General features: G+C 56.2%; 110 protein-coding genes, 8 pseudogenes and 1 riboswitch (2 of these 119 running past the window's edge). Of the genes and pseudogenes, 77 read left to right on the plus strand and 41 right to left on the minus strand.

Annotated elements, in window-relative coordinates:
- The 6 genes and pseudogenes from tus to rstA all read right to left on the minus strand — a co-directional run.
- On the minus strand, window positions 1-672 hold the 5' portion of the coding sequence (gene tus, locus FHN83_RS22125; protein ID WP_039029182.1) for a DNA replication terminus site-binding protein. The gene continues 258 nt to the left of window position 1, outside the view; only the first 672 of its 930 coding nucleotides appear in the window; it begins with the start codon at window positions 670-672; the stop codon falls past the left edge of the window.
- A gap of 73 nt (window positions 673-745) precedes the next feature.
- Window positions 746-2,044, minus strand: a complete 1,299-nt coding sequence (gene rstB, locus FHN83_RS22130; RefSeq protein ID WP_139564946.1) for a two-component system sensor histidine kinase RstB — start codon at window positions 2,042-2,044, stop codon at window positions 746-748.
- A 79-nt stretch (window positions 2,045-2,123) separates the two neighbouring features.
- Window positions 2,124-2,894, minus strand: a complete 771-nt coding sequence (locus FHN83_RS22135; protein WP_039029184.1) for an ABC transporter ATP-binding protein — start codon at window positions 2,892-2,894, stop codon at window positions 2,124-2,126.
- Entirely contained in the window at window positions 2,891-3,370 is a 480-nt protein-coding gene (locus FHN83_RS22140) for an iron ABC transporter permease (protein ID WP_327062097.1), read from the minus strand. Before FHN83_RS22140 ends, FHN83_RS22135 begins: the two co-directional genes overlap by 4 nt.
- A pseudogene (locus FHN83_RS22145) lies at window positions 3,255-3,635 on the minus strand (ABC transporter substrate-binding protein); the annotation flags it as partial. The gene FHN83_RS22140 and the pseudogene FHN83_RS22145, both read right to left, overlap by 116 nt.
- A 139-nt stretch (window positions 3,636-3,774) precedes the next feature.
- Window positions 3,775-4,491 (minus strand): two-component system response regulator RstA, encoded by a 717-nt coding sequence (gene rstA, locus FHN83_RS22150; RefSeq protein ID WP_139564947.1) that lies wholly within the window; start codon window positions 4,489-4,491, stop codon window positions 3,775-3,777.
- Window positions 4,492-4,619: 128 nt separating this feature from the next.
- On the opposite strand from rstA, the gene FHN83_RS22155 reads away from it, so the two are divergent.
- Window positions 4,620-4,955 (plus strand): GlpM family protein, encoded by a 336-nt coding sequence (locus tag FHN83_RS22155; RefSeq protein ID WP_039029187.1) that lies wholly within the window; start codon window positions 4,620-4,622, stop codon window positions 4,953-4,955.
- Here the strand turns inward: FHN83_RS22155 and folM are convergent.
- From folM to ydgH, 3 genes are all read right to left on the minus strand, one after another.
- Complete coding sequence (gene folM, locus FHN83_RS22160) at window positions 4,952-5,674, minus strand: dihydromonapterin reductase (protein WP_138368855.1); 723 nt, start codon at window positions 5,672-5,674, stop codon at window positions 4,952-4,954. The two genes, FHN83_RS22155 and folM, sit on opposite strands and share 4 nt — an antisense overlap.
- Before the next feature lie 39 nt (window positions 5,675-5,713).
- Window positions 5,714-7,096, minus strand: coding sequence for an amino acid permease (locus FHN83_RS22165; RefSeq protein ID WP_139564948.1), 1,383 nt, complete (start codon window positions 7,094-7,096; stop codon window positions 5,714-5,716).
- A 185-nt stretch (window positions 7,097-7,281) separates the two neighbouring features.
- Window positions 7,282-8,235 (minus strand): DUF1471 family protein YdgH, encoded by a 954-nt coding sequence (ydgH, locus tag FHN83_RS22170; RefSeq protein WP_039029190.1) that lies wholly within the window; start codon window positions 8,233-8,235, stop codon window positions 7,282-7,284.
- Between the two features lie 536 nt (window positions 8,236-8,771).
- On the opposite strand from ydgH, the gene pntA reads away from it, so the two are divergent.
- The 5 genes and pseudogenes from pntA (at window position 8,772) to FHN83_RS28690 (ending at window position 14,815) form a co-directional block, all read left to right on the plus strand.
- On the plus strand, window positions 8,772-10,301 hold the full coding sequence (gene pntA, locus FHN83_RS22175) for a Re/Si-specific NAD(P)(+) transhydrogenase subunit alpha (RefSeq protein ID WP_139564949.1): 1,530 nt from the start codon (window positions 8,772-8,774) through the stop codon (window positions 10,299-10,301).
- A gap of 10 nt (window positions 10,302-10,311) precedes the next feature.
- Entirely contained in the window at window positions 10,312-11,700 is a 1,389-nt protein-coding gene (pntB, locus tag FHN83_RS22180) for a Re/Si-specific NAD(P)(+) transhydrogenase subunit beta (RefSeq protein WP_039029192.1), read from the plus strand.
- A 114-nt stretch (window positions 11,701-11,814) separates the two neighbouring features.
- Window positions 11,815-12,933 (plus strand): mechanosensitive ion channel family protein, encoded by a 1,119-nt coding sequence (locus FHN83_RS22185; RefSeq protein WP_138368857.1) that lies wholly within the window; start codon window positions 11,815-11,817, stop codon window positions 12,931-12,933.
- Between the two features lie 711 nt (window positions 12,934-13,644).
- A pseudogene (locus tag FHN83_RS28685) lies at window positions 13,645-14,305 on the plus strand (reverse transcriptase domain-containing protein); the annotation flags it as partial.
- A gap of 165 nt (window positions 14,306-14,470) precedes the next feature.
- A complete protein-coding gene (locus FHN83_RS28690; RefSeq protein ID WP_255296767.1) occupies window positions 14,471-14,815 on the plus strand; it encodes a group II intron maturase-specific domain-containing protein in 345 nt (114 codons plus the stop codon).
- Window positions 14,816-14,886: 71 nt separating this feature from the next.
- Here the strand turns inward: FHN83_RS28690 and uspE are convergent, their stop codons facing one another.
- The 6 genes from uspE to FHN83_RS22220 all read right to left on the minus strand — a co-directional run bounded on the left by uspE (window position 14,887) and on the right by FHN83_RS22220 (window position 21,764).
- On the minus strand, window positions 14,887-15,837 hold the full coding sequence (gene uspE, locus FHN83_RS22195) for a universal stress protein UspE (RefSeq protein WP_039029194.1): 951 nt from the start codon (window positions 15,835-15,837) through the stop codon (window positions 14,887-14,889).
- Window positions 15,838-15,973: 136 nt separating this feature from the next.
- Window positions 15,974-16,726: a fumarate/nitrate reduction transcriptional regulator Fnr gene (gene fnr / locus FHN83_RS22200; RefSeq protein WP_032617879.1), complete on the minus strand. Its 753-nt coding sequence runs from the start codon at window positions 16,724-16,726 to the stop codon at window positions 15,974-15,976.
- Between the two features lie 182 nt (window positions 16,727-16,908).
- Entirely contained in the window at window positions 16,909-17,424 is a 516-nt protein-coding gene (gene ogt, locus FHN83_RS22205) for a methylated-DNA--[protein]-cysteine S-methyltransferase (protein ID WP_139564950.1), read from the minus strand.
- 10 nt (window positions 17,425-17,434) lie between these two features.
- Entirely contained in the window at window positions 17,435-18,961 is a 1,527-nt protein-coding gene (abgT, locus tag FHN83_RS22210) for a p-aminobenzoyl-glutamate transporter (RefSeq protein ID WP_139564951.1), read from the minus strand.
- A gap of 47 nt (window positions 18,962-19,008) precedes the next feature.
- The gene (locus FHN83_RS22215; RefSeq protein ID WP_139564952.1) at window positions 19,009-20,454 is read right to left on the minus strand and encodes a M20 family metallopeptidase; all 1,446 of its coding nucleotides are present in this window, start codon (window positions 20,452-20,454) and stop codon (window positions 19,009-19,011) included.
- On the minus strand, window positions 20,454-21,764 hold the full coding sequence (locus FHN83_RS22220) for a M20 family metallo-hydrolase (RefSeq protein ID WP_139564953.1): 1,311 nt from the start codon (window positions 21,762-21,764) through the stop codon (window positions 20,454-20,456). The genes FHN83_RS22215 and FHN83_RS22220 overlap by 1 nt, the downstream gene beginning before the upstream one ends.
- Window positions 21,765-21,938: 174 nt before the next feature.
- On the opposite strand from FHN83_RS22220, the gene FHN83_RS22225 reads away from it, so the two are divergent.
- The 3 genes from FHN83_RS22225 to FHN83_RS22235 all read left to right on the plus strand — a co-directional run bounded on the left by FHN83_RS22225 (window position 21,939) and on the right by FHN83_RS22235 (window position 24,724).
- The gene (locus FHN83_RS22225; protein WP_139564954.1) at window positions 21,939-22,847 is read left to right on the plus strand and encodes a LysR family transcriptional regulator; all 909 of its coding nucleotides are present in this window, start codon (window positions 21,939-21,941) and stop codon (window positions 22,845-22,847) included.
- Window positions 22,848-23,203: 356 nt separating this feature from the next.
- A complete protein-coding gene (smrA, locus tag FHN83_RS22230) occupies window positions 23,204-23,767 on the plus strand; it encodes a DNA endonuclease SmrA (protein WP_138368863.1) in 564 nt (187 codons plus the stop codon).
- A 12-nt stretch (window positions 23,768-23,779) separates the two neighbouring features.
- Complete coding sequence (locus FHN83_RS22235) at window positions 23,780-24,724, plus strand: zinc-dependent alcohol dehydrogenase family protein (RefSeq protein WP_139564955.1); 945 nt, start codon at window positions 23,780-23,782, stop codon at window positions 24,722-24,724.
- A 3-nt stretch (window positions 24,725-24,727) separates the two neighbouring features.
- On the opposite strand, the gene FHN83_RS22240 is transcribed toward FHN83_RS22235, so the two are convergent.
- Window positions 24,728-25,765 (minus strand): AI-2E family transporter, encoded by a 1,038-nt coding sequence (locus FHN83_RS22240; RefSeq protein ID WP_139564956.1) that lies wholly within the window; start codon window positions 25,763-25,765, stop codon window positions 24,728-24,730.
- Window positions 25,766-25,899: 134 nt separating this feature from the next.
- Between FHN83_RS22240 and FHN83_RS29030 the strand changes: the two genes are divergently transcribed.
- The 4 genes from FHN83_RS29030 to FHN83_RS22255 all read left to right on the plus strand — a co-directional run bounded on the left by FHN83_RS29030 (window position 25,900) and on the right by FHN83_RS22255 (window position 29,112).
- Window positions 25,900-26,070 carry a hypothetical protein gene (locus tag FHN83_RS29030; RefSeq protein ID WP_419146397.1) on the plus strand — a complete coding sequence of 57 codons (171 nt, stop codon included), beginning with the start codon at window positions 25,900-25,902 and terminating at the stop codon, window positions 26,068-26,070.
- A 114-nt stretch (window positions 26,071-26,184) separates the two neighbouring features.
- Window positions 26,185-26,547: a multidrug/spermidine efflux SMR transporter subunit MdtJ gene (gene mdtJ / locus FHN83_RS22245; RefSeq protein WP_039029203.1), complete on the plus strand. Its 363-nt coding sequence runs from the start codon at window positions 26,185-26,187 to the stop codon at window positions 26,545-26,547.
- Window positions 26,534-26,863, plus strand: coding sequence for a multidrug/spermidine efflux SMR transporter subunit MdtI (gene mdtI / locus FHN83_RS22250; RefSeq protein ID WP_139564957.1), 330 nt, complete (start codon window positions 26,534-26,536; stop codon window positions 26,861-26,863). The genes mdtJ and mdtI overlap by 14 nt, the downstream gene beginning before the upstream one ends.
- A gap of 86 nt (window positions 26,864-26,949) precedes the next feature.
- Window positions 26,950-29,112, plus strand: a complete 2,163-nt coding sequence (locus FHN83_RS22255) for a bifunctional diguanylate cyclase/phosphodiesterase (RefSeq protein WP_138368866.1) — start codon at window positions 26,950-26,952, stop codon at window positions 29,110-29,112.
- Between the two features lies 1 nt (window position 29,113).
- Here the strand turns inward: FHN83_RS22255 and FHN83_RS22260 are convergent, their stop codons facing one another.
- The 4 genes from FHN83_RS22260 to FHN83_RS22275 all read right to left on the minus strand — a co-directional run bounded on the left by FHN83_RS22260 (window position 29,114) and on the right by FHN83_RS22275 (window position 33,630).
- Window positions 29,114-29,935 (minus strand): trypsin-like serine peptidase, encoded by an 822-nt coding sequence (locus FHN83_RS22260; protein ID WP_039029206.1) that lies wholly within the window; start codon window positions 29,933-29,935, stop codon window positions 29,114-29,116.
- Between the two features lie 279 nt (window positions 29,936-30,214).
- A complete protein-coding gene (gene asr, locus FHN83_RS22265) occupies window positions 30,215-30,535 on the minus strand; it encodes an acid resistance repetitive basic protein Asr (protein ID WP_039029207.1) in 321 nt (106 codons plus the stop codon).
- Window positions 30,536-30,683: 148 nt separating this feature from the next.
- Window positions 30,684-32,168, minus strand: coding sequence for a carboxypeptidase M32 (locus tag FHN83_RS22270; protein WP_139564958.1), 1,485 nt, complete (start codon window positions 32,166-32,168; stop codon window positions 30,684-30,686).
- Between the two features lie 208 nt (window positions 32,169-32,376).
- Entirely contained in the window at window positions 32,377-33,630 is a 1,254-nt protein-coding gene (locus tag FHN83_RS22275; protein WP_139564959.1) for an MFS transporter, read from the minus strand.
- A 122-nt stretch (window positions 33,631-33,752) separates the two neighbouring features.
- Here FHN83_RS22275 and FHN83_RS22280 point away from each other — a divergent pair, with 122 nt between their 5' ends.
- From FHN83_RS22280 to bioD, 3 genes are all read left to right on the plus strand, one after another.
- Window positions 33,753-34,652, plus strand: a complete 900-nt coding sequence (locus FHN83_RS22280; RefSeq protein ID WP_139564960.1) for a LysR family transcriptional regulator — start codon at window positions 33,753-33,755, stop codon at window positions 34,650-34,652.
- Between the two features lie 127 nt (window positions 34,653-34,779).
- Entirely contained in the window at window positions 34,780-36,000 is a 1,221-nt protein-coding gene (mlc, locus tag FHN83_RS22285) for a sugar metabolism global transcriptional regulator Mlc (RefSeq protein ID WP_139564961.1), read from the plus strand.
- Between the two features lie 126 nt (window positions 36,001-36,126).
- Complete coding sequence (gene bioD / locus FHN83_RS22290; RefSeq protein ID WP_139564962.1) at window positions 36,127-36,822, plus strand: dethiobiotin synthase; 696 nt, start codon at window positions 36,127-36,129, stop codon at window positions 36,820-36,822.
- Here bioD and clcB read toward each other — a convergent pair.
- The 7 genes from clcB to FHN83_RS22325 form a co-directional block, all read right to left on the minus strand.
- Window positions 36,757-38,067: a voltage-gated ClC-type chloride channel ClcB gene (clcB, locus tag FHN83_RS22295; RefSeq protein ID WP_139564963.1), complete on the minus strand. Its 1,311-nt coding sequence runs from the start codon at window positions 38,065-38,067 to the stop codon at window positions 36,757-36,759. The genes bioD and clcB overlap by 66 nt on opposite strands.
- 91 nt (window positions 38,068-38,158) lie before the next feature.
- A complete protein-coding gene (gene osmV / locus FHN83_RS22300; protein WP_139564964.1) occupies window positions 38,159-39,307 on the minus strand; it encodes an osmoprotectant ABC transporter ATP-binding protein OsmV in 1,149 nt (382 codons plus the stop codon).
- Complete coding sequence (osmW, locus tag FHN83_RS22305) at window positions 39,307-39,954, minus strand: osmoprotectant ABC transporter permease OsmW (protein ID WP_039029215.1); 648 nt, start codon at window positions 39,952-39,954, stop codon at window positions 39,307-39,309. Before osmW ends, osmV begins: the two co-directional genes overlap by 1 nt.
- Before the next feature lie 9 nt (window positions 39,955-39,963).
- A complete protein-coding gene (osmX, locus tag FHN83_RS22310) occupies window positions 39,964-40,863 on the minus strand; it encodes an osmoprotectant ABC transporter substrate-binding protein OsmX (protein WP_039029216.1) in 900 nt (299 codons plus the stop codon).
- 18 nt (window positions 40,864-40,881) lie between these two features.
- Window positions 40,882-41,592 (minus strand): osmoprotectant ABC transporter permease OsmY, encoded by a 711-nt coding sequence (osmY, locus tag FHN83_RS22315; protein WP_039029217.1) that lies wholly within the window; start codon window positions 41,590-41,592, stop codon window positions 40,882-40,884.
- 259 nt (window positions 41,593-41,851) lie between these two features.
- Window positions 41,852-42,595, minus strand: a complete 744-nt coding sequence (locus FHN83_RS22320; RefSeq protein ID WP_139564965.1) for a YoaK family protein — start codon at window positions 42,593-42,595, stop codon at window positions 41,852-41,854.
- A gap of 169 nt (window positions 42,596-42,764) precedes the next feature.
- Window positions 42,765-43,388 carry a glutathione S-transferase family protein gene (locus tag FHN83_RS22325; protein ID WP_039029219.1) on the minus strand — a complete coding sequence of 208 codons (624 nt, stop codon included), beginning with the start codon at window positions 43,386-43,388 and terminating at the stop codon, window positions 42,765-42,767.
- Window positions 43,389-43,502: 114 nt separating this feature from the next.
- Between FHN83_RS22325 and FHN83_RS22330 the strand changes: the two genes are divergently transcribed.
- Complete coding sequence (locus FHN83_RS22330; protein ID WP_039029220.1) at window positions 43,503-43,724, plus strand: hypothetical protein; 222 nt, start codon at window positions 43,503-43,505, stop codon at window positions 43,722-43,724.
- A 79-nt stretch (window positions 43,725-43,803) separates the two neighbouring features.
- A complete protein-coding gene (locus tag FHN83_RS22335) occupies window positions 43,804-44,307 on the plus strand; it encodes a DUF1543 domain-containing protein (RefSeq protein WP_039029221.1) in 504 nt (167 codons plus the stop codon).
- Window positions 44,308-44,431: 124 nt separating this feature from the next.
- On the opposite strand, the gene FHN83_RS22340 is transcribed toward FHN83_RS22335, so the two are convergent.
- A complete protein-coding gene (locus FHN83_RS22340) occupies window positions 44,432-45,343 on the minus strand; it encodes a LysR family transcriptional regulator (RefSeq protein ID WP_139564966.1) in 912 nt (303 codons plus the stop codon).
- 162 nt (window positions 45,344-45,505) lie between these two features.
- Here FHN83_RS22340 and FHN83_RS22345 point away from each other — a divergent pair, with 162 nt between their 5' ends.
- Window positions 45,506-46,603 carry an NADH:flavin oxidoreductase gene (locus FHN83_RS22345; protein ID WP_139564967.1) on the plus strand — a complete coding sequence of 366 codons (1,098 nt, stop codon included), beginning with the start codon at window positions 45,506-45,508 and terminating at the stop codon, window positions 46,601-46,603.
- Between the two features lie 35 nt (window positions 46,604-46,638).
- Here the strand turns inward: FHN83_RS22345 and FHN83_RS22350 are convergent, their stop codons facing one another.
- Together FHN83_RS22350 and FHN83_RS22355 are read right to left on the minus strand one after the other, a co-directional pair.
- Window positions 46,639-47,826, minus strand: coding sequence for an MFS transporter (locus tag FHN83_RS22350; RefSeq protein WP_139564968.1), 1,188 nt, complete (start codon window positions 47,824-47,826; stop codon window positions 46,639-46,641).
- Between the two features lie 48 nt (window positions 47,827-47,874).
- A complete protein-coding gene (locus FHN83_RS22355) occupies window positions 47,875-49,008 on the minus strand; it encodes an alpha/beta hydrolase (RefSeq protein ID WP_139564969.1) in 1,134 nt (377 codons plus the stop codon).
- A gap of 112 nt (window positions 49,009-49,120) precedes the next feature.
- On the opposite strand from FHN83_RS22355, the pseudogene FHN83_RS22360 reads away from it, so the two are divergent.
- The 3 genes and pseudogenes from FHN83_RS22360 to FHN83_RS22370 all read left to right on the plus strand — a co-directional run bounded on the left by FHN83_RS22360 (window position 49,121) and on the right by FHN83_RS22370 (window position 51,011).
- Window positions 49,121-50,005, plus strand: a pseudogene (locus FHN83_RS22360) (LysR family transcriptional regulator).
- A 471-nt stretch (window positions 50,006-50,476) separates the two neighbouring features.
- Window positions 50,477-50,713 carry a ParD-like family protein gene (locus FHN83_RS22365; RefSeq protein WP_039029299.1) on the plus strand — a complete coding sequence of 79 codons (237 nt, stop codon included), beginning with the start codon at window positions 50,477-50,479 and terminating at the stop codon, window positions 50,711-50,713.
- Complete coding sequence (locus tag FHN83_RS22370) at window positions 50,682-51,011, plus strand: type II toxin-antitoxin system RelE/ParE family toxin (protein ID WP_039029226.1); 330 nt, start codon at window positions 50,682-50,684, stop codon at window positions 51,009-51,011. The genes FHN83_RS22365 and FHN83_RS22370 overlap by 32 nt, the downstream gene beginning before the upstream one ends.
- A gap of 85 nt (window positions 51,012-51,096) precedes the next feature.
- Here the strand turns inward: FHN83_RS22370 and FHN83_RS22375 are convergent, their stop codons facing one another.
- The 3 genes from FHN83_RS22375 to FHN83_RS22385 all read right to left on the minus strand — a co-directional run bounded on the left by FHN83_RS22375 (window position 51,097) and on the right by FHN83_RS22385 (window position 54,526).
- On the minus strand, window positions 51,097-51,336 hold the full coding sequence (locus FHN83_RS22375; protein ID WP_039029227.1) for a DinI family protein: 240 nt from the start codon (window positions 51,334-51,336) through the stop codon (window positions 51,097-51,099).
- Between the two features lie 97 nt (window positions 51,337-51,433).
- Window positions 51,434-52,222, minus strand: a complete 789-nt coding sequence (locus FHN83_RS22380) for a phosphotransferase family protein (protein WP_139564970.1) — start codon at window positions 52,220-52,222, stop codon at window positions 51,434-51,436.
- Between the two features lie 114 nt (window positions 52,223-52,336).
- Entirely contained in the window at window positions 52,337-54,526 is a 2,190-nt protein-coding gene (locus FHN83_RS22385; RefSeq protein ID WP_138368880.1) for a TonB-dependent siderophore receptor, read from the minus strand.
- Window positions 54,527-54,890: 364 nt separating this feature from the next.
- Between FHN83_RS22385 and FHN83_RS22390 the strand changes: the two genes are divergently transcribed.
- The 8 genes from FHN83_RS22390 to atzF all read left to right on the plus strand — a co-directional run bounded on the left by FHN83_RS22390 (window position 54,891) and on the right by atzF (window position 65,404).
- Window positions 54,891-55,481, plus strand: coding sequence for a DUF4142 domain-containing protein (locus FHN83_RS22390; protein ID WP_039029230.1), 591 nt, complete (start codon window positions 54,891-54,893; stop codon window positions 55,479-55,481).
- Window positions 55,482-55,674: 193 nt separating this feature from the next.
- Window positions 55,675-55,773: riboswitch (guanidine-I (ykkC/yxkD leader) on the plus strand.
- A gap of 56 nt (window positions 55,774-55,829) precedes the next feature.
- On the plus strand, window positions 55,830-56,888 hold the full coding sequence (locus FHN83_RS22395) for a putative urea ABC transporter substrate-binding protein (protein ID WP_039029231.1): 1,059 nt from the start codon (window positions 55,830-55,832) through the stop codon (window positions 56,886-56,888).
- Window positions 56,889-56,905: 17 nt separating this feature from the next.
- A complete protein-coding gene (locus FHN83_RS22400; RefSeq protein WP_139564971.1) occupies window positions 56,906-57,721 on the plus strand; it encodes an ABC transporter permease in 816 nt (271 codons plus the stop codon).
- Window positions 57,718-58,494 carry an ABC transporter ATP-binding protein gene (locus FHN83_RS22405; RefSeq protein ID WP_139564972.1) on the plus strand — a complete coding sequence of 259 codons (777 nt, stop codon included), beginning with the start codon at window positions 57,718-57,720 and terminating at the stop codon, window positions 58,492-58,494. Before FHN83_RS22400 ends, FHN83_RS22405 begins: the two co-directional genes overlap by 4 nt.
- Before the next feature lie 4 nt (window positions 58,495-58,498).
- The gene (locus tag FHN83_RS22410; protein ID WP_139564973.1) at window positions 58,499-59,209 is read left to right on the plus strand and encodes an urea amidolyase associated protein UAAP1; all 711 of its coding nucleotides are present in this window, start codon (window positions 58,499-58,501) and stop codon (window positions 59,207-59,209) included.
- An 11-nt stretch (window positions 59,210-59,220) separates the two neighbouring features.
- Complete coding sequence (locus FHN83_RS22415; protein WP_139564974.1) at window positions 59,221-59,853, plus strand: urea amidolyase associated protein UAAP2; 633 nt, start codon at window positions 59,221-59,223, stop codon at window positions 59,851-59,853.
- Between the two features lie 152 nt (window positions 59,854-60,005).
- A complete protein-coding gene (uca, locus tag FHN83_RS22420; protein ID WP_139564975.1) occupies window positions 60,006-63,608 on the plus strand; it encodes an urea carboxylase in 3,603 nt (1,200 codons plus the stop codon).
- Complete coding sequence (gene atzF / locus FHN83_RS22425; RefSeq protein ID WP_139564976.1) at window positions 63,605-65,404, plus strand: allophanate hydrolase; 1,800 nt, start codon at window positions 63,605-63,607, stop codon at window positions 65,402-65,404. Before uca ends, atzF begins: the two co-directional genes overlap by 4 nt.
- A gap of 12 nt (window positions 65,405-65,416) precedes the next feature.
- Here the strand turns inward: atzF and dmsD are convergent, their stop codons facing one another.
- A complete protein-coding gene (gene dmsD, locus FHN83_RS22430) occupies window positions 65,417-66,016 on the minus strand; it encodes a Tat proofreading chaperone DmsD (protein WP_139564977.1) in 600 nt (199 codons plus the stop codon).
- A 45-nt stretch (window positions 66,017-66,061) separates the two neighbouring features.
- Window positions 66,062-67,096: pseudogene (locus FHN83_RS22435) on the minus strand (molybdopterin dinucleotide binding domain-containing protein); the annotation flags it as partial.
- A 57-nt stretch (window positions 67,097-67,153) separates the two neighbouring features.
- Here FHN83_RS22435 and FHN83_RS22440 point away from each other — a divergent pair.
- The 9 genes and pseudogenes from FHN83_RS22440 (at window position 67,154) to FHN83_RS22485 (ending at window position 81,076) form a co-directional block, all read left to right on the plus strand.
- On the plus strand, window positions 67,154-68,755 hold the full coding sequence (locus tag FHN83_RS22440) for a site-specific integrase (protein WP_176556516.1): 1,602 nt from the start codon (window positions 67,154-67,156) through the stop codon (window positions 68,753-68,755).
- A 349-nt stretch (window positions 68,756-69,104) separates the two neighbouring features.
- On the plus strand, window positions 69,105-71,132 hold the full coding sequence (locus FHN83_RS22445) for a type I restriction-modification system subunit M (RefSeq protein WP_009653620.1): 2,028 nt from the start codon (window positions 69,105-69,107) through the stop codon (window positions 71,130-71,132).
- Window positions 71,129-72,463: a restriction endonuclease subunit S gene (locus FHN83_RS22450; protein WP_009653617.1), complete on the plus strand. Its 1,335-nt coding sequence runs from the start codon at window positions 71,129-71,131 to the stop codon at window positions 72,461-72,463. The genes FHN83_RS22445 and FHN83_RS22450 overlap by 4 nt, the downstream gene beginning before the upstream one ends.
- Window positions 72,464-75,721 (plus strand): type I restriction endonuclease subunit R, encoded by a 3,258-nt coding sequence (locus FHN83_RS22455; RefSeq protein ID WP_009653619.1) that lies wholly within the window; start codon window positions 72,464-72,466, stop codon window positions 75,719-75,721.
- 4 nt (window positions 75,722-75,725) lie between these two features.
- Window positions 75,726-76,994 (plus strand): ISL3-like element ISKpn25 family transposase, encoded by a 1,269-nt coding sequence (locus FHN83_RS22460; RefSeq protein WP_009653618.1) that lies wholly within the window; start codon window positions 75,726-75,728, stop codon window positions 76,992-76,994.
- Window positions 76,995-77,339: 345 nt separating this feature from the next.
- Window positions 77,340-77,819 carry a hypothetical protein gene (locus FHN83_RS22465; protein ID WP_139564980.1) on the plus strand — a complete coding sequence of 160 codons (480 nt, stop codon included), beginning with the start codon at window positions 77,340-77,342 and terminating at the stop codon, window positions 77,817-77,819.
- Window positions 77,820-78,426: 607 nt separating this feature from the next.
- On the plus strand, window positions 78,427-79,182 hold the full coding sequence (locus tag FHN83_RS22470; RefSeq protein ID WP_218015335.1) for a KilA-N domain-containing protein: 756 nt from the start codon (window positions 78,427-78,429) through the stop codon (window positions 79,180-79,182).
- 333 nt (window positions 79,183-79,515) lie between these two features.
- Window positions 79,516-80,007, plus strand: a pseudogene (locus FHN83_RS22480) (hypothetical protein).
- A gap of 79 nt (window positions 80,008-80,086) precedes the next feature.
- Complete coding sequence (locus tag FHN83_RS22485; RefSeq protein WP_139564982.1) at window positions 80,087-81,076, plus strand: hypothetical protein; 990 nt, start codon at window positions 80,087-80,089, stop codon at window positions 81,074-81,076.
- Between the two features lie 715 nt (window positions 81,077-81,791).
- Here the strand turns inward: FHN83_RS22485 and FHN83_RS22490 are convergent.
- Together FHN83_RS22490 and FHN83_RS22495 are read right to left on the minus strand one after the other, a co-directional pair.
- Window positions 81,792-83,207: pseudogene (locus FHN83_RS22490) on the minus strand (molybdopterin-dependent oxidoreductase); the annotation flags it as partial.
- A gap of 148 nt (window positions 83,208-83,355) precedes the next feature.
- A complete protein-coding gene (locus FHN83_RS22495; protein ID WP_103824474.1) occupies window positions 83,356-83,661 on the minus strand; it encodes a DUF1161 domain-containing protein in 306 nt (101 codons plus the stop codon).
- 100 nt (window positions 83,662-83,761) lie between these two features.
- Between FHN83_RS22495 and FHN83_RS22500 the strand changes: the two genes are divergently transcribed.
- A complete protein-coding gene (locus tag FHN83_RS22500) occupies window positions 83,762-84,472 on the plus strand; it encodes a YnfC family lipoprotein (protein ID WP_139564984.1) in 711 nt (236 codons plus the stop codon).
- A gap of 39 nt (window positions 84,473-84,511) precedes the next feature.
- On the opposite strand, the gene FHN83_RS22505 is transcribed toward FHN83_RS22500, so the two are convergent.
- Window positions 84,512-84,841 carry a DUF1283 family protein gene (locus FHN83_RS22505; RefSeq protein ID WP_139564985.1) on the minus strand — a complete coding sequence of 110 codons (330 nt, stop codon included), beginning with the start codon at window positions 84,839-84,841 and terminating at the stop codon, window positions 84,512-84,514.
- A gap of 147 nt (window positions 84,842-84,988) precedes the next feature.
- Here FHN83_RS22505 and FHN83_RS22510 point away from each other — a divergent pair, with 147 nt between their 5' ends.
- From FHN83_RS22510 to FHN83_RS29035, 10 genes and pseudogenes are all read left to right on the plus strand, one after another.
- Window positions 84,989-85,315, plus strand: coding sequence for a YnfA family protein (locus tag FHN83_RS22510; RefSeq protein WP_039029242.1), 327 nt, complete (start codon window positions 84,989-84,991; stop codon window positions 85,313-85,315).
- A gap of 109 nt (window positions 85,316-85,424) precedes the next feature.
- Window positions 85,425-86,099: pseudogene (locus FHN83_RS22515) on the plus strand (D-galactonate dehydratase family protein); the annotation flags it as partial.
- 61 nt (window positions 86,100-86,160) lie between these two features.
- A protein-coding gene (locus FHN83_RS22520) for an IS3-like element ISEc52 family transposase (protein WP_139563168.1) occupies window positions 86,161-87,329 on the plus strand; the annotation gives its coding sequence in 2 pieces (ribosomal slippage) (window positions 86,161-86,410 and window positions 86,410-87,329; 1,170 coding nt in all).
- A gap of 183 nt (window positions 87,330-87,512) precedes the next feature.
- A complete protein-coding gene (locus FHN83_RS28305; RefSeq protein WP_176556517.1) occupies window positions 87,513-87,776 on the plus strand; it encodes a hypothetical protein in 264 nt (87 codons plus the stop codon).
- Window positions 87,760-88,449, plus strand: a complete 690-nt coding sequence (locus FHN83_RS22530; RefSeq protein ID WP_139564986.1) for a replication protein P — start codon at window positions 87,760-87,762, stop codon at window positions 88,447-88,449. The genes FHN83_RS28305 and FHN83_RS22530 overlap by 17 nt, the downstream gene beginning before the upstream one ends.
- Before the next feature lie 12 nt (window positions 88,450-88,461).
- On the plus strand, window positions 88,462-89,151 hold the full coding sequence (locus tag FHN83_RS22535) for a DUF1627 domain-containing protein (protein WP_139564987.1): 690 nt from the start codon (window positions 88,462-88,464) through the stop codon (window positions 89,149-89,151).
- Window positions 89,141-89,452, plus strand: a complete 312-nt coding sequence (locus FHN83_RS22540; RefSeq protein WP_139564988.1) for a hypothetical protein — start codon at window positions 89,141-89,143, stop codon at window positions 89,450-89,452. The genes FHN83_RS22535 and FHN83_RS22540 overlap by 11 nt, the downstream gene beginning before the upstream one ends.
- Window positions 89,449-90,069, plus strand: coding sequence for a hypothetical protein (locus tag FHN83_RS22545; RefSeq protein WP_139564989.1), 621 nt, complete (start codon window positions 89,449-89,451; stop codon window positions 90,067-90,069). Before FHN83_RS22540 ends, FHN83_RS22545 begins: the two co-directional genes overlap by 4 nt.
- A gap of 133 nt (window positions 90,070-90,202) precedes the next feature.
- Window positions 90,203-90,742 carry a hypothetical protein gene (locus FHN83_RS22550; protein WP_139564990.1) on the plus strand — a complete coding sequence of 180 codons (540 nt, stop codon included), beginning with the start codon at window positions 90,203-90,205 and terminating at the stop codon, window positions 90,740-90,742.
- Window positions 90,743-90,794: 52 nt separating this feature from the next.
- A pseudogene (locus tag FHN83_RS29035) lies at window positions 90,795-90,875 on the plus strand (methyltransferase); the annotation flags it as partial.
- Between the two features lie 65 nt (window positions 90,876-90,940).
- Here FHN83_RS29035 and FHN83_RS22555 read toward each other — a convergent pair.
- Entirely contained in the window at window positions 90,941-91,228 is a 288-nt protein-coding gene (locus FHN83_RS22555) for a hypothetical protein (protein ID WP_139564991.1), read from the minus strand.
- A gap of 1,074 nt (window positions 91,229-92,302) precedes the next feature.
- On the opposite strand from FHN83_RS22555, the gene FHN83_RS22560 reads away from it, so the two are divergent.
- The 8 genes from FHN83_RS22560 (at window position 92,303) to FHN83_RS22595 (ending at window position 96,981) form a co-directional block, all read left to right on the plus strand.
- A complete protein-coding gene (locus FHN83_RS22560; protein ID WP_139564992.1) occupies window positions 92,303-92,899 on the plus strand; it encodes a DUF1367 family protein in 597 nt (198 codons plus the stop codon).
- 4 nt (window positions 92,900-92,903) lie between these two features.
- Window positions 92,904-93,104, plus strand: a complete 201-nt coding sequence (locus tag FHN83_RS28700) for a hypothetical protein (RefSeq protein WP_114315063.1) — start codon at window positions 92,904-92,906, stop codon at window positions 93,102-93,104.
- A gap of 2 nt (window positions 93,105-93,106) precedes the next feature.
- A complete protein-coding gene (locus FHN83_RS22570) occupies window positions 93,107-93,712 on the plus strand; it encodes a recombination protein NinG (RefSeq protein ID WP_139564993.1) in 606 nt (201 codons plus the stop codon).
- Entirely contained in the window at window positions 93,709-93,849 is a 141-nt protein-coding gene (locus tag FHN83_RS22575) for a YlcG family protein (RefSeq protein WP_114315061.1), read from the plus strand. The genes FHN83_RS22570 and FHN83_RS22575 overlap by 4 nt, the downstream gene beginning before the upstream one ends.
- The gene (locus tag FHN83_RS22580) at window positions 93,846-94,628 is read left to right on the plus strand and encodes an antitermination protein (protein WP_139564994.1); all 783 of its coding nucleotides are present in this window, start codon (window positions 93,846-93,848) and stop codon (window positions 94,626-94,628) included. Before FHN83_RS22575 ends, FHN83_RS22580 begins: the two co-directional genes overlap by 4 nt.
- 935 nt (window positions 94,629-95,563) lie before the next feature.
- Entirely contained in the window at window positions 95,564-95,749 is a 186-nt protein-coding gene (locus FHN83_RS22585; RefSeq protein ID WP_103179507.1) for a hypothetical protein, read from the plus strand.
- 161 nt (window positions 95,750-95,910) lie between these two features.
- Complete coding sequence (locus FHN83_RS22590; protein ID WP_103179202.1) at window positions 95,911-96,234, plus strand: four-helix bundle copper-binding protein; 324 nt, start codon at window positions 95,911-95,913, stop codon at window positions 96,232-96,234.
- Between the two features lie 501 nt (window positions 96,235-96,735).
- Entirely contained in the window at window positions 96,736-96,981 is a 246-nt protein-coding gene (locus FHN83_RS22595; protein WP_139564995.1) for a putative holin, read from the plus strand.
- A gap of 1 nt (window position 96,982) precedes the next feature.
- On the opposite strand, the gene FHN83_RS22600 is transcribed toward FHN83_RS22595, so the two are convergent.
- A protein-coding gene (locus tag FHN83_RS22600) for an IS3 family transposase (protein WP_087794475.1) occupies window positions 96,983-98,130 on the minus strand; the annotation gives its coding sequence in 2 pieces (ribosomal slippage) (window positions 96,983-97,893 and window positions 97,893-98,130; 1,149 coding nt in all).
- Between the two features lie 62 nt (window positions 98,131-98,192).
- Here FHN83_RS22600 and FHN83_RS28310 point away from each other — a divergent pair.
- The 6 genes from FHN83_RS28310 (at window position 98,193) to FHN83_RS22625 (ending at window position 100,084) form a co-directional block, all read left to right on the plus strand.
- Window positions 98,193-98,366 carry a hypothetical protein gene (locus FHN83_RS28310; protein WP_255296459.1) on the plus strand — a complete coding sequence of 58 codons (174 nt, stop codon included), beginning with the start codon at window positions 98,193-98,195 and terminating at the stop codon, window positions 98,364-98,366.
- Entirely contained in the window at window positions 98,363-98,641 is a 279-nt protein-coding gene (locus tag FHN83_RS22605) for a phage holin family protein (RefSeq protein ID WP_139564996.1), read from the plus strand. Before FHN83_RS28310 ends, FHN83_RS22605 begins: the two co-directional genes overlap by 4 nt.
- Entirely contained in the window at window positions 98,638-99,180 is a 543-nt protein-coding gene (locus FHN83_RS22610) for a glycoside hydrolase family 108 protein (RefSeq protein ID WP_139564997.1), read from the plus strand. Before FHN83_RS22605 ends, FHN83_RS22610 begins: the two co-directional genes overlap by 4 nt.
- Window positions 99,177-99,449, plus strand: coding sequence for a hypothetical protein (locus FHN83_RS22615; RefSeq protein ID WP_139564998.1), 273 nt, complete (start codon window positions 99,177-99,179; stop codon window positions 99,447-99,449). Before FHN83_RS22610 ends, FHN83_RS22615 begins: the two co-directional genes overlap by 4 nt.
- Entirely contained in the window at window positions 99,406-99,603 is a 198-nt protein-coding gene (locus FHN83_RS22620) for a hypothetical protein (RefSeq protein WP_139564999.1), read from the plus strand. The genes FHN83_RS22615 and FHN83_RS22620 overlap by 44 nt, the downstream gene beginning before the upstream one ends.
- Window positions 99,604-99,748: 145 nt before the next feature.
- Window positions 99,749-100,084, plus strand: a complete 336-nt coding sequence (locus FHN83_RS22625; protein WP_139565000.1) for a hypothetical protein — start codon at window positions 99,749-99,751, stop codon at window positions 100,082-100,084.
- Between the two features lie 81 nt (window positions 100,085-100,165).
- Here FHN83_RS22625 and FHN83_RS22630 read toward each other — a convergent pair whose 3' ends face one another.
- Entirely contained in the window at window positions 100,166-100,777 is a 612-nt protein-coding gene (locus FHN83_RS22630) for a hypothetical protein (protein WP_139565001.1), read from the minus strand.
- A gap of 108 nt (window positions 100,778-100,885) precedes the next feature.
- Here FHN83_RS22630 and FHN83_RS22635 point away from each other — a divergent pair.
- The 13 genes from FHN83_RS22635 to FHN83_RS22700 form a co-directional block, all read left to right on the plus strand.
- Window positions 100,886-101,970, plus strand: a protein-coding gene (locus tag FHN83_RS22635) for an IS3 family transposase (RefSeq protein WP_139565002.1) whose coding sequence is annotated in 2 segments (ribosomal slippage) — window positions 100,886-101,138 and window positions 101,138-101,970 — 1,086 coding nt in all. Because the reading frame shifts where the segments join, the coding sequence is not laid out codon by codon here.
- Window positions 101,971-101,995: 25 nt separating this feature from the next.
- Entirely contained in the window at window positions 101,996-102,568 is a 573-nt protein-coding gene (locus FHN83_RS22640; protein WP_139565003.1) for a terminase small subunit, read from the plus strand.
- Window positions 102,565-104,136 carry a terminase gene (locus FHN83_RS22645; RefSeq protein WP_139565004.1) on the plus strand — a complete coding sequence of 524 codons (1,572 nt, stop codon included), beginning with the start codon at window positions 102,565-102,567 and terminating at the stop codon, window positions 104,134-104,136. Before FHN83_RS22640 ends, FHN83_RS22645 begins: the two co-directional genes overlap by 4 nt.
- 4 nt (window positions 104,137-104,140) lie before the next feature.
- Window positions 104,141-105,544: a DUF4055 domain-containing protein gene (locus FHN83_RS22650; RefSeq protein WP_139565005.1), complete on the plus strand. Its 1,404-nt coding sequence runs from the start codon at window positions 104,141-104,143 to the stop codon at window positions 105,542-105,544.
- Between the two features lies 1 nt (window position 105,545).
- Window positions 105,546-106,652, plus strand: a complete 1,107-nt coding sequence (locus FHN83_RS22655) for a phage minor head protein (protein ID WP_139565006.1) — start codon at window positions 105,546-105,548, stop codon at window positions 106,650-106,652.
- Between the two features lie 319 nt (window positions 106,653-106,971).
- A complete protein-coding gene (locus FHN83_RS22665; protein WP_139565007.1) occupies window positions 106,972-107,724 on the plus strand; it encodes a DUF6651 domain-containing protein in 753 nt (250 codons plus the stop codon).
- A 16-nt stretch (window positions 107,725-107,740) separates the two neighbouring features.
- Window positions 107,741-108,877, plus strand: coding sequence for a P22 phage major capsid protein family protein (locus FHN83_RS22670; protein WP_032617994.1), 1,137 nt, complete (start codon window positions 107,741-107,743; stop codon window positions 108,875-108,877).
- 39 nt (window positions 108,878-108,916) lie between these two features.
- Window positions 108,917-109,258, plus strand: a complete 342-nt coding sequence (locus tag FHN83_RS28315) for a hypothetical protein (protein WP_176556518.1) — start codon at window positions 108,917-108,919, stop codon at window positions 109,256-109,258.
- Window positions 109,259-109,260: 2 nt separating this feature from the next.
- A complete protein-coding gene (locus tag FHN83_RS22680) occupies window positions 109,261-109,743 on the plus strand; it encodes a DnaT-like ssDNA-binding protein (RefSeq protein WP_139565008.1) in 483 nt (160 codons plus the stop codon).
- Between the two features lies 1 nt (window position 109,744).
- Window positions 109,745-110,098, plus strand: a complete 354-nt coding sequence (locus FHN83_RS22685) for a hypothetical protein (protein WP_139565009.1) — start codon at window positions 109,745-109,747, stop codon at window positions 110,096-110,098.
- Window positions 110,099-110,100: 2 nt separating this feature from the next.
- On the plus strand, window positions 110,101-110,700 hold the full coding sequence (locus FHN83_RS22690) for a hypothetical protein (protein ID WP_139565010.1): 600 nt from the start codon (window positions 110,101-110,103) through the stop codon (window positions 110,698-110,700).
- Window positions 110,701-110,707: 7 nt separating this feature from the next.
- Complete coding sequence (locus tag FHN83_RS22695; RefSeq protein WP_255296460.1) at window positions 110,708-111,139, plus strand: phage tail terminator-like protein; 432 nt, start codon at window positions 110,708-110,710, stop codon at window positions 111,137-111,139.
- Window positions 111,140-111,185: 46 nt separating this feature from the next.
- On the plus strand, window positions 111,186-112,081 hold the 5' portion of the coding sequence (locus tag FHN83_RS22700; RefSeq protein WP_103792442.1) for a phage tail tube protein. Its footprint extends 37 nt past the window's final position; the window shows 896 of its 933 coding nt (coding positions 1-896); the start codon lies at window positions 111,186-111,188; its stop codon lies off the right edge, out of view.

The raw sequence follows: 112,081 nt of genomic DNA on the forward strand, positions 1-112,081 counted from the left end.
CGCGGGCAGCGCGTGGATGGCGGTGTACTCCGCTTCCAGACGTTCAACCCACTGATCCCGCGACCAGGGCGCCTGGGCGCGCGGCGATTTCAGGCTTTTCTCCAGCATCTCCAGCACCTCCTCCCGGGTGAAATTTTTGATGATGTGCTTGTTGGCCCAGCCGAAGCGCAGGGTGGCGGGGTGATTAATGACCGTCAGCGTGCGATAAGCGTTAAGGGTAATCAATCCCGGCAACTGATGGTGCACCCACTCGAAACGGGCGGCAGGGGCGAGGCCCGACTCTTCGGTAACGATTTTTTCAAACTCTGCTTTCAGGGCGTTAATGCTGGCGATGCGGGCGGTAAGTTGCTCCCGGTGCGCGGCATCGGTCTGCAGGCAGATCACCCCCGGCAGGCGCACGGCGGCCTTGCTGCTGCGGGTCTCGGACTGCTGCTGAATAAACAGATGCCGATAGTGCTGGAGGGCCATCGTCAGCGCCTCCTGACCGAGATGCTGCTTCACCGCGATGGCGTTGAGCGGATCGTGCTCGGCGCCTTTGGCGACATCCGGCAGGGAGAAGACGCGCCCGGCCAGCAACCGGCAGGCCTGGAGTTCGGGCGTTAATTCCGCCAGCTCGTGCTCCATCTGGCGGAAGGTGGAGTTTAAGCGTTCGATCAAATCGTAAGTAGCCATTGCACACCATAATAGTTACAACATACTGAATTTATAGCACAGCACGCCGGGTCAGGCCAGCGTGCGGTTTAGGTCAGTCAGGGATGGGCAGGGCGATGTGGTGCCACACGGGCCAGTTAAAGCAGAAACGGGCTCCGCCGAGGTCGCTGGCTTCACAGCTGACGTCGCCGCCCAGCGCCTGGGCGATGGAGTGAACGATCGCCAAACCCAGGCCACAGCCGCCGGTGGCGCGGTCGCGGCTCGGGTCGAGACGCACGAACGGCTCAAAAACGCGCTGGCGGGCCTCTGGCGCAATGCCCGGGCCATCATCTTCCACCGACAAACTGGCGCGGCTGCCGTCCAGCTGCAATGAAATCCGCAGACGGTTATCGCTGTAGCGCAAGGCATTGTTGACCAGGTTATCCAGCACGCGCTCCATCAACCGCATATCCAGCGCGCCATAGTCGCCGTCCATGCTGTTGATCAGCAGCGTGCGCTGCGGGTTCACGCTCTGCACATCCTCCACGTAGCTGCGCAGCCAGGCGGGCAGGTCCGGGGTGGTGAGCTTCAGCTCGTTCTGCGGCCGGTCGAGGCGGGCGTAGGTCAGCAGCTCCTCAATCAGCGCCTCGAGCTGGCTGATATCGCGGTTCAGCGCCAGCGACTCCGCCTCGGTCAGGTTTTCGCTCATCTCGAGCCGGTAACGCAGTCGTACCAGCGGGGTACGCAGTTCGTGGGCGATGCCGTCAATCAGCTGTTTTTTGCTGGCGATCAGGGCGTTGATGTTGTCCGCCATCTGGTTAAACGCCACCCCCAGGCGCTCAAAGCTGGAACCGCTGTCGAAATGGATGCGCTCGGTTAAGTGCCCATCGCCAAAACGTTGCGCGGCAGCTTCCAGACGCAACATGTCCTGCCAGTGGGGACGCATCCAGATAAACACCGGAAAGGCGAGGGAAATGGCGATAAAGGCCAGCAGAGCGATATCCAGCAGGCGCATCTGATGCAGGAAGTAGAGATAGGGCACCGGGCCGACCGCCAGCACATAATGGCTGCGCGGAATTCGCTGGATGAAGGTGTACTGATCGTCCAGAGCCACAATGTCGCCCTGATGCAGTCGCTGCATCGTCGGGGCGTCCAGGGTGTATTTCTTCAGCGGCTCGATGCGCAGTTTGAATGACAGATTCAGATCCAGCTCTTTGATGGTCCTCGCCCAGTCGTGAGGGGGGATCTCACGCAGTTCGCTGCGCATCAGGTAGAGCGAGCTTTTCATCAGATCATCCAGCGACTGTCTGCCCGCCCGCTCGGCGGTGAATTTGTAGACCAGCCCGACCAGCATGGTCATCACCAGGAAGCAGACAAACAGCAGGAGGTAAAACTGAACGAACAGTTTTTTCATGAAATATCACCCAAATACAACGCGCTAACAATGCCGCCCGGTCTTAAGAATCATTTTCCCTGAACGGGCATCGCATACTTTACGCAATGGGCTGCCTCATGGCATAGCGAATGTTGAAGGTTTCGTCTTGCTTCATCACGTTTGCCTGCACATGCCAGGCATTTTCAATCATATTTGGCGTCAGCACGGTATCCGGCGGCCCGCTGGCTATCACCTTGCCGGATTTCAGCAGGACCAGCCGATGGCAGTAGTTGGCGGCGAGATTGAGATCGTGCAGCGCCACGACCACCGTAATGGGCAACCGGGTGATCAACGTCATCAGCTCCAGCTGATGCTCGATATCCAGATGGTTGGTGGGCTCATCAAGGATCAACACGCGCGGCTGCTGGGCCAGGGCGCGGGCAATCTGACAGCGCTGCCGCTCGCCGCCTGAAAGCTGCCGCCAGAGCCGGTGACGCAGGGCAGAGAGCTTCATCTGATGGATGGCGTTCTCCACCGCCTGGTTGTCGCTCTCGCTCCAGCCAAAAAGTCCCCGGCGGTGCGGCGTGCGCCCCAGCCGGACAATTTGCTCCACGCTGAGATCGCCATCCACCCCGGCATGCTGGGGAACAAACGCCAGCTGTTTAGCCCGATCCCGCACGGAGATTTTATTGAGCGGAGTGCCATCAAACTGAATATGGTGCGCATGCCGTGGGATTAACCCGGCCAGACAGCGCAGCAGCGTTGATTTCCCCGAGCCATTTGGCCCGAGCAGACCGACGATCTCGCCGCTCCCCAGCTCCAGATTGATATCCTGAAGCACCTTACGGGACTGCAGGGTAACCTGCAGCTCTCTCAATGAAATGGTCATACTCTTTTCTCCCGGCTGCGATAGAGCAGAACGACAAAGGCAGGCGCGCCCACTAGCGCAGTGACCACGCCAATCGGCAGCACCTGGTGGGTAATCAGCGTGCGGGAAACCACATCCGCGAGGATCATAAAGTGACTCCCGACCAGGAAGGTCAGGGGAACAGCCCGGCGGTGCCCGGGGCCGCACAGCATCCGGGTGATATGCGGGATCACCAGCCCGACAAACCCCACTGCGCCAATAATACTGACCATCACCGCCGTCACCAGGGCGCAGGTGAGCAGCAGGATGATGCGTACCAGAGTCACCGGTACGCCCAGGGTGGTGGAGACTTCATCGCCAAAGGTGAAGGTATCCAGCGAGCGTCGGAATGCCAAGGGAAGCAAACTGTTCCCGGGTGCCGGTTTCCCCCTGCGGCCCGATGTGCCAGTGATATTGCGCCAGTACCAGATCGGGATTTTGCGCGGTGACCGCTTCAAAGGAAGGGGCGTTATCCGCCAGCTTTTTTATTCCCTTACCGCGCGCCGTCAGGGCATCCGGTAACGGGCCAAACCAGACCGACGTGGCGCTGATTTTCTTCTCAAGCCCCAGCGCCAGCAGCAGTTCCGTCTCGTGTTGCCCCACCGTCACTACCCGCTGTGGAGCATGGGTAAAGGTCTCCTTTACCCCACAGTTTTCTACCGTCAGCGGATAAGTTGTTGCGGCGATCGCCGGTTGCGCCAGTGTCGCAAGCACTAATGCCATTGCGCTGTATTTGATAAACACGTTACCTTCCCCATAAATGTTATGTTATAACATAATACATATTATGAGGGTGGTAGCAAAAGGTTAATCACCAGGGGAAGGATAATGAATGAGGGCGCTTACCTCGGCGGCAGCCGCTTTACAGGTCCCAGGCGTGGGGCGCGAAGAGATAGCCCTTGTTACGCACGGTTTTAATGCGGAACGGCTCGGTGGCGTTATCCAGCAGTTTCTTGCGCAGGCGGGAGATCGCCACGTCCACGCTGCGGTCCATGCCATCGTAGCTGACGCCGCGCAGGTTTTTCAGCAGCGCGTCCCGGTCCATAATCTGCCCGGCATGGGTCGCCAGCTCCCACAGCAGATCGAAATCCGCCGTCGACAATGCCACCTGCACGCCAGAAAGCAGCACCTGCCGATTAACCGGATCAATAGAAAGGGTGCCGAAACGCAGCGCTTTATGCGGAGTGAGTTGCGGAGCCGGGGTTTCGCTGGAGGTGGCAACATGCTGGCGCAGATGCAGGCGCACACGCGCCAGCAGCACTGCCGGAGGGGTAGTTTTCAGGATGTAGTCGTTGGCGCCCATCTCAAGGGACAAGATATGGTTCATGTCGCTGTCGAGGGAGGTGAGCAGCACAATCGGGCCCTGCCAGCGGGCGCGCAGATCCCGGCACAGGGTCATGCCGTCTTTGCCGGGCAACATAATATCCAGCAGTACCAGATCGGGTTTTTCCCGCGCCACCACCTCTTCAGCGCGGTCGCCGCGCGGTTCGACGATGACTTCAATATCATGTTTACCCAGGTAAGCGGCTATCAGCTGGCCTACTTCGGGTTCATCCTCAACGTATACGATCTTGTTCATTCAAAGTCTGTGTCTGCAGAAAACGCCAACATACACCGCGCAACCTTAACCTTCCATTAATCATTCGCAAAATGTTGCCGTTCCGTTATGCTGCCCGGCACTGTTATTGAGTTGTTAAGGAGAAAGGGATGGGACTGCTGATTAAGGCGGCGATTGGCGCGCTGGTGGTGTTACTGATTGGAGTGCTGGCGAAAACCAAAAACTACTATATAGCCGGGCTGATCCCGCTGTTTCCGACCTTTGCTTTAATCGCCCACTATATTGTCGCCTCTGAGCGCGGCATTGAGGCGCTGCGGGCGACCATCGTCTTTGGCATGTGGTCGATTATTCCCTATTTTATCTATCTGCTCTCGCTATGGTATTTCACCGGAATAATGCGTTTGCCCCTGGCGCTGGGCGGAGCGGTTGTTTGCTGGAGCCTCAGCGCCTGGGTGTTAATCTTCTTCTGGAGCCGCTTTCACTAACGCAGCGGCCGTCCACCATCCACGCCGAACGAACGGCCCGTGACGTAGCAACTGGTCAGAATGTAGTCGATTAAATCAATCACCTCTTTTTCACCCGGGGCGATTTTCATCAGGGACTTGTTCAGCGCCTGCTGACGATAGTCGGCATCGTCGTGTTCGTTAAACATAATCAGCGACGGGGCGATGGCGTTAACTTTGACCTCCGGTGCCAGCTTGCGGGCAAAGGATCGGGTCATGTTGTCCAGGGCAGCTTTACTGGCGGCATAAGCAATGTGCTTATCGCTGCCGCGCTCAACCACGTAGTCGGTAAAGTGGATGATGTCGCTGGCGGCATGGCCGTGACCGCGCAGCAGCTCCTGTAAAGCGTGGTTCAGCAGGTAAGGGGCATGGACGTGGATCTGCAGCATGCAGGAGAGCGTTTCGCTGAGCGGCGTCTCAGGGCTCTCCGGCATCCATGCACTGGCATTATGGATGATGGCGCGTAATCCCGGAGTTTCCGCTTTTATCCGTTCGGCAAAGGCCATAATGCCTTCGTCAGTGGCAAAATCGGCCTGAACACAGGTCGCACCCGCCTCGCAAAGCGTCTCTATCGCCGGATATTTCGTGCGATAGCTGATAATCACCGGCTGGTGAAGATTCAAAAAATGGTGGGCAAGCGCGAGGCCAATACGACGGCCTCCGCCAGTAATCAGGATCGGGAGCGGTTTTGCCTGTCCCATCGTGTTCTCCTTATCCGTTCGACGATGGGACGCGGTCGCTTATCCCATCAACATCCACGTTGCCGGTAGTGCGGCAACCAGTAACAATCCAATCAGCACGATTTCACGACGCTTCAGCGCGTGCTGGAGCTGGTGCGTGCGACGGGCGTAAATAAACACCAGCAGTCCCGGCGCGTAGAGCACGACGGAGAGCAGCAGATGCATCGGTCCGGAGGCGTAGAGCAGCCATAAGCCGTAAATGCAGGCACCCATTCCCACGACAGTATGCATCAGTCGGGTCGCTATTTTTAACAAATATGCACCCACCAGGAAATAGGGTACCAGAATCATCTCAGAGGCGATGGTTAACAAGGTGTTATAGTCAGAACCTGTGAGCCAGATCAGCACCAGACAAACCTGCACGCTGATATTGGTCAACCACAACGACGCGGACGGGGCATTGTTCTTGTTCTGATGTCTGAAAAGACGCGGGAAGGCTTTATGGGTCGCGGCGAGGAAGGGCACTTCGGCCGCCATGATGGTCCAGCTCAGGTAAGCGCCACACACGGAGACGATCAGACCCGCAGCAATGACCACTTCGCCCCAGGAGCCCATCATCTTCACCATCAGGCCCGCCATTGACGGGTTACGCATCTCCGCCAGTTCAGGACGCGCCACCACGCCCAGAGACAGCAGCGTCACCAGCAGATAGACGCTCAGCGCGGCCAGCACCGCCAGCAGCGTGGCGCGGCCCACATCCTGCTTATTGCGCGCGCGGGCCGAAACCACGACCGCGCCTTCCACCCCGATAAACACCCACAGGGTGATCAGCATGGTGTTTTTCACCTGCTCCCAGACCGGCACGCCCAGCGCCACGCCGGAAAAGTCCAGGCTGAAGAGATCGAGACGAAACGCGATGAACGCCAGCACGATAAACAGCCCCAGCGGCACCAGCTTCGCCAGAGTGGCGACCAGGTTGATGCTTGCCGCAGTCTGCACGCCCCGCAGCACCAGGAAGTGCACGACCCACAGCAGCACCGAGGAGCCCACAATGGATTGCCAGGTGTTGCCATCGCCGAACAGCCGCAGTTCAGGCGTATCGGTAAAGAAACTCAGCGCAGAAAAGACGATCACCAGATAAGAGACGTTGGCGATCACCGCGCACAGCCAGTAGCCCCAGGCGGAACAAAAACCTACCAGTTCACCAAAGCCTTCGCGGGCGTAGGTAAAAATGCCGCCATCAAGGTCAGGACGGATGCGCGTTAACAGCAGCATCGCGAAGGCCAGCAGCAGGATCCCGACGCCGGTGATCCCCCAGCCAATAAGCAGCGCAGACGGGCTGGCCACGGCGGCCATATTCTGCGGCAGACTGAATACACCCGCACCGAGCATGGAGCTTAAAACAAGCGCAGTTAAAGCGCTCAGGCCAAGTTTCTTTTCCATTGGCATCCTGTTTAAAAAGGGGTCAAAAGCAGAATAATTATTTTGTCGAAGCGCATAAAAATGGTGGATCACGCTAAGGCGCGGGATTTTACGGAGTGTCACGAAAGCATGCAATGAGGATGGACCGAAATCTGGCTAAAAAGCAAAAAAAGGCGGCACCAGGCCGCCTGAATGAAACACTTTACTTATTTGTACAGGTCTGCGCTGATGGTCATGTTATTACCGCGCTCCTGCCACTGGCGGGTGATGTGGTAATATTTGGCCCCTTTCTTCGCCGCACGCTTCGCCACCTGATAGGAGACTTCGGTCATGTTGGAGTAGTTGCCGGTAAATTTAATGCTGTCAAACGGCACCATCTGCGCGGCAGTGGCGTTGTTCAGCTCTTCAATTTTAGTGCCGTCATTCAGCGTGACGCTGTAACGGCCACCTTTGGTGGATTGCGTTTCAAAGAAACGGCCTACGCCAGCAACGCTGGCAGCCGGTGCAGCGCTGGTCGCCACGCCTGGGATCTCAACTTTCTTCGCTTCTTCGCCACCTTTGGCGATAGCCGCACGGCCGGCATCAGAGTCAGCAGGAATAACGTCCGGGCTCTGGACGATACGTTTTTTCGCGTCTTTTTTGTAGATATAGGCAGTGATACGCTGGTTACCGCCCTGGTTTGCATCGATCTGGCGAACGATATAGAAGGCGTCAGCCCCTTTCGCTTTCGCGGCTTTGGTAATGGCATCGTTCACTTCAGGCTGGCTGCGGTAGAAGCCCTGAATGGTGACGGTATCGTAAGGCTCAAGGAGAACGGCCTGGTCTTTTGGCAGTTCCGTCACGCCATTAATAACGCGATTTTTCTCCTCATCGGCTTTCGGGGCATTTTCTTTATACAGCGCAACGAGCACGCGCTGGTTGCCGCTGTCGCCGTAGTCAGAGTTATCAACCACGTAAAATGCAGCGGCGCCTTCTTTATCGGCGCGTTTTGATGCAGCGTTAACCGCATCGCCAATTGAGTTAAAACGACCTACGATCATAACGCGGTCGTAAGGTTTCGTTGCTGCCGCTTGCTCCGGCGTTAACTCTGTCGCCGCGTTGGCGGACAGGGCGGTCGCAGAAAGGAGTGCTGACGCCAGGAGAGTGTTCTTGAGCTTCATAAAAATAATCCTTCGCCTTACGCAAACCAGGTACTGGTGTAGTTGTTAATTTGAAAACGTTGACGATTATTGCATTTAACACCCTCTGCTGTCTGCGGCATTTTTTGTGGCCATGGCGATGGGGGCGAACAATATCTATAACATTTAGTGATATGTTGAAAAAACACGCGTTTGACCAGTAAAACTAATAAAGCATATAACTTTCACAAGTTGATTTAATGTTAATAAGTTGTTTCTAGCTGGCGCTATATCGTGTTTTTCCCGCTTCGACTGAGCTAAACATCGGCCCTGGCGGATAAATAAAGGCAGATATGCCTGTCTGAGATGCCGATCGCTTATTTTTGACAGTTAAAGGCATAAAAAGTGTTTTCTTGCTGTGGATCACAGGCGGTATTTTCAGTAGGTTATAGAAAGTTTGTTACCGTTTTATTTTCTGCAGATATTGGTTAGCGGCAGGTTAACACCTGTCACTGTCGTTATATATCTGTGATGAATATTCGACAAACCATCATCAAAAACCGATGGAAGGGATTACTATGCGTATTGGGGTACCAAGAGAACGGTTTGCCAATGAAACCCGCGTAGCGGCGACACCAAAAACGGTGGAGCAGCTGCTCAAACTGGGTTTTACCGTCGCGGTTGAAAGCGGCGCAGGCAAGCTGGCAAGTTTCGATGACGAGGCGTTCGTTCAGACGGGCGCAGAGATTGTAGACGGCGCTAACGTCTGGCATTCGGACGTTATTCTGAAGGTCAATGCACCCGAAGAGGAAGAGATCGCGCTGCTGAACCCGGGCACCACTCTGGTGAGCTTTATCTGGCCAGCCCAGAACCCGGAGCTGATGGAGAAGCTGGCGGCGCGTGGCGTCACCGTAATGGCAATGGACTCCGTGCCGCGTATTTCGCGTGCGCAGTCGCTGGATGCCCTGAGCTCGATGGCGAACATCGCCGGTTACCGTGCCATCGTCGAGGCGGCGTACGAGTTTGGTCGCTTCTTTACCGGTCAGATCACCGCTGCGGGTAAAGTCCCGCCAGCGAAAGTGATGGTGATTGGGGCAGGCGTTGCGGGTCTGGCTGCCATTGGCGCGGCAAACAGTCTGGGCGCTATCGTCCGTGCTTTTGATACCCGTCCGGAAGTGAAAGAACAGGTGCAGAGTATGGGCGCCGAGTTCCTGGAACTGGACTTTAAAGAAGAAGCCGGCAGCGGCGACGGCTACGCGAAGGTGATGTCCGAGGCCTTTATCAAAGCCGAAATGGCGCTGTTTGCCGCTCAGGCGAAAGAGGTGGACATCATTGTCACCACCGCGCTGATCCCGGGCAAACCCGCACCGAAGCTCATCACCCGCGAAATGGTTGACTCCATGAAGGCCGGCAGCGTGATCGTCGATCTGGCCGCGCAAAACGGCGGTAACTGCGAATACACCGTCCCGGGCGTGGTCACTACCACCGCCAACGGCGTAAAAGTGATCGGCTATACCGACCTGCCGGGCCGTCTGCCGACCCAGTCTTCTCAGCTGTATGGTACCAACCTGGTCAACCTGCTGAAGCTGCTGTGCAAGGAGAAAGACGGCAACGTCACTGTTGATTTTGAAGACGTCGTTGTGCGTGGCGTTACCGTGGTGCGCGAGGGTGAAATCACCTGGCCGGCACCGCCTATTCAGGTTTCCGCCCAGCCGCAGGCCGCTGCTAAAGCCGCTCCGGCACCAAAAGAACCGGAAAAACCTGCCTCGCCGTGGCGCAAATTCGCCTTTATGGCGCTGGCCATTATCCTGTTTGGCTGGCTGGCAGACGTTGCGCCGAAAGAGTTCCTCGGTCACTTTACGGTCTTTGCGCTCTCCTGCGTGGTGGGTTACTACGTGGTGTGGAACGTCTCCCATGCGCTGCATACCCCGCTGATGTCGGTGACGAACGCTATCTCCGGGATCATCGTGGTCGGGGCATTGCTGCAGATTGGTCACGGCGGCTGGGTCAGCTTCCTCAGCTTTATCGCGGTACTGATCGCCAGTATCAATATTTTCGGTGGTTTCACCGTGACTCAGCGCATGCTGAAAATGTTTCGTAAGGGATAAGGGGTAACTTATGTCTGGAGGATTAGTTACAGCTGCATACATTGTTGCCGCGGTCCTGTTTATTTTCAGTCTCGCTGGGCTTTCAAAACATGAAACGTCGCAGCAGGGTAACAACTTTGGTATCGCCGGGATGGCGATTGCGCTGATTGCCACGATTTTCGGGCCGGACACCGGCAACGTTGCGTGGATCCTGGTGGCGATGATCATCGGCGGCGCTATTGGTATTCGTCTTGCTAAACGCGTTGAAATGACCGAAATGCCGGAGCTGGTAGCGATTCTGCACAGTTTCGTGGGTCTGGCGGCGGTGCTGGTTGGCTTTAACAGCTACCTGTATCACGAGCCGGGGATGGAGCCGATTCTGGTCAACATCCACCTGACCGAAGTGTTCCTTGGGATCTTCATCGGTGCGGTGACCTTTACCGGTTCTATCGTGGCGTTCGGCAAGCTGCGCGGCAAGATCTCCTCTAAACCGCTGATGCTGCCAAACCGTCACAAGATGAACCTGGCCGCGCTGGTAGTGTCGTTTGTGCTGATGGTGGTGTTCGTGCGTACCGACAGCGTGGGTATGCAGGTGCTGGCGCTGCTGGTGATGACCATCATCGCGCTGGCGTTCGGCTGGCATCTGGTGGCCTCCATCGGTGGTGCGGACATGCCGGTGGTGGTCTCCATGCTCAACTCCTACTCCGGTTGGGCGGCAGCGGCGGCGGGCTTTATGCTGAGCAACGACCTGCTGATCGTGACCGGTGCGCTGGTGGGCTCGAGCGGTGCGATCCTCTCCTACATCATGTGTAAGGCGATGAACCGTTCGTTCATCAGCGTGATTGCCGGGGGCTTCGGCACCGACGGCCAAACCTCTGACGGTGATGACGAGGTGGGTGAGCATCGTGAGATCAGCGCTGAAGATACCGCCGACATGCTGAAAAACTCGCACTCGGTCATCATCACTCCGGGCTACGGCATGGCGGTGGCGCAGGCTCAGTATCCGGTGGCGGAAATCACCGAGCGTCTGCGTGCCCGCGGCATCAAGGTGCGTTTTGGTATACACCCGGTTGCCGGACGTCTGCCAGGCCACATGAACGTGCTGCTGGCTGAAGCGAAAGTGCCTTACGACATCGTGCTGGAGATGGATGAAATCAACGACGATTTCTCCGACACCGATACCGTGCTGGTTATCGGCGCCAACGACACCGTTAACCCGGCGGCGCAGGACGATCCGAAGAGCCCAATCGCCGGTATGCCGGTTCTGGAAGTGTGGAAGGCGCAGAACGTTATCGTCTTCAAACGCTCCATGAACACCGGTTACGCTGGCGTACAGAACCCGCTTTTCTTTAAAGAGAACACCCACATGCTGTTTGGCGATGCCAAAGCCAGCGTGGATGCGATCCTGAAAGCGCTGTAAGCAAGGCTTCACGACTGATAAAAAACCGCCCACAACAGGGCGGTTTTTTCATTTATGCGGGCTAAACATTCTCACTGTCTATACTTTCCTTTTTACATTAAGGGAGGAGGGAGAATGCAGTTTTTGTCACGTTTCGATATTCTGACGTTAATGATGACCCCCACATTCTGGATTGGCTTCGCGACCGTAACGGTAGTGACGCTGTTGGTATACTGGCTACTGAAACGCCTTATCACCTTTGTTCATAAGAGCATTACCAGCTGGGGCGATAAACATCCCGCCACAAATAAGATGCATTTTATCCTTACAGAGATGCTTAACCGCACCAGCCGGATCCTGCTGTTCGTGGTGGCATTCCTGTTTAGCCTGCGCTTTGTCGAACTGCCGGATCGCCTCTACGGTGCGCTGAGCCATGCCTGGTTCCTGGTGCTGGCGATTCAGGTGGCGCTGTGGATGGATCAGGGGGTGGTCTCCTGGCTTCGGCACGTCATGCTGTCGCCGGGGAGCCATAAAAACCCGGTCACCCTGGTCATAACCGGCCTGATCCTGCGGGCGATTGTCTGGTCAGTGATGCTGCTGTCAATTCTTGCCAACGCGGGCGTCAACATCACTGCTCTGGTTGCCAGCCTTGGGGTGGGGGGTATCGCTATCGCTCTGGCGGTGCAGACCATTCTCAGTGACGTCTTTGCCTCGCTCTCCATTGGGTTCGATAAGCCCTTTGAGATTGGCGATTTCGTGGTGTTTAACGACGTTGCCGGGACGGTGGAGCACATCGGTCTGAAAACAACGCGCATTCGCAGCCTGAGCGGGGAGCAGATTGTCTGCGGCAATGCGATCCTGCTTCAGCAAACGCTGCATAACTATAAGCGTATGCAGACCCGCCGCATCGTCTTTACCTTCGGCGTGGCCAGCGACACCCCGCCCGAGAAACTGCGCGTCATTGGCGATAACGTGAAGAAGATCATCACCGATATCGGCGAAACGCGCTTTGACCGCGCCCACTTGCTTGGCTTTGATAAGGACAGGCTGACCTTTGAGGTGGTGCATATCGTCAATACTGCGGATTACAATAAATACATGGACATTCAGCAGGAGATTAACATCCGGATCCTCGAGAGCCTGAACGAGGAGGGTGTCAAACTGGCCCTGCCAAGCATGGTGCTGCATGCCCCCTGGATGAAAGAGGGCGAGGGCGCACAGCCGCCGTCGCAGCAACCCGTTACCGAGAGCTAAAAAAAAGCCCGCCAAACTGGCGGGCTTTTTACGTGTGCGCCAGGCATGGCGCGTTGCGCGCAAGCGCAACCAGCTTGGCTGTGGTGGCCTCGCTGGTGACTTGGAGGTGAAAGTCCTCTACACACCCGGCAAGGGGAAGTGTTAGCCAGAGGCAAGGGTGTCGCGGGTGACCGCGAATCTGAAGGAAGCCCGAGGCAAAATGCTGGCCTGACGAACAGCAAGCGGATAGAGGCGGCGCAGCGGGGTAAAGGGGCGTGTTTCCCTAAAGCCCAATACTTGCACGGGACGCTGCGACGTAGATCCGACAGGCATAAGCAGGAAGGTCGCGCGAATTACCCTTGGGAGATCTGCACGTTTGCCACAGTGCTACCGAGCGTCGAGAGGCGACGGGATGAACGTGCAGAAGTCAGCCGAGGCCGTAGTAAGTGGCGGATAACCGCGTCACCAAGGGCCGAACAAGTTATGCCGCCAGTAGGCGTCAAAGTCTCGTTGAATACCGAAATGCAGAAATTTCTCCAAGAGAAGACTGTTACTCCGAGTCCCGGACAGTATCCGAGGATGACGGCTGACAGCGCACAGGTATCGGCGGCGTCTGTGACGTGGACGAACGCGGAGCCGGACACGCTGATGGAGCGGGTGCTTGCACCCGCCAACCTCAGACGTGCGTACCAACGCGTAGTCAGCAACAAAGGCGCGCCGGGTGCCGATGGCATGACGGTCGAGCATTTGTCAGGCTACGTGAAACAGTATTGGCCGACCCTCAAGGCTCGGTTGTTGGCAGGCGAGTACCACCCGCAAGGTGTACGTGCCGTCGAAATCCCCAAGCCCAAAGGCGGGACAAGGCAGCTGGGTATCCCCAGCGTCGTGGATCGCCTGATCCAACAGGCTCTGCTGCAACAGCTCACGCCGATCTTCGACCCTCTGTTCTCGGATTACAGCTACGGCTTCCGTCCGGGTAGAAGTGCTCACCAAGCCATCGAAACTGCCCGTGCCCACGTGGCGGCGGGTCATCGCTGCTGCGTGGAACTCGATCTTGAGAAGTTCTTTGATCGGGTCAACCACGACGTGCTGATGGCCTACATCGAGCGTCAAATCGAAGATAAACGTGTGCTCACGCTGATCCGTCGCTATCTCGAAGCGGGAACGATGTCAGGTGGACTCGTCAGCCGACGGCAGGAAGGGACGCCGCAAGGCGGCCCGCTCGCCGTTGCTGTCGAACATTCTGCTCAACGAACTCGACCACGAGCTAGAACGACGGGGCCATCGTTTCGTACGCTATGCCGACGATGCGAACATTTATGTGCGCAGTCGTCGCGCAGGTGAGCGGGTGATGGCCAGCGTTGAGCGATTCCTGAGGCAGCGCCTGAAACTGACGCTGAACCGGGAAAAGAGCCGAGTAGCCGGGTCGTGGATGTGTGATTACTTGGGCTATGGGATGAGCTGGCATCGACAGCCACGCTTACGAGTGGCAACGATGAGCTTGCGTCGCTTGCGCGACCGGCTCAGAGAGCTGCTGCGCGGAGCGCGGGGCCACAAGATGGCGAGTGTCATCGAGCGGATAAACCCAGTGCTGCGTGGCTGGGCAGGCTACTTCAAGCTAAGTCAAAGCAAACGGCCACTTGAGGAAATTGACGGCTGGGTGCGTCGCAAGCTTCGCTGCGTCGTCTGGCGTCAATGGAAGCAGCCCTCAACGAGGGCGCGTAACTTGATGCGCCTGGGGCTTAGCGAAGCGCGCGCCTGCATATCAGCGTTCAATGGTCGTGGCCCATGGTGGAGCTCAGGGGCATCTCATATGAATCAGGCATTGCCGAAGAAACTATGGGATCAACTTGGACTAGTCTCGGTACTGGATACGATAAACCGGCTTAACCGCATAGCTTGAACCGCCGTATACGGATCCGTACGTACGGTGGTGTGAGAGGACGGCGGATGTAAATCCGCCTCCTACTCGATTTAGTCGTCTTCGTCGTCGTCGAGTTCGACCGGGGTCTGATACTGATCCGGCTTGATAACCAGCAGGTCACAGCGCAGATGGTCGATCACCTGTTCCGCCGTGTTGCCAAGGAAGGCCGCGGAAATACCGGTGCGGCCAATGGTGCCCAGCACCACGATACCGGCCTGCAGATGTTCTGACAGATCCGGGATCACCTCTTCCGGCAGCCCTTTCTCCACGTGGGTCAGTTTCTCATCGATACCAAATTTCTGCCGCAGGGCTTTCATCGCCAGCAGATGCTGTCCGCGGATAGCGTCGTTATAAACGGTAGGATCAAATTCCGGGAGTTCGATGGCAATGTTGATAGGGGTAATCGGGTAGGCGCCAACAAGGTGGACTTCAGTATGGTTAACCTGCTCGGCGAGATAGACCGTCTCTTTGACCAGCTTCTCGTTCAGGGCGTTGTGATAGTTCTCTTCGCTGGCGAGATTGACCGCCACCACCGCTTTACCGCCTTCCGGCCACGGCTGGTCTTTGACCATCCACACCGGGCACGGGCATTTACGCAGCAGATGCCAGTCGGTCGGGGTGAAAATCACCGCCTCGAGCTTGTCGTGCTGGTGGGCCATTTTCAGCAGCAGATCGTGTTCGCCGCTAATCACTTCCTGGATGATGGCTTCAAACGGACGGTTGTGCCACACCACTTTAATCTCGATAGGCACACCGGCATCAAGATAGAATTTTGCCTGTTCGCGTATCCACGCCGTACGCTGGCTGATCACTCCCTGACGCATAGCGGTGCGTTCGTCAGGCGACAGAAGGGTGGTCATTTCGTAAGAAAAGTCATATATCGGCAGAAACGCTTTGATTCTGCCACCAATCCGTTGATGTAAATAGACAGCTCGTCGTAACGCCGGTTGATCGTCCTGATTAGGATCGATGGCCACCAGCATGTTTTGATACTTTGCCATACAGGTCTCCTTACTACTGTCACCACAGTCTGTAATTAAAAGAGTAACCTATATATCTGAAATGAAACAGGGGGAAGTTTTGCCAGATCAATAAATCAGTAAAATTACCGACCTGGCAAGCAGAAGTCAGATGAATTTATGCAACGTTGCGCGAGTGGCCCGCCAGCACCGCCAGCGCTTCACCGTTTTCAATGGTGATGTACTTGCCTTTTACCGCCAGCATGCCGCTTTTCTGGAAACGACCCAGCAGACGGCTGATGGTTTCAACGGTCAGGCCCAGGTAGTTACCGATATCGCCACGGGTCATGGTCAGACGGAACTCACGAGGCGAGAAACCGCGCTCGGCGAAACGACGGGAGAGGTTATAGATAAACGCGGCCAGGCGCTCTTCTGCATTCTTTTTGGAAAGCAGGAGAATCATATCCTGATCGCCTTTGATCTCACCGCTCATCAGACGCATCATCTGCTGACGCAGGTTAGGCATTTTGCCCGACAGATCGTCGAGGGTTTCAAACGGGATTTCGCAAACCATTGAGGTTTCCAGCGCCTGAGCAAAGCTCGGGTGGTTACCGGTGCCAATGGCGTCAAAGCCCACCAGATCGCCCGCCAGGTGGAAGCCGGTGATCTGCTCGTCGCCCTGTTCGGTGATGGTATAGCTTTTGATGGTGCCAGAGCGGATAGCGTACAGCGACTTCAGTTCGTCTCCCGCTTTGAACAGCGTTTGCCCTTTCTGAATCGGCTTTTTACGCTCGATAATATTATCAAGCTGATCAAGCTCATGCTCATTCAGGGTAAACGGGATACAGAGCTGGCTGATGCTGCAGTCCTGACAATGGATAGCACAACCGCCAGACTGAATGCGTCGAATAATTCGCTTTTCCGGGATCATAGGTTTGCTCAAGCCTTAATTGATATTGGTCAATTTTAACATCTTTTTTGACCCTGCGTAAGCCTGGTAAACCATCAATCAGGACAAGATGCGCGAATGTGCCAGCATCTTCTTGAAATTCCACAACTTGGCTGCGGATATTTCGTCTAACTTAAGGAATATTAAGCACTAAAAGCCTGGAACTACAGCAGTAAATAGCCTTCGTGACGCAGTAACCACTCCTTGCGCTGGACCCCGCCAGCATAGCCGGTCAGGGTGCCGTTACGCCCGATTACGCGGTGGCAGGGCACTACAATGCTGACCGGATTGGAGCCGTTTGCCGCCCCAACGGCACGCGCCGCACCCGGGCGGCCAAGCTGCTCTGCCAGCTGCCCGTAATGCATCACCTGCCCGCAGGGAATAGCGCGCAACGCCTGCCACACTTCCCGCTGAAAAGGGGTGCCGCCGGTGGCGGTCGGCAGGGTATCGATAATGCTGAGATCGCCTTCGAACCAGGCGGAGAGCTTATCGCTCAGCCCGCCCGGATTGCTGGCGCTGATGCGCTCGTAGCCCTGCGCCCGATAGTGGATATTCAGCAGCTCTACCATCCGGTTGCTGTGCTCCTCCCACTCGACGGCGCGCAGGTTGAATTGCTCATCGGCAATCACCCACAGCGGCCCGAGGGGCGTCGCAATTTTGTCTTCGAGTAATCTCAGCATCTGGCGTTCCTTAGTTCAGTCGCGGGTAGATCCCAGGCCCGATGGGCAGGCCGACAAGATACCACGCCACCAACATCAGCAACCATACCCCTAAAAAGATAAGCGGATAGGGTAGTACCAGCGAATAGTAGGTACCCAGCTTCGCCTCGGGTTTATAGCGCTGCAGGAAGCCCAGGAACAGCGGCACAAACGGCGACACCGGGGCCAGCGGGATCACCGACGAGTCAGCCACGCGGAACAGGATCTGCGCAAACGCCGGGTGGAAGCCGAGCAGCATAAACATCGGCACGAAGATAGGGGCGAGGATCGACCAAATGGCCGACCCGCTGGCGATAAACATGCACAGCAGGGACGACAGCAGCGCCAGGCCAACGAACGCCGGCACGCCGCTCAGCCCGGCAGTTTCCAGAATGTCGGTGAGCCCCACCGCCATAAACTTGCCCATGTTGCTCCAGTTAAACATGGCAACAAACTGCGCCAGCGGGAACACCATCACAATAAACCCGGCCATCTCCTTCATCGGCTCAATCATCAGCTGGGGCAGATCCCCCTGGCGACGTATTTTGCCGGTGGCGATGCCGTAGGCCAGCGAGACCACAAAGAAGAAGAGGATGATCAGCGGCACGATGCCTTTAATAAACGGCGAAGGCAGGACGGTATGTTTCACCGGATCGCGCAGGATGCCGTTCTCCGGCACCACCATCAGCGCAATGGCGGCAATAAACAGCAGGGAGACCAACCCGGCCACGCGCAGGCCCCGGCGCTGTTCCGGCGATAACGAATCCAGCTTCTCATCGCTGCTGCCCTGCCATTTGCCGAGACGCGGCTCGACGATTTTATCGGTGATAAGCCCGCCCACGATGGTCAGCACAATCACCGAACTGGCCATAAAGTACCAGTTGTCGATCACGCTGACGTGCATCGCAGCATCAATGGATTTTGCCGCCTCGGTGCTGATGCCCGAGAGCAACACGTCGGTAGTCACAATCAGCAGGTTGGCGGTAAAGCCGCAGCCGACACCGGCAATGGCCGCCAGCAGGCCCGCCACCGGATGGCGTCCTACCGCCAGGAAGATCAGCGCCCCCATCGGCGGCATGATCACCAGCGCGGCATCCGAGGAGATATGGCTGAAGAAGGCGATAAACAGCACCATATAGCTGGCGTAGCGGGCGCTGACGTGAGAGGCCATTTTAACCATTAGCGCAGGCAGTAAGCCGGAACGCTCAGCCAGACCCGCCCCCAGCACCAGCGCGAGGATGGCACCCAGCGGAGCAAAGCCGCTGAAGTTTTTGATTACGTTCGGTAAAAACCAGTGCAGACCTTCGACGCTGAGAAGATTTTTCACCGCCACCATGCTGCCGTCAGCCGGGTTGCGGGCGCTGACGTCAAAAGCGGACAGAACTGCGGTAGCGACCATCAAAATCACAATCAAATAGACAAAAAGCAGGAAAGGATGCGGCACTTTATTGCCGACCCTTTCAACCCAACCATAGAGCTTGCCGGATGGGGAATGCGAAGGTATGGATGACATACTCATGGGCGTTCCTCGGGAGTGTTGTGTTGTTATGTTGTTGTGTTGTTTTATTATTTTAAAGGTGACGGTGTCACGTTTTCTGGGATCGGGCAGTGATACGGTTTGTCATTGAGTTGCCGGGTAAACTCCTCCCGGCAGGCGGCCAGCAGCGCCGGATCCTGTAGCAGATTCAGGACGGTGGCGCCCATCACTTTACCTGCGTGCAGCATGCCTTTATGGGCGATGGAGGTGCGGCCCTGCGCCACCAGTTGCCAGGTATGCAGCGGCGTGCCCACGGTAAAGCAGGGGCTGAAGCACTGGGCCACCGGCATTTTCCAGCTGACATCGCCCACGTCGGTAGAGCCAGCCAGCACGTTATCGGTGATGGCGTAAGGCGCCACTTCGTCAATCAGCAGGGTCTGCTGGTGGCGGCGGGCAAACTGTTTTCCTTCTTCACCCCCGGTTGCGGCAATGTTTTTCAGGCTGTTTTGCAGATCGTTGTCGCTCAGCGTGGCGCGGATCTCCCCGGCGAAGGCGCGTTCCTCATCGTTCCATGCCGGGGTGCCGTAATGCTGCACGGCGCTGTACATGGCCGCTTCCAGCGTGCGGTTAGGCAGGTAGCTGGAACAGGCTTTTTCAAAGCGTCGTTCCACGGTAGTTTCGGTCATCATTGCCGCGCCCTGGGCAATTTTTTCGATACGCTCATAGATCTGCTGCGCGTCGGCCATCTCCGGGGCGCGGATCAGATACAGCACTTCCGCCTGGGCCTGGACCACGTTCGGCGAGATCCCCCCGGTGTCGGTGATGGCGTAATGAACCCGGGCTTTTTCAATGATGTGTTCATTGAGGAAATTGGTGCCGGTGGTCATCAGCGTGACGGCATCCAGCGCGCTACGCCCCAGATGCGGGGAGTTCGCCGCATGGGCCGCGGTGCCGTGAAAACGCCAGGCGACCTGGATGTTGGCTAAGGTACTGACGTTAAACATGCCGGCGAAGGCTTCGGGATGCCAGGTGACGGCGGCGTCCACGTCATCGAACAGCCCCTCGCGCACCATAAAGGTTTTACCCGAGCCGCCTTCTTCCCCCGGACAGCCGTAAAAGCGCACGGTGCCGCTCCCTCCGTGCTGCTCCAGCCAGCTTTTCACCGCCACGGCGCCCGCGAGGGCGGCAGTGCCGAGCAGGTTATGCCCGCAGCCGTGGCCGTTGGCCCCCGGCGTGTCGCTTTGCGGTGCGGCGCAGTGCGCCTGCTGGCTTAATCCCGCAAGGGCGTCGTACTCCCCGAGCAGGGCGATAACCGGTTTCCCTTCGCCGTAACTGGCCATAAAGGCGTTCGGTATGCCACCAGCCTGACGTGTAAGTTTAAAACCTGCCTCTTCCAGGGCACCGGCCAGCCGTTCGGCAGACCAGAACTCTTCAAAACGGGTTTCCGGGTGATCCCAGATCTCATCGGCAATGGCGATAAACTGCTGCGCGCGGGTGTCGATGGCATCCTCAACAAAACGGTAAATGGTCTGCATTACACACCTCGCGTCCACGGGAAGTTAAGCGCGGTACGCGCCAGGGTTTCGATGGCGATGAGCATCACCGTCTCGTCAAAGTCGAATTTTTCGTTGTGATGCCCGGCGCTGAGGGTGGTGCCGAACACCATATAGGAGGCGAGCCCGCCGTTTTGCTGAACCCGCGCCATCATTAAGGTGGCGTCTTCAGAGCCGGCCGGGGCTTTCACCTTGTCGATGGCCTGCTCCACGCCGGGAACCTGCGCCGCCTGTTCGCGTAAGTAGCTTACCCACGCCGGGGACGGCTGGCTTGAGGTAGCCGCACCCATCAGGCGCAGCTCATGACTGACGCCGTGCATCGCTGCCGCGCCCTCAATCACCGCTTTCGCGCGCTCGAACACATAGCTGTTAATGGCTTCGCTCTCGCCGCGGGTCTCTACCTTCAGCAGGGCGCTGGCAGGCACAACGTTACGGCCGCTGCCCGCCTGCATCACGCCGACGTTCACCCGGGAAGCCCCTTCGCTGTGCGGGGCGATACTGTGCAGGCCGATGGCGGCCTGGGCGGCAGCCAGCAGGGCATTACGTCCCTCTTCAGGTTTGCCGCCAGCGTGCGCCGCCACGCCGGTAAAGCGGACGTCGAATTTGGTGGTGGCCATAAAGTTATCGCTGCCGCAGATCACGGTGCCCGCAGGCACGCCGGTGCCGATATGGATAGCGGTGAAGTAGTCCACGCCATCGAGCGCGCCTGCCGCAACCATCGCCCGCGCGCCGCGGGTGCCCTCTTCGGCAGGCTGGAAAATAAGTTTGATGGTGCCGTTCAGTTGCTCCCGGTACTGCATCAGCAGATGCGCCAGTCCAAGACCGATGGTGGTGTGACCGTCGTGGGCGCAGGCGTGCATCATGCCGTCGTTACAGGAGGCAAACCCCTCCCGGAAGGGAAAATGGTCATTGTCACGGGCTTCATCCAGATCCAGCGCGTCCATGTCCACGCGAAACGCCAGCGTTGGCCCCGGACGGCCAGTGTCCAGCGTGGCGACAATTCCGGTAAAGCCGCCTTCAAACGCGCCGAGCCATTTTTCAGGCGCGCCCTGCTGACGGGCGCGGGCAAAGGCGGCTGCGAGGGTGGCATCGTCAGGCAGGCCCATACGGCTGTCGGCATCGACCACATCGCGCCCCATCGCCAGGTCGTAGCCCAGCTGGTCAAGCACCTCGGCGACCTTTGCCGCAGTGCGGAATTCCACCCATCCGGATTCGGCATAAAGGTGGAAATCGCGCCGCCAGGCGGTGAGTTGCGGGAAGAGGGCCTTCAGATGCTGCGCCAGATTATGCATATCGATTCCTGTATCATAAGAATATGTGAACTGCTTCACACTGTGATAGTTTTTACTTATCACTAACCGTTTTTTCACAGATTTAACCTTTCGTGGCTTACCCTCGCACATTCATTTCCATTACAGTAGATGACAGTTTCTTTTCTCTGATAAACAACGGTTATCGGTGCGGACATGACATTTCAGGTAAAATTTCATCAGCTGCGGGCGTTTGTGGAAGTGGCAAAGCAGGGAAGCATTCGGGGTGCCAGCCGGGTATTGAGCCTGTCGCAACCGGCGTTAACCAAATCCATTAAAGAGCTGGAGGAGGGGATCTCGGCGCAGCTGTTTGTCCGGCGCAGTAAAGGGGTGACCCTCACCGAGTGCGGCGAGAGCTTTTACCAACATGCCAGCCTGATCCTCGAGGAGCTACGCAACGCGCAGGATGATATTCGTCAGCGGCAGGGCCAGCAGGCCGGGCAGATTAATATCGGTATGGGGGCCAGTATCGCCCGCATGTTAATGCCTGCCGTCATTACCCGCTTCCATCAGCAGCACCCGCAGGTCAAGGTGCGCATAATGGAAGGACAATTAGTTTCGATGATAAATGAATTACGCCAGGGCGAACTCGATTTCACGATTAATACTTATTATCAGGGGCCTTACGATCATGAATTCACGTTCGAAAAATTGTTTGAGAAACCCTTTGCGATATTTTGTCGGGAAGGGCATCCGGCCATTGGCGCTAAATCCATTAATGAGTTACTGAAATATAGCTGGACGATGCCAACCCCGCGCGGCAGTTATTATAAGCAGCTGGAAGAGATGTTTTCCCACCGGGAGCAGATCCCGCATATTGGCGTGGTATGTGAAACCTTTTCGTCAAGTATCAGTCTGATAGCGCAAAGCGATTTTCTCAGCATTCTGCCGCAGGAGCTGGGCTGCGACCCGCTTCTGGCGCACCGTCTGGTGATGATCCCGGTAAAAGAGCCGTTACCCAAAGCAACCTATTACCTTATACAAAGAAGGGATTCCCGTCAGACACCGTTAACCGCGTCATTAATCACACAATTCAGACGTCACGCCCGACAGGTTATTTCTTAATCAAATTAAGGATAAAAAAATGGAGCCTGTCGACATCCAACAGACCCCACAGTACACACAGCATTGCTCCACATGCGACTCTGCTTATTGTTTCCTTAGTGCAGATACCTTTATATATAACATTTCCTGACGATAATACAGATAAGAAAGCGCCTGGTTTTAAAAAGTTTAATGTAAGTCATAAAGTTAAACATTCATAAAAATAATCTTAAGGACCGATTAAATATTAATTGCGTTAACTTTATCTATAATTCTTTTTTAAATGATGAGCAGGAACCCGTCCGGCAGGACAACACCGCATTGAGCCGGGAGTTGGGCGCAGGTATAGTAGCCTGCCAGCTAAGCAGGAGGATGCCATGAACCCAGACGATAAATCGCTTTTTCTTGATGCGATGGAAGAGGTCCAGCCTCTTAAGCGCTGCACTGATGTCCACTGGCAACCCGCCCGTACTACGCGCACCCGCCAGCCTGTGGATACCAGCCAGCTCGATAACTTTCTGACCACCGGTTTTCTGGACGTGATCCCCCTGGCCGAGCCGCTGGCTTTCCAGCGCGAAGGGGTGCAGCAGGGCGTTACCGACAAGCTGCGCTCGGGCAAGTATCCGCGCCAGGCGAGCCTGACCCTGCTGCGCCAGCCCGTTGAGCAGTGCCGCCAGCAGCTGTTTACCTTTATCCGCCAGGCGGAGCGCGACGGCCTGCGTAACCTGATCATCATTCACGGTAAAGGGCGCGACGATAATTCCCACGCCAACATCGTGCGCAGCTATCTGGCGCGCTGGCTGACGGAGTTCGACGCGGTGCAGGCGTTTTGCGTTGCCCAGCCGCACCACGGCGGCAGCGGTGCCTGTTACGTAGCGTTGCGTAAATCCGGCGAGGCGAAACAGGAAAACTTTGAGCGCCACGCCAAACGCAGCCGCTAAAACATAATGTCCATGGAAAACACCGCATTATGCTACCGCCAGTTTGGTGAGCCTGAGTCTGTCCTGCAGCAGGAGACCGCGATAAAAGCCCCGCTGCAACCGGGCGATCTTCGGGTGCAGATGCTGATGACCCCGGTCAACGCCTCCGATCTGATCCCCATTACCGGCGCCTACCGCCATCGCATTACCTTACCGGCCATCGCCGGATACGAAGGCGTAGGCCGCGTGATCGCTGCCCCGGACAGCGCCGCCTCTCTTCTCGGTCAACGGGTTTTGCCCCTGCGTGGGGAAGGCACCTGGCAGCAGTACGTGGATTGCCCGGCATCTATGGCGATCCCGGTGCCCGATATCGTTGCCACACCGCTGGCGGCGCGAGCGTTTATCAACCCGATGGCGGCCTGGCTGATGCTCAGCCTCTACCCCGTGCAGGGCAAACAGGTGCTGCTGACCGCCGCCGGTTCGGACTGCGGCATTTTGCTCGGGCAATGGGCGCTACGGCAGGGAGCAACGGCGGTGTACGGCATTCATCGTTCGGCGATCCACGCGGAGCGACTGCGGGGGATGGGGATTACGGCCGTCGCCCAGCAGGACATCGACAGCGTTCGCGCCATCGCGGCGACCAGCGATCTGGCCTTCGACGCCACCGGCGGCGAGCTTGCGCAGACCATTCTGGGTGCGATGGACAAACGCGCAGCCTTTATCTGCTACGGGTTGCTCTCCGGTCAGTCCTTTACGTTACAACGTCACTTCCCGCCCATGCACTGGTTCCATATCCGTAACCACTTCGAGGCCCTGAATCCGCAGGCGTGGCAGGCGGCGTTCCGTGAAATCTGGCCATTGCTGGCCGCCAGCCAGTACAGTGACGCCAGGTTACTGCCGTTCACCGACTGGCAGTCGGCACTGGCCCACTACCGGCAGGCGGGGCGTACCTACAAGCCGGTGCTGGCGTTTGAATAATCCTTAACGGGACTGGCTCATATCACTGAGCAGCAGGGCAATGCTTTTACCGCCTTCGGTCTGCTCCAGCGCAATTTTGGCGATAATGGTCAGGGGCACCGAGAGTAGCATCCCCACCGGCCCCAGCAGCCAGCCCCAGAATATCAGCGACAAAAAGACCACCAGCGTGGAGAGGCCCAGCCCGCGTCCCATCAGACGGGGTTCAAGAATGTTGCCGAAGATCAGGTTCACCAACAGATAGCCGGCCAGCAGCACCAGCGCAGAGTAAAAGCCGCTGAACACCAGCACCTGGGCAATGGGCGGGATGGCGGCCAGCACCGAACCGATGTTGGGGACATAGTTCAGCGCAAAGGCCAGCAGCGCCCAGACAAAGGCAAACCGCACCTCCAGCGCCGTCAGCATTCCCCATACCACCAGCCCGGTCACCAGACTGATGGCGGTTTTCAGCACCAGATAGTGCGAGACGCTGTCCAGAGCACGCTGAATGGCGGCCATCCCTTCCACCGGTCGGGTCATCATGGGCTGGAGCTTCGCCGGCAGCTGCGGCACCTCCAGCAGCATAAACACCACCGTCAGCAGCAGTAAAAAGATGGAGGTCATGGCGCTGGAGAGCTGTGACAGCAGGGCGGTCACGAGGGTCATGGCGGCATTGGGATCGATGTACTTCAGCAGCTCTTCCATCGACACTTCAATCCCGGCCCGCTGCAGCCAGGGCTCCAGATGCAGCAGCGGCACGGCAAGCGAGGTGCGATAGTGCGGCAGGGTGCGGGCCAGCTCATTCAGCGAGGTGCCAAGATAGGCCACCAGTAACGCCATCAGCACCACGATAAGTACGATCGGCAGGGTGATAGCCAGCACCCGCGGCAGGCGCAGGCGCATCAGACGCCGTACAACGGGCTGAAGTATCACCGCGATAAACAGCGCCAGGATAAAGGGTACGATAATATCCGCCGCAAAACGGATCCCGGTCAGGACAATCACCAGCATGCCAAGCATGATGACTATTTTTAATCCGTTGAGGGTAATAATGGGTTTTGCCATGCTGGCTCCTGATACTGTCCTTTTTATATATTCTAACGGCGCAGCGCCTTTAATAAATTAACCAAACGCAAACGGCGAGGGTAAAGAAATGAAAAGGCTTTGAGTAAAATCCTGGCTTATGGTAAAAATCAGCTGTGTTTAACTACCGGAGACAATTTTCATCTGCACTGACGAGAAGCAACACCGCAGATAATTGTAATTTTATGGACAATTTGTTCAGCATCGTTTTATCAAATCTCAGTTCCGCTCTGTACTCCTCTTTTTGCCTGCTTTCTGGCGAGCAACACTGGCGCAACGCGCTGTAGACCCTCTCTCTGCCTGAGCTGGCGCATCGCGCCCGGCCAATCTGTTGTATTTTTTTACCCGGCTGCCGCTAATGGCGAGCCGCGAAGGATTATATTCTCAAGCAGGAGAAAAACATGTTTTACTGGATCCTCTTAGCCCTTGCTATTGTCGCTGAAATAACCGGCACACTTTCCATGAAATGGGCCAGCGTCACGGGCAGCCACAGCGGCTATATTTTAATGCTGTCGATGATTGCGCTGTCCTATATTTTCCTCAGTTTTGCGGTTAAAAAAATCGCACTGGGCGTGGCGTACGCGTTATGGGAAGGCATTGGTATTCTCTTAATTACCCTGTTCAGCGTTATGCTGTTTGATGAGTCGCTTTCCGCAATGAAAATTGCCGGTCTGACGACGCTGGTGGCGGGAATAATATTAATCAAATCCGGAACCCGCAAACCGGCGAAACCACGCGGGGAGGTGTCCCATGCAACAGTTTGAGTGGGTGCATGCTGCCTGGTTAGGTTTAGCTATCGTGCTGGAGATTGCCGCCAACGTTTTGCTGAAGTTTTCCGACGGTTTTCGCCGCAAAATCTATGGTCTGCTCTCCATTGCCGCGGTACTCGGCGCGTTCAGCGCCCTGTCGCAGGCGGTAAAAGGCATTGATCTGTCGGTTGCCTATGCCCTGTGGGGCGGGTTTGGTATTGCGGCCACGCTTGCTGCGGGCTGGATCCTGTTTGGTCAACGACTGAATCATAAAGGGTGGATGGGGCTGCTTCTGCTGCTCGCCGGAATGATCATGATAAAACTGGCCTGATAACGTCGCTGCCTGTCATTACAGGCAGCGAAATCCATGTCCTGTATTACGCTTAAACTGAGGGCATAAAACAGGACGGCCAATGCATGTATAACCCATTAAGCTGGCGTAAAATTCCTTCTGCCAGGACCTTGTTTGTTATGATCTTCATGGCAGGGGTCGGCTTAATTTTCTCTGTTGTCGCCTTGTTGTACCTCTCCCTCAACCTCATCAGCAGTAAAGCCAACGAAATCGACGAACAGCGCACGGCGCTCTCGGTGCAGGGCGCGGTACAGACCTCGGTAAACCGGGTCTGGTCGCTGGTGATTGATAATGCCGTCTGGGATGACGCGGTGCGTGAAGCCTATCGCCCGGCGCTCGACATCGACTGGCTCTACAACACCTGGGGCGCGGGCTACAAGGTGAATAACCTCTATGACGGCACCTTTGTGCTCGATGAGCGATTCCAGGTGCTGTGGGGATCGTTCAAAAGCCAGCCTTTCGCGGAGAAAAATCTCGATTTCTTTGGCGACGGCTTAAAGTCGCTGATCCTGATGCATACCAACTCCCTGCGATCGGATAAAAACATCTACGCCGGGATCACCCGCACCCGGGCGGGTATCGCTTTTGTTGGCGTGGGGCTGATCCGCCCGACGATCGGCAGTTTGAGGGCGGGAGATAATACCCGCCGCTATCTGGTTATCACCCGTCATATTAACCCGCAAATCCTGCGCGACCTCGGGAATACCTTTCAGATCGACAACCTGACCTTTACGCCGGAGCGGGCTAGCGACGTCAGCGTGCCGCTGAATAGCTCATCCGGGGAAGTGCTGGGGTATCTCTCGTGGCAACCGCGCCTGCCGGGGGCGGCTGCGGCGAAAGCGGCCTCCCTCGATATCACCCAAATCGTGCTGCTCACGGCGGCGCTGATATTACTTTTTATCCTTTTCAGCTGCGTGGGGCTGTATAAACTGGCGCGCGGTGAGACGCTGGCAAGATCGGTGGCGCGCACCGACTGGCTCAGCCATTTGCCCAACCGCCGGGCGCTGATTGAAGAGCTGGAGCGGGTGAGCCAGCGCGGCGATACCGATCGCAAAAGCGTGGTGTTTATCGATCTCGACGGCTTTAAGGACGTCAATGATATCCATGGCCATGAGGTGGGCGACGAGCTGATTGTCACCATCGCAGGCGCGCTGCGCGACAATGTTCCCAAAGACGGAATGCTGGCCCGGATGGGCGGGGATGAGTTCGCCATGACCATCGGCGGCGACAACGCCGAAGCGCTGGCCTCGGCGTTTGCAGGCTTTGTTCTAGATTACCTTCACTCACCGATTACCGTCGGTGAGCGTTCGATCCACATAGGCGCCAGTATCGGCATCGCCAGCGACACGCTGGTGGACTGCACCAGCACCGAGCTGTTCCGCCGCGCCGATATCGCCATGTACCACTCCAAAATCACCGGCAAGGGACGGGTTACGCACTATGACGTCGAGCTGAACAACGAGCGCGAGAGGCGGCTGGCGATTGAAGAGCAGATCCGCCATGGCCTGGAGCATAACGAGTTTGATGTCTGGTATCAGCCGATCATCGATGCCCGCAGCCAGAAAATGGTCAGCGTGGAGGCGCTGGTGCGCTGGCCGCGGCGACCGGAAGGGCCGCTGGCACCGGATGAATTTATTACCATCGCCGAAACCAGCGGGCTGATTTACGGTCTGGGGCAGTTTGTCCTCAGCCGGGCCTGCCAGGATCTGGAGCCGTACAGGGATCTGAAGCTGTCGGTCAATATCTCCCCGGCGCAGTTTCGCGACCCCGAGTTTGAAGCCAAAGTGGAGGGGGCGCTGGCGCTCAGCCGTTTTCCGGCAACCCGCCTGCAGCTGGAAGTGACCGAAACCTACGTGCTGGAGAACCCGGAGCGGGCCCGCTCGGCCATCAACAATCTCAAGGCGCAGGGCATTGCGGTGGCGCTGGACGACTTCGGCACCGGCTACTCCAGCATCGGCTATCTACGCCGCTTTAACTTCAATACCATCAAGATCGATAAGTCGCTGGCCGGGCTGGTGGATCACGACGAGCAGGCCTCGGCGCTGGTGAGCGGCACGGTGCGCATTGCCAGCGCGCTGGGGATGACGGTGGTGGCTGAAGGGGTGGAGAACGAAAAACAGATGAAGCTGCTGCGGCTGGCGGGCTGCGATCAGCTCCAGGGTTACTGGTACAGCCAGCCAATGCCGATAGAGGCGATTATGGCGCTACGCCAGCAGCGCCAGTGCTGAGTTACTGCTGGGCCAGTTCGGCCAGCTTGTCACGAAAGCCGGTGACTGACAGGGCGCGGTTATCGGCCCGCCAGCGATCTTTCGCCGCCGGTGCCGAGCTCTGAACGCCGATAAGCTGCCAGCCCGCAGCGGTTTTCAGCATCAGCGGTGAACCGCTGTCGCCTGGCAGGGTGTCGCACTGATGGGACAGCACGCTGTTTTGTGCCCAGCCGGTGACGATGCAGTCCTGATGGGTATAGAGCACATCCAGATGATCTTCCGGATATCCCGCCTGGCTCACCTTGCGATCGGCCTGTTTCAGGGCAGCGGTCAGCTCTTCTTTGGTACCGGCAAACAGCGGCAGCGGGGTAATGCCCGACGGCGGATTGCGCAACACCACCAGACCAAAATCCCACGACGCGGCAGAAGGCGGCACGATCCAGCCATCGCCGTCGGCCTTTAACCGTCGGCCTAACGAGGCATCAACCCGGCCTTCAATGCCGTGGATTTCGTAGCGCCAGCTCCCTTTTTGCGATACGAAGCGCAGGGCAACGGCGGTATCGGGTTTGCCTTTTGGCGGCACCAGCAGGCAGTGTCCGGCGGTCAGCGCCAGCTGAGGAGTAATGAGGGTTGCAGTGCAGAGGTTTCCGCTGGCCGTTTCCAGCTGGCCAATGGCATCCCACGGCGCGCGGGAGGGGTCAGCGACACGCGTGCGATCGTCATGCCCAAAAAACAGCGTTTGTACCTCTTTTGCGTTCGCGGCCTCGTCGTCGCCATTGTCCGCATGACTTAACCCAGAAAAGAGAAAAAACGTTCCCAGTACAATCACAACAGATTTACGCATATCACACTCTGAAGGGAATAATTATGATTATTAAATATGAACCCTGGTAATTAACTATAGACGGGACAGCGCGAAAGTGGGAGTAAAATCAGCGTGCTACACTCAGGAAATATAAAACACACCTGCAACAAGTGCGCATAAAATAAGCGTGATGAGAATCACCTCAAACCGATAGCGCTGCAACATAACGCCCTCCGGATAAAAAAACGGCGCTGACACCTTGCCGGTTCAGCGCCGGATGACTAACGTACCCGCCAGGGGCACGGTAGGTTAAGTGGCTTATGCAGCCGGTTTAGCAGCTGGAGCGGCTGCTTCGTGTTTTACTGCTTTTTTATGGTGTTTTTTAGCTGCCTGGGCTTTCTGGGCAACCGGCGCTGCGTCTTCTTTCTTCACGGCTTTTTTGTGGTGCTTTTTAGCAGCCTGCGCTTTCTGCACAGCGGCTTTCTTGTGTTTTTTGTGGTGCACAGTTTTGGCAGCCGGTGCCGCGGTGGTGGTTGCGGTCGCAGCTGGTGCAGCGGTTTTCGCGACAGTGTCAGCAGCGAATGCAGCAGAAGAGAGACCCATAGCAGCGGCAACAACCAGAGCTAATACTTTTTTCATCATCTTACCCTCGAATTGGTTTTTTCATTTAACCCCACTGCGGGGCCGTTGAAAGAACTATATCCCTGAAAATCCGGGGCTTCCGTGAGTGATTGGTATCGGCGTGTAACCTAATGTACAACGCCGGGCAGAAGCCCGGCGTGATGAGTTACAGATAGCGAGAGGTCAGATGGTCGCGGAAGTAGCGGCTGTTAAGATCTTCCCCGGTCGCCTGCTCAATCAGCTGGGCGGTGGTGAAGCGGCTGCCGTGCTGCCAGATGTTCTGGCGCAGCCAGTCGAACAGGGCGCTGAAATCCCCGGCGGCGATGGAGGCGTCCAGCCCCGGCAGCGCGTTTTTTGCCGCACTGAACAGCTGAGCGGCGTACATGGCACCCAGGGTGTACGACGGGAAATAGCCAAAGCCGCCGTCGGTCCAGTGGATATCCTGCATACAGCCGTTGCGGTAGTTGTCTTTTGTCGACAGCCCCAGCCACGCCTGCATCTTCTCATCCCACAGCGCCGGGATGTCCTCCACCTCGATATCGCCATTGATCAGCGCCCGCTCGATCTCGTAGCGCAGCACCACGTGCGCCGGATAGCTCACCTCGTCGGCATCGACGCGGATATAGCCAGGCTTCACCCGCTGGTTCCAGGCGACGAAATTCTCTGGGGTGAACGCCGCCTGGCTGCCGAAACGTTCCTGAACCGCCGGTAATAGGTGGTTAAGGAAGGCCTTGCTGCGCCCGAGCTGCATTTCAAAGAACAGGCTCTGGGATTCGTGGATGGCGGTGGAACGCGCCAGGGCGATGGGCTGACCGAGCCAGTTGCGCGGCAAGTTCTGCTCATAGCGCGCGTGGCCGGTTTCGTGGATCATGCCAAACAGGGCGCTCAGCAGTTCGTCTTCGTCGTAACGGGTGGTGATGCGCACGTCTTCCGGCACGCCACCGCAGAACGGATGGGCGCTGACGTCCAGACGGCCCGCGTTAAAGTCGAACCCCAGGGTCTTCATCGCCTCCAGCCCCAGCTCACGCTGGATAGCGGTAGGGAACGGGCCCTGCGGCGGCACGAAGGACTGCTGCGCCTGCTTCTCGACCACCTGCGCCAGCAGATCCGGCAGCCAGGTTTTGAGATCGCCAAACAGATCGTCCAGCCGGGCGCTGGTCATGTCCGGCTCGAAGATATCCAGCAGCGCATCGTACGGGGTGCAGCCTTTCGCCCCGGCACGCAGGCGAGCCTCTTCCCGGCTCAGTTTCACCACCTCTTTCAGGTTGGCGGAAAAACCCTGCCAGTCATTCGCCGGACGCTGGGTACGCCAGGCATGCTCGCATTTACTGCCCGCCAGGGATTTCGCCTCAACCAACGATTCCGGCAGCAAAGCCGCCTGCTGATAGTGGCGAGCCATCTCCCGCAGGTTGGCCTGTTCAACGTCGTTAAGATCTTCGCTTTCGGCGTTACGCAGCCAGTCGGCTACGTTTTTGTCGGTCAGGATTTGATGCTGCAACACGCTCAGTTCCGCCAGGGCTTCACCCCGGGCGGCGCTACCGCCTGCAGGCATCATGGTGAACATGTCCCAGCTGGCGATGGCGGAGAGATGGGAGAAGCGGGAGAGGCGCTGGAAGGTGCGGGTGAGTTGCTGATAGTTATTCTTTTTCATTAAGACCTCGTGTCTGCATCAACTGAGAGCTAAAAGTACCATCAGGTCGGGCGAAACACGAGGCCACGTAACATTATTGCAAGCGTGCAGATCGATTTTGTAGGCCTGATAAGCGTAGCGCCATCAGGCATTTGAGCTGTTAACCTTTGAAAACCTCGGTTTGCGATAAATGAATTTACAGTCCGGTGATAATGTAGTGAAAAAAATCTCAGTGCAAACGACGATGAAGGCTCCGTCCCACCAGCAATGCCGCACACAGCATCAGCGCAATAAACCCGCCGACGCCGTTCCAGCCGTACTGGTGCCAGAACACGCCGCCGAGCGTCCCGGCGATGCTGGAGCCCAGATAGTAGCTGAACAGATACAGCGACGAGGCCTGGCCTTTTGCGCGGCGGGCGCGCGGGCCGATCCAGCTGCTGGCGACCGAGTGGGCGGCGAAGAAGCCGGCGGAGAAGAGCAGCATCCCGGCGAAAATCAGCCACAAACTGGAGAGCAGCGTTATCAGTACGCCTGCCAGCATTACGCCGGTGGAGACCAGCATCACCGGGCCGCGCCCGAATCGGGTGGTCATCGCCCCGGCTTTCGGGGAGCTCCAGGTCCCGGTCAGGTAAGCCACCGACAGCAGGCCGACCAGCGCCTGGCTCAGATGCCACGGCGAAAGCATCAACCGGTAGCCGATGTAGTTAAACAGGGTGACAAACGAGCCCATCAGCAGGAATCCGGTGAGAAACAGCAGGGGCAGCCCTTTATCGCGCCAGTGCAGGCGGAAGTTAATCAGCAGCGTTTTTGGCCGCAGTGCGGTAGGGCGGAAATGACGCGATTCCGGCAGGATTTTCCAGAACATCAGCGCCGAAGCCAGCGCAAAACAGCCGATCGCCGCCAGCGCTATCCGCCAGCTGAAGAAATCGGTAAAGACCCCGCTCAGCAGGCGTCCGCTCATGCCGCCAATGGAGTTCCCGCTGATGTAGAGCCCCATGGAGAAAGCAACGAAGCTGGGGTGGATCTCCTCGCTGAGGTAGGTCATCCCCACCGCCGCCACGCCGCTAAGCGAGAGCCCGATCAGCGCGCGCATAATCAAAATCCCGTGCCAGCTGGTCATCATCGTCGACAGCAAGGTACAGACCGACGCCAGCAGCAGCGCGGTGACCATCACCGGTTTGCGCCCGATAGCGTCCGAGAGCGGGCCGGTAAACAGCAGGCCGACCGCCAGCATCCCGGTGGAGATCGACAGTGAAATACTGCTGCTGGCCGGGGAGACGCCAAACTCCTGGGACAGCACCGGCAGGATCGGCTGCACGCAGTAGAGCAGGGCGAAGGTGGCAAGGCCGGCGGAGAAGAGCGCCAGGGTGACGCGCATAAACTGCGGGGTGCCGCGTTTGATTCGCTGTGCCGGTAAGGCTTTGTTCGGTAAGAGATCGATATCATTGCTGGGGGCGATATCAGCCGTTGTTGTACGACTCACGTAAGTTCCTTGCTTCAACATCCCCGTGATTTCTGGTGACGGGTATGACCACAGGGATCAGGGTAGGAAATTGTAAATATTCTGTCTAATATATTAATAATCTCAAATGATACGTTAAAAATATGAATATCGAACTGCGTCATCTGCGCTACTTTGTTGCCGTCGCCGAAGAACTGCATTTTGGTCGCGCGGCTCAGCGGCTTAATATTTCGCAACCGCCGCTGAGCCAGCAGATCCAGGCCCTGGAGCAGCAGGTTGGGGCCCGCCTTCTGGCCCGAACTAATCGCAGCGTCGGGCTGACGGCGGCGGGGCGTCAGTTTCTCGCCGACAGCCGCCAGATCCTGAGCATGGTGGACGAGGCGGCTGCCCGGGCAGAACGCCTGCACCAGGGTGAAACCGGCGAGCTGCGCATCGGGTTTACCTCCTCCGCGCCGTTTATTAGCGCTATCTCGCACACCCTGTCGTCGTTTCGCCGCCTGTCGCCGGATGTGCATATCCAGACCCGGGAGATCAATACCCGGGAGCAGATCGTCCCGTTGAACGAAGGTTCGCTCGATCTGGGCCTGATGCGCAATACCCAGTTGCCGGACACCCTGGCGTGGCAACGGGTGCTGCGCGAACCGCTGCTGGCGATGATCCATCGCGACCATCGCCTGGCGGCAAAGCCTGAAATCTCCGTGACGGAACTGGCGCAGGAGCCGTTCGTCTTTTTCGATCCCCACGTCGGCACCGGCCTGTACGACGATATCCTGGGATTGTTGCGCCGCCATGGGGTGAATCCGGTCATTACCCAGGAAGTGGGCGAGGCGATGACCATCATCGGCCTGGTGGCGGCGGGGCTCGGCGTGTCGATCCTTCCGGCTTCCTTCAGGCGGCTTCAGCTACATGAAATGCGCTGGGTGGCGATTGCCGAAGTGGACGCGGTTTCAGAGATGTGGCTGGTGTGGTCCCGGCATCATGAACTGAGCGCAGCGGCACAACGGTTTAAGGATCTACTGATTAGCGCCTCATCAGGCCGCTGACCGGCAAAAAAAGCGGGTAAAAATGTGCTGTAAATCACAAGGCTAAGTAAAAATTTGACGATTACTGTAGAAGTGCTTCACCATAGCCCACAGTTTATTTCGAAGCGCGAAAATAAGGGAGTACGTGGTGGTTGCTGATAGTCAGCCAGGGCATATAGATCAGATTAAGCAGACCAATACGGGCGCAGTCTATCGCCTGATTGATCAGCTTGGGCCGGTCTCGCGCATCGATCTTTCCCGTCTTGCGCAACTGGCACCCGCCAGTATTACCAAAATTGTGCGTGAGATGCTCGAAGCGCATCTGGTGCAGGAAACAGAAATTCAGGAGCCGGGCAGCCGTGGCCGTCCGGCCGTCGGGCTGGTGGTGGAAACCGAGGCCTGGCACTACCTCTCATTACGCATCAGCCGCGGTGAAATCTACCTTGCGCTGCGCGACCTCAGCAGCAAACTGGTGGTGGAGGACAAGCTGCCGCTTGAACTTGTCGCTGCTGAACCGCTGGAAGTACGGATCACAGCCCTTATCGATCGGTTTTTTATTGATCATCAGCAGAAGCTGGAACGTCTCACCGCCATCGCCATTACTATGCCGGGGATCATTGATACCGAAAATGGCATCGTGCACCGCATGCCGTTTTATGAAGACGTTAAAGAGATGCCGCTCGGCGAGGTGCTGAAAAATCACACCGGCGTGCCGGTCTATATTCAGCACGACATCAGCGCCTGGACCATGGCCGAGGCGCTGTTCGGTGCTTCTCGCGGCGCGCGCGACGTCATTCAGGTGGTGATCGACCACAACGTAGGGGCCGGGGTGATCACCGATGGCCGCCTGCTGCACGCGGGCAGCAGCAGCCTGGTGGAGATAGGCCACACTCAGGTCGATCCCTACGGCAAGCGCTGTTACTGCGGTAACCACGGCTGCCTGGAGACCATCGCCAGCGTCGACAGCGTGCTGGAGCTGGCCCAGCTCAGGCTCGGCCAGTCGATGAGTTCGACGCTGCACGGCCAGCCCCTGACGGTGGAGTCGCTTTGCGCGGCCGCGCAGCAGGGCGATCTGCTGGCAAAAGATATCATTACCGGCGTCGGCATAAACGTCGGGCGCATTATCGCCATCATGGTTAACCTCTTTAACCCGCAAAAAATTCTGATTGGCTCGCCCCTGAGCCAGGCGTCTGACGTTCTCTTCCCGGCGATCGCCGACTCGATCCGCCAGCAGTCGTTACCGGCCTACAGCAAGCACATCGTGGTGGAAAGCACCCAGTTCACCAATCAGGGCACGATGGCCGGGGCGGCGCTGGTAAAAGACGCGATGTATAACGGCTCACTATTGATCCGTCTGCTGCAGGGTTAACTGTTTTTTTACAGTCTTACCAAAAATTGCGCTATCTCAAACCGGTCAGATAGCGCATGCCTTAGACTTCCTCCACTGAATTATTACCTTCATTTATATTTTCAGAGCATAACGGTGGAGTAAGTGATGCTTAAGCGTTTCTTTGTAACGGGTACTGATACCTCTGTCGGCAAGACGGTGGTGTCCCGCGCCTTGCTGCAGGCCATGATGGCCAGCGGAAGGAGTGTTGCAGGGTACAAACCGGTAGCCAAAGGGAGTAAAGAGACGCCGGAAGGATTGCGCAATAAAGATGCGCTGGTACTGCAAAGTGTCTCCTCTTTAGAACTGCCTTATCACGCGATCAACCCCATTGCCCTCAGCGAAGATGAGAGCAGCGTGGCGCACAGCGGTCTGGTGAATTACACCCTGTTGTCGAACGGGCTTGCCAGCCTGAGCGAGAAGGTCGATCACGTTGTGGTCGAAGGCACCGGCGGCTGGCGCAGCCTGATGAATGATTTGCGTCCGTTATCAGAGTGGGTGGTGCAGGAGCAACTCCCGGTGCTGATGGTGGTGGGCATTCAGGAAGGCTGTATCAACCACGCCCTGCTGACGGCGCAGGCCATCGCCAATGACGGCCTGCCGCTGGTGGGATGGGTGGCGAACCGCATCAATCCGGGTCTGGCGCACTATGCCGAAATTATTGAAGTGCTGAGCAAAAAGCTGCCCGCTCCGCTGGTGGGTGAACTGCCGTACCTGCCGCGCGCCGAACAGCGCGAGCTAGCGCACTACATCGACCTCTCGGCTTTCGGCAGCGTGCTCTCCGTAGATCGAGTCGTGGCGTAACGTCCGCGACAGCACCGACGCTACCACACAGGCAATCAATAAACCGGGCAGCAGGAAGTACTGCCCGGTCATTTCACAAACCATCAGCGCCGACATGATCGGCGCGTGCGTCGTGGCGGAGAGCAGCGTCGCCATTCCTGCAAGTCCCAGCAAAATCGCCGTTTCGGAACCGGGCAGCCACAGCATAAACAGCTGGGCGAAGAGCATTCCGGTTGCCATGCCGACAAACAGCGTTGGGGTGAATACCCCGCCCGGCGCGCCAGAGCCGCTGCTGGCCAGAACGGCCAGCAGCTTGCAGATGAATACCCCCGCAATCACAGACAGCAGCGGCGGCGCGAGCAGGAACCCCTGCAAAACGCTGTAGCCATTGCCCCAGACCTTAGGCGTCAGCAGCGACAGCAGCCCGACGATGAGCCCACCCATCGCCAACTGCCACGGCGGAGAGAGCTTAAGGCGCAGGAAAAGGGAATGGCTGAAGGTCATGAGCCACATCAGCGCCGGGCCGCAGAGGCCCGCCAGCAATCCCATTCCCACAATCAATGAATAATCCACCGCGGTCAGCGTTTCGCTGAGATGCACCTCGTACAGGGTGTTTGCGCCGGGGCTGAGCAGGCGGGTGGTGAGCAGCGCCACCACGGCGGCAATCACCACCGGGCCGAGCGACGCCAGCATCAGCGTGCCGAACAGAATCTCGGCAATAAACAGGCTGCCGGCTAACGGGGCATGATAGGCGCTGGCCATCCCGGCGGCGGCCCCGCAGGCGATCCACAGCTTCCATTCGGTTTTAGGCGTAAAGCGTTGGGCGAAAAAGGAAGCGGCGAGGGCGGCCAGCAGGATCATCGCCCCTTCGCGGCCAATGGCGCTGCCGCTGGCGACCACCAGCAGCGACGCCAGGGATTTCACCAGGCTTGCGGCGTAGTCAAACTGCCCGTCGCCCGTATCAAGCGCTTCCATATAGTCGGTGGGCGCATGCGGACGCTGGGCGGTCATCCGCTGCCATCCCCAGAGCAACAGCCCGGCAGCCAGCCCGCCGAGAGCAGGCGTCAGCGCGCGTCGCCAGGGCGAAAGGCCGCTGGCGGCATTGACCAGGCTGCCGCTGTCGTTACTCAGAAACAGCCACTCGAGCAAATACAGGGCATGACGAAACAGGGCCACGGCCAGCGCCGCCAGCACGCCGGTGATGCTGGCAATCAGCAACCGGCGAAACATCGCCCGGATATCAGGGTAAGCATGAAGTCGATGCATGGGTTACGCACAAACAGGGAAGATACAATATTCTGGCGGGAAAACGCGGGGTTAGCAATGTGAAGAGCCGGGCAGTGCCCGGCTCACAGGATTAACTTTCGCTGTGAATATTCAGCGCCCGGCGCGTGCGGCCGGAGCTTAAGTATTCCGCGATATAGTCCTGAGAAATTTCGCCGTTGTAGCGGCCTTCCTCATCGACAATCGGCATCCAGCTGGTGTTGCTCTCATACAAACGCGAAAGTACCACGCGCAGGTTATCCTCGGCTTTACCGGTCATGCGGAACGGATGCAGCAGATCGGCACAGGTGCCGCTGGCATTGCGCGCTTCGCGGCGCTTCACGAAGCCCAGAGGTTTGCCGTTCTCATCCACCACGGTGACGGCGCGAATGTCGTTGTCATCCATAATACCAAACGCCTCGGTCAGCGGTGTGGCCGGGCGCACGGTCAGGGTAGGCTGCTGATCCGTGACGTCGCCTGCGGATACCAGCAGCAGACGCTTCAGGGTACGGTCCTGGCCGACAAACGAGCCGACAAACTCGTTGGCCGGTTTCGCCAGCAGTTCGTCCGGGCTGGCGCACTGGACAATTTTCCCCTGGCGGAAGACGGCGATACGATCCCCCAGCTTTAGCGCTTCGTCGATGTCGTGGCTCACCAGCATCACGGTCTTTTTCAGCTTGCGCTGCATCTCGAGGAACTGGTTCTGGATCACCTCACGGTTAATCGGGTCCACCGCACCGAAAGGCTCATCCATCAGCAGGACCGGAGGATCCGCCGCCAGCGCGCGGATAACGCCGATACGCTGCTGCTGGCCGCCGGACATCTCGCGCGGATAGCGGTTAAGGAACTTATGCGGATCCATCGCCACCATATCCATCAGCTCTTCGGCGCGGGTTTTACACCGGGCTTTGTCCCAGCCCAGCATGCGCGGAACCACGGTGATGTTCTCTTCGATGGTCATGTTCGGGAACAGACCAATCTGCTGGATCACGTAACCGATGTTGCGGCGCAGGGTCACGGTATCCATGTCATTGGTGTCCTGACCGTTAATCTGGATGGTACCGCTGCTCGGCGTGATGAGCCGGTTAATCATCTTCAGGGTAGTGGTTTTACCGCAGCCGGATGGGCCCAGCAGGACGCACATCTCACCTTCAGGCACGTTCAGGTTGACATTGTCGACGGCCTTGAAAGTCTGGCCGTGCTTCTGTGAAAATTGTTTGGTGAGGTTTTCCAGTTTTATCATTATCGAATCCCCTTTGGAGTCAGTACGATCTGCAGACGGTGCAGTAACCAGTCGAGCACAATCGCTAAAAGACAAATCATCAGCGCGCCCGCAATCAACATACGAATATCGCTTCCGCCAATGCCGTTAAGCAGCAGCAGGCCCAGCCCGCCGGCGCCGATCACGGCGGCAATGGCCATCACGCCGATATTCATCACCACGGCGGTGCGGATGCCGCCGAAAATTACCGGCAGCGCCATTGGAATTTCTACCCAGCGCAGGCGCTGCCAGAAGGTCATGCCGATCCCGCGACCCGCTTCGCGCAGACCGGGCGGCAGGCTGTCCAGCGCGGTATGGGTGTTACGCACAATCGGCAGCAGCGAGTAGAGGAACACTGCCGTGATCGCGGGCAGGGCGCCAATACCCTGACCGATCAGCGAAAAGAGCGGGATCATCAGGCCGAACAGGGCAATGGACGGGATGGTCAGTACGATGGTGGCAATTCCCAGCACCGGCGTTGCCAGCCATTTGTGACGCACAATCAGAATGCCGAGCGGCACGCCGATAATAATGGCTAAGCCCACGGCCAGCGCGACCAGCCACAGATGTTGCAGCGTCAGGCTTAACAGATAGCCCCAGTTATCAATGATGTAGTGAACGGTTTCCATAGCGCCTCCTTACAGCAGCTGCTTGCTACGCAGGAAATCACGGGCGACCTGCTGCGGTGACTGATGATCGATATCCACTTTCTTATTCAGTTCGGTGATAACGTCGTTATTGAGCTGGGCGGAGAGGGTGTTCAGCGCCTCTTCCAGGCCCGGATTAGCCTCCAGCGTGTCTTTACGCACCACAGGAGTCACCGCGTAGCTCGGGAAGAAGCCTTTATCATCTTCCAGCACCTTCAGATCGAAGCCTTTTACGCGCCCGTCGGTGGTGTAGACAAGGCCCGCATCGACAAAGCCGTCGCGTACCGCGTTATAGACCAGACCGGGATCCATCTGGCGGATCTGCGGGCGATCCAGCTCCATCTGATAGGCGGCCTGCAGCGGCTTCATGCCGTCGCTGCGCCCGGAGAATTCGAGATCGAGGCCCAGCATCCAGTTGTTGTCCGGATCGGTTTTACGCACCTGCTCAATCTTCGCCACCAGCTCCGACATGGTGTTGATGTGCTCCGCTTCGGCACGCTTACGCTGCATGGCAAAGGCGTAGGTGTTGTTCATGTTGGCAGGTTTGAGCCACACCAGGCCGTGCTTCGCGTCCAGGCGTTTCACCGTCTCGTAAGACTCTTCCGGGGACATGCGTTTGTTGATGTGGTTAAAGATGATCAGCGACGTGCCGGTGTACTCCCAGGTCATATCGATCTGCTTGTTGATCATCGCGTTACGGGAGATAACGGTAGCGATGTTGGTCTGCGGTTTAACCTCAAACCCTTTCTTCTGCAGATACTGCACGGTCATGGCCGAAAGAATATGCTGCTCGGTAAAACTTTTGGTCGCCAGGATCAGGGGCGCAGCAAGCGCCTGGCTGGTAAAGAGCGCGGCGGTACAGAGCGCCGCCAGGCCGGTAAACAGTCTCATAGAAGCTCCTTGTTATAATTATCGCGCGATATGCGGGCTCATCAGACGGCCCAGCGCCGCCAGCAGCGTATCCAGGATCAGGGCAAACAGGGCGGTCGCCGCCGCGCCCAGGATCAGCGTCGGGAAGTCGTTCAGATAAATGCCGGGGAAAATCAGCTCGCCGTAGCTGCTGGCGCCAATCAGGAAGGCCAGCGGTGCGGTACCCACGTTAATGGCGGTGGCGATGCGGATCCCGGAGAGCATTACCGGCCAGGCGTTTGGCAGTTCCACCTGGCGCAGGCGCTGCCATTTGGTCATCCCGATGCCGTTTGCCGCTTCCAGTAACGACGCCGGAACCGAGCACAGCCCGGCGTAGGTGTTACGCACAATGGGCAGCAGCGAGGCGAGGAACAGGGCGATAATGGCTGGCGTATCGCCGATGCCAATCACCACCATCGCCAGCGCCAGAACCGCCAGCGGAGGCAGGGTGTTGCCGACGTTAAAGATTTGCATCACGTATTCGGCGATACCGCGTGCAGCGGGGCGGCTCAGCAGAATACCGCTGGGAATACCGACCAGCAGGGCGAAGAACATCGATGAGAAGACTAAAATCAGGTGCTGTTGCCCGAGATAGACCAGATCGACCTGGCGCGCTTTAATCGTCTCGAGCCCAATCCCCCAGACGAGGAGGGCGACAACCACGATAATGGCGCCGACAAAAAGCAGCGAACGTTTGAGTAATGGGTGCATTGCGGTGTGTCTCCCTGTGCGCATGCGTTATAGCAACCACCGGTTGCCTGTTGTTATGCCATGTTTTGGCAGGGGTATTTCAGCTATAGCAAGGGATCGGGAAGGGTTCCAGCGAAGCGGGAAAATTCGTAACCCTATGAAACTTGGGGAAACCCGGAGTTAAGCCTTATGGGGTAAGGCCTGGTCAGGGGGAGGGCAGAATAGTCTTAAAGATGATTTCGTTAAGTGACAACGTCACTTAACGAAAGGGCGGTAACTGTTATTTGCCAAGTGCAGCGCGAACTTTTCGCACCCGCAGCGAGGTACTGATGATGGAGAAGGCGGCCACCAAAAACAGCATGAGCCCCAGGGCCAGCATCGCATGAAAGCCAAACCACCTGAACAGGATTAGCCCGGCAATTCCCCCGCTGATAAAAGAGAAAAGGGTGGTGAGATGGGTTTTAAGCTGACTTCTTTGAGCTGCCGTATCTTTCGAGTAATCCCGGCGTAGCATCGCCACCACCACGGAGGCCAGCGCAATACCCGCGTCGGTTAACGTGCCGGTGATGTGGGTGGATCGTACCCGTCCGCCGGAGAGCTGAGTGGAGGTGGAATTATGGATCCCCATCAGGCCGCAGAGAAAAACAATAATTTCACGATTGGTGGTGAATGTATGAAAAAACAATTCATACAGGGAGACGCCGGCCAGTAATAATCCCTCTATTAATAAAACCTGACAAAAAATCAGCCGCACATTCTGAATAATGCCCCATAAAACGATAATCCGCGCAATGATTGCGCCCGTCACAAACGACAGAATAATGGTGGCAAAGAAAATAATATCGTTCAGATCCGTTGAGGTGACTTCGCTGGAAAATTGCGAAGTGTTGCCCGTCATATGGGAAGGAAAGAAGCCAAATGCCCCCAGCGCAATGGCGTTCAGCAATCCTGCGGAGGTGGCCAGCCAGAGGGCAAGGCGACGATCCTCCTGATGGGTTCGTTCTTTCTTCAGTTTAATCAGCAAAGAATACCTCCGGTTTGAGCTTTGCCTGAATAATCAGGCTAGCAAAGGCAATTCCCGGGTTGTCCAGGATAGTGCTTAATTATTAAAGCTGCACCGGAGGGTATGGATTTAGTAATTAATTAAAATAACCTTGGTAAGAAAGTGATTATTAATCTCCTGAGCTTTCAGCTCACAGCATGCCATTATTGCCGTGGCGTAAAAACGCCGGGCGCTGGTTTAAACGTTCAAACCAGGCCTCAATCGCGGGCACGTCCGGATGCTCAAAAGGCGTCATCTTCCAGCGGTTCACCGACAGCCCCAGCACTACGTCCGCCAGAGTAAAGGTTTCGCCTGCCACCCAACAGCCGGTTTTTTGCAGCTGCCGTTCAAGGATCATAACGCAGTGGTTCCACTCCTTGATCCCCGCCGCAATACGGGCCGGATCGTTATAGTCCGGGTTTTTGCGCCCCAGCGCCGGGAAGACATAGCGCCAGGCGTTGTTGAATTCCGAAGCCTGCCAGTCCATCCAGCGTTCGACGTTGGCACAGGCCTGCGGTTCTACAGGAAGCAGGTCGTCGCGCCCGGCCTTGCGCGCCAGATAGCGGCAGATGGCGTTGGATTCCCACAGCACGAAATCATTATCGATTATCACCGGCACCATGGCGTTCGGGTTCAATTTGCGAAATGCCTCGGTTTCCGTAGAGGCAAAGCCGCTGCCGTAATCCTCCTGCTGATAGTCCAGGCCCGCTTCTTCGCAGGTCCAGAGCACTTTGCGCACGTTGATGGAGGTGGTTTTGCCAAGAATTCTGAGCATTGTTTTTACGCCTTTGGGTTGAGTGCGGAGCCCCGTCCGGATGAGTGTTAACGACTTTGGAACTATGACTGTCAATGATACTGTGGCATGCAAACATATTAGGGGATTATAAGAATGAAGATTGTTTTTGTGCCCGCATTAATCGTAGTCCTGATTGATAAAGAACAGGAGATGGGGCGGGAATTAACCCGGCAGGACGTTGAATCCATCCGCGATGGCGCCACGGCCATTCGTCTGCCGGACGAGGCTGCCGAGGAGATGATCAGAGAGCGCGGCTACCGCGATATTGATCCAGAGAATGTGTGGGGCGAGTGGCAGGCGTACAAAGCTGGCTGAATGACGCCCGACATGTGAGTTGCATCCATAATCGTTATATAGTCAAATATATAACGATTAACATGCTTAGAGGGTATCAATGAATCTGTATATGTTTTATATCGGTGGCAACGCCGGTAAATCGAATATTGAAGTGCATGACATTCAGTTTGTCGCCGCCAACCAACCGAAAGATGCCTGGCCTGCGCTACGTGAAGCCTGGTTTGGGGATAGCGATAAAATTCATATCGATGGTTACAGCCGCATCACCTGGGCCGATGGCTATTCCGTCTCGCTTTCCCCTGAGCCATCGCCGTCTGCGCAGAAACTGTTTTTCGTCAACGCGGGTGGTTACAGGCCGGATACCCTTGCCGAGCTGCATGAATTCGATCTCTTTGTCGCCGAAAATGCGCAGGGTGCGAAGAAAAAGGCGATGAAAACGCTGCTCTGTGGCGTCGATCAGCAGCATAAAGACAACCTGAAAGAGGTTGATGATTGCCTGTTGCTTGAGAAGATCGGAGATCTGTTTATTCATCTGACGCCCTGCGAGACAGGTGTCCGCGACCGTCCAGAATGGCAGGGCTATCAACCGATAGGGGTGTAAGACCTCAGGGACAGCCGCACATTTCAGGCGGCGTCCTGTTTTGAAGACATTATGCTACTGTTGCCCGCTACTCAGCCTGAGCCTGCAAAACACACTCCTTGCGCGCGGGCCATCGCCGGATTAACTATGATCGCCCCGGCAGGACAAATTCAGCCTGGCTGCCAGGCACCAGCGATGACCTCAATTTTTCAATAAACGTGCTGACCCGAAGGGGAAGGTAACGTGTTGTTGGCAGCACCGCCCAGACTGACAACGCCTGAGGATTGGCATCAACGAAATTAATCTCAACAAGCGTCCCGTTGCGGATCTCTTTCATGACATCCCAGCGGGTCAGCTGCGCAATGCCCAGACCCTGGGTACACAACTCTCTTACCCCTTCGACGTTATCGGAGCTGAAGCGTCCATCAACACCGACCCTGAGGAGTTCGCCATCACGTTCGAACATCCATTGAGGAACGCTGCTGAGCCTGAGGCAATGATGCTTCAGTAAATCATCAACACGATGCGGCATACCAATCGTCTTCAGATACTCGGGTGAGGCGCAGACTATTCGCGGATTGTCAGCAATTTTGCGGGCGATGAGCGTGGAGTCCTTCAAGGGGGCGATACGTATGGCGACATCGAACCCTTTCCCTACAATATCAACCACATCTTCGGTAAATTGCAGGTCGATACGTAACGTTGGATTTTCTGATAACAGTTCTGATATCAGAGGCAAAATATGACGTCGCCCAAATCCCGAAGGGGCGGTTACCCTCAATAATCCGGTCGCGCCTTGAGTTGAAGGCGAAAACAGCGCCCGGGCTCCTGACTCTGCCTCAATAAGCGCCCGGGCATAAGGCAGAAATTCCATACCCTCCTGCGTTAATGAAACAGACCGGGTCGTCCTTTGTAAAAGACGCGTTCCCAGCTCGCTTTCAAGCGAGGCGAGGCGTCTTGAAACGGCCATAGCTGAAATACCCTGTCGTTTCGCCGCCTGGGTCAGACTGTGCGTTTCGGTTATAACCAGAAAGAGGGCAACGTCCTGCAAATTCATAATCACTCCGGTATTTGCATCGTCGAAAATGTCATTAACAGGCTAACAAAAATCACTCGATTATAACCATAATCGTTATACAGCCTTATCATTTTGCCCCGTTTAAGCCTGAATAAACAGTGATTATAGTGTGTTCACGTTTTAATTTGTCAGGAGCACATCATGAATACAATACCTCTTTTTACGCCGGGCAGAATTGGCGGGATTGATTTAAAAAACCGTCTGGTCGTCGCACCCATGACCCGGGTCACCGCCTCAGAAGACGGGATCGCCAGCGATCGTATGAAGGTTTACTACGAGAGTTTTGCCCGCGGTGGTTTCGGCCTGGTGATATCAGAAGGGATTTATATTGATCAAAAATGGTCCCAGACCTACGCCTTTCAGGCAGGGTTAACCAGCCCGGAACAGATGGCAGGCTGGCGCAACGTTACCGACGCAGTCCACCAGCAGAACGGGCGAATTTTTGCACAAATCCAGCACGCTGGGGCACTCTCCCAGGGAAACTATTTCAGGGAGGGTACTGTGGCACCCAGCGCCGTTCGTCCGGCTGGCAAGCAGATGACGTTTTATCGGGGTGAAGGGGAATACCCTGTGCCACGTGAACTCGCTGAAGACGAAATAGAGGACATTATTGAAAGCTTTGCCGATGCGGCTGCGCACGCCGTTTTCGAAGCAGGCTTTGATGGGGTGGAGATCCATGGTGCCAATGGTTATCTTCTCGATCAGTTCTTCACGGATTATACCAATCAGCGGACCGATCGCTGGGGCGGGGATATCGCTGGCCGCCTTCAACTCAGCCTTGACGTTATTCAGTCTGTCAGACAGCGGGTAGGTCATGATATTCCGGTAGGGATCCGTATCTCGCAGGGGAAAGTAAATGACTTTTTCCATAAATGGGCCAACGGCGAGGACGATGCCCGTGTGGTATTTTCGCTGCTTGCTCAATCGGGTATCGATTACCTGCACCTGACGGAATACGAAGCCTGGCAACCCGCATTTCCTGATAACCCGCTCTCATTGATTGAGCTGGCGCGGAAATATGCTCCACAGCTAACGCTTATGGCTAATGGCAGCCTCCATGATGAGGCGCGGGCGACAGGGGTGATCGAGAAGGGGGCCGATTTCATTGCGCTTGGCCGTGGCGCACTGGCAAATCATGACTGGCCTGAACGTGTTGCTGCGGGCGGCACGGTACGCGAATTTGATACCGCGATCCTCGGACCCATCGCCACTATTAAAGATTGCGAACTTTCTCTCTGATGCTTCAGCCCCGAATCATTTTTCGGGGCTTTTCACTAACACACCACAGCGCTCTTTCGCGAAGTCCAGAACGTCAGCACAACCGCGCTCAGCAGTAAAATGCTGCTCATCGCAAAGGTGCTCTGCCAGCCAATATGATCAAAAACCATGCCGCCCGCCGTGGAACCCAGGGCAATCGACAACTGGATCACCGCCACCATCAGCCCACCGCCTGCTTCTGCATCGTCGGGCAGAGTACGGGCGATCCACGACCACCATCCCGTAGGTGCCGCTGTCGCCAGCAGTCCCCAGAGCCCCAATAGCAGGGCCACGATCCAGAGGCTGTGTCCGGTCAGGACCAGCATTCCGGCGATGGCGGCCATCAAGAGCGGGATTGCCATTAAGGTCTGATAAAAGCGCGCGTTCAGAAAAGTGGCGATAATCAGCGTGCCCACAAAACCGGCGATGCCGATGGTGAGCAGGATCAGCGATAAACCGGAGGCGCTGACGTGGGTGACGGTCTCCAGGAACGGGCGCACGTAGGTGAATAATGCAAACTGCCCCATAAAGAACAGGCCGCAGGCGAACAGGCCCACGGAAACCACCGGCTGACGGAACAGGCGCAGTACCGTACCGCGTGACGGCTGATTATTCTCCATCTTCGGCAGGCTGAAGCATTGCCAGATGAAGGCCACAACCGCAACGGGAACCAGACACAGGAAGGCGCCGCGCCAGCCAATGGTAGCCCCGAGATAGCTGCCGAGCGGGGCGGCAACCACCGTCGCCAGGGCGTTACCGCCGTTAAAAATCGCCAGCGCGCGGGAAACCTGATGCGGCGGCACCAGACGCATGGCCGTTGCCGCAGAGAGCGACCAGAAGCCGCCGATGGCAATGCCAATCAGCGCTCGCCCGGCCATATAGACCAGATAGCTGGAGGCGAGGGCGATAATGAGCCCCGACAACGCCATCAGGATCGTCATGCCCAACAGGAGCATTTTACGGTTTATGCTCCCGGCAAGTTGCGGGAGGCTCAGGCTGGTCAGAACCGCCAGCGCGCCGGAGATGGCAATGCCCTGGCCCGCCATCCCCTCGGTGACGCCGAGATCTCCGGCGATGGGCGTAAGCAGGCTGACCGGCATAAATTCCGAGGCGATCAGCACGAACACGCACAGGGTCATGGCAAAAATACCGCCCCAGTATGCGTGCGGAGTTTTATGATGTGTGGTTTGGCTCAGTGGTGACATATTCAGATTTCATAAAGGCCACCTGTAAGACACAGGTGGCGCAGAGGGTTATTTCAGACTGGTTTTGAAGAACTGCTCAAACTGACCGAACGGGATCTTACCGGCAGCGTTGTCGTATAAGTCGACGTGGTTGGCACCCGGGACAATCACCAGCGCTTTCTGTTTGCTGCCGACGGCCTTATAGGCGTCTTCAGCGAAGTAGCGTGAGTGGGCTTTTTCACCGGTAACGATAAGCGTCGGAATAGCGATTTCGCTGGCGTAGCTCAGCAGCGGCATATTCATGAACGACAGCGGCATGGTCGCGGTCCAGGCGCCGGTAGAGTTCACTGAACGTTCGTGGAAGCCGCGCGGCATCCGGTAGTAATCGAAGAACTCTTTCAGGACCGGGTGCGGATCGGCAGGTAACGCCTCTGGCAAAATACGGTCAGCCGCGCTCGCTTTGCCGTTCTCGACATAAATATCATGCCCGGCATGGGCAAAGGTGCCGCTCTCGGCGTCCTTCCAGCGCTGTTCGTTCAGGTACTGCAATACGGCATGGCGATCGGCAGCAGAGTAACGGTCTTTGCCATCACCCACGCCGTGGCCCATCGCCCGGCTCATGTCATACATCACGCTGGTGGCGACCGCCTTCACGCGGGTGTCCATGGACGCCGCGTTCAGCGCCATTCCGCCCCAGCCGCAGATGCCAATAATGCCGATCCGGTTGCGATCCACCTCTTTCTGTAATCCCAGGAAATCCACTGCCGCGCTGAAGTCTTCGGTGTTGATATCCGGGGAGGCGACATTGCGCGGCTGGCCGCCACTTTCCCCGGTGTATGAGGGGTCGAAGGCCAGGGTCACAAAGCCTTTCTCCGCCAGGGTCTGCGCATACAGGCCGCTGGACTGCTCCTTCACCGCGCCAAACGGTCCGCTCACGGCAATCGCGGCCAGCTTGCGGTTGCCCCGGTCTTTCGGCAGATAGAGATCGCCCACCAGGGTGATGCCGTAGCGGGTCTGGAATGTCACCTTGCGGTGATCCACCTTCTTGCTTTCGGCAAAGGTCTTGTCCCATGTCGTCACCATCGACACAGGAGCGTTCGGATTGGTTGTTTCTGCATAACTCATCGTCGTTACTCCACTTAAAGATGCACATAGCAGCATTGCAGGCAGGGCCGCCGTCAGTTTTTGTGTGAACGTTTTCATAAGAGGTACCGGGCTGTGTTGGGGTGAGGCCAGTATAGTTAGCAGAAATAGTGCTGATTAGAGGGTGAAAACTGCTAGGATTCATACCAAATTGTTCTGAATTGAGGGCGTGATGGCCAAACGGGAAAATTACAACGAGCTGTACCTGTTTATGCAGGTGGTGCGGGAGGGGAGCTTTACCGCTGCAGCCCAACGGCTTGGTCTGGCCCAGTCCGGGATCAGCCGTTCCGTACGCGAGCTGGAAGAGCGGCTCGGCGTGCAGCTGCTGGTGCGTACCACGCGCAGGCTGTCGCTGACGCAGGCAGGGGAGCAGCTCTATCAGGCGACGGAATCCGCTTTTGACGCGCTGGACAGCGGGCTTGCCACCCTGGCGCACTATCGCGAGACCCCCTCCGGCAGGGTACGCATCAATGCCAGCCAGCATGCCATCGATAAATGTCTGTTGCCGAAGCTGGCGGTATTCAAACAGCGCTACCCGGATATCCGGCTGGAACTGATGAATGAGAGCCGTTTCGTTGACATCATCGCCGAGCGATTCGATGCCGGTGTCCGGCTGGGACCGGAGGTCGGGCCCGGCATGGTCGCCACTCGTATCACTCCTGACATGGAGATGGCGGTGGTGGGCACGCCCGACCATCTTCGCCGCTACGGATTCCCCCAGACGCCCGCAGATTAAGCCGCCCATCCCTGCATTGCCTATCAGTTTGCTGACGGCAGCCTTTATCATTGGGAACTGATTCAGGACGAGAAAAGCATCAGGCATCGCCCCGAGGGGCAGTGGGCGCTCTCCGACAGCTATATGGAGGCCGAGGCCGCCCGCCTGGGTCTGGGGCTGGCTTACGTTCCGGTAGAGCTGGTGGAGAATGATTTACAGCGCGGGACCCTGATCCGGGTGTTGCAGCGCTACAGCCTGCGTATGGACGGGTTGTTCCTCTATTATCCCCATCGCAACGTGTCACCAGCCTTAAGAGCGGTAATCGATACGCTGAAAATTTGAGGGTGAATTTTGTAGGCCGGGCAAGCGCAGCGCCCCCGGCAAGCCCTTTCTGGAAGACGCCTCGCAAACCACAAAGTAACCCTGTGTAAATCAGGGTTAACGCTTTTCTTCCCAGTTTCAGGGTCGTAAAGTCAATGCGTTGCGGCACCTGATAGCCCAACTCATCGTGGGAGAAAAGTTCACCTCCTGTGTGCCTGATTGCTGGCGGAGTTTGTGAAAGAACCCTATATCACTGCGCATTGAGTGCGGGTGTAATCATTCAGGGGCTCATTGGCCCCTTTGCTTTTTTTAAAGAAAGAGGGGGAGTGGATACAACCCAATAACCAGGCAGCACTCTATTTCCTCGCGTCACTAAATTGCATTACGCGACAATTTGTCGCATAATTTTAATCGTAATGCGTCAAACTGGCGTAACGATTGAAACCATCCCAATACCTTACTGGCGCGGGTGACTAAATGATGAGGTTTAAAATGGCAACAAGCATTCGACTGGATGATGATTTCGTTGAAGAAGTGAAAATTCACGCAGAAGCGATGAGCCGTAGTGTACCCAAGCAGATTGAGCACTGGGCTAAGATTGGGCGTATTGCTGAGGATAATCCAGATCTGCCGTTTTCCTTTATTAGCGAAATTCTGCTGGCGAAATCAGAAATGGATAACGGGAGAATGAAGAAATATGTGCGCAGAAAAGACAGATCGGGAAATTGAGGTCTACCAGTCAAGTCGCTTTGAAAAAGTCTTTAAACGCCTGACCAAAGAGGAGCAGGATAGCGTTGATGTAGAGATTGAACACATCATTGAAAACCCGGAAATAGGCGAAAAGAAGAAGGGGGATCTCAGTTATCTGTGGGTGCATAAGTTTTACATGGGGAAACAGCAATACCTGCTCGGTTATACCTGGCTTGAACATAAGCTGGTGATCTACCTCCTGAGTTTGGGCACTCATGAGAATTACTATGATGAGCAAAAGCGGCACCGCAAAGCCGACCTGAAACTACTTGGTTAAGATCAGCGAGCACATTCAGAGCGGTAAAACAGTTAGTTACCCCATGATTCCCTCACCAATGAGGGAACCGTTTATCATTTTGGCATCATTCCGAAACCAGCCACATATCCGCTTCTTCAAACATCTCTTCCAGCATGCGGTTCAGCTTTTCCCGATCGCTTTTACTGGCATCGCTGTTCAGGCCGTTTGCCTGCATCGGCTTAACCTTCACTTCGGCTTCCGGAAAGATGCGGTGCACGCGCTTAGTTAATTCTTCGAGGATGATTTCCCGGGCACCTGCGAGTCCCGCAACGTTTCTTTTGTCGTAAACCAGTTCAACGAACATAACAGATCCCTATAAATACTGTTTTAATGTACAGCATTTTCACCGCAGCAATAAAATCTGTCAAGGCAATCGGCAGCCTCTGTCAGCGCCCGCATCTTCAAAGCATTTTTACGGTGTCGTTTAACCAGTCGGGAAGATGTTCCTGATACCAGTTGAGATAAAGGGGAAATGCACGCTTTTGCCGCGCATCCAACAACACAATCACCTCGGTGACAATCCACGCTTTGGCAATGGCTATTTCCCGCGCCAGGTCATGGACATTATGCTGACCGGACAGCTGGCAGTAGCGTTCAGCGAGATCGATAAAGGTTTGCTTCGTTCCCATCCCCTTTATAAGAGGGGCGAGGTCGATACCAGGGCTCCCTTGTCCGAATCTCTCCCAGTCAAAAAGAACCCATTCACCGTTCTCTCTTCTTCCCCAGTTGCCAGCGTTGCTGTCACCCGAAACCAGTCCCTGGCCGCTAAACAGCACATCGCTGCACTGCTGAAATCGCCGTAGCTGCTGCGCGCTTTTTTCAGCTATGGCCAGGAGCAGGAGCGATTTTTGCAGCGCTGATGCTGACCACTGGTGAGTGTGGTAGCGCCAGGCACTATTTACCGGGTAACGATGCAGACGTCCCAGCATACGGATAGCGTTATCACTTGCGACAGACGACTGTTCAACCGGGTGAGGAATATACTCCAGGGTTAACTTGCGCAGGTTGGCATCAGAGGACCAGAGCGTTGGCGTCGCGATGCCTGCCTGATTAAGCTCCGTCGCGGCGGAGTGATAAAAAGCGTATTCCACGTCGCCAACCGGGCACTTCTCAATAACGGTATGGCCGTCGTCATTGACCTTTTTCGCCACGCTGGCGATGCCCATCTGGGATAAATCGCTGGCAGACATGCATTATCTCTTCAAAATTCGCAGGTGTGTTGGTCTGGTTTATGAGTGTAATGCAAACGGGGAATTGCGCTATGGCGGTTAAACTGCCGCCCGCTTAGCGGGCGGCATTCACTGTCAGAACAGAACCGAGTAGTTCAGGCCGAAGGTGCGGCCGCGGCCTTTGTAGGTATAGAGGTTCTCAGCACCGTAGGTTGGGCTGTACAGACCCGGTGCGCGCTGGCCCCATGCGGTGGTGTAGTCTTCATCCAGCAGGTTTTCTACGCTGAAGCTCAGCTTGCCCACCGGCAGCAGGTAACTGCCGATGAAGTCAGCGGTGTTGTAGCCCTCAATCTTCTTGCCGGCTTCATCAGAGAGATCGAACGTCTGGGTACTTTGCAGACGCAACGTCCAGTCGCCCGGCGCCCAGGTAACCCATGCGCTCATTTTGGACGGGCTGGCGCTGTCGACCGTCAGCTTCTCCCATTTCCCATCGACGCGGGTTTCCGATTTGATGACGTTGAAGTTTGTACCGGTGCTCCACTCGCTGTCGGTGAAGAAATAATCGATCTGGCCTTCAACGCCGTAGATACGACGTTCGTCATCTTCGACGTTGATAGTCATGTCGCTTTTATTGATGTTGATGGTCTTGTCGGAAAGGGAATAGTACCCGGCGATCTGCGTGCGCAGATTATCCCCGGTGTAGCGCCAGCCCAGTTCGTATGCATCAACTTTAATCCCGTCGAGTTTTGAGTCGTTCACATTAACGCTGTTGACCAGACGATAATGGCCGTTTACCAACTGGTAGGTGCCGGAACCGTAGTATTTCGCCAGATCCGGGATCTCAAAGCCCTGGGAGAAGTTAAACCACAGCTGCTGGCGTTCGGTCAGATGCCCCAGAATGCCGGCGTTAAACAGCACGTTGTTGTAGTCAGTTTTCCCGCCCGGAACCGCGTCTGCGGAGGTGGCTCTGCCCGTGGCAATCGCCTGCTGTTGCGCGTAGCCAACAAAGTCATCCACCTTGTTTTCGGTGTACTGATAGCGCACGCCGCCGCTCAGGGTGATGGCGGAGAAGTCGTAGCTGCTTTGCAGGAATGGCGCGAGGTTGGTGATGCTGTAGCCCGGATAGCGGCCGACGTTATAGGCGTTGTCCAGCTTCATTCCGCCGCTGGCAGCCGCCTTGTTGAGGTCGAAGAATTGCTGGTTGGCGTCGAAAGTTTCATGCTCCGCATCCATACCCCATGTCAGGGTCAGATTATCCAGCGGTTTGCTGTTAAGGGTGAGCTTGCCGCCGTAGAAATCGGTTTTTTGCTGTGACGCCCCAATGCTGGTGACCCGGCCGCCGGAAAGCGTAGGGAAGGGATAGTAGGTCAGGCTTTCATCGCGATAGTAAATCTGCGCGAGCAGATCCTGGCCCCAGAAGTCGGTGTTGGAATATTGCAGGTTGATCAGGTGGCGTTCGGTGCCCGGAATACGATCGGAGTCGAGATTATTTTTGTTGTACGCGTTGCCATCGCCCGTCACCGCTGAGAAGTTCTCGCCCAGATAGAGGCCGTGCTTGCCGTCGGATTGACTTTTGTAATACTGGGTGGTGAGTTGCAGCTGCTGGTGATCGTCAATATTCAGCGTGCCGGTGCCCATCACGTCCAGACGGTCGGAGTATTGCAGGCCGGTCTGGGTGTTATCGATGATCACCTCGTCGCCGTTGCCGTCATACCAGCCGCCAAAGCGCTGATACGCCACTGACAGACGACCGGAGGCGTTGTCGTTACCACCGCTGACAGCCGCAGCTACGTTCTCATCATTATCGTTATGGCTGTTGAAGCCGGTTTTCATGCCGGTCTGGAACTCGACTTCCGTCTCCGGCTGGCCTTTTTTGGTGACGATATTGATTAAGCCGCCGGTACTGCCGCCGCCGTAAAGGGAAGTTGCCCCCGAGATAACTTCAATGCGGGAGATATTAAAAGGATCGATAGAATCCAGCTGGCGGCTGTCGCTGCGCGAGGAGTTCAAACGCACGCCGTCGACCATCACCATCATCGAACGACCACGCATATTCATGCCGTAGTTAGTGCGTCCCTGGCTGCTGACATCCATGCCGGGGATCAGCTGCGCCAGCACCTCTTTGATCTCTTTCCCACCCTGAACCTGCTGTTCAATTTCAGCCTGTTCAATGACCCAGGTGGTTTGTGCCATGTCGGTGATGCTGTGATTCGTACGGCTGGCGGCGACCACCAGCGTGTCATCTTTTTGTACTTCAGCAGAGGCATTAGCGGCTAATGTCATAAATAAACAAGAGCTTAGCGCGCGATAACTGTGCGATTTCATTATTGTGATCATCCTGATTTTTTAAAGTGCCGGTGGCCTGACGCCCCGTAACGCAAGAACATCACCTTCAGAGGTGATAGTGATTATCAAGATGATATGAATAATCATTACAATGTAAACAGGTTGTGTTAAAAAATGTTTCTATAAAGGCATGATATTAATGTGGTTTTTAGTGGGGACTCATCACTGCGGTCACAAATAAAACGCGCCGTGCTGAATAAAACCGCGATGGGTAAAAACTCCCAAAGAATCATGATTCAGGTGTCTGCCCCCTATACTGACAACTGCACTGATCGCTTATACAGGAGACGAAGCGCGGTTAACGACCGGATAAAACCTCATCCCTTACTGGCAGGAGAACACTATGCAAAAGCCTAACACCTTTAAAACGCTGCTGGCCGCATCGGCAGTAGCCGCACTGTTCTGCACCGTCGGCGTACAGGCGCAGACGACGAGCGCCGCGCAGTCCAGCGCCGCAAAACCAAGCGCCTCCGGCGAGAAACTCAGCGCCAGCGATGAAAAAGCGTTAAAAGATATGGCGCAGGCCAATATCAATGAAGTCGCCGCCGGGAAGCTCGCCCTGAGCAAGGCCGAGAGCAGCGACGTCAAAGCCTTCGCCCAGAAGATGGTTGATGACCATGGTAGCGCACTGACCAAAGTTCAGGCGGTTGCCGAGAAAAAAGGCGTAACGCTGCCGACCGAACCGGATGCCAAACATAAGGCGATGGCCGATAAGCTGGAAAAAGCGAGCGGTGCCGAATTTGACAAGATGTATATGGAAAACGCCGGCACTAAAGATCACGAGATGGTGCTGTCTAAGCTGAAAAGTGATGCTAAAAACATTAAGGATGCGGACGTGATGGCGCTGGCCGACGCGCATACCCCGGTGGTTGAGCAGCACCTCAAGTCAGCCGAGCAGATGACGATGAATTCAGACAAGAAAGAGAACAAGTAAGCCGGTTGTCCGGCGGGCGCTGGAAAGCCAGCGCCCTTCAGGGCACCACTACAGTGCACCATCCTCGTTCCCCCTCACCAAAACGGTGAAAACCCACCGCTGAAAAATCCCAATATACTGACAAACCTCATAAAAATTTTTGGCACACCCCTTGCAAAGCTAAACCTGAAAGGGCAGTGCACCACACAATCTGAAAATAGCTGGCTAGGGTTCCGGTCCACGCAGGTGGACGACTGGTCCAAGAGCTGGCGACCTCTGAGAGGTTACACGGCGGGACAAAAGCCCGGGAGACAGCAGCACCCACGGTGTCGCGCTGCCCCCTAATTTTGTGCCACTCAGAGGTCAAGCATGAAGAAAACGCCATTACTCCGCTCACTTGTACTGTCTCTGGCGATGCTGGTCAGTCTCCCCACCTTTGCCGCCGTCAAAAAAGAGTTCAACGTCTGCTGGACCATCTACGCCGGGTGGATGCCCTGGGGCACTATCAGCACCAGTAAAATCATCGATAAATGGGCCGACAAATACGGCATCAAAATCAACGTCGTGCAGCTCAACGACTACATCGAATCGATCAACCAGTACACCGCAGGCCAGTTTGACGGCTGCACCATGACCAACATGGATGCGCTGACCATTCCGGCGGCGGGCGGGGTGGACACCACGGCGCTGATCCTCGGCAGTTACTCCGAAGGCAACGACGGCGTGGTGATGAAAGGCGAGGGCAAAACCCTCACCGACCTGAAAGGGATGAAGATCTACCTGCCGGAGCTCTCGGTTTCTCACTATCTGCTGGTGCGCGGGCTGGAGAAGGCCGGACTGGCGGAGAAAGACGTCACCGTGGTGAACACCTCCGACGCGGATATCGTCTCCGCTTTCGGCACCGACAGCGTTAAGGCCGCCGTGGCCTGGAACCCGCAGCTGTCGGTGATTAAAGCCACGCCGAAAACCACCGAAGTGTTCAGCTCCTCGCAGGTGCCGGGCGAGCTCATCGACATGATGGTGGTCAACAGCGAAACCCTGAAGGACAACCCGGCGCTCGGCAAAGCCCTTACCGGGGCCTGGTACGAAATGATGGGCCTGATGAAAGCCCAGGACGCCAGCGCCCTGAACGCGATGGCGGCAGCGTCCGGCACCGATCTGGCGGGCTATCAGGCTCAGCTGAAAACCACTCATCTGTTCTACACCCCGCAGGACAACCTGGCGTTTGTCACGTCAGCGGAGCTGGCAAAAACCATGCAGCGCGTGGCGGCGTTCTCATTTGATAAAGGGCTGCTGGGCGAGGGGGCGCAGAGCGCCGATTTCATCGGCATGAGCTTCCCGGGCAAGGTTACTCAGGGTGATGCCGGCAACGTGAAGCTGCGCTTTGACGACAGCTTCGTGAAAATGGCCGCTGCGGGCCAGCTGTGATGAGTGACGGAGTCTCCATGCGACAGATAAATCGCCATCCCACCTCAGGTATGCGGCTGATGCTGGTAATGCTGCCGTTTGTCCTCCTGCTGGCCGCATACTTCTTTGGCTCGGCGGTGCGGCTGGACGCCAACCCGCATGACAAGCTGCTGCCCGGCCTGCAACAGATGCTGGATGCCCTCTCCCGGATGGCGTTCACCCCGGACAAACGCAGCGGCGAGTATCTGTTCTGGGTCGACACCCTGGTGAGCCTCGCCCGGCTGCTGGTGGGGCTGGCGATCGCCTCACTGATTGGCCTGTGCATCGGCATCACCTCCGGGGTGTTTCCGATGTGGCGCGCGTCGCTTTCGCCGCTGATGACGGTGCTGTCGATGATCCCGCCCCTGGCGATCCTGCCGGTGCTGTTTATCGTCTTCGGGCTGGATGAGCTGTCGAAGGTGATGCTGATTGTCATTGGCATCACGCCGATGCTGGCCCGGGATCTGGAGCATCGCGCCTGCGAAATCCCGCAGGAGATCCTGATTAAGGCCCAGACGCTGGGCGCCAACAGCTGGACGCTGGTGCTGCGGGTGGTTCTGCCGCAACTGCTGTCGCGCCTGCTCACCTCGCTGCGCCTGCTGCTGGGATCAGCGTGGTTATTCCTCATCTCGGCGGAGGCCATCTCTTCCACCGCCGGGCTCGGCTACCGCATTTTCCTCGTGCGCCGCTATATGGCGATGGACGTCATCATCCCGTATGTCCTGTGGATCACGCTGCTGGCCTGGCTGATGGATCTGGCCCTGCGCCAGCTGCACAGGCGCTGTTTCCCGTGGGCTGAAGGAGGCAAAGCATGAGTTTTATCACCATCGACAATATCTGGCAGGAGTACGGCGACCACGTGGTGCTGGAGCGCCTGAACCTGCAGATTAAAGAGGGCGAGTTCTGCTCGATGGTCGGCGCGTCCGGCTGCGGCAAATCGACCTTCCTGCGGCTGCTGCTCGGTCAGGAGCGTCCCAGCCGGGGCGTGATCACCCTTGACGGCAAACCGCTGGTTGCCGAGCCGGACAGCCGCCGGGGCGTGGTGTTCCAGCGCTACTCCGTTTTTCCGCACCTCAGCGTGCTGGATAACGTGGCCATCGGCCTCGAACTGCCGCAATCCCCGCTCCTGGGTCGTCTTTTTGGCGCCAAAAAACGCGCCGCCCGGGAGCAGGCGGCAGAGATGCTGGCAAAGGTCGGCCTCGGCCATGCCCTGGGTAAATACCCGGCCCAGCTCTCGGGCGGGATGCAGCAGCGTCTGGCCATTGCCCAGGCCTTCATCATGCAGCCGCGCGTGCTGCTGCTGGACGAGCCGTTTGGCGCACTCGATCCGGGGATCCGCAAGGACATGCATGCGCTGCTGCTGCAACTGTGGGGCGAAACCCGCATGACGGTCTTTATGGTCACCCACGATCTCTCCGAAGGCTTCAACCTCGGCACCCGCCTGCTGGTGTTCGACAAAGTGCGCCTCGATCCCCAGGCCCCTAACGCTTACGGGGCGCGCATCACCTACGACATTCCGCTCAACGAGACCAGGCTCTCGGCGATGAGCGGGAAGGTTTCCGACAACGTTTATGCATTAAGAGGATAAACCTGTGAACACGACGACATTACGCGACGAGATCCTGCCTGGCGGCGGCCATCTCTCCTTTGTGCTCAAGCGCGGACAGGCTCTGCGAATTACCGATATCGAAGGCGGAGCCAACGTCAGCCTGATGATGCTCAACGCCCATGAGAAGAGCGAGCGCCTGAACCTGCCGGACACCCTGAAAGGCCAGCACACCGCGCGCCTCACCGCCGGGCACTGCTTCTACTCCGATATGGGCCGCGTGCTGGCGGGCATCACCGCCGACACCTGCGGCTGGCACGACCCCTTTGGCGGGGTGCTCAATGCGACGGAAGCCACGGAGAAATACGGGCAGGGGCGCTATCAGGAGCTGCGCAACGGCTTCTTTCGTAACGGCACCGACAACCTGCTGGTGGAGATGGGCAAGTGGGATCTCAACCTTGAAGATCTGCTGATGGTGGTCAACTTCTTCAGCAAGGTCACGGTGGATGAGCAGGGCCAGTTCAGTTTCCACAGCGGCTACTCACAGCCGGGCAGCTACGTGGAGCTGTTCGCCCCGATGGACACCCTGGTGGTGATGACCGCGCTGCAACACCCGATGGACCCCTCCAGAGAGTACGCCCCGCGCCCGGTGCAGCTGAGCTGGCGACAGGCGGACGAACAGGCGGCGATCAACGCCCTGCTGACGCGCCCGGAAAACGAACGCGCCATCACCAACACCCAACTTTTCGCCCTGTAAGGAGCCACACAATGACCGTAGCCAGCGAAAAACGTGCCCAGGACGCCAGCTTCCGCCATGTGATCCCGGCGGGAGAGCCCTACCTGTTCGAAGTGAAAAAAGGCCAGACCCTGCGTCTGCTGGATCTGGAAGGCAACCAGGCGGTAGACACCCTGTTTTACAACGCCGACAACCCCCGGGAGCGCTACGACGCCCAGCGCACCCTGCGTCGCCAGAACAATGCGTATCTCACCAGCGGCAGCGTGCTTTACTCCAGCCTCGGCAACCCGCTGCTGACTATTGTGGCGGATACCTGCGGACGGCACGACACCCTCGGCGGCGCCTGCGCCCAGGAGAGCAACACCGTGCGTTACGCCCTCGACAAACGCCACATGCACAGCTGCCGGGATAACTTCCTCTGCGCCTGCCTGCACGATGGCCGCCTGCAAAAACGCGACATTGGGGCCAACATCAACTTCTTTATGAACGTGCCGGTCACGCCCGAGGGCGGCCTGACCTTTGCCGACGGCATCTCCGCGTCGGGCAAATACGTCGAGCTGCGCGCAGAGTGCAATATCATCGTGCTGATCTCCAACTGTCCGCAGCTGAACAACCCCTGCAACGGCTGGAACCCGACCCCTGCGGAGGTGCTGGTATGGAACTGACGCCGACACGCTGGCAGCGCCTGCGCCAGATGCTCTACCGCCTGTTTGAAGTCCGTGCCGGACGGATCCTGCCGTAAACCTTTTTTCCCCGTGGACGACCATGCGGTGAGCCAGTTTCCGGCGGGACGACCCGCCACGATTGAGTCTGAACTATGTTGACGAAACTCCTGATTGCTAACCGCGGGGCGATTGCCTGCCGCATTCTGCGCACCCTGCGCGCCATGAACATGGGCGGCGTGGCGGTCTATTCCGAGGCGGATATCAGCAGCCTGCATATCCGCGAGGCCGACGAAGCCATCAGCCTGGGCGACGGCCCGGCGGCGAATACCTATCTGGTCAGCGATAAAATCATCGCCGCAGCGCGTGCTACCGGCGCGCAGGCCATCCACCCCGGCTACGGTTTTCTCTCGGAGAACGCCGCCTTTGCCGAAGCCTGCGAAGCGGCGGGCATCGCTTTTGTCGGCCCGACGCCAGAGCAGCTGCGCCTGTTTGGCCTGAAACATACCGCCCGCGCGCTGGCGAAAACGCACGGCGTGCCGATGCTGGAAGGCACCGAACTGCTGGCGGACGTCAACGAGGCGCTGCGGGCGGCACAAGAGGTGGGCTATCCGGTGATGCTGAAAAGCACCGCAGGCGGGGGCGGGATCGGGATGCGCGTCTGCTATAGCGCGGCGGAACTGAATGACGCCTTCGACGCGGTGGTGCGTCTGGGTAAAAACAACTTCAGCGATGCGGGCGTCTTTATCGAGAAGTACATCGAGCGGGCGCGCCACCTGGAGGTGCAACTTTTCGGTGATGGCAACGGAGAGGTGATTGCCCTCGGCGTGCGCGACTGCTCCGTACAGCGTCGCAACCAGAAGGTGCTGGAGGAGACCCCGGCGCCCAACCTGCCGGACGGCATGGCGGAGGCGCTGTGCCAGGCTGCGATCAAGCTGGGCAAAGCGGTCAACTACCGCAGCGCGGGCACCGTGGAGTTCGTTTACGACAGCGACGCCGCCCGGTTCTACTTCCTTGAGGTTAACACCCGCCTGCAGGTGGAGCACGGCGTCACCGAGCAGGTGTGGGGTGTGGATCTGGTGCGCTGGATGATTGAGCTGGCCGCCGGAACATTGCCTCCGCTGGCGACCCTGGCGGAAAGCCTGACCCCTGCGGGCCACGCCATTCAGGCGCGGGTGTATGCCGAAGATCCAGGCCGTCAGTTCCAGCCTTCTCCCGGCCTGCTCACCGAGGTGGCCTTCCCGGCGGACGACCGCCGCACCCTGCGCATCGACAGCTGGGTGGAATCCGGCTGCGAAGTGCCGCCCTTTTTTGACCCCATGCTGGCGAAAATCATCGCCTGGCAGCCGACGCGTGAAGCCGCCATTGATGCCCTGCACGCCGCGCTGGGGGACACCCGCCTGTACGGCGTGGAGACCAACCGCAGCTACCTGCAGCAGATTTTAACCTTCGCGCCGTTTGCCAGCGGCCAGCCCTGGACCCGCTGTCTGGAAAGGCTGGTCTATCAGGCCGCGACCCTTGAGGTGCTCAGCGCCGGAACGCAAACCACGATTCAGGACTACCCGGGACGCACCGGCTACTGGGCGGTGGGCGTACCGCCATCAGGCCCGATGGACAGCCGCGCGTTACGTCTTGGCAACCGCCTGCTCGGCAACGACGAGGGGGCAGCCGCGCTGGAGATCACCCTCAGCGGCCCGACGCTGAAATTTAACTGCGATGCGCAGCTGGCGGTGACCGGGGCGGAAATTGCCCTCACCCTGGACGGCGAGCCGCTGGAGAACAACCGGGTCTACCGGGTGCAGAGCGGCATGACCCTGCGGATGGGCGATATTCGCGGCGACGGGGTGCGCAGCTATCTGTGCCTGCGCGGCGGGTTTAACGTGCCGGATTATCTCGGCAGCAAAAGCACCTTTACCCTGGGGCAGTTTGGCGGCCACGCCGGGCGCGCGCTGCGTACCGGCGACGTGCTGCATCTCACGCCTTTGACCACCTTGTGCCCCGAGCAGTCGCTGTCTGAGTCCCTGCACACCAGGCTCGATGCGGTGCGTACCCTGCGGGTGATCTACGGCCCCCACGGCGCGCCGGAGTATTTCACCCCTGGCTACATGAACACCTTCTTTACCACCGACTGGGAAGTGCATTTTAACTCCAGCCGCACCGGCGTGCGCCTGATTGGGCCGAAACCGGAGTGGGTGCGCGAGAGCGGCGGTGAGGCGGGGCTGCATCCGTCGAACATTCACGACAACCCGTACGCCATCGGCGCGGTGGATTTTACCGGCGACATGCCGGTGATCCTCGGCCCGGACGGCCCAAGCCTGGGCGGGTTTGTCTGCCCGGTCACCATCATCGAAGCCGATCTCCACGCGGTGGGGCAGCTGAAGGCGGGGGATAAAGTGCGCTTTGTGCCCGTGGATATCGCTACCGCCCGGCAGCTGGCTCAGGGGCAGGCCGCGCAGATTGCCAGCCTGCAGCCGCTGGACGTGGCGTGGCAGCCCGTGGAACCGGCCTCGCCGGTGGTGCTGGAGCAGGGGCAGGCTGATAAGCGGCTGGTGGCCCGGCTTTCGGGCGATACCCATCTGCTGCTGGAAATTGGCGATCCGGAGCTGGATCTGGTCCTGCGTTTTCGCGCCCACGCCCTGATGCAGGCCCTTGAGGCGCGGGCGCTGGACGGGGTTATCGATCTGACGCCGGGGATCCGCTCCCTGCAGATCCACTATCAGCCGGAGGCGCTCACGCTGGCGAGCCTGCTGGATACCGTAGCCGGGCTGTGGCTGGCGGTCTGCGAGCAGGACGCGCTGGAGGTGCCGTCGCGCATCGTCTGGCTGCCGCTCTCCTGGGACGACCCGGCCTGCCAGAAGGCGATCGACAAATACATGACCACCGTGCGCCGGGATGCGCCCTGGTGTCCGAGCAACCTGGAGTTTATCCGCCGGATTAACGATCTGGCGAACGTTGATGAGGTCTACAAAACGGTGTTTGACGCCAGCTATCTGGTGATGGGGCTGGGAGATGTCTATCTCGGGGCGCCGGTGGCTACGCCGTTGGATCCACGCCATCGTCTGGTCACCACCAAGTACAACCCGGCCCGGACCTGGACGGCGGAAAACTCGGTGGGCATCGGCGGGGCCTATCTGTGTGTTTACGGCATGGAGGGGCCGGGCGGGTACCAGTTTGTCGGCCGCACGCTGCAGATGTGGAGCCGCTATCACGCGGTGGCGGATTTTGACGACAAGCCCTGGCTGCTGCGCTTCTTCGACCAGATCCGCTTCTACCCGGTCTCGGCCGACGAGCTGCTCACCATTCGCCGCGATTTCCCGCTGGGGCGCTATCCGCTGCGCATCGAACACACCAGCCTGAAGCTGGCGGAGTACCAGCAGTTCCTCGCCGACGAAGCTCAGGAAATCGACGCCTTCCGCACCCATCAGCAGGAGGCCTTTAACGCCGAGCGCGAGCGCTGGATCGCCAACGGCCAGGCCCATTTCGACAGCAGCGATGTGCTGGCGGATGAGGGCGACGATGCGCCGCTCCAGCCGGGGCAGGAGGGCATCGACAGCCCGGTCTCCGGCAACCTGTGGCAGGTGAGCGTTGAGGTGGGCAAAGCCGTCCGCGAGGGCGATGTGCTGGTGGTGCTGGAGTCGATGAAGATGGAGATCCCGCTGCTTGCCACGCAGGACGGCATTGTCAGCCAGGTGCGCGTCCAGCCGGGTTCCCCGGTGCGCGCGGGTCAGTGTGTGGTGGTTCTGGAGAAAACAGCATGAAGCATCCTTATGATTTGCGCCTCGACGTTCTGACGCAGGCCTACCGCGACGGCCGCCTGACGCCGCGCGAAGTGATTAACACCCTGCGCGAGCGGGCGCTGGCTTTGAACCCGGAGTTCAACGCCTTTATTTATCTGCTCACCCCGGGAGAGCTGGAGCCCTATCTGGCGGCGCTTGAGGGCGGATCGCCCCAGACGCTGCCGCTCTACGGCGTGCCGTTTGCCATCAAAGACAATATCGATCTGGCTGGCGTTGCCACGACCGCCGCCTGTCCGGCCTATGCTTACCAGGCCCGGGAAGATGCGACCATCGTCCGACAGCTGATTGCGCTGGGGGCTATTCCGCTGGGGAAAACCAACCTCGACCAGTTCGCTACCGGCCTGAACGGCACCCGCTCCCCGTATGGCGCGTGTCGCAACAGCGTCCATGCGGACTATCCGTCGGGGGGCTCCAGCGCGGGTTCGTCGCTGGCGGTGGCGCTGGGGCTGGCGAGCTTTGCCCTCGGGACCGACACTGCCGGGAGCGGGCGCGTGCCCGCCGCGCTGAACAACCTCGTCGGGCTGAAAGCGACCAAAGGGCTAATTTCCACCGCCGGGGTGGTTCCGGCCTGCCGTACCCTGGACTGCGTGACCTTCTTTACCGCCACCGCGACAGAAGCCAGCCAGCTGCTGGCCCTGACGGCGGTTCAGGATCCGCGCGACGACTACAGCCGCGCCAACCCGGCGTGGAACGGGGCGCAGGCGTTTGGCGTGCCCGCAGCAGGCTTTCGTTTCGGCGTGCCGGACCGGCTGGAGTTTCTTGGCTGCACAGAGAGCGAAGCGCTGTACCACGCGGCAAAAGAGCGTTTGATCGCCCTTGGCGGCGTGCCGGTGACCATCGATTTTTCGCCGTTTCTGGCGGCGGCGTCGCTGCTCTATAACGGCCCGTGGGTGGCGGAGCGTTACCACGTGGCGGGCAAACTCATTGAACAGCAGCCCGATGAGGTTCTGCCGGTGATTCGTGACGTGCTGGGCAAAGCCCCCGGCACCGATGCGGTGGCGGCCTTTGACGCGCAGTATCAACTGCAGGGTTACAAACGGGCATGCGATGCCATTATGGCGGAGCTGGACTGCGTGCTCACGCCAACCTATCCGCGCCCGGTGACCCTGGCAGAGCTGGCGGAGGAGCCGGTGAAGCGCAACTCCGATCTTGGGGTCTATACCAACTTTATGAACCTGCTGGACTATGCCGCCGTGGCGGTGCCAGCCGGGCATATGGCGAACGGCCTGCCCTCGGGCGTGACCCTGTTTGGCCGGGCGTTTACCGACCAGTACCTGCTGAGCTTTGCCGATGCGTTACAGCGTCAGCAGAATCTGGCCTTGCCGGGGGAGCGCGCCCTCTACGAGACGGCACCTGCGACAGCGGCCAGTCACGATCGTCTGCCGATCGTCGTTTGCGGGGCGCATCTTGACGGGCTGGCGCTCAATCACCAGCTGCGCCAGCGCGGGGCCACCTTGCGCGAGACAACCCGCAGCGCGCCGCACTATTGTCTGTATGCCCTGGCCGACGGCAAACGGCCCGGCATGGTGCGCGACCGCGAACGCGGGGCGGCGATTGCCGTGGAGGTGTGGGAATTGCCGCACGCCGAAGTGGGATCCTTTTTGGCGGGCATTCCTGCCCCGCTGGGGCTCGGGAAAGTGGAGCTGGAGGACGGGCGCTGGTTAACTGGGTTTATCTGCGAGGAGTACGGCCTGCAGGGGGCGAAGGATATCACCGCGTTCGGGGGCTGGAGAGCCTGGCTTACTCAGCAAAAGTAAGCCAGGGGAAGGTTAACGGTAGAGCGGCTTTTCGGCCACGGGTATCAGCAGGCCGGACTGCCACTCTGCCAGCGTCAGTTGCGTCAGTTTGCCCAGCGCGCGGTAGAAGGGGTGGCCTGCGTTTTCGGTGAACACGGCAAGAAAGCGGCTGCTCCAGGGCAGCAGATGCCAGGCCAGCAGCTGGTCGCACTCTGCGTCACGGCCGGTTTCCGCCAGCCATGCCGCCATCAGCAGCAGGGCGCCAAAGTGATCTTCCGGCTCGTTTTGCGCCATCTCAAAGGCGATGCCGTTGTCCCGCATCCACTGGCGCAGCGCGAGGGTGGAGTCCCCGAAAAGCACCGATTCGCGATCCAGCCACACCGATCCCCACGGCGGCGCGGGCAGCGCCCAGGGGCCAACAAACAGACGCTGCCAGGCGGTGCGCAGGGGCTCATCGCATGGCTCGCGCAGTTCGTCGGCGACGGCGGCCAGCCGCTCGTTATCCAGCGGCCAGTCGTGCAGCCAGTCGGTCTGGGTCAACGCCGTGACCAGCGGCGCGGCCTCGGGGCTGTCCGGCGCGTAGTAAAACAGGGCGCCCAACACGCGGGCAGTAAAAGCAAACGACTCTCTCATACTTCATCCTTTAACTGCGCGGGTTGCCCCGCGCTGACTCATTATTTACGCTTTTTCAATCTGCACCAGGTTGGTGTGCTGCGGATTACCCTTCGCCAGCGGGGACGGGCGATGGGTGGTCAGGGTGTTGATGCACGAACCGTGGTCAATGCGATCCCCGGTCATGTTGGCATCGTGCCACGCCCCCTGGCCCATGGCGCTGACGCCCGGCATGATGCGCGGGGTCACTTTCGCCGGAATGCGCAGCTCGCCCCGGGCGTTCCACACCCGCACCATGTCGCCGTTTGCTATCCCGCGCGACGCGGCGTCCACCGGGTTGAGCCACACCTCCTGACGGCAGGCGGCCTGCAGCACATCCACGTTGCCATAGCTGGAGTGGGTGCGGGCCTTGTAGTGGAAGCCAAACAGCTGCAGCGGGAACTGGCTGCGCTCAGGATCGTCCCAGCCTTCAAAGGTGGAGGCATAGACCGGCAGCGGGCTGATGGTTTCGTCTTTCTCCAGTTGCCAAGAACCTGCAATGTCGGCCAGCCTGCTGGAGTAGATCTCGATTTTCCCCGACGGCGTTTTCAGCGGGTTAGCCGCCGGATCGTCGCGGAATTTCTTGTAGGCAACGAAATGGCCGTTCGGATCTTTACGTTTATAGATGCCCATCGCTTTTAATTCTTCATAAGAGGGGAGCTGCGGATCTTTAGCCACCATCTTAGCGTAGAGGTACTGCAACCATTCTGCCTGGGTCCGGCCTTCGGTAAAGCGCTGATGCACGTTCGGGCCGAGGCGTTTCGCCACCTCGCTCATGATCCAGTAGATGGGCTTGCGTTCGAATTTTGGCGCGGTCACCGGCTGGAGGAAGATCAGATAGCCCATGTTTCCGGCATAGTCGTTGGGAATGATGTCTTCCTGTTCGACGGTCATCAGATCCGGCAGCAGTAGATCGGCATATTTCGCCGAAGAGGTCATAAAGTTGTCGATCACCACAATCATTTCGCACTTGCTCTCGTCCTGCAAAATGTCGTGGGTTTTGTTGATATCCGAATGCTGGTTGATGATGGTGTTACCGGCATAGTTCCAGATGGACTCCACTGTCAGACGGATGGATGGACTTGAAGTAGTTGACTCAATGCTACTTAAGGTCCTGATATGACTGACATTAATCATGATAATACTGTATATCCATCCAGTTCTTTCTCTGGGTCTCCCTATCTGTATACGCAAGTCTACACCCCAAGTCCTGACACAAGGCTGACACAAATCAAGGACCTTGCAGTCCCGCACTTGCTCGCAAGACTCGCTACGCCTCAGTTAGTCCGTAGAGCCAATGGTCGATATACTATCCGCTTCAGACTCAAGGGACAGACCACACCGTTTCTTTCAGTATCGACCCGCAGCACAGACAGGAGAGTAGCCACAATGCGTCAGAGAGAGCTTGCAGCCACAGCTAAGACCTTCATGTTGGATAGGCCTGAAGTCTCACTACAGGAGCTTACAGAGCATCTCCGGTCTATGGCTGAGCAGTTCCTGACAGACGCTAGTGACGATTACTGGAATGGACTTGAGGTCGCTACTCTGGTCGACGAGAAGTCCAACCTGAAGGAGCTAGCCGCTACGCAAGCATTGAGTCTGGACCAGCAGAAGGGCATAAGGTTAGCGCTTGAAGTCCTGACCGCAGCACAGCAGAGGGTAGACACTGGTGATACCTCTGGTCTGATTAAGCTGATTGATGATAATAACCTTACTGATGACTCAACTATAGGCGACTCTACGTCAATTTTGAGGAACGAGCAGGGGGTCAGCCCACAAGTATTCACGAGAGAGCGCCAACCATCTGTAGTTTTTTCAAGCCTAGTGTCCTCGCTGCTGGCTGAGAAGGTCCAGACCCTGAAGACATCCAGCTACAAGGACCTGTCGTCCTCACTCAATACTGTCTCCCGGTTCCTGCCTGAAGACATGGACCTGATGTCCCGCTCTGGGTGGCTGGCTGTCAGGGACTCTATGCTGGCTGCTGAGGTGAGACCGTCGACGATTAACAAGCTGCTGACCAAGGCGAAGATGTGTCTTGATTATGGTCTTATGAATGGGCATCTGGAGGGCCGTAACCCTATCGAACGGATGAAGCTGACCAAGGATGTTGACTCCAAGCGCAGAGCGTTCACTGACGAGGAGTTGGAGAGACTTCTGGTCCGTGTTGAGTCTGAGTATCAGTTCACACGACATACGGCTCACACGACCTCTGAGGCCCGTAGATGGGCGTCTCTGGTGTCTGTAGTCACTGGCGCTCGGTCTGCTGAGGTCTGCCACCTGACTAAACGTGACATTGTAACCTTGGACAATGGACTGGTCTGTATCGACATCAATGAAGATGGAGACGGCAAGTCTGTGAAGAATAAGCATTCAGTCCGACTTGTGCCGCTGACCGATGGGGCCTGTGGTCTTGACCTGAAGTCCTTCCTCTCATGGGTAGACACGCAGCCTGACGAGGGTCCTCTCTTCGGGATGACTCCGAGCGCCTACTCAAACTGGTTTAACTCAAGGGTCCTGACTGAAGCCCTGCCAGACGCTACGGACGTCTCTCTCCACAGTCTGAGGCATTGGCTGGCGACCAGAATGAAAGAGCGTGGAGTCAATCTGGTGGACGCTCAGGGCATCTTAGGACATAGCAGTCAGTCAATTACGTATGACCTGTACGGGAAAGGACACGCTGTGGGTAGGCTGGCTGATGTACTTAAGACAGCTTTACTTTAAGTAGGGAGACCCAAGGTGGTAGACCATGATTGTTCCTGATGGCTGAACCTTGGGTTACTGAAGTCAGGACTGAAGTTATGGAGGGTGATAATAATCATAATCCCTCCTGACTGTAGGTCCACTGGTGCGCCTTCGGCTGTCTGACTCTAAGTCTGTCTGTGGTCTTATTTAAACTGGTTCCCTAACTCCAGCCCCTCCAACTTAGTGTCTTATTTAGGCTATTTGCATTCTGAGGTAGGATCGCAAATTTAGCCAAGAATTTAAATCCATCCCCTTTTGTGCAAAATCTGGTTGACATTCGCAGATTGACTCCAGTACCGTTCTGTGCAAAAAGTGGTTGGAGTCCAGAATGAGCGAATTTACGGGATCGGCAGCTTCACAGGCTGACTTTATTTGGAAGAATGCGGAAGACCTTTGGGGGGACTTCAAGCATACGGACTTTGGCAAGATCATTTTGCCGTTTACCTTGCTGCGCCGCCTGGAGTGTGCGCTGGAGCCGACCCGCGAGGCGGTGAGAGAAGCGCATGACGCTTTCAAGGATGCCGATGTCGAGCTGGATACCATTCTGCGCTCAACCGCTGAATACCCCTTCTACAACACCTCTGAATACTCCCTCGGCACCTTGGGTAGCACCAAGACGCGCCGCAATCTGGAAGACTACATCGCCCTGTTTTCGGATAATGCCCGCGCTATCTTCGAGGAGTTTGAGTTTGGCAATACGGTGATCCGGCTGGAGAAAGCGGGCTTGCTGTACAAGATTTGCCAGAACTTCGCCAAGATCGATCTGCACCCGGACGTGGTTCCGGATCGGGTGATGAGTAACATCTACGAACACCTAATTCGCCGCTTTGGTGCCGAGGTCAATGAAGGGGCCGAGGACTTCATGACGCCGCGCGACATCGTTCACCTAGCGACCGCATTGCTACTTGACCCGGATGATGCCCTGTTTGAGGCCAGCCCCGGTTTGATTCGTACTCTGTATGACCCGACCTGTGGCACGGGTGGCTTCCTCACCGATGCCATGAACCATGTGGGTGACTACGGTAACCGCGACAAGATCCCGCCAGTGCTGGTGCCGCACGGGCAGGAGTTGGAGCCGGAAACCCATGCGGTTTGTGTAGCCGGTATGCTGATCCGCCGTTTGGAGTCCGACCCAGGCCGAGATCTGTCGAAGAACATTCGTCAGGGCAGCACGCTGTCCAACGACCAGTTTGCCGGTGAGCGTTTCCACTACTGCCTGTCCAATCCGCCTTTCGGCAAGAAATGGGAGAAGGACAAAACCGCCGTCGAAGCAGAACACAAAAAAGGTGAGTTGGGCCGTTTTGGGCCGGGCCTGCCGAAAATTAGCGATGGCTCCATGCTGTTTTTGATGCACCTGGCGAGCAAGCTAGAACTGCCGATCAACGGCGGTGGCCGCGCCGCTATCGTGCTGTCGGGTTCGCCACTGTTTAACGGCGGTGCCGCGTCTGGCGAATCGGAAATACGCCGTTGGTTGCTGGAAGACGACCTGATTGAAGCCATTGTAGCTCTGCCAACGGATCTGTTCTTCCGCACCAATATCGCCACCTACCTGTGGATTCTGTCCAACAAGAAGCCGCAGGAGCGCAAAGGCAAGGTGCAGTTGATCAACGCCACCGACCTTTGGACTTCAATCCGCAACGAGGGCAACAAGCGCCGTATTGTCAGCGATGAGCAGCGCCGCCAGATTCTGGACATCTACGCCACAGGCGAAACCGGAGCGCTTTCCCGGATGCTTGACTACCGTACCTTTGGCTACCGCCGTATCAAGGTCCTGCGCCCGCTGCGCATGACCCTGGAGCTGGATAAGGTGGGCATGGATCGGTTGGAAGCCGAAGCTGCCTGGGAAAAGCTCTCTGATGCGCATCAGACATTCTGGCGTGAAGCCCTCAAGCCGCTGATCGGGCAAACGCAGCCCTATAGCTGGGCAGAAACCTTTGTTAGGGACTCGATCAAGTCCGATGAAGCAAAGCAGCTCAAGGTCAAATCCAACAAGACATTGATCACCGCCCTAATCAGCGCCTTTGGTCACAAAGACCCGAAAGCCGAGCCAGTCACGGATTCCAACGGCGAGCTGGTGCCAGACACAGATTTGACTGATTACGAGAACGTCCCCTATCTGGATGACATCGACGACTACTTTGCCCGCGAAGTGCTTCCTCATGTGCCGGATGCTTGGCTGGATGAGAGCTTTACCGATGCCAGGGATGGTCAATTGGGCCGCGTTGGCTACGAGATCAACTTCAACCGCTTCTTCTACCAGTACCAGCCGCCGCGCAAGCTGCATGATATTGATGAAGACCTGAAGCAGGTAGAAGCCGAGATTGCCGCGCTACTGGCGGAGGTGGCCAGCGAATGAGCCAGTACAGAGCATATCCCGCGTATAAGGATTCCGGCATTGAGTGGATTGGGCAGGTGCCGGAGCATTGGAAGATTGCGCAGATTAAGCGAATTTCCGCCTTGAATCCCAGGAAATCGACCTTAAGTGAGGAAAAGGATTCTCTTTGCACATTTCTCCCTATGGAAAAGCTGAGAACCAATGCTGTAACACTTGATGAAACTCGTCCTATTCATGAAGTGTATGGTGGATATAGCTATTTCTGCGATGGCGATATTCTGATCGCCAAGGTAACGCCTTGCTTCGAGAATGGAAACATAGCGATAGCCAATGGTCTGGTTAACGGCATTGGGTTTGGCTCTACTGAAATCAATGTTCTTCGGGTAAATGGAAAGGGACATAACCGGTTTCTTTACTACCGTCTGCAAGAAGAGCAGTTCAGAACAATTGCCAAATCTGAGATGAGAGGCACTGGAGGCTTAAAGCGAGTTCCAACGGATCTGTTTGAGTCATTTACTATCGGGCTTCCCGACACTGACGAACAAGCCACCATCGCGGCCACCCTCGACCGCGAAACCGCCCGTATTGATGCGCTTATCGAGAAGAAAAACCGCTTTGTCGAGCTACTGAAGGAAAAGCGGCAGGGGCTGATTACCCATGCTGTCACCAAGGGACTAGACCGCAACGCCAAGATGAAGGATTCCGGCATTGAGTGGATTGGGCAGGTGCCGGAGCACTGGGAGGCGACAAAACTAAAGCATGTTGCTGCATTCTCTGGTGGTGGTACGCCATCAAAAGAAAATCCAGACTATTGGAACGGCTGCATCCCTTGGGTCTCTCCAAAGGATATGAAACATGAGGTGATTACCGATTCTATAGATCATATAACTACCAAAGGACTGGAAAATAGTGCCACGAAACTGATTGACTCGGGAGCGGTGTTGCTGGTTGCTCGATCAGGTATTCTTCGTCACACGATACCGGTTGGGATCAATAATGTTCCTGTTAGCTTAAATCAGGACATGAAAGCATTGAGCCTTGATGAAACTAGGGTTAGACCCCGGTTTATACTTCGGTGGGTACAGGGTCTTAACCGCTCGTTGCTTGGGATATGGGCAAAAGAAGGAGCTACTGTTGAAAGCTTAGAGCATGAATATGTAGCGAACACTCGTCTACCTCTTCCAGATCTGAAGGAGCAAGATGCCATTCTAGCCACCCTCGACCTTGAAACCGCCCGCATTGATGCTCTGATTAGCAAGTCGGAACAAAGTATCACCCTGCTCAAAGAACGCCGCGCCGCCTTTATCACCGCCGCTGTCACCGGCCAGATTGATTTGCGAGGAAAACAATAAATGCAATCAGCAGCACATCAGGAAAAATACTTCCAGCAATACATCATCGACCGGTTGGTAGATCAGGGCTGGAAGCTGGGTGATTCCAAGTTCTACAACACCGAGCGGGCGGTGTATCCCGAAGACCTGGAAAGCTGGATCAAAACCAGCGGCCAGCAGGAAAAATGGGACAAGCTGGAACGGCTCAACGGGGCCAAAACCCTTGAAGTGCTGATGGATCGCTTGGATAAAGCACTGGAGAAACAAGGCACCATGCAGGTGTTGCGCCAGGGCTTTTCCATTGCCGGTTGCGGCCTGATCGAGATGACCGAGGCCGCACCGGAAGACAAGCGCAATGCAGCAGTCATTGAGCGCTACCAGGCCAATATACTGCGCGTGGTGCCGGAGCTGAAGTATCACCCGGCCCGTGAATTTGCCATTGATCTGGTGCTGTTTATCAACGGTCTGCCGGTGGCAACCGTCGAACTGAAGACCGACTTCACCCAGTCCTGCGAAGCGGCCATGGATCAGTACCGCAATGATCGCCTGCCGTATGACGCCCAGACCAAACGCCGGGAGCCATTGCTGACCTTCAAGCGTGGGGCAGTGGTACATTTCGCCATGTCCGACTCTGAAATCATGATGGCGACCAAGCTGGATGGAGAAAGCACCTTTTTCCTGCCGTTCAATAAGGGGCGCAATGACGAAAGCGGCACTGTACATGCGGGTAACCCGCCAGGTGAGATTAAGGCCGATGGTACCCAGGAATACCCGGTAGCCTACTTCTGGGAGGCGGTCTGCCAGCCGGATGCCTGGCTGCGGATTTTCCATAGCTTTGTCTACGTCGAGAAAAAGGACGTGGTGGATATTCAGGGCAACTGGTCGAAGAAAGAAACCCTGATTTTCCCGCGCTTTCACCAATGGACGGCAGTGAACCAGATGCTGGCCGATGCCCGCGAAAATGGCGCAGGCATGACCTACCTGTGTGACCACAGCGCCGGTTCCGGCAAGACCAGCACCATTTCCTGGACGGCCCATGACTTGGTGAAACTGCGCGAAGATAACGGCGACGCGGTATTTAACAGCGTGATCATTGTCACCGACCGTAATGTGCTGGACGGCCAGCTCCAGGACGCGGTGAAGCAGATTGACCATCAGTTTGGGGTGATCGCCGCCATTGACCGGCAGAAGTCATCCAAGTCCAAGAGCAAGCAGCTCTCGGATGCCTTGTTGTCTGGCACGCCGATTGTGGTAGTAACGATCCAGACCTTCCCCTACGCGATGGAAGCCATCATCACTGACAAGGCCCTGAAAGGGAAAAACTTTGCTGTGATCATTGATGAGGCGCATAACTCGCAGACTGGCTCTACCGCCGCTAAGCTGCAAGCCGCGCTGGGGATGAGCGGACAAGGCAAAATGTCCACCATGACGGTGGATGAACTACTGGAGCAACTGCAAAAGTCTCGCGCCCGCCCGGACAATATCAGCTACTTCGCCTTTACCGGCACGCCCAAGCACTCCACTTTGATGCTGTTTGGTCGCCCGACAGATCCAAGCCAACCGATCTCGGACGATAACCCGCCGCAAGCCTTCCACCTGTACACCATGCGCCAGGCCATTGAGGAGAAATTCATTCTCGATGTGTTGAACGGCTATGTGCCCTACAAAACGGCCTTCAACCTTTCCAAGCAGCTTGAAGACAGCAAGCGGGTAAGCGGCAAGGCCGCCAAACGCGCCCTGGCACAGTGGATGTCATTGCATCCCACCAATGTGACCCAGAAGGTACAGTTTATCGTTGAGCACTTCACCAAAAACGTCGCCCACCGGCTGGATGGCAAGGCCAAGGCGATGGTAGTGACCAGCTCCCGTGCCGCTGCCATTCGCTACAAGAAGGCGTTTGACCGCTATATCGAGCAGCACAGCGAGTACGGCTTTATTCATTCACTGGTGGCCTTCTCCGGCAAGATGACCGGTAAGCAGGTGATGCACCAGGATGACAGCGAGTTCAAGGATGATGTGTTTATCGTCGATGAGAACGAGGAGTTCACCGAGCAGAGCATGAACCCGGATGTCCACGGGCAGGATTTGCGCTTTGCCTTTGACCGCCCGGAATACCGGGTGATGTTGGTGGCCGACAAGTTCCAGACTGGCTTTGACCAGCCCAAACTGGTCGCCATGTATGTGGACAAGAAAATCGCCAACCATGTGGAGATTGTGCAGACCTTCGCCCGCCTGAACCGGACGGCACCTGGGAAGGATGAAGTCTTTATCATCGACTTCGTGAACGATCCAGAGAACGTGCGCAAGGCCTTTGCCACCTATGACAAAGGCGCTCACATCAGCGAAGTGCAAGACCTCAATGTGGTCTACGAGATCAAGGAGCGACTGGACGAGCACGGCCTGTACGACGAGAAGGACTTGGCCGCGTTCAAAGAAGCCCGCTTCAAGACCATACGTGACATCACCCATACTAAATCGCCACAGCACAAGGCGCTGTATACCGCTACAGCTGGAGCGACGGCCTTGTATAACGACAAGATGAAAATGTTGCGCGATGGCATGGCAACCTGGGAAGCAGCGTTTGAGAAGGCCCGCGCCAGGGGTGATGAGGCGGGCATGAAGTCTGCCGATCACCACCAGGATGAGTATGCCGAGCAAATCAAGGCGCTGATGGGCTTCAAGTCGGACCTGGGGCGCTTCTGCCGTACCTATTCCTATATCGCCCAACTGATTGATTTTGGCGACCCGGAGTTGGAGAACTTTGCCGCTTTCGCCAAGCTGCTGCAAAAGCGCCTTCAGCACGAAGCACCGGAAACCGTGGACTTGACAGGCCTGGTGCTTACTGGCTTTGACATCAATGCTCGACCCGATGACGTAGAAGAAGAAGGCAAAACCCCGGTATTGCAACCAGCAGGTGCAGGCGGTGGTGGAGCGGCAGGCGACAAGCCGAAATTCGTCAAAGAGATTATCGAGAGGCTCAACAGCCTGTTTGGTGAGGCGACGCCGATCCAGGATCAGGTGGCTTTCGTTAATCAGATTTCAGCGATTACCGGTGAAAGCGATGTCGTCATGGCTCAGGTGGAAAGCAACACCCGTGAGCAGGCTATGAAAGGCAACCTCCCCGGTGCTGTGCAGCAAGCTGTTGTTCGTGCTTTGTCCAGTCATCAGAAGCTGGCAACCCAGGTGCTCAAGTCTGACCGTCAGGGCATGACCGCATTGGTTGATATGGTGTATGACCTGCTACGCGAAGGCAAAGACATCGATCTGGGTATGGATTAAGCAGATGCTTGACCTGCTGAATCTGCCAGGCATCAAGCCGGTCGATATGCGCCACGAAGGCAAGTGCCTTGTGATAGTCGCTGAGCCGGTAACGGTCGAGGTGCCGTTATGTGGGGACTGCAACATCCCTATGCACAGACACGGTACGCGCAAAAACAAGTTCATGGACACGCCGTTGTACATGGAGCCCGTCCGCCTTGAAGTTCAGCGCCCGCGCTTTCGCTGTGAGTCGTGCGGAAAAATGTCCATGCCGGAGTTGAGTTTTCTGGATGACAAACGCCGAGCCACCAAACGGCTGGTCGATGTTATTCGGCAACAGTGCCTGGGAACCACCTTCCATGCTTTAGCTGAGCAAACCGGTGTGGCGGTGAACACCGTCAAGAACATCGCTCACGATCTCATTGAGGAACTCTCCCAAACCGTTCGTTACGAAACCCCAGTCATCATGGGCATTGACGAAGTGAACCTGGCCGGAGGGTATCGCTGTGTAATCACCAATCTGGCAACCAACAACGTCTTTGATATGTTGGAGCATCGAACTCAAGAGCATTTGAAGCCCTTCTTCAAGGATTTGCCGGATGCTGACAAGGTGGAATGGGTCTGTACGGATATGTGGCGACCCTTCAAGCGTTCCTTTGCTCAGTATCTGCCCAACGCCAAACTGGTGATCGACAAGTTCCATGTCGTCAAGATGGCTTCTGAAGCCTTGGAAGTGGAGCGCAAGAACTATCAGGCACAGTTAAGCAAAGAAGATCGCATTTACGTCAAAAAGTCGATTCGCTGGCTCACCCTGAAGCGACCCGGCAACTTGACACCCGCAGAGCAAAAGGCGCTGGAGGTTGTAAAGCAGGCGATCCCAGCACTTGCCATGGCCTATGACTTCAAGGAAGCCTTCTTCTGCATCTACGACGAACCCGACAAGCAGAGCGCTCAGAACGCCTTTGAGGCTTGGGAGAACAGCCTTCCACTTTATGGCATGGAGCCTTTCAAAACACTGGTAAAAACGGTACACAACCATTACGACGACATCTTTGCCTACTGGGATGCGCCGTTCTCAATCACCAATGGCTATACAGAAGGGCTCAACGGCTTGATCAAGATGTCCAATCGGTTAGGTCGGGGTTATAGCTATGAGATCATCCGTGCAAAGACGTTGTACTCCAAAGAAGCCCGCAAGGTTGGCAGTGGTATTCGAGCAGGACGAGGCAAGGTCGAGTATGGACCGCACATTCCGACATTGTTGAAGCAGGCAGAAGGTGGAGAGTTGGATTAACGCGAGAGATGGCGCGTCTGAGAATCCAACCAATGTTAGATTTTCGCTGGGTGGTGAAAAACAGAAAAATCCAACCAGAAGCAGCTTTTTTTCCGACTAAGAATCAAGGGTTAGAATGGATGAATTCCAACCCTAGAATGCAAATAGCCCTTATTTAAACTGGTTCCCTAACTCTAGCTCCTCCAACTTTCCATTAGCTTTCAGTGTCTTACAATAATCCCTCACCTTAGGAAGTTTGGGCTCAGACCCTTAACTATCACCCTAGGGAGAGACACGCCTGTCCTCCACCTAACCAAAACCGCTGCTACCCACTGCAAGTAGCCAACCTTAAGAGGAGGCCCATCCATGGCTATTACAATTCAATGCTACTCAGAGTCCACCAATGAGGCCTTCTTCGGTGGAGACCTCGACCATGAGCAGCTACCAGCGCCGACCTATGATGAACCCAAGGCCCGTACAGGTAAGCCGCCTGTGGTCATCGACAATCGGTCTGTGAGGCTGTGGCTGATTGAAACAGGATGTCTATCCTATTCACAGCTTGCTGAGGCCTACCCATGGGCAGACGATGTGTTTACAGGACTGTCACGTGCTACCAGTGGCGCTGTAGGCTCTGGACTCCCCGTCTCAAAGGCTTACCTGTTCGCTGCCTTATACAGCACTAACGACATCTTCTCCCGCAATACTGACATCTCCTACACGGCAATCACGGGTCGCTCCCCGTCTCCTCGCTACCTGCGCCACGTTAATAGTGTGCTTCAGTCCACTGCTGTGAACATGAAGAAAATCCTTATCGATAAAGGGATGATGAATACACCCTCACTATAGGGGACCAGACCCTAAACTATCACTATAGGGAGACCAGCCTCCGCCTCTGGGTCTGATGCGTCAGAACATGCGAACATCTGGTTAACCGACATTAAGTATCTCCTCTAAGTGGTCAAGGTACAGCTAGGACCTCTAGCCACTGTGACCGCCTCTGTCAGACCTCCTGTATGACCTCCAGCTCGTTAGCGTTCTTCAGTCAGCTCATTGGCTTAAGTCTATCACCGCTCACCATCTGGGGTCCTTACAGCTCGTCCTGACATGCGGTCTCACCTTTATTCAGATGGAGACACCGGGTTACCTCACTGCACCAGATGCAAACCTTTTGCAACCGAACGGAAAACTTTTCCTTCTGGTAGGGGGACTTGACGGTCCAAATTTGGGCTGGATTTAAAAGAGGGGGAATTTCCTCCTTTAGCAGCGCTCAGCTTTGAGTAGTCACCATCATCTCTGGTCTTCACACGACCTCATTACCGCTAGTAGCTCGTCTACTCGCTACCTCAAGTCTTTCTGTATGTCTCCTGTTGCCTGTGAGTCTCCCTATCGTTGGGGGCTTGAGTAGGCTTTCAGGGTGTGACTTCAGGAGGCATAACAAAAGGAGTACAACGATATGTCAACTCAACCCTTAATGAAGCATGAAGTAGTTCTTCCGGTCATCGTTGACGGCTATCACTGGGCCTGTAATCAGGACCGTATGTGGAACCTGAACGAGCTACATAGGACGCTTGGGCTTCCACCTGCTAAGGAGCCGGGTCAGTGGCGTAGCTCTCTAAAAGACAAACTCGTTAAAGATGCAAATTTGCATGTTTTAGCAGGACGCTCCGGTGGCACACTGGCAACTGAGGAAGCGGCTATTGCCTATGCGATGTGGGTCTCTGACGATTTCTACCTAAAGGTCATCCGTGCTTTCATCGCTTTACGTAACGACAAAGTGTCAGAAGCTAAGGCGCTGGCGCAGGACTCCAAGGAACTTAAGGGTCTCAAGCCTATAGCCCGTAACTGGCTGGAAAAGCTGGATAACCCGAAGCAGGGTCACACCCTGACAGAGTGTCTTAAGAATCTCGACTTCAGGTTAGGTACAAAGCTGGTATCAGCCAAGGCTCTTAATGCCGTGTTGAAGTCAGGGCGTATAGCTAATCCCTTCTATAGTCGCAAGCTTGACGGTCGAGGACAGCCTGTATTTGACATCTCGTCAGGTGGCTGGATGACCAGCTTCAATCCGAAGGGTCTGGAGAATGTCTATTACCGTCTTCAGGATAACCACTACAACGGTCAGGAAGGGCTTAAGGTCCTCACCAAGGGCTACGAGTGGCTTAAGTCCAACAAGGTCGAGCTGGTTCGTCTCTGCGCTAAGGGAGGACTCTAAGATGATGATGATTGACCCTAGAACACCTATAGGCAAAGCGACCCTCCGTTACCGTGGTCTTCCCACTCGTCACCTCCTGTCCCTGCTGAGACTTGGAGTCGATGACTCTGAGCGCCCGTACTACAGCCGGGACGAACTTATAGCGATGCTGGTCGACCGTGATTTGAGCAATCAGCTACGCCGAGCGTTAGCGAAGCTTGAGTCTTAACCTTCCGGAGATTTCCGGATGAACCTAATTTTAAACACCTTTTGAGACGACCGATGCGGGGAGACCCGTAGGCATAACTGTGTCTGCGGTACCGATGGTCTCAACTCTCCAGAGGAGTAATTACTATGTTATTCAACAACAACGATTGGAAACTGTCAGTCACCGACATCAATCTCTACGAAAATACTGTGAGTCTGGACGGTCAGTCCTATCCGCTGTAGCTCGCTATCAAGACCCTCATTCCGGGCTATCTGTCTGGCCTGCCGTCTACCAGCCGTGAGGCAATGGAGTTACTGGAAGCTCTGGCTGAAGCTGGTGTAGCTATTGGCAACTTCGTCAGTAATGACCTGATGACCGCCTACCAACGCCGCCAGATGAACAAACGAGCTGAGGCTGAGCGTATCGCTAAAGAGCAGCGGCTTCAGGCTGAGCGTATGCGTGAAGAGAACATGACCGATGCAGAGTGGCAGAAAGAGCTACAGCGCCGTGAACAGGTCAAAGCTGAACGCCGGACCTATGGTGAGAACCTCCGCAGTGCTACCCATTCCGCTGGTCGCTCCCGTGCCGCTATCGTCGCTGACATTGAGTCAGCAGGTAACTGGATGGACAACCTGTAAGACCCACGCACACACACAAGTGGTCCTGACCCGATGTCGGGACCCACAGTATCTAAACTAATTTAGGAGATTGATTATTATGACTATGACTAAAGACAGCTATCAGTTCGGCATTGAGCCAGTACGTATCACCGACACCGACAACATTCAGGTTAACGAAGGTCTGCCAACTAACGCTGACCCACAGGTCTATGCTCTGGCACTGGCTAAAGCTGTTAAGACCATGCTGAATGGTGTGCTGAAGTCTGCTCAGGATAACATCCCATTCCCGATTGAGATTCTGCCAACTCGCAATAGCTTACCGACCCCAATCATTGCTCACACTCTGGCTGACCGCTCCGTTGTCGTTCCTGTCCGTGGTGGTGAGCGACCTGAAGTAGTGACCGCTCCGTCCGGTCAGGAGATTGTGGTAGAGCCGATTGAACAGGCTATCCTCGTGTCTCACCAGACCAAGCTATGGGACACTAAGTCCTCAACTGGTTTCACTCAGGGGACGTTGCAGCAGGACGCACTGAACATCTGCGATAACGTGGTCCGTACCATTAACTCTAAGATGGTTGACGTTCTGGAGTCTTCCAAGCTGCTGAAGACCGTAGAACTTCCGGTCCTGACTGGTAGCCTGACCGCTAAGGCAGACACTATCATGGACGCGCTGTATGAGAACACAGAGTCCTCTTTCGGCTCTGAGGTTACTGACTATGGTATCATTGCCCATGAGTCACACCTCAAGGCTCTCTCCCGTCTGGCTGCTAAGCAAGGCTTTGGTGGTGAAGACGCTATCGTCGATATGCTGGGTACAGACATCGCGTACTACAACGGTACAGACCGTGGCGTCTTCATGATGGCTAAGCGCTTCACGGCTCTGAGCTTCGGTTGCTTCCGTCACGATGGTGAGAATATTACGGTGGTCCTTTCACGTGATGGCGACTCTCAGTCCCATGACCTTGAGATTCTCGGTAAGGTATTCGTGGTCGCTGAAGCTGCTACGACCGTCAAGATGGGTGCTGGCTCAGCTACTGCTGTCCTGCCTGTGGTCAAACGCCTGAGCTTCACTAAGACGGCAGCGTAAGACCGTGGGCAAGAGCATCAGCAAGGGCTTCAGGTCCATCGCTAAGAGCGTGACAGGTGGTGGAGGGACTCAGGGTGAGGCTTCTGCTCCATCTCCTATAGCACCTCCTGTAGCACTACCAGATGACACTCAGCAAGCTGTAGTCGATACCCAAGGTCCGGATACCGAGGGAGGCAGGACCCTGAGCAGAGGTAAGTCTGGGCTAAATATCAGCAGGACTTCAGGTGGTGGATTATCACTGTGATTAGTTAACTTGGTCTGGACCTTCGGGTCTGGACTCTATTTAATGTAATGGTATAACATAGCAGATTAAGGAGGCTTTATGTCTATGACTTCCGCAGACCTGAAGTCTCTCCTGACTCTGGTCTATAAACTCGTATTCCTCTCAGTGGGCCTATACATGGTCCTCTCTGGGAGACTCGGTGTGGATGTATTCGACACTTTGTCTAAGGCTGTAGGAGCGCTTCTGGGTCCTTAGGTTTGGACTTACAGTGGGGCCGATGGTTTCTGACAGAAAAATGTGAGAGACCATCTAATACATTAAGCCAGCAGCCTTCCCCCATAGGCCCACCCTGAGTCCTGACCAAGGCCACCGGAGGGTCCTGACTAGACGTCTAGACGTCCATCTAATGACGCAAGGCTGACACAAAGACTGACACAAGGTCTTGACTCAATGTAGGACCTCAGGCCTACTAAGGGTCCGCTTCAAGTCCTTGTAGTTCCAGATGAACTTGATCGGCACGTCGAGCTTATCTTTGCCGCGCACCCCGTCGCGGGTGGCGGTCATCTCCGGACCGCGGGCGATAGCGTCGGTCCAGCTGAAGCAGGAGATTTGGGTTTTGACCGGGTTCTCCGGCAGCGGCATGCGTTCGATGGTGATGGTGTAGGTGGATTCACGCGCGCCGCTGTTGCCGCCGTTAATGCCGACGTTACCGGTGAGGATCGGCAGCATGGCGATGGCGCGGGAGGTCAGCTCGCCGTTGGCCTGACGCTGCGGCCCCCAGCCCTGGCAGATATATGCCGGTTTCGCGGTGCCGATTTCACGGGCCAGCTTAACGATCCGATCGACAGGAATACCGGTGATGCGCGAGGCCCACTCTGGCGTTTTGGCGGTGGCGTCCTCGCCCTGGCCCAGAATATAGGCCTTGTAATGGCCGTTGGCGGGCGCGCCTTCCGGCAGGGTGGTTTCGTCGTAACCCACGCAATATTTATCGAGGAATGGCTGATCGACAAGGTTTTCGTTAATCAGCACCCAGGCGATACCCGCCACCAGGGCGGCATCCGTACCCGGTCGAATCGGGATCCACTCATCTTTACGCCCGGCGGCGGTATCGGTGTAGCGAGGATCGATGACGATCATGCGCGCATTCGAGCGTTCCCGCGCCTGTTCAAGGTAATACGTGATCCCGCCGCCGCTCATGCGTGTTTCCGCCGGGTTATTACCGAACATCACCACCAGCTTGGTGTTTTCGATATCCGAGGTGCTGTTGCCCTCGTTACTGCCGTAGGTGTAAGGCATGGCGCAGGCGATCTGCGCGGTGCTGTAGGTGCCGTAATGACTCAGGAAACCGCCGTAGCAGTTCATCAAACGGGCCACCAGAGAGGCGTAAGGTGAGGAGCGGGTAATATTACCGCCGACAATTCCGGAAGAGTAATTAATGTAGACCGCTTCGTTGCCGTATTTAGCCACCACGTCGCGCAGACTGGCGGTGAGCAGATCCAGGGCTTCATCCCAGGTGATGCGTTCGAACTTGCCTTCTCCGCGTTTGCCCACGCGCTTCATGGGATAGTTCAGACGGTCAGGGTGGTTGATGCGTCTACGGATCGAGCGTCCGCGCAGGCAGGCACGCACCTGATGGTTGCCATAGATGTCGTCGCCGGTGTTGTCGGTTTCTACCCAGTAAACTTCATCGTCACGCACGTGCAGGCGCAGGGCGCAGCGGCTGCCGCAGTTGACCGAACAGGCGCCCCAGACCACTTTATCTTCGCGCGCCTGCTGCACGGCGGCAGCGGCAGGGCGTAAACCAAAGGGCAATGACAGGCCGCCCGCGGCAAGCGCAAGGGATCCGATGGCGGTCGATTTGACAAGGGTACGGCGGCTGATCCCGCCGCTTGGCTCATTATCTGACATGACTCACTCCATTAGGTTCGTCGTTGAGAACTGATTTCAGCCGTGATGACGATCTGGCTAATGGAGGGGAGTGTTACCCATTAAGGGGGAGTTAATATTAATGTACATCAAAACAAAGGAGATTCCCCCGCGTTAACGGGGGTAAAACTCACTGCGGCTCGCGTGGCGCCGGGGCCTGATTGCCGCCTCCGCTGACCGGATAGTTGCCGCTGCTGGTGCGGGTATAGAGGATTTTGAGGGTGTCATTGGCGCAATGGCCTACCACTTCGGCGTCGGGCTTATCGGCCTGATCGTTAGGTACAATGTTCAGCATAAAGCCGCTTTCCGGTACGCCGTTATTGATGATCCGCTGCTGGATGTCGCTTTTGATCCGTTCGCAGTTATCGGGTGCCGCCAGCGCGGCCGGGGCGATGCCCGCCAGCAAAAGTGCAGTAATCCAGGGTAACCGTTTCATATCTGCCTCCTTACGACTGTGTGTTACTATAATAATAGCTAATGTAAACGGTTGTATTTGTTAATATGCCTGGAATTATCTTCTGCTATCGGTAGGTCATGTGAATAAACACGCGCTTATGCTTGTCCTTGCAGCACTGTTGATGGGGTGTGATAACACCGCCGCGCCGCTGTCGTTTACGCCAGAAATGGCCAGTTTTTCCAACGAGTTTGATTTCGATCCCCTGCGCGGGCCGGTGAAAGACTTCAGCCAGACGCTGTTCAATGAAAAAGGGGAAGTGGCAAAGCGCGTCAGCGGCACGCTCTCCACGGAAGGCTGTTTTGACAGCCTGGAGCTGCACGATCTCGAGGCCAACACCGGCATCGCCCTGGTGCTGGACGCTAATTATTATCTTGATGCCCAGACCCAGCAAAAAAAGCTGCGGCTGCAGGGCAAATGCCAGCTGGCGGAACTGCCCGCGTCGGGGATCTCATGGGATACCGATGACAACGGGTTCATCGTCAGCGCCCACGGCAAGGATATGGAAGTGAACTATCGCTACGATGCCGACGGCTATCCGCTGGGCAAAACCACCGTCTCCGGGGAGCAGCATCTCTCGATTACGGCGACACCGGCGGCAGATAAGCGCAAGAAGCTGGACTACACCTCGGTAAGCCAGTTGAACGAGAAGCCGCTGGGCAATGTGAAGCAGACCTGTGATTACGACAGCCACGATAATCCCGTGGAGTGCGAGCTGGAAGTGGTGGATGAAAGCGTTAAACCTGCGGTGTCGCGGAAGTACACCATCAAAAACAGCATCGAATACTACTAAGCACCGCGCGGGGTACAGCGCGGTGCCTGCGGGCAGAAATCAGGGGGCCATCACGCGGCCGGTGCGGCGGTCGAGGCAACGCAGGGTGTTGGGCTCCCAGTAGGCGTTGACGTTGGCGCTCTGCTGGCACTTATCCCGCGCGTCAAAGGCTACATCCTCTTTATCCCACTCTTTCTCAGCGCGGGTATTCACCTTGTGGCGCAGGCTGCGGGTGTCGTTCCATTGCTCTTTATCCATGGCGGCATTCTGACGGCTCTGGGCGCTGTCGCCGGATTCAATAATCAGTTTGCTGGTGTTGGCGGATACTGGCGCGATGAAAACAGCGGCCAGCAGGGCAGCCAGACAGAGGCGTGTGCTCAATTTACGCATAGCGATTTCCTTCTTGGCGGTGGAAATTCGAATAACCACCGGGATTCTACAACAGTCCATTTTGAGGTCATACCCACATCAGGTATGTGGAAGGGTTCCTTTCACATTCAGGTATGATAACCCATCACTCATCAGACAACGTTAAATATGTTTAAAACAACTTTGCTCTTTTTCGCCACGGCGCTGTGCGAAATTCTCGGCTGTTTTCTGCCCTGGCTATGGCTGAAAAAGGGCGCTTCGGTGCTGCTGTTAATTCCCGCGGGCGTTGCCCTGGCGCTGTTTGTCTGGCTGCTGACGCTGCATCCGGCGGCAAGCGGGCGCGTCTATGCCGCCTATGGCGGGGTGTACGTCTGCACCGCGCTGCTGTGGCTGCGGGTGGTGGATGGCGTGAAGCTGAGCCTCTACGACTGGGCTGGCGCGGCGGTTGCGCTGTGCGGCATGTTAATCATCGTGGCAGGCTGGGGGCGCGCATAAGCGCCCAATCTGTGATCAAGCGACGATTTTTCGATCTTCATACTTGTATGGTAGTAGGGTGATTGCGTAAATTTCCTGCATCACAACAAAAGATGTAAGGAACCAGAACATGAAGATCGTAGGGGCTGAAGTATTTGTCACCTGTCCAGGGCGCAACTTTGTCACGCTGAAGATCACCACCGACGAAGGGATTGTCGGCCTGGGTGATGCCACCTTAAATGGCCGCGAGCTCTCAGTCGCGTCCTACCTGAAAGATCATCTCTGCCCGCAGTTAATCGGCCGCGATGCTCACCGTATCGAAGATATCTGGCAGTTCTTCTATAAAGGCGCGTACTGGCGTCGTGGCCCGGTCACCATGTCGGCGATTTCCGCCATCGACATGGCGCTGTGGGATATCAAAGCCAAAGCCGCCAATATGCCGCTGTACCAGCTGCTGGGCGGGGCCTCCCGTGAAGGGGTGATGGTTTACTGCCACACCACCGGACACACCATCGACGACGTGCTGGAAGATTACGCCCGCCACAAAGAGATGGGCTTCAAGGCGATCCGCGTTCAGTGCGGCGTGCCGGGAATGAAAACGACCTACGGCATGTCTAAAGGGAAAGGGCTGGCGTATGAGCCTGCCACCAAGGGCAACTGGCCGGAAGAGCAGCTGTGGTCAACCGAAAAGTACCTCGATTTTACCCCGAAACTGTTTGACGCCGTGCGTAACAAGTATGGCTTTAATGAACACCTGCTGCACGACATGCACCACCGCCTGACGCCGATCGAAGTGAAGTGGTTTACTGAATTTGGCCACCTGAACAGAGGTGATATGCTCACCTCAGAACAACACAGGTGCCATAATGAAAAAAAGAAATTTCAGCGCAGAGTTTAAACTCGAATCCGCTCAACTGGTCGTTGACCAGAATTACACCGTGGCAGATGCAGCCAGCGCTATGGATGTCGGCCTTTCCACAATGACGCGATGGGTGAAACAATTACGTGATGAGCGGCAGGGAAAAACACCAAAAGCCTCCCCCATTACCCCGGAACAAATTGAAATCCGTGAGCTCAGGAAAAAGCTACAACGTATTGAAATGGAAAATGAAATATTAAAAAAGGCTACCGCGCTCTTGATGTCAGACTCCCTGAACAGTTCTCGATAATCGGGAAACTCAGGGCGCGTTATCCTGTGGCCACTCTCTGCCATGTGTTCGGGGTCCATCGCAGCAGCTACAAATACTGGAAAAACCGTCCTGAAAAGCCAGACGGCAGACGGGCTGTATTACGCAGCCAGGTACTTGAACTGCATGGCATCAGCCACGGCTCTGCCGGAGCAAGAAGCATCGCCACAATGGCAACCCAGAGAGGCTACCAGATGGGGCGCTGGCTTGCTGGCAGACTCATGAAAGAGCTGGGGCTGGTCAGTTGCCAGCAGCCGACTCACCGGTATAAGCGTGGCGGTCATGAGCACGTTGCTATCCCGAATCATCTTGAGCGACAGTTCGCCGTAACGGAACCAAATCAGGTGTGGTGCGGTGATGTGACCTATATCTGGACGGGTAAGCGCTGGGCGTACCTCGCCGTTGTTCTCGACCTGTTCGCAAGAAAACCAGTGGGCTGGGCCATGTCGTTCTCGCCGGACAGCAGGCTTACCATGAAAGCACTGGAAATGGCATGGGAAACCCGTGGTAAGCCCGTCGGGGTGATGTTCCACAGCGATCAAGGCAGTCATTATACGAGCAGGCAGTTCCGGCAGTTACTGTGGCGATACCGGATCAGGCAGAGTATGAGTCGGCGTGGAAACTGCTGGGATAACAGCCCAATGGAGCGCTTCTTCAGGAGTCTGAAGAACGAATGGGTGCCAGCGACGGGCTATGTAAGCTTCAGCGATGCAGCTCACGCAATAACGGACTATATCGTTGGATATTACAGCGCACTAAGACCGCACGAATATAATGGTGGGTTACCACCAAACGAATCAGAAAACCGATACTGGAAAAACTCTAACGCGGTGGCCAGTTTTAGTTGACCACAACAAGAGAATTCTGGCGAATCCTCCGACGAGCGTCTGACGAAGTTTTTATCAGCTCATCCTGAGGCGGTTATTTACACCCCCAACTTCACCAAGTGGGGAACAGCTGCTGACCAGCAATGCGCAGAGTGGATCGTCGCTCTGCTGGAAAAAGTTAAACCCTTCCCTAAGCAACCCGTCATGGCCGCCTGGGCAAATGACGTGCGCCTGATGCGTGAACTGGACGGACGCAGTCATCGTGAAATATGCGAGCTGTTCCAGTGGGCAAGCAAAGACGCGTTCTGGCACACAAATATCCTCTCGCCTGCAAAGCTCCGCGCTAAGTGGGACACACTGAGCCTCCAGCGTGATGCTGGCCGCCGGACGAATGCCGGGGGCGCCCAGGGCATCGACTTCAACAACACTGACTGGATTAACGAGGTGTTCGATGGAAAGACTATCTGAGCAGCTGATGAAATGCGATCGCGAGAACTTCCGCCGTATTGCCCATGGCATGCCTGAGGCCCCGGCAGAACGCCCGCAGGTTGAGCAGACGGCTGAAATCTTCAACGCCCTGTTCAGCGCGCTGCGCGCTGCGTTCCCGGCGGCTATGGCTGGCTTCCGCGAGCAGAGCGATTTCAACGAACTCCGGCGCCAGTGGGTTCTGGCCTTCCAGGAGAACGGGATCACCACCATGGCACAGGTCGCTGCCGGTATGCGCATTGCCCGCCGCCAGGAGAAACCCTTCCTGCCGTCACCCGGGCAGTTCGTCGCCTGGTGCAAAGAGGGTCGTAGCCTCCTGGGATTCAGCGTTGACGACGTAATGATCGAGTACTGGGAATGGCGCCGCCTGGTCTTCCGGTTCCCGACCAGCGAGCAGTACCCATGGCCAGCGCCAGTTCTGTATCACATCTGCATCGAGCTGCGCCGGCAGAGTACCGATCGCCAGATGACCGAGAAGGAGATGCGCCAGGCCGCTGGCAAGGTCCTGGCTGGATGGGAAGAGCGCGTTGCCGCAGGTAAGCCGGTACCGCCGATCCGCCGTGCTATCGCCGCCCCGGCCAAGGCCAGCGGTCCTACGCCAGCAGAAATACTGATGGCTGAATACAAAAAACGCAAAGCAGCTGGTCTGATTTAACAGGAGATCCCCATGGAAACCGTAATTCAAGCACTGAACGTAATGGGCAAAGCTACCGCGCGCGAGGTAGCAAGCCGTCTGGGTATTGAGCCTGCAACCGCGCTGAATATGCTGCGCGAACACGAAGAGGGCGAAGAGGTTATCCAGAGCAATGGTTACTGGGTCGTCGGGAAACCTTCGCTCAACCGAACCTCCAGAACCGCAGTCCAGCCGCCTGTGAAAGTGACGGTGAATGATCTGGCCCGGCTGCTGGCCGAGCATGGACCAAAATCCTCTGCGGAACTGGCCGCGCTGGCGCGGATCGAGTCAAAACGAGTAGCGCCAATGCTGACCTATCACTTGGAGAAGGGAAAAATTCTGCGCGAAAAAATTGACGGCAAGTTCGTTTACTCCGTCCGTGCCGACTCGCCTACAACTGCGGCGCCAGCCCAACCTGAGCCAACTCCTGCTGCTCCTGCTGCTCCTGCCATCACCGACGCCGACAAGCCGCTGGAGCAGTTCGTCAGTGAGATCCCCTCGTTCACCGAAGGGCGGTCAGCCGGGCAGGTAATCCCAACCGTCCGGGTTCTTTCCCGTGAAATTCGCCGCACCAAAAACAAGCTGGCGAGCCTGGAGAAACTGCGCGATGCGGTCCGGGTTATTGGTCGCCACAAAAACCTCGTTAACCAACTGGTAGGCGCGGAGGTGGGCCATGGCCAGTAACAACCTCTGGGCAATCATCCGCGCCATCCAGCACAGCGGGGAGATCACCCCGCGTCAGGTCCGACATCTGCTGGGCTGCGACAGCAAAAAGGCCTGTCGCCTGCTGGAGCATCTCGTTTCTGCTGGTGCTGTGAAGAACATAGGCCAGCGTCGCCACCCGGTCTACGTCATGCAGCCAGGCGGGGAAGGATGTATCAAACCGATGCCGGTAGCGCGCCAGAAACCCAGCATTGCAGACGTTTGCCGCCAGAACTGGCAGGGCTATCAGATCCACAAAATTATCGGGAGTGCACGGGTATGAGTGATTCACTGAATAACAAAGAGCTGGTGGCCGTGGGCCATCAATTTGCCAGGGCGATGAGCGCCGACACGCCGATCATCGATATGGCGAAGATTGTTTCTCGCCTGGCCGAACGTCTGGACTGCACCACCGCGGCGCTGCGCGAGATGACGAAGCAGCGGGATGTGCTGGTGGCCATGCAGCAGCAGGATATCCGCAAAGCGCTGGATGAATGCTCCGAGTATCTCGACAGGGACTGCATCATGGAGACGAACGGCATAAGCTACGAAGAAGCAGCTCAGCGGGAAGTCGGCGCAATGGCTCTTCATGATGCGTTACTTCGCCAGGGAGTTGTCATGCCTAAGGGCAACCAGCGCGACTTATCGTATCCAGTAGATACGCAGGTTGCTGCATACGAAAAAATCATGCAGCAGACCGTGCCTGATGGGTGGGTGGCTGTGCCAGTTGAGCCAACAGAGGGCATGATTATTGCTGGATTCGAGGCAGAGCTGCGCGAAGAGTTCCGCGACCCAGAAGCCTGGGAGGCATTCGAGGCTATGAGTGGCTGCGAACAGGCAGCGCACCGGGCAAAACTGTGCTGGGCTGCGATGGTAAAAGCAGCGCCAAGGAAGCTGTGATATATCACAAAATTGAAATTATAAAGCCATGTTAACGGCGTTCTTGTTGCTTCCGCTCTGAAGCAGTAAGAACGCCTGATATGCTATTTATTGCTATTAAAATGTTATCCAATCTTAGCGTTAAGGAAGGATCTTGAAAAATATTATTGTCGATTCAAACGCATGGAATTTTCTTCATGCAAGTGGTATTTCGTTGAGCAATGAGCTTCTTAGTAGTTACTGCTTCCAAATCACGCTTGAAATATCTCGCGAAATGGAAGAACTGAAAGATAGGGAAGATAAGAAAGCACTTTATGAATTTTTTCTAGGTGAAACTGAGACACTTGAAGAGCCTCTCTGCTACTTTGGGTTTTACGATGACTCTGTTCCTGCCAATGAGCAGAGGTTCGGAGGTTTTGGTGTAGGTGGGCTTGGATCGGTTCACCAAGATGAATATTTTCAGAAGACAGCCAGACAGATCAAGCAGAAAAAAAGAGGAGTTTATTATGGGAACGAAGCAGATAGGCTTATCGGGTCAAGAGGTTTTGGCAATACATTCATATTAACCGAAGACAATAGCAAGTCAGGGCCAATGAGGGAGGCTGCAAACACAATACATGTGTCGCAACAAAATCCATTGACTGTCGAGGCATTTCTTCAACTTCTCGATACTGAGACATCAAAATCTACTTAATAAAACAACCTTATCTTCCCTTTCCTATCGAGTACGTAGGCCAATAATCATAGCCGTGCCGCAGCCGTTCGCTGAAGCGCTGGTGCGGGCTAACCTTCCGGAGATGTGCGAAGCAAGAGAGAGGGCAGCTTGATGGTTTGAGTCGAGAATGAAAATGCCGGGATAATTCCCGGCATTGTAAGTGAGGCGATACGCGGGTTAAGCCGAAATCATCACTTGATAAGCAACAAACAGGCAAATACTAATAATTACAATGGCTGCAATCACATTGAAAATTATTTCACCAGTGGTGGCTGGCAGCTTCTTCCCACCATATCCAGTCCCTCCGCTGTAGCCGCTTGAATACGGAGTACTCGGTGGTGGCGGGGTGTATGTGCTCATGTAGCTGCTCGAAGAACCATGCCTTGTTTTGGAGCGCTCAATCTCTTCGCAGTCAGGGCAATGGTTATTGGTGATAGTTCTGAAACAATTTGGGCAGGTAGCCATAGAAACACCTTTTTAAGGTAGTGAAATAACAATAAAACCATCTACTTCATTTTTAGTTTTTATGTAGTTCCATGTTGTGATTAGCTTCTTTTCGCCTTCCTTGGGCGTAGCTTTCACTTTTACAGAAGCATCTGGGCCTTACAATCCCCATTTTTAGTGGGCGTAGTCGCATCAGGCCAGGCCGCAAACAGACCATACAAGCGATATGGGAATCCCCATATCGACAGCCAGGGCCTCTCCGGAAACCTTTTTCACGTCCGGCGAATGGGTGACTTGCACATGATCGATAATACCGATCGATACAATGAAATTGATCTATGAAATCGATCATTTAATAACCGGTGACCGGCAACAAATTATCAACCTGACAAAAAGTGTCACCCCATTAAATTATCCATAAAAGCTGCTTCACCCCTTCGCCCAGAGGAGGTGAGGGTTTTCTAATCAGGTATTTACCCCGGCGCTCTCTGTGCCGCCAAAGTGTTAAAAAATAAGGTCGGTTTTTACACGGAAGTAGCGTAAAAATTTATTTAAATCAATCAGATGAATGATCTTGCACACGCATGTATTTCATGTGCACACTTAAGCCAAACGAATAAATACTGTTTATGCATACAGTATTTTGTTGTATGGTTAAAGTGCTACAGAGAAAAATGAATTTTTCTTCCGGCGAACCTATTAGGAAATTTGCGCCATTTGGTATTTTGGCTCTGTGGAGTGGAGTTCTCCCCGCCGGGAGAGGGTATTTGGTGATAGCAAAGAAGGGGGTTGATGTGGCTGCGATGTGTTCTGATGGAGGTGGGTATTTATACCAGGTGGTGCGGTCCGATGGGAAAGCGGTATGCTCGTTTCATCTCAGGCCCGGGGATCGCGTCCTCCTCTCTGGGCACGGCTCAGAGGTTGGCCATAAACACCTCCTTGCGGATGAGCGCGTCACATCACGAGAAGTGCTGGCCGAGATTGTGAGAGAGTTATCAGCCCGCAATTGACCTTTTTAGTACATGAATAGCATAATGATTCTACCGGCCTGAACAACCGGTAACCTGACCACGATGCGCCACGGAGAAAACGTCCATGGCGCAGTTACAACTCATCAAGCAGTCCTCAGGAATCCTGATCCCGGCCACGCCCGAGACCAGCGAATTACTACAATCAAAAATCAAGCTCGGTGCCGTGCTGGTGGCCGACTTCAAACAGGTCCGTAACCCGGCCTTTCATCGTCGTTTCTTCGCTCTGCTGAATCTCGGCTTCGAATACTGGGAACCAACAGGCGGGGCTATCTCATCCAACGAACGCAAGCTGGTGACTGGCTATGCCAAATATCTGGCTTCGTTCGGTGGGAGTGAAACCGCGCTGCTGGATGCTGCTGAGCAGTATCTTGAACGCATCGCCGACAAGCGCGCCGGTAGCATCAGCGCCTGCAAATCCTTCGACGCATATCGTGCCTGGGTGATCATCGAATCCGGGCATTACGACGCCATCCAGTTGCCAGATGGCACCCTGCGGAAACATCCCCGCAGCATCGCCTTCGCAAATATGGACGAGACCGAGTTTCAGCAGCTCTACAAAGCCGCGCTCGATGTTCTCTGGCGATGGATATTGTCGCGCGCATTCAGGGATCAGCGCGAGGCTGAGAACGCCGCTGCGCAGCTGCTGAGCTTCGGGGGCTGATCAGATGGCTAAATCATGGTTCCACTACACCGAATGCACAACCGAGCAGGCCGAGGAACTTCAGCGGCAGTACCAGCGCCGGGGCGTAGCCGTAACGCGCAGCCTCAATCCTGGCTACCAAACATGGACCGTCAGCGTAGAGCGGCAGGAGGTGAAGTACCTCGAGCCCACGCCGCGTACGTTCCGCCAAAAGGTCTGGGGGTGAGCATGGCTAAGAAACCCCGCCGCAAGTGCGCAAACCAGAGCTGCCGTGAGTGGTTCCACCCGGCCCGTGACGGACAGGTGGTCTGTTGTTACGAGTGCGCCACCGCCGTTGCCAAAGCGCAGACTGCGAAGACCCGGGCCGAGGCTCAGCGTGCTGATAAGAAGCGCCAGCGTGAAGAGGAGAAGGCGCAGCGTGCGCGGCAGGCTGAACGTCGCCAGGCAGTGAAGCCGTTAAGTTATTTCCGCGACCAGGCACAGCAGTCTTTCAACGAGTTCATCCGGTACCGGGATCGGCATCAGCCATGCATCAGTTGCGATCGATACCATGACGGGCAATACCACGCAGGACACTTCCGCACTACCGGCGCTAACCCGGAGCTGCGCTTCAACGAGGACAATTGCCATAAGCAGTGTTCGGCCTGCAATAACCACCTCTCCGGCAACCTGACGGCATACCGCCCGGCGCTGATCGCCAAAATCGGCCTGGCCCGCTTTGACGTCCTGATGGGCCCGCATGAATTACCGAAATGGAAGCGCGACGACTACATCCGGATCCGCGATGAGTACCGCGCAAAGCTCAAAAAACTAAAACAGCAGGTGGCTGCATGAAACCAGAACTAATCGAATCTCTTCGCATGCGCTGGTCGCGCCTCCGTATTTATCGCCGCCCCGGAACGGTGCTGGTGGACTACCGCATTCTTCGCAACTTTATTCGCATTTACCAGATGGCAGGAGCCGCAGCATGAACCTCGAAAACACCGTGAAATACCACTTCGCAAAATCCACGATGATCAGCGACTCCCCGCGCGCCACTGCATCAGATGCACTGACCTGTACAGATATCATGGCTGCCATGGGCATGACGCAGGAACGCGCCGCCATGGGGTACAGCGCTTTCCTCGGAAAGATGGGGATCAGCAATAACGACAGGGAGCGGGCGATCGCGCTGCTGGCCGAGTACGCGCTGAGCAAATGCGATAAGGTCGCCGCGCTGCGTAAGCTGGATGCCGCGGTTAAGCCGCTGGTGATGCGCCAGCTGGCCGCCTTCGCTTTCGAGGATTATTCCCGTAGCGCCGCCAGCGTTAAGCAGTGCGATTGCTGCGCGGGGCAGGGGTTCATTGAGGCTGATGTTTTCACCAATAAATACCGCAAGCCGGAAGGTAAGATGATCGTGGCCGGCATGGTGAAGGTTCAAGAGACCGTTAAAGTGCTGTGCAAAAAATGCAATGGCGCAGGTCAGGTCAGCGCAGCATGCAGTGACTGCCGGGGGCGCGGTAAAGCGGTAAATCAGAAACTGACTGAGAAGCAGGGCATGCCGGTCCTGGCCGACTGCAAGCGCTGCGGCGGGCGTGGCTATGAGCGGATCCCTTCAACTGAGGCATATGCGGCTGTTTGCCAGATTACCGATGCGATCTCTGTTGCTACTTGGGAAAAGTCGGTTAAGCGGTTCTACGACCAGCTGATCACTAAATTCGACATTGAAGAGGCGTGGGCAGAGGCGCAGCTGAAACAGATAACGCGATAGCGCTCACGGAAATAGCTTACGTTTCAAGCGAGGGCTATTTACTTTTCCGGAATCTGTGTTAATTTCTTACTAACGATGGGCTTTATATGTCCAGAGTTAAAAATCCTGAACCTCGCTATGGCGGGGTTTTTTATTATTAAGTAACTTGTAAGTTAAATGTATCTTTTAAGGCGCAAGCAACGTAGAGTGCCCGGGTGGTGAATCCCCCTCAGCGGTGGGGCGGCTAGGCAAAACGAGTCGGGTTTGTAAACGCGGTTCTGTGGTCTAGCACAGGGTCACCGGGAGGCACCCGGCACCACGACCTCCGTATCATCTCTTCCCAGGGCTGTCGATTGGCGGCCTTTTTGTTTTACATGATTCTGGTCTTCATAGTATCGCCGGTCTTTTTCGTTCATACCGAATAAATAAAAAGATAAAGTTAGCTTTATCGCAGGAAAGCGATTAGGCTGCGCCTGTGGTGAATCCCCCTAAGCGGTGGGGCGACTAGACTGGGAGGTGAATGACGCGATTCTGTGGTCTAGCATAGAGTCACCGGGAGGCACCCGGCACTACAGTTCCATTACCACAGTTTTTAAGTCTGCCGATTGGCAGCCTTTTTGTTTTACCTGACCCTAACCAGCACAGCACTGCTGGTCTTTTTGTTCATACTGAATAAATATACAAATATAAATAGCTTTATGGCAGGAAGAAGACTAGGCTGTGCCTGTGATGAATCCCCCTATGCGGCGGGGCGACTAGACTGGCAGGTGAGTAGAACGCGGTTCTGTGGTCTGGCGCAGAGTCACCGGGAGGCACCCGGCATCACACCCACTCATGCACTTCTTTGTCCGGCCCTGATGTAAGTTATGTGGCGCACAGCAAGCCTGGATTCCGGTTTACATATCAGATAATGTCATCTTGATGAGTTCTGTCAGAGCTTGCAGAGGACAATGATTATGGAGGAAGGATTTTACTGGATACAGCACCAAGGGAAGGTCCAGGTTGCCTACTACACCCACGGAGAAACCGAAGACCTTGAAACGGGTAAGACCGTAACCGGTATCTGGCACCTGACGCAGGGGGATCCCATTTGTGATAATGGTGAAGCAGAAGTTCTGGAAGGTCCTCTTACACCATCATGAGATCGTTAGTCGTTTCGGAATTTGATGAAGGTAGTCGTTATTCGAATGCGTTCCCTGTAATTACAATTTAGGCGAATTTGGAATAACGCTCCTATTAACTGGCATCATCGCACTCCTGTAACCAGACTTAGTTTTCTGCTTACGACTGAAAGGAGCGAAATATGCCAATTAACCATGCTGAATGCATCGAGGCCTGCTACAAATGCGCGGCTGCCTGTGATTATTGTGCTGCTTCATGTCTGAAAGAAGAACAAGTGGATATGATGCGTGAGTGCATAAGACTCGATATGCAGTGCGCGAATATTTGTCGGCTCGCAGCGCAATTTATGACCTTTGATAGTGAATTTGCCAAATCGCTATGCCGTGTCTGCGCAGAAGTCTGTCAGAAATGCGGTGAAGAATGTGGGAAGCACGAAGCAGAACATTGTCAGAAATGCTCTGAAGCTTGCCTTCGTTGCGCAGAAGCGTGCCGCTCGATGGCTTAATGGAACTTGCTTCCAGTTTTCTGTTTGAGCATCGACACTTTAGAATTCTGACAAACTTTTGCTATTGTTAAGAGTCAGGTGAATCCCCCTGTGCGGCGGGCAATCCAGTTAACTGCTAAGTGCAGATATGCTTGCGGCTCGTATAACTGGTAACGAGTCACCAGGAGGCACCCGGCACCTGTCTTAGTATCAATACCTGGGTTTAGTATTGCCTGCTTGCAAAAGCAGGCTTTTTTTATATGCGCTTCGTTAGTAGTGCTATTATTTAATCGTAACCAAGCCATAACCATTAACCGGAGCTCCTGGCCGGTCAGTAATGCTGCTCGACACAGCTGCTGTATGGATGATGGTGAGGTAAACGCCTACCTACTTAGATTTTCAACTCAGTTAGGCCTGCTGAAAAGCGGGCCTTTTTTTATTTCAGGCTCCCGGAAACCCCCATCACTCGTCCTGTCGTTAATTCGTCCGGAGAACCTGATCCTACTTACACACGGAATACCTATGTTTGATCCACTTACTTCTGCCAGCGCTGTAACAGCGGGAACAGCCGGGGTAACTTTCGCCTCGCTCTTTCCTGAGGCTACGCCTGCAGTAATGCTGTGCGCGCTCGCAGGGTCGGCAATGTATGTGCTGACGGCTGAGCCCCATCAACTCTGGAAGCAGATCATCTTTGCGGTCATCTCTTTTATGGGTGGCGTGTTCTTCTCTGAGCCGATGGCGAAAATCATGGTGAATCGCCACGGATAATCTAGACACTTCCTAGCCGTTGATAATACTGGTTTTCATATTCGGTCGGTGACATCTGATCGCTGGAACCATGCCGACGCTTACTGTTATAAAACATTTCGATGTAATCAAAAATATCGCTGCGGGCTTCTTCCCGCGTTCCGTAGATCTTTTTCTTTATCCGTTCGCGTTTCAACAACTGGAAAAAGCTTTCTGCAACCGCATTATCATGGCAGTTACCGCGACGGCTCATGCTGCCCTCCAGGCCGTGTGATTTCAGGAACGACTGCCACTCATGGCTTGTGTACTGACTGCCCTGATCCGAATGAACCAGCACCTGTTTTTGGGGATTACGGCGCCATACAGCCATCAGCAGTGCGTTCAGGACAATGTCCTTTGTCATCCGGGATTGCATGGACCAGCCGATAATTTTGCGTGAGAACAGATCAACAACCACGGCAAGATACAGCCAGCCTTCGTGGGTCCTGATGTAGGTTATGTCCGTTACCCAACGCTTATCCGGAGCATCCGGATTGAACTGTCGCTGGAGCCTGTTGGGCGACACGATACTGGCCTCGCCTTTACGTGCCCGCGGGCTCCGGTATCCGACCTGAGCCTTTATCCCGACACGTTTCATCAGTCGCCAGACTCTGTTCACTCCGCACTGTTGCCCGCTGTCCCGCAGATCCAGATGGATTTTGCGATAACCATAGACGCATCCCGATTCCAGCCAGAACTGTTTAATCTGTCCTGTCAGTCTCAGGTCTGCCTGATGGCGTTGTGAATGCGGCTGCTGAAGCCAGGCGTAAAAACCACTGGGATGAACATCCAGCACCCGACAGAGCAGGCGAACAGGCCAGCAACAGGTGTTGTCACGGATAAAGGCGTACCTCAGTCGGACAGCTTTGCGAAGTACGCCGCGGCTTTTTTTAATATGTCCCGTTCGTCGGTAACCCGCTTCAGCTCTTTCTGGAGACGGCGGATCTCGGCCTGAGCATCTGACTGTTCTTTATTAGCGGAAGAATCCGGACCGTACTTCTTTATCCAGGCATAAAGGCTGTGGGTGGTGATATCGAGACGTGTTGCAACGCTGGCAACAGAATAACCGCGATCAACAACCTGTTTGACTGCTTCAGTTTTAAACTCTTCGGGATAACGCTTACCGCTCATGGGCACCTCTCTTTAAGCCATCTTAAATGACTCTGAGGTGTCTGTTAAACCCGTGGCGATTCATGGCGGGAGTTATCAATACCCCACTGAGCCTGATGAAGCCGCCGGTGAGCATTGAAGTGTCCCCGTCCATCGGGGCGCTGGTCTCGGCTTCCATTTCCGTTGCAGTCCTGCTGCGTATCCTCGCCAAGTCAAAACGCGGGAAGATGCCCGGGCTGGAGGAGGAAGGCCAATGACATGGCAAATGCTGTTGCTCGATGCAAATGCCGTTATCTGCCTCGCTATTGTGGGGCGCCTGATGTTCTTCCGTAAGAACGGGAAAACGCATCGCCCCGGCGTGGCATGGATGGCATACCTGCTTATCCTGGCTGCCGGGTTCACGGCGTTCCGAATTATCCTGGGGCATTACAGTTATGTGGATCCCGGCGAGCTGATGCTCAATGCAGCCATCTGCATCGCGGTATGGCGCGCCAGGGGAAATCTGGCAAAGGTTGTAAGGGTGGAGCCATGACCAAAGACGACATCTTCAACGCCATCCTCGGTAAAGAGGGTGGGTACGTGAATCATCCGGATGACAAAGGCGGCCCGACAAACTGGGGCATTACCCAGACGACGGCCCGCGCCCACGGTTATACCGGTGATATGCGTGACCTGACCCGCCAGCAGGCTCTCAACATCCTCGAGGCTGATTACTGGTATGGCCCCCGCTTCGACCAGGTTGCAACTGTCTCTCCAATCATCGCCGCCGAGCTCTGCGACACCGGGGTGAATATGGGGCCATCGGTACAGGTGAAATGGTTCCAGCGCTGGCTGAACGTATTCAACAACCAGCAGCAGTTCTATCCCGACCTGATCGCCGACGGCCAGATTGGCCCCCGCAGCATCAGCGCGCTGAAATCCTTCCTGGCGAAACGCGGTAGTGAAGGGGAAACCGTATTGCTCCGCGCATTGAACTGCAGCCAGGGCCAGCGATACCTCGAGCTGGCAGAGCAGCGTCCGGCTAATGAGTCATTCGTGTATGGCTGGATCCGGGAGCGAGTCAGCCTATGACCAAACTGAAAGCCATCCTGGCAGGAATCGGGCTCGCCATCATGCTGGTTCTGGCCGCATTTGGTATTGGCGGTATGCGTGGGCGAGAAACGGCCGAAGCAGAGGCAGAAAAGAAACGTGCCGACGAGAACGCCGAAGCTACCAAAGCAGCCGCAGAACGCCGCGTAGAAGTAACTAGGGAGGCCGTCAATGTTCAGCAGACTGTTAACCATATGCCTGATGACGATGTCGATCGTGAGCTGCGCGCAAACTGGACCCGCAAAGGTTGAGGTTATCGACACCGGCTGTGATTGGGTCAACGTCATCCGCCTCACAGAGCATGACATCGAAGTGATGGATCGCCAGACGAAGAAAGACGTACTGGTGCATAACAAGTCGTGGCAGGTGAACTGCCAGCCGAATGAATACCGGGCCTCGCAATAGCGGTGATTTCACTAACTGAAAAAACCAGATGAGCGCCACCACTTTGAGAGAGTGATTTTTATTAGGCGGAAATATACAGCGTATCTGATGATGAGTTTGTTAAAAGAGATTAAAATAGTCTCTTCGAAAATCACGGTGTAACGCGATGAAAATAGTTAACAAAAAACAGTTCCATAAGCTGCCCGCTAATACTGTTTACAGTAGATATAAGTCTTGTATGTTAGGTGACCTTGAGATCAAGGGTAATACGATTGGCAGATATGAATTTATGAACTGCAGGATTACAAATGCTGTAGATATGTCTGATCCAGAGTTAGATAAATTTGATATTCTCGTAGCAGCAGAGGATGACGGCGTGAGCTTCGGTATGGATTTCGCTAGAGAATATCCGGAACGACTATTCGAAGAGGATGAGTTGTTTGCAGTATGGGAAAAAGATGACGTTGTAAACTTGATAGCAAGATTAAGTAAATGCCTTTAACGAAGACCGCCTCCGGGCGGTTTTTTATTGCCATCACCATGGGCAGACCCATCGTAATGGCGTAGCGGGCGAATTGTAAAACTAAAGACCGCGATAAGCGATTTGAGCAATGTTTCTACCGACTTTGGACAAGGCCGTTTGATCAGCCCATCGATAAATTAGCCCCATGGAATTCAGCATGCTATGCGTCCCGTCCTTATCGGTATCCTCTAATAAGGCCGTAGGAATGTATTTCCCGCCATGAAGCCTTGGATAAAATTTACGCAAGGATTTCAATGCCGGAACTGAAGCATTTAGTATGATTAAAATCATGTCGTTAGCTTCTTCGTGGGTTAGTACGCCCATAGCCAAAGCATTCGTTACGTTGGATACCATGGTTGCTTTATAAGGCTTCTCTGAGTCTATTAGCACCTGAACTAACGTGTCTGTAAACTCCTCAGCGGCTTCTTGAGTAGCAAATTTGGTGCGTAACGCCTCAGGGTCTTTTATTAGCGAGGCCTCCCAAAACGCTTTCGTATTTCTGTACAGCTTTCTTTCTTGGTAGGTATTTTTTACATTCCATAATTTTAATGCCCAGCCAACGAAAGGTATTGATTCTGCAGCTTCAAGGCCTGCATCACAAGCGTCTGCTATGACGTCTTTGTTTTGCTTTAATGTGTCAATAAGCGAACTAAAACCCGTGTTTTTCTCCATAAACTCTCCAAAGTGAAAATATGGCACTCAACACAAAGGGTAATCCTCCCGAAAAAGCAGTGTGTTCATAAGTAGAATTTTCTCGTAATCTCAACTGAGGAGATCTCTATGAAAAAATCACGTTTCACCGACAGCCAAATCATGACCATTCTGAAACAGGCTGAAGCCGGAACACCGGTCCCTGAGCTGTGCCGGGAACATGGCTTCAGCAGCGCCAGCTTCTATAAATGGCGGTCAAAGTTTGGCGGGATGGATGCCTCTCTGATGGCGCGTCTCAAAGAACTGGAAGATGAAAATCGGCGTCTTAAGAAAATGTATGCCGAAGAGCGACTTAAAGCTGAAGTTATTCAGGAAGCTATGTCAAAAAAGTGGTGAGGCCATCTCAACGCCGACAGATGGCCAGACACGCCGTCAGCACGCAGCAAATCAGTATCCGCGGCCTGCCAGATTTTTCTGTCAGTGAAACGTGCTATCGATATCTGCCACGTCTTTCTGTAGAAAATCAGCGTATTGCTGGCTGGCTACTGCGCATTACAGGCAGCCAGCGGAACTGGGGTTTTGGTTTGTGCTTTTTGTACCTGCGTAATGTGAAAGGTTTTCGCTGGAACCATAAACGCGTTTATCGAATTTACTGCGAATTATCACTGAATATGCGGATCAAACCTAAAAAGAGGCTGAAGCGTGATAAGCCAGAGCCGCTTGCGGTGCCGGAATACAGCAACGAATGCTGGTCAATGGACTTCATGCATGATCAGCTTTCAGATGGCCGTTCAGTTCGGCTTTTGAACATTATTGATGACTTCAACCGGGAAGCCCTGGCAATAGAAGTGGACTTCTCGCTGCCGTCCAGTCGGGTAAAACGCACACTTGAGCAGATCATTGAATGGCGAGGTAAACCCGCCGCAATCAGATGTGACAACGGCCCGGAATACACGAGCCACGAATTAATAAACTGGGCGGAGGATAACGGAATAAAACTCAACTTTATTCAGCCGGGAAATCCGCAACAAAACGCTTATATTGAGCGCTATAACCGGACAGTGCGTTATGACTGGCTGGGGCAGTATTTATTTTGTTCGCTGGATGAATTACAACGCTACGCGACAGAATGGCAGTGGTTTTATAATCACGAAAGGCCGAATATGGCACTGGGTGGTTATACGCCAAGACAACATGAGCTGCGCACAGCCTAAGTTCTACTATTGACCTCTGCTAAAAATGGGGGGATTACCAAAGCAGGATATGTTTTGTCGCGAGTACCTCATCGATTTAAACGCCACGCAAGCGGCTATTCGGGCGGGGTACAGCGTTAAAACTGCTAACCGCATCGCCGCTCAGCTATTGTCAAAACTTGACATCCAAAACAGAATTGCCGAACTCAAGAGTAAGCGCAACGAGGATGTGGGCATTGATGCTGATTATGTGCTCCGGCGCTTGGTTGAAATCGACCAGATGGACGTTCTGGACATCCTAAAAGACGATGGAACATTAAAGCCCATATCACAGTGGCCTAAGGTGTGGCGCATTACCCTGCAGGGGATGGACATCTCAACGACCATTCAGGATTTTGACGAGAAGACCACGGAAACGATCCTCAAAAAGATTAAATGGCCTGACAAGGTTAAAAACCTCGAATTGCTCGGCAAGCATGTGCGCGTGCAGGCATTCAAAGAGCAGGTGGAGCAGAAGGTCACCGCAACCCACAGCATCATGCCGGTCCCGTCCTGCGATAACGTAGACGACTGGGAAGCGGCAGCACAGAAGCATCAGAGCGAGGTTCTTGGTGGATGAATTACAAAGCCGTCTGGAAACCCTTGCCGGGATCGCAATCGCTCTCCCTGAGCTGCCCATGTAACGAAATCCTCTACGAGGGAACGCGCGGCCCGGGTAAAACTGCCGCGCAGCTGGCGCGCTTTCGTCGCCTGGTCGGTCTGGGCTATGGCTCGTTCTGGCGTGGCGTCATTTTCGATACCGAGTATAAAAACCTCACCGACATCATCACCCAGTCAAAGCGTATGTATCGCCTGTTCAACGACGGTGCCCGATATCTGGCCTCAGCATCTGAGCTGCGCTGGGTGTGGCCGACTGGTGAGGAGCTGCTGTTCCGCTTCGGGAAAGAAGAGGGCGACTACTGGGATTACCACGGCCAGGAGTTCCCGTTTATCGGGTTTAACGAGCTGACCAAGCAGCAGTCGGGTGAGTTCTACGAGATGATGTTCTCCTGCCGGCGATCATCTTTTCGGCCCGAGAACTACCCGAGGGATGATGGCTCACTGCTGAAGCCGATTCCACTGGAGACATTCAGCACCACAAACCCGTTTGGCATCGGCCACACATGGGTTAAGAAGCGCTTCATTGAGCCTGCGCCGCGCGGCACCATCATTCGCGAAACGCAGAAGGTGTTTAACCCTCAGACCGAGCGAGAAGAGGACGTGACGCTGACGCGTGTCGCTATCCACGGCTCGTTCAAAGAGAACCCGTATCTTGATCCGCAGTACATCGCAACCCTGATGGCCATCAAAGACCCTAACCGGCGCAAAGCCTGGGTAGAGGGTTCGTGGGATGTCACCAGCGGTGGTCGCTTTGACCATCTGTGGAATGCCTCGCATCACGTGATTAAGCCGTTCCGCATTCCCGATAGCTGGACGGTTGACCGCTCTCATGACTGGGGAGAATCGAAGCCGTTCTCCAATCTCTGGTGGGCGCGGGCTGACGGCACCACCGCCGAGCTGCCTGATGGTCGCCAGTTCTGCCCGCCTGCCGGGTCGCTGATCCTCATTGGCGAGTGGTACGGCTGCCCGCCTGATGAGCTGAACAAAGGGCTGAATATGTCATCCACCAACGTTGCTAAGGGCGTGGCGTGGATTGATAAGCGTCTGGTGGGAGAGGAGCTTGCTGAGCCTGAGGAGATAAAACTCAACGGGGTGACGCAGGGGCAGCTGAACATCATGCCCGGTATCTGCAAGAAGGTTGTTCCCGGACCTGCTGACGGGGCTATCTACAACACCGGTGATGACGAATTATCTATTGCCCAGAAAATGGAATCCCAGGGCGTTAAATGGGTGCCATCCAACAAGAAGCCGGGATCGCGTGTGAACGGCGCGGCACTGTTTGCTGACATGCTGGAGGCCGTCATTGAGGGCAAGAAGCTGGAATCAGGTATGCCAGAGAAACCAGCATTCTACGTTTTTGACTGCTGCCGGGGCTGGATAAGCCGTGTGCCGGTGCTCGTTCGCGACAGTAAGAACCCTGACGATGTAGACACCCAGCAGGAAGATCACGACTGGGATGGCACGCGCTACGCCGTCCTGCATTCACCGCCGAAGAAAGTCGGCAAAGTCACCAGCCTGAGGCTCTAACTCCATGCCTGATATTTCAACACCCAATCTGGACTATGGGAACATGGTGCAGGCGTGGGACATTAACGACGCCCTGATGGGCGGCACGCTGTACATGCGCCAGCTTGGTGAGGCTTATCTGCCGCGCTGGCCGAAAGAGGACAAAGAAGATTACAAAAAGCGCCTGGCGGTGGCCACGCTACTTCCTGCCTACGAAGAGACGATCAACCAGAACGTCGGGCGCGTATTCGCTGAACCAATCCAGTTGGGCGAAAACGTGCCGGACCAGCTGCGTGAGTTCGCGAAAGACGTGGACCTTGAAGGCACCCGCCTCGATGTATGGGCGCAGGCATTCTTCAGCCTGGCGATGCAGTACGGTCTGTCCCATGCGCTGGTGGACTATCCGCGTGTGGACGCAGAGCAGGTCAGGACGAAAGCTGACGAAAAGGCGACCGGCGCGCGCCCGTACGTCACCATGCTGAATCCCCGCCAGGTGATCGGCTGGAAGTCGAAGATGACCGGCGGTAAGGTCGTGCTCACGTCGCTGCGCATCAAAGAGGTGGTGGTCGAGGATGGTGACGATTTCGGGCAGACAAAGGTCGAGCAGATTCGACTGCTGACGCCCGGGCATGTGCAGATTTACCGCAAGGCCACTGGTACTGATGGCCAGGTGGGCTGGGCGCTGCATGAAGAGTGGCAGACCTCCCGCCGGGACATCACCCTGGTCACGCTCTACACCAAACGCACCGGTTTTATGTGCGGCTCACCGCCGCTGCTCAACATGGCGCTGCTGAACGTCAAGCACTGGCAGAGCCAGAGCGAGCAGGACAACATCCTGCACGTCGCCCGGGTGCCCATCCTCACCGTGTTCGGGCTGGAGGAGGGGCAGGAACTGGTAATTGGTTCTTCATCTGCGGCAAGTTTCAATGATCGGCAGAAACAGGGCCTCGAGTACGTCGAGCACACCGGCTCCTCCATTGGCGCTGGCAAAGAGTCGCTGGCTGAGCTGGTGGAGCAGATGCGCCAGGCTGGCGCGAAGCTGCTGCGCACCGACAATACCTCGACCAAGTCCGTAGACCAGACCTCAGAAGAGAAGATGCAGGAGCAGTCCCCGCTCTACACCATGGCAACCAGCCTGGAAGACGCGATCGACAACATCCTGCAAATCATGGCCGAGTACATCGGGGAGAAAGACGGCGGCAGTGTCGATGTCCGCACTGAACTGGATGTCGAGTCGAAAGAGTTCAACCCTCCGGCGGCGCTGGCTATTCAGTCCCTGCGTCAGGGTGGTGATATCCGCCGCGTGGACGCAATCAAGTCATTGCAGAAGCTGAACATCATTGATGCTGATGCAGATCCCGATATGGTGCTGAGCGAACTGCTGGCTGAATCAGCCTCACTGACCGAACCGCCGCTTAGCGAGGTGTGATATGGCCCGCTCCGTCAATGATCGCCTTCAGGATGAGACGATAGCGCATGGCCTCTATGTTACCCGCTATGGTAATGGCGTCGCACGGCGCATGGTGGCGCTGCTGAGCAAGCTGGATGCTGACCTGGCGGCAAAACTGGTGGTGCTGCTGGATGGCAAGCGTGCCGACACCTACAGCGCCCGCCGCCTGGCTTCGCTGCTGGCTGGTGTGCGTGACCTCAACCAACAGGCATATGAACCGGTTAATGATACTCTGGCGCGGGAACTGACGCGCTACGTTGAATATGAGGCCGGGTATCAGCTGGACCTGTTCAGCAGCATCATCCCGAAGCAGATCCTTAAGCATGTGCCGTTGCAAAGCATCGCACCTGAGCAGGTCTACGCCGCAGCAGCAGCGCAGCCATTCCAGGGGAGATTGCTGAAGGAGTGGGGCCAGAAGCTTGAAGCCGACCGGCTGGACAAAATCACAAATGCTGTGCGCTCCGGTTTCCTCCAGGGCGAGACGGTAGAACAGATTGCCCGGCGCGCTGCTGGCACGCCAAAACTCAACCGTGAAGACGGGGTGATCAACGCATCCCGGCGCGACCTGGCGGTGGTGACCCGCACCGCGGTGAATCACATGGCCGCCACAGCGCGTCAGGAGTTCGCCCAGGCCAACAGCGATATCGTGAAGGCCAAACAGTGGTCCTCCACGCTCGATACGCATACTAGCCAGTGGTGCATAATCCGTGACCGCAAGCTCTACACGCTCGACGGCAAGCCGCTTGGGCATGCGATCCCTTATCTGCGCGGGCCCGGCAAAATCCACTTCTGCTGTCGCTCCGGTGAAATCCTGATTACCAAATCGTGGGAAGAGCTGCAGATAGCCTCAGGCGAACTGAGCAGCGCTACGCGTGCGTCGATGGACGGGCAGGTGCCAGCGCATACCAGCTATGCCGACTGGCTTACCCGGCAACCGTACGCGCGGCAGGAACAGGTGCTGGGCGTAACCCGGGCCATGATGCTACGTGACGGCAAAATCACGGTGCCGGAGATGTTTAACGATGCCGGGGAGTTCCTGACCCTGGACGAACTGCGCCGCGTGGATGTGCTGGTGTTAAAAGGATAATTTATGCGTAACGAAGATTTACACCACGTTGGAGACGGACGCGGTAAGCGACGGGTGTTCGTTAACGGCAACGAGGTCAAACGCTGCATATGGGCGGATGTTAAGCGAGGAATCGCATGCTTTTACCCATACCCAATTCGGATCCACAAGCGAAAGCGCGATGAAGTCTATACCCGCAAACTGCGCGGCGTAGTAACCGTCGAATTTATCTAACAGGCTGCCTCCGGGCGGCCTTTTTTATGCCTGCCGCTGAGCGGATGCGACGCGGTGACCGGGTCGGATGACCCACTACCAATGGCCGGAAGGCTGGAGCAAAACAATGAAACTCAAACTCGATGCTAACGGAAATGTGGTCGTTGAAAACGGTATGCCTGTGTACGTCCATGATGACGGCAAGGAGTTCCCGTTCGATGCAGCCGCAGCGATGACCAAAATCACCTCCCTGAACGGTGAAGCCAAAACTCACCGTGAGGCGAAGGAGGCGGCGGAAGCCAGTCTCGCGAAATTCGCTGGCATCTCCGACCCGACCAAGGCGCTTGAGGCCCTGGAAATGATGACCAAAATCGACCAGAAGAAGCTGATCGACGCTGGCGCCGTTGACCAGGTGAAGGCCGAGATCACCAAGGTTTACCAGCAGCAGCTGGACGAAGCGAACGGCAAGACCAAACAGCTCGAAACCCAGCTCTACGACGAGATGATCGGCGGCCGCTTCGGTGGTTCGAAATTTATCTCCGAGAAGATGGCGATCCCGGCTGAGTTCGTGCGTTCCCACTTCGGCCAGAACTTCAAAATCGAAGATGGCAAGGTCGTGGCCTACGACGGGCAGGGCAACAAGGTGTTCTCCCGCACCAAGCCCGGCGAACTGGCTGGCTTCGATGAAGCGCTGGAATCCCTGGTCGAGTTGCATCCGCAGAAAGACTACATCCTCAAAGCGTCCGGCAACAGCGGCGGTGGCTCTCACCAGTCGCAGCATCAGGCCGGGCAGAAAACCATGAAACGCGCTGCTTTCGACGCCTTACCGCCAGTTGAACAACAAACGGTAATTGGCGGCGGCACGAGCATCGTTGATTAACCGAAAGGAAATCTGAATGTCCAACACCCTCACTGGCCTCATCCCAACCATCTTCACCGCCCTGAATCGCGTATCCCGCGAGCAGGTGGGCTTTATCCCGGCGGTGGCCCGTAACGCCAAAGCCGATGCCGCGGCTAAAGACCAGACCGTGACCGCACCGGTCGCACCAAAAACCACCACCGTTGATATCACTCCGGCAGCAACCGCGCCAAACGACGGTGATCAGAACATTGGTACTGTGGACGTCAAAATCACCAAGTCCAAAATGGCCCCGGTCAAATGGAATGGTGAAGAGCAGCTTGCCATCGGGCCATCTGGTACCTATGACATTGTCCTGGCTGACCAGTTCTCTCAGGCGTTCCGCGCTCTGAGCAACGAAATGGACGCTGACCTGGCAGGGCTGGCTTACAAGTCTTCCCGGGCAGTTGGTGCGCCGAAAGACACCCCGTTCAGCATCAAAGACGACTTGTCTGATGCGGCGAACGCTCGCCAGGTGCTGACTGATAACGGCGCCCCAACCACTGACCTGCGCATGGTCCTGGGCGGCGAAGCGATGGCGTCCATCCGTGGTAAACAGTCCGTACTGTTCAAAGCGAACGAAGCCGGTACCGATCAGCTGCTGCGTGAAGGCATTATTGGTCGTGTGATGGGCTTTAACCTGCACGAATCCGCCAACATCAAGCGCACCGCGAAAAGCTCTGCTGCGGGCTATAAGGTCAACGGCGCGAAGAAAGAGGGCGACATCATTGTTGCTATCTCTGCTGGCACTGGCGGTATTGCTGCCGGAACCGCAGTGAAGTTCGATGGCGATGACAACCAGTACATGGTCGTAGCGGCAACCTCTTCCACTATCACCATCGGCGCGCCGGGCCTGCGTCAGGATCTTGCAGACCAGGCAACTGTCACTGTGCTGAGCGAGTTCGCGCCAAACGTTGCCTTTGACCGTAACGCATTCCTGCTGGCTTGCCGTACCCCGGCCATGCCTAAAGGCGGCGATACCGCTGACGACGTGATGAACGTAACCGATCCGGTCTCTGGTATCACCTTCCAGATCGCGCTGTATCGCCAGTACCGTCAGGTGCGTTACGAGGTTGGTGTGGCATGGGGTGTGGCATCTGTTCAGCCTGAACACTCCACCATCATCATGGGTTAACCCAGGGGGCTTCGGCCCCTTTCTTATTCAGGAGGCCCAATGGCCGGATTGACCAAAGAGCAGCGCGCACAGCGTGAGGCTGAAAAGCTTGCCGCGCAGAATGGCGCTGAACAAACTCCTGTCCAGCAGGACCAGCAGCAGGACCAGCAGCAGGACCAGCAGCAGGACCAGCAGCAGGACCAGCAGCAGGACCAGCAGCAGGACCAGCAGCAGGACCAGCAGCAGGACCAGCAGCAGGACCAGCAGCAGGACCAGCAGGGTGTTGAGCTTGTGGTGATGGTGCGCGATGAGCCTGAATTTCCCGGCGGCCCGCTGAGCGCTGAGGTTCACCCTGACGAAGTGGATAACTGGCTGGCGCTGGACTGGCGTCTGGAGGAATAACAATGCTGGTTGCCGATCCCCATTCGCCTGACTTCAACAGCTACGCCAGCGTTATTGACCTTCGCACGTTCGCGGCGGGGCGCGGATATGCCGTTCCCGCGGATGATGGCGAATGTGGCCAGATGCTGATGCAGGCGATGGACTATCTGGAAGGCAAGACATGGCGCGGCGCACGCTCCAGTGCATCACAGCCGCTATCGTGGCCGCGTGCGGGCGTGCACTTCGACGGCGTTGACCTGCCAGATGACACCATCCCACAGCGCCTGGTTGATGCGCAGTGCCGCCTGGCTCTCGAATCGCAGGAGATTGATCTCACGCCGTCGGTCGCTGGTGGTGGTGCGGTAACGATGGAACGCGTAGAGGGCGCAGTCACGGTCCAGTACGAACCGGGCACGAATAAGGCGGCACCGTCATTCCCCTGGCTCTACTCCTCGTTGCGTGGGCTGGTGGTGGGCGGCAATCAGATTCGCATCGAAAGGGGGTGATATGCCAATCGACTACCGCCGCATGCGAAACACCGCAACGCGACTGCTGACCGAGAACGGGAAGGCTTATCCGCTTACCCGCGGTGGCGGCACTACCCGCGATAAGTTCGGCAAAGAGGTAACCACCCCGGCTATCACTGCGACCGTCACTGGCGTTGTCACTGAATACTCCTCTCGTGAAATAGATGGCTCTCTGATTACTACTGGCGATAAAAAGCTGGCGGCCACAGCCGAAACGGAAGTGCGTATTGACGACCGCATCGAGATCGACGGCAAAGCATGGCGGGTGGTGCAGCCTAATCCGGTTAAGCCTGCCGAGTTACTCATCTCCTACAACATCCAGCTGAGGGCGTGACTATGGCCAGCTCTGTTAATCAGCCGTTCCTGGCTGCCATTCAGTTATTTATGGATAGTTCGAAGCAGGAGATGGATCAGGTGGTGCGCCGGACGGGCATTAAAATCCTCGCTCAACTGGTTGAAATGTCCCCGGTGGGCCAGCCTGATATCTGGCAGGTCAACCAGACCGCGACAGCGTACAATACTGCGGTGCGGGAGCATAACGCGGCCCTTCGCGATGACCCTGCCAACCTGACCAAATCGGGACGGCTTAAGCGTGGTCTGCGCGTAAATGACTCGATGGACATCAAAAAGCCTGAGGGTTATGTCGGCGGGCGCTTCAAAAACAACTGGTATGTGGGTTTCGACAGCCAGCCTACTCAGTCTAACGATACACCGGACGCTTCCGGCCAAGGTTCAAACTCCCGTGGCATGGCGGTGCTCGAGGTGTTCAGGGTGGGCCAGGTCAGCTCGATTTACTTCACCAACAACATGCCTTACGCCAGGGCTCTGGAAGAGGGTCACTCCACTCAGGCACCGGGCGGCATGGTGCGAGTAACTGCTCTGGACGCCGCGCAGCTGTTCCGTGAAGCAATGAGCGAGGTGCGTAATGGCCGGTGACCAGTCAATGCGGATCGCTGACCTGCTTGAGAGCCGGGTTGCGGTAATCTGCTCCTCCCTCGGACTGCCGGTGGCCTGGCCGAACATCGCGTTCAGTCCCCCGGATAATGTGCCATACGGGCGCGTTTATATCCTGCCTGCGCAGACCGTAGGGCAGGACATGGAAGGCCAGTTGCGTACGTACCAGGGCATTCTTCAGCTCAACATCATCGCGCCTGCCGGCAGCGGCGTGTCTCAGGCCAGGGGACTGGCAAAGTCTGTTGTTGATGCCTTCCCCGAAGGTCTGCCGATGGTGGATGGTGACCTGACCGTCTACATCAACGGTCCACCGCAGGTGCGTACGCCGATACAGGATCGTCCGACATCAGCACCAAACGGCAGTAGCGGCTCTATAACCTACACCACCCCCGTCAGCATGCAGTACCGCGCTGATTACTGACCCGCCGCCTGGCGGGTTTTTTATTACCTCAATTCAGGAGAATGCAATGGCATTCGCAATCCCTAACGGGTCACGTGTGAACGTGGCCAAGGCCTATCTTGCGCCGATTGTCTTCACTGCAGCCTCCAACGCGACGGAATGCGAACTGACCGTTGCCTCTGCTGCCGGGATTCTCGCGGGCGATGTTGTCCAAGTCAGTTCTGGCTGGCTCAAACTCGATAACATGGTGCTGCGCGTTAAATCGGTAACCAGTACCAAAATTGTGCTGGAAGCGTTCGATACCACCGATACCAAGAAATTCCCGGCGGGCACCGGCGCAGGCACACTGCGCAAAATCGACTCGTGGATCACCATGCCTCAGGTCATGACGCTCTCTACCGAAGGCGGCGACCAGCAGACCATCAGTGTCCAGTTCCTGGAAGATGATAAGGCCCGTACCATCCCTACGTTCAAAAACGCCGTGGTTCAGGTCTACACCTTCGCGCATGACCCGATGCTGGCGATCTACAAGCGTCTCATCGACCTGGACGACTCCAGCGACACCACGGCGGTATGGTTCCACAACCCGCGTGGCAAAGCGGATCGTTACTACTCCGCCAAAGTATCTTTCCAGCGCGTGCCGCGTACCGAAATCAACGCGGTGGAAAGCAACGACGCGCGCATGAACTTCGAATCGGATATGCAGATTTACCCGATCGCCGATGCCTCCGCTGTGCCGCTGGCGTTCCTGACCAACCTGCCAGCCACCAAAACCCTCGCAGTTGGCGCTGCATTGGATCTGGCTGTGGTTATGCAGGGCGGCTCCGCACCTTACACCTACGTGTGGAAGAAGGGCAGCACCGCCATCCCTGGCAAAACAGCTTCGACGTTCAACATCCCATCTATCGCATCCGGCGATGCGGGCTCTTACATCTGCGAAGTCACCGACGCTGCAGGCAAGAC

Origin of the sequence: Leclercia adecarboxylata, assembly GCF_006171285.1 — a bacterium.
GTDB lineage: Bacteria > Pseudomonadota > Gammaproteobacteria > Enterobacterales > Enterobacteriaceae > Enterobacter > Enterobacter barmai.

What these genes read in the sequence shown, in the direction of transcription:
- FHN83_RS22155 (WP_039029187.1), top strand. Translation starts at nt 4,620, where the DNA reads ATGGGACTGCTGATTAAGGCGGCGATTGGCGCGCTGGTGGTGTTACTG.
- FHN83_RS22485 (WP_139564982.1), top strand. Translation starts at nt 80,087, where the DNA reads ATGACTATGACTAAAGACAGCTATCAGTTCGGCATTGAGCCAGTACGT.
- FHN83_RS22350 (WP_139564968.1), bottom strand. Translation starts at nt 47,826, where the DNA reads ATGTCACCACTGAGCCAAACCACACATCATAAAACTCCGCACGCATAC.
- FHN83_RS22235 (WP_139564955.1), top strand. Translation starts at nt 23,780, where the DNA reads ATGGAAAACACCGCATTATGCTACCGCCAGTTTGGTGAGCCTGAGTCT.
- FHN83_RS22325 (WP_039029219.1), bottom strand. Translation starts at nt 43,388, where the DNA reads ATGCTCAGAATTCTTGGCAAAACCACCTCCATCAACGTGCGCAAAGTG.
- FHN83_RS22380 (WP_139564970.1), bottom strand. Translation starts at nt 52,222, where the DNA reads ATGTCTGCCAGCGATTTATCCCAGATGGGCATCGCCAGCGTGGCGAAA.
- FHN83_RS22385 (WP_138368880.1), bottom strand. Translation starts at nt 54,526, where the DNA reads ATGAAATCGCACAGTTATCGCGCGCTAAGCTCTTGTTTATTTATGACA.
- FHN83_RS22630 (WP_139565001.1), bottom strand. Translation starts at nt 100,777, where the DNA reads ATGGAGAAAAACACGGGTTTTAGTTCGCTTATTGACACATTAAAGCAA.
- FHN83_RS22465 (WP_139564980.1), top strand. Translation starts at nt 77,340, where the DNA reads ATGGCTATTACAATTCAATGCTACTCAGAGTCCACCAATGAGGCCTTC.
- mdtI (WP_139564957.1), top strand. Translation starts at nt 26,534, where the DNA reads ATGCAACAGTTTGAGTGGGTGCATGCTGCCTGGTTAGGTTTAGCTATC.
- FHN83_RS22355 (WP_139564969.1), bottom strand. Translation starts at nt 49,008, where the DNA reads ATGAAAACGTTCACACAAAAACTGACGGCGGCCCTGCCTGCAATGCTG.
- FHN83_RS28700 (WP_114315063.1), top strand. Translation starts at nt 92,904, where the DNA reads ATGGCTAAATCATGGTTCCACTACACCGAATGCACAACCGAGCAGGCC.
- FHN83_RS22455 (WP_009653619.1), top strand. Translation starts at nt 72,464, where the DNA reads ATGCAATCAGCAGCACATCAGGAAAAATACTTCCAGCAATACATCATC.
- FHN83_RS22545 (WP_139564989.1), top strand. Translation starts at nt 89,449, where the DNA reads ATGAGTGATTCACTGAATAACAAAGAGCTGGTGGCCGTGGGCCATCAA.
- FHN83_RS22405 (WP_139564972.1), top strand. Translation starts at nt 57,718, where the DNA reads ATGAGTTTTATCACCATCGACAATATCTGGCAGGAGTACGGCGACCAC.
- FHN83_RS22365 (WP_039029299.1), top strand. Translation starts at nt 50,477, where the DNA reads ATGGCAACAAGCATTCGACTGGATGATGATTTCGTTGAAGAAGTGAAA.
- FHN83_RS22375 (WP_039029227.1), bottom strand. Translation starts at nt 51,336, where the DNA reads ATGTTCGTTGAACTGGTTTACGACAAAAGAAACGTTGCGGGACTCGCA.
- FHN83_RS22680 (WP_139565008.1), top strand. Translation starts at nt 109,261, where the DNA reads ATGCTGGTTGCCGATCCCCATTCGCCTGACTTCAACAGCTACGCCAGC.
- FHN83_RS22240 (WP_139564956.1), bottom strand. Translation starts at nt 25,765, where the DNA reads ATGGCAAAACCCATTATTACCCTCAACGGATTAAAAATAGTCATCATG.
- ogt (WP_139564950.1), bottom strand. Translation starts at nt 17,424, where the DNA reads ATGCTGAGATTACTCGAAGACAAAATTGCGACGCCCCTCGGGCCGCTG.
- FHN83_RS28310 (WP_255296459.1), top strand. Translation starts at nt 98,193, where the DNA reads ATGGCGGGAGTTATCAATACCCCACTGAGCCTGATGAAGCCGCCGGTG.
- FHN83_RS22670 (WP_032617994.1), top strand. Translation starts at nt 107,741, where the DNA reads ATGTCCAACACCCTCACTGGCCTCATCCCAACCATCTTCACCGCCCTG.
- folM (WP_138368855.1), bottom strand. Translation starts at nt 5,674, where the DNA reads ATGGGACAGGCAAAACCGCTCCCGATCCTGATTACTGGCGGAGGCCGT.
- FHN83_RS22555 (WP_139564991.1), bottom strand. Translation starts at nt 91,228, where the DNA reads ATGGCTACCTGCCCAAATTGTTTCAGAACTATCACCAATAACCATTGC.
- FHN83_RS22615 (WP_139564998.1), top strand. Translation starts at nt 99,177, where the DNA reads ATGACCAAACTGAAAGCCATCCTGGCAGGAATCGGGCTCGCCATCATG.
- FHN83_RS22620 (WP_139564999.1), top strand. Translation starts at nt 99,406, where the DNA reads ATGTCGATCGTGAGCTGCGCGCAAACTGGACCCGCAAAGGTTGAGGTT.
- clcB (WP_139564963.1), bottom strand. Translation starts at nt 38,067, where the DNA reads ATGCATCGACTTCATGCTTACCCTGATATCCGGGCGATGTTTCGCCGG.
- FHN83_RS22280 (WP_139564960.1), top strand. Translation starts at nt 33,753, where the DNA reads ATGAATATCGAACTGCGTCATCTGCGCTACTTTGTTGCCGTCGCCGAA.
- asr (WP_039029207.1), bottom strand. Translation starts at nt 30,535, where the DNA reads ATGAAAAAAGTATTAGCTCTGGTTGTTGCCGCTGCTATGGGTCTCTCT.
- FHN83_RS28690 (WP_255296767.1), top strand. Translation starts at nt 14,471, where the DNA reads ATGGCGAGTGTCATCGAGCGGATAAACCCAGTGCTGCGTGGCTGGGCA.
- FHN83_RS22185 (WP_138368857.1), top strand. Translation starts at nt 11,815, where the DNA reads ATGCAGTTTTTGTCACGTTTCGATATTCTGACGTTAATGATGACCCCC.
- FHN83_RS22690 (WP_139565010.1), top strand. Translation starts at nt 110,101, where the DNA reads ATGGCCAGCTCTGTTAATCAGCCGTTCCTGGCTGCCATTCAGTTATTT.
- osmX (WP_039029216.1), bottom strand. Translation starts at nt 40,863, where the DNA reads ATGAGACTGTTTACCGGCCTGGCGGCGCTCTGTACCGCCGCGCTCTTT.
- bioD (WP_139564962.1), top strand. Translation starts at nt 36,127, where the DNA reads ATGCTTAAGCGTTTCTTTGTAACGGGTACTGATACCTCTGTCGGCAAG.
- osmV (WP_139564964.1), bottom strand. Translation starts at nt 39,307, where the DNA reads ATGATAAAACTGGAAAACCTCACCAAACAATTTTCACAGAAGCACGGC.
- FHN83_RS22370 (WP_039029226.1), top strand. Translation starts at nt 50,682, where the DNA reads ATGTGCGCAGAAAAGACAGATCGGGAAATTGAGGTCTACCAGTCAAGT.
- FHN83_RS22655 (WP_139565006.1), top strand. Translation starts at nt 105,546, where the DNA reads ATGGCCCGCTCCGTCAATGATCGCCTTCAGGATGAGACGATAGCGCAT.
- mdtJ (WP_039029203.1), top strand. Translation starts at nt 26,185, where the DNA reads ATGTTTTACTGGATCCTCTTAGCCCTTGCTATTGTCGCTGAAATAACC.
- FHN83_RS22595 (WP_139564995.1), top strand. Translation starts at nt 96,736, where the DNA reads ATGTTTGATCCACTTACTTCTGCCAGCGCTGTAACAGCGGGAACAGCC.
- FHN83_RS22255 (WP_138368866.1), top strand. Translation starts at nt 26,950, where the DNA reads ATGTATAACCCATTAAGCTGGCGTAAAATTCCTTCTGCCAGGACCTTG.
- FHN83_RS22445 (WP_009653620.1), top strand. Translation starts at nt 69,105, where the DNA reads ATGAGCGAATTTACGGGATCGGCAGCTTCACAGGCTGACTTTATTTGG.
- FHN83_RS22535 (WP_139564987.1), top strand. Translation starts at nt 88,462, where the DNA reads ATGGAAACCGTAATTCAAGCACTGAACGTAATGGGCAAAGCTACCGCG.
- FHN83_RS22165 (WP_139564948.1), bottom strand. Translation starts at nt 7,096, where the DNA reads ATGGAAAAGAAACTTGGCCTGAGCGCTTTAACTGCGCTTGTTTTAAGC.
- FHN83_RS22400 (WP_139564971.1), top strand. Translation starts at nt 56,906, where the DNA reads ATGCGACAGATAAATCGCCATCCCACCTCAGGTATGCGGCTGATGCTG.
- FHN83_RS22510 (WP_039029242.1), top strand. Translation starts at nt 84,989, where the DNA reads ATGTTTAAAACAACTTTGCTCTTTTTCGCCACGGCGCTGTGCGAAATT.
- FHN83_RS22395 (WP_039029231.1), top strand. Translation starts at nt 55,830, where the DNA reads ATGAAGAAAACGCCATTACTCCGCTCACTTGTACTGTCTCTGGCGATG.
- FHN83_RS22220 (WP_139564953.1), bottom strand. Translation starts at nt 21,764, where the DNA reads ATGCATAATCTGGCGCAGCATCTGAAGGCCCTCTTCCCGCAACTCACC.
- FHN83_RS22590 (WP_103179202.1), top strand. Translation starts at nt 95,911, where the DNA reads ATGCCAATTAACCATGCTGAATGCATCGAGGCCTGCTACAAATGCGCG.
- FHN83_RS22415 (WP_139564974.1), top strand. Translation starts at nt 59,221, where the DNA reads ATGACCGTAGCCAGCGAAAAACGTGCCCAGGACGCCAGCTTCCGCCAT.
- FHN83_RS22225 (WP_139564954.1), top strand. Translation starts at nt 21,939, where the DNA reads ATGACATTTCAGGTAAAATTTCATCAGCTGCGGGCGTTTGTGGAAGTG.
- ydgH (WP_039029190.1), bottom strand. Translation starts at nt 8,235, where the DNA reads ATGAAGCTCAAGAACACTCTCCTGGCGTCAGCACTCCTTTCTGCGACC.
- FHN83_RS22470 (WP_218015335.1), top strand. Translation starts at nt 78,427, where the DNA reads ATGTCAACTCAACCCTTAATGAAGCATGAAGTAGTTCTTCCGGTCATC.
- FHN83_RS22605 (WP_139564996.1), top strand. Translation starts at nt 98,363, where the DNA reads ATGACATGGCAAATGCTGTTGCTCGATGCAAATGCCGTTATCTGCCTC.
- smrA (WP_138368863.1), top strand. Translation starts at nt 23,204, where the DNA reads ATGAACCCAGACGATAAATCGCTTTTTCTTGATGCGATGGAAGAGGTC.
- FHN83_RS22215 (WP_139564952.1), bottom strand. Translation starts at nt 20,454, where the DNA reads ATGCAGACCATTTACCGTTTTGTTGAGGATGCCATCGACACCCGCGCG.
- atzF (WP_139564976.1), top strand. Translation starts at nt 63,605, where the DNA reads ATGAAGCATCCTTATGATTTGCGCCTCGACGTTCTGACGCAGGCCTAC.
- FHN83_RS22560 (WP_139564992.1), top strand. Translation starts at nt 92,303, where the DNA reads ATGGCGCAGTTACAACTCATCAAGCAGTCCTCAGGAATCCTGATCCCG.
- FHN83_RS22580 (WP_139564994.1), top strand. Translation starts at nt 93,846, where the DNA reads ATGAACCTCGAAAACACCGTGAAATACCACTTCGCAAAATCCACGATG.
- FHN83_RS22610 (WP_139564997.1), top strand. Translation starts at nt 98,638, where the DNA reads ATGACCAAAGACGACATCTTCAACGCCATCCTCGGTAAAGAGGGTGGG.
- FHN83_RS28305 (WP_176556517.1), top strand. Translation starts at nt 87,513, where the DNA reads ATGGCCGCCTGGGCAAATGACGTGCGCCTGATGCGTGAACTGGACGGA.
- FHN83_RS22625 (WP_139565000.1), top strand. Translation starts at nt 99,749, where the DNA reads ATGAAAATAGTTAACAAAAAACAGTTCCATAAGCTGCCCGCTAATACT.
- FHN83_RS22260 (WP_039029206.1), bottom strand. Translation starts at nt 29,935, where the DNA reads ATGCGTAAATCTGTTGTGATTGTACTGGGAACGTTTTTTCTCTTTTCT.
- FHN83_RS22570 (WP_139564993.1), top strand. Translation starts at nt 93,107, where the DNA reads ATGGCTAAGAAACCCCGCCGCAAGTGCGCAAACCAGAGCTGCCGTGAG.
- FHN83_RS22540 (WP_139564988.1), top strand. Translation starts at nt 89,141, where the DNA reads ATGGCCAGTAACAACCTCTGGGCAATCATCCGCGCCATCCAGCACAGC.
- pntB (WP_039029192.1), top strand. Translation starts at nt 10,312, where the DNA reads ATGTCTGGAGGATTAGTTACAGCTGCATACATTGTTGCCGCGGTCCTG.
- FHN83_RS22530 (WP_139564986.1), top strand. Translation starts at nt 87,760, where the DNA reads ATGGAAAGACTATCTGAGCAGCTGATGAAATGCGATCGCGAGAACTTC.
- FHN83_RS22340 (WP_139564966.1), bottom strand. Translation starts at nt 45,343, where the DNA reads ATGAATTTGCAGGACGTTGCCCTCTTTCTGGTTATAACCGAAACGCAC.
- FHN83_RS22645 (WP_139565004.1), top strand. Translation starts at nt 102,565, where the DNA reads ATGAATTACAAAGCCGTCTGGAAACCCTTGCCGGGATCGCAATCGCTC.
- osmW (WP_039029215.1), bottom strand. Translation starts at nt 39,954, where the DNA reads ATGGAAACCGTTCACTACATCATTGATAACTGGGGCTATCTGTTAAGC.
- pntA (WP_139564949.1), top strand. Translation starts at nt 8,772, where the DNA reads ATGCGTATTGGGGTACCAAGAGAACGGTTTGCCAATGAAACCCGCGTA.
- FHN83_RS22575 (WP_114315061.1), top strand. Translation starts at nt 93,709, where the DNA reads ATGAAACCAGAACTAATCGAATCTCTTCGCATGCGCTGGTCGCGCCTC.
- FHN83_RS22390 (WP_039029230.1), top strand. Translation starts at nt 54,891, where the DNA reads ATGCAAAAGCCTAACACCTTTAAAACGCTGCTGGCCGCATCGGCAGTA.
- FHN83_RS22450 (WP_009653617.1), top strand. Translation starts at nt 71,129, where the DNA reads ATGAGCCAGTACAGAGCATATCCCGCGTATAAGGATTCCGGCATTGAG.
- FHN83_RS22640 (WP_139565003.1), top strand. Translation starts at nt 101,996, where the DNA reads ATGGGGGGATTACCAAAGCAGGATATGTTTTGTCGCGAGTACCTCATC.
- FHN83_RS28315 (WP_176556518.1), top strand. Translation starts at nt 108,917, where the DNA reads ATGGCCGGATTGACCAAAGAGCAGCGCGCACAGCGTGAGGCTGAAAAG.
- FHN83_RS22345 (WP_139564967.1), top strand. Translation starts at nt 45,506, where the DNA reads ATGAATACAATACCTCTTTTTACGCCGGGCAGAATTGGCGGGATTGAT.
- FHN83_RS22440 (WP_176556516.1), top strand. Translation starts at nt 67,154, where the DNA reads ATGACTGACATTAATCATGATAATACTGTATATCCATCCAGTTCTTTC.
- FHN83_RS22495 (WP_103824474.1), bottom strand. Translation starts at nt 83,661, where the DNA reads ATGAAACGGTTACCCTGGATTACTGCACTTTTGCTGGCGGGCATCGCC.
- FHN83_RS22585 (WP_103179507.1), top strand. Translation starts at nt 95,564, where the DNA reads ATGGAGGAAGGATTTTACTGGATACAGCACCAAGGGAAGGTCCAGGTT.
- FHN83_RS22665 (WP_139565007.1), top strand. Translation starts at nt 106,972, where the DNA reads ATGAAACTCAAACTCGATGCTAACGGAAATGTGGTCGTTGAAAACGGT.
- FHN83_RS22335 (WP_039029221.1), top strand. Translation starts at nt 43,804, where the DNA reads ATGAATCTGTATATGTTTTATATCGGTGGCAACGCCGGTAAATCGAAT.
- rstB (WP_139564946.1), bottom strand. Translation starts at nt 2,044, where the DNA reads ATGAAAAAACTGTTCGTTCAGTTTTACCTCCTGCTGTTTGTCTGCTTC.
- FHN83_RS22685 (WP_139565009.1), top strand. Translation starts at nt 109,745, where the DNA reads ATGCCAATCGACTACCGCCGCATGCGAAACACCGCAACGCGACTGCTG.
- FHN83_RS22135 (WP_039029184.1), bottom strand. Translation starts at nt 2,894, where the DNA reads ATGACCATTTCATTGAGAGAGCTGCAGGTTACCCTGCAGTCCCGTAAG.
- rstA (WP_139564947.1), bottom strand. Translation starts at nt 4,491, where the DNA reads ATGAACAAGATCGTATACGTTGAGGATGAACCCGAAGTAGGCCAGCTG.
- osmY (WP_039029217.1), bottom strand. Translation starts at nt 41,592, where the DNA reads ATGCACCCATTACTCAAACGTTCGCTGCTTTTTGTCGGCGCCATTATC.
- dmsD (WP_139564977.1), bottom strand. Translation starts at nt 66,016, where the DNA reads ATGAGAGAGTCGTTTGCTTTTACTGCCCGCGTGTTGGGCGCCCTGTTT.
- FHN83_RS22505 (WP_139564985.1), bottom strand. Translation starts at nt 84,841, where the DNA reads ATGCGTAAATTGAGCACACGCCTCTGTCTGGCTGCCCTGCTGGCCGCT.
- FHN83_RS22460 (WP_009653618.1), top strand. Translation starts at nt 75,726, where the DNA reads ATGCTTGACCTGCTGAATCTGCCAGGCATCAAGCCGGTCGATATGCGC.
- FHN83_RS22650 (WP_139565005.1), top strand. Translation starts at nt 104,141, where the DNA reads ATGCCTGATATTTCAACACCCAATCTGGACTATGGGAACATGGTGCAG.
- FHN83_RS22270 (WP_139564958.1), bottom strand. Translation starts at nt 32,168, where the DNA reads ATGAAAAAGAATAACTATCAGCAACTCACCCGCACCTTCCAGCGCCTC.
- FHN83_RS22695 (WP_255296460.1), top strand. Translation starts at nt 110,708, where the DNA reads ATGCGGATCGCTGACCTGCTTGAGAGCCGGGTTGCGGTAATCTGCTCC.
- abgT (WP_139564951.1), bottom strand. Translation starts at nt 18,961, where the DNA reads ATGAGTATGTCATCCATACCTTCGCATTCCCCATCCGGCAAGCTCTAT.
- FHN83_RS22330 (WP_039029220.1), top strand. Translation starts at nt 43,503, where the DNA reads ATGAAGATTGTTTTTGTGCCCGCATTAATCGTAGTCCTGATTGATAAA.
- uspE (WP_039029194.1), bottom strand. Translation starts at nt 15,837, where the DNA reads ATGGCAAAGTATCAAAACATGCTGGTGGCCATCGATCCTAATCAGGAC.
- fnr (WP_032617879.1), bottom strand. Translation starts at nt 16,726, where the DNA reads ATGATCCCGGAAAAGCGAATTATTCGACGCATTCAGTCTGGCGGTTGT.
- uca (WP_139564975.1), top strand. Translation starts at nt 60,006, where the DNA reads ATGTTGACGAAACTCCTGATTGCTAACCGCGGGGCGATTGCCTGCCGC.